This window comes from Rhizobium aureum (assembly GCF_030182495.1).
Taxonomy (GTDB): Bacteria; Pseudomonadota; Alphaproteobacteria; order Rhizobiales; family Rhizobiaceae; genus Rhizobium; species Rhizobium tropici_C.
The window spans coordinates 172,514-286,584 of record NZ_JAQJCI010000003.1 but is presented as its reverse complement, the minus strand read 5'-3'; the positions used below and the strand labels follow the sequence as shown (position 1 = coordinate 286,584).

The 114,071-nt window shown below is 61.2% G+C and carries 109 protein-coding genes and 1 tRNA gene (2 of these 110 running past the window's edge); 51 read left to right on the top strand and 59 right to left on the bottom strand.

Annotation, left to right across the window (positions count from 1 at the left end):
- Window positions 1–209, top strand: partial view of a DsbE family thiol:disulfide interchange protein gene (locus PH552_RS10130; RefSeq protein ID WP_112341415.1) — the end only. Its footprint begins 403 nt before the window's first position; the window shows 209 of its 612 coding nt (coding positions 404–612); its start codon lies off the left edge, out of view; it ends in the stop codon at window positions 207–209.
- Between the two features lie 166 nt (window positions 210–375).
- Here the strand turns inward: PH552_RS10130 and PH552_RS10125 are convergent, their stop codons facing one another.
- The 5 genes from PH552_RS10125 to dapF are packed head-to-tail and all read right to left on the bottom strand — an operon-like array spanning window position 376 to window position 5,370.
- Window positions 376–966 (bottom strand): DUF2585 domain-containing protein, encoded by a 591-nt coding sequence (locus PH552_RS10125; RefSeq protein ID WP_112341416.1) that lies wholly within the window; start codon window positions 964–966, stop codon window positions 376–378.
- Window positions 963–1,682: a septation protein A gene (locus PH552_RS10120; protein WP_112341417.1), complete on the bottom strand. Its 720-nt coding sequence runs from the start codon at window positions 1,680–1,682 to the stop codon at window positions 963–965. Before PH552_RS10120 ends, PH552_RS10125 begins: the two co-directional genes overlap by 4 nt.
- Window positions 1,679–3,175 (bottom strand): signal recognition particle-docking protein FtsY, encoded by a 1,497-nt coding sequence (gene ftsY / locus PH552_RS10115; protein WP_112341418.1) that lies wholly within the window; start codon window positions 3,173–3,175, stop codon window positions 1,679–1,681. Before ftsY ends, PH552_RS10120 begins: the two co-directional genes overlap by 4 nt.
- 18 nt (window positions 3,176–3,193) lie before the next feature.
- Window positions 3,194–4,468, bottom strand: coding sequence for a tRNA (N(6)-L-threonylcarbamoyladenosine(37)-C(2))-methylthiotransferase MtaB (gene mtaB / locus PH552_RS10110; protein WP_112341419.1), 1,275 nt, complete (start codon window positions 4,466–4,468; stop codon window positions 3,194–3,196).
- Window positions 4,465–5,370 carry a diaminopimelate epimerase gene (gene dapF, locus PH552_RS10105; protein WP_113249167.1) on the bottom strand — a complete coding sequence of 302 codons (906 nt, stop codon included), beginning with the start codon at window positions 5,368–5,370 and terminating at the stop codon, window positions 4,465–4,467. The genes mtaB and dapF overlap by 4 nt, the downstream gene beginning before the upstream one ends.
- A gap of 437 nt (window positions 5,371–5,807) precedes the next feature.
- On the opposite strand from dapF, the gene PH552_RS10100 reads away from it, so the two are divergent.
- Window positions 5,808–6,251: an SRPBCC family protein gene (locus PH552_RS10100; protein ID WP_285165911.1), complete on the top strand. Its 444-nt coding sequence runs from the start codon at window positions 5,808–5,810 to the stop codon at window positions 6,249–6,251.
- A gap of 58 nt (window positions 6,252–6,309) precedes the next feature.
- Here the strand turns inward: PH552_RS10100 and PH552_RS10095 are convergent, their stop codons facing one another.
- Complete coding sequence (locus PH552_RS10095) at window positions 6,310–7,326, bottom strand: MBL fold metallo-hydrolase (RefSeq protein WP_112341422.1); 1,017 nt, start codon at window positions 7,324–7,326, stop codon at window positions 6,310–6,312.
- The gene (locus PH552_RS10090) at window positions 7,323–8,312 is read right to left on the bottom strand and encodes a hypothetical protein (RefSeq protein WP_112341423.1); all 990 of its coding nucleotides are present in this window, start codon (window positions 8,310–8,312) and stop codon (window positions 7,323–7,325) included. The genes PH552_RS10095 and PH552_RS10090 overlap by 4 nt, the downstream gene beginning before the upstream one ends.
- A 377-nt stretch (window positions 8,313–8,689) precedes the next feature.
- Between PH552_RS10090 and ffh the strand changes: the two genes are divergently transcribed.
- The 9 genes from ffh (at window position 8,690) to leuC (ending at window position 16,985) form a co-directional block, all read left to right on the top strand.
- Entirely contained in the window at window positions 8,690–10,270 is a 1,581-nt protein-coding gene (gene ffh / locus PH552_RS10085; protein ID WP_112341424.1) for a signal recognition particle protein, read from the top strand.
- 18 nt (window positions 10,271–10,288) lie between these two features.
- Window positions 10,289–10,591, top strand: coding sequence for a chorismate mutase (locus tag PH552_RS10080; protein ID WP_069614775.1), 303 nt, complete (start codon window positions 10,289–10,291; stop codon window positions 10,589–10,591).
- 126 nt (window positions 10,592–10,717) lie between these two features.
- Entirely contained in the window at window positions 10,718–11,077 is a 360-nt protein-coding gene (rpsP, locus tag PH552_RS10075; protein WP_069614776.1) for a 30S ribosomal protein S16, read from the top strand.
- A 182-nt stretch (window positions 11,078–11,259) separates the two neighbouring features.
- On the top strand, window positions 11,260–11,832 hold the full coding sequence (gene rimM, locus PH552_RS10070) for a ribosome maturation factor RimM (protein WP_112341721.1): 573 nt from the start codon (window positions 11,260–11,262) through the stop codon (window positions 11,830–11,832).
- A 40-nt stretch (window positions 11,833–11,872) separates the two neighbouring features.
- Entirely contained in the window at window positions 11,873–12,565 is a 693-nt protein-coding gene (gene trmD, locus PH552_RS10065; RefSeq protein ID WP_112341425.1) for a tRNA (guanosine(37)-N1)-methyltransferase TrmD, read from the top strand.
- A gap of 267 nt (window positions 12,566–12,832) precedes the next feature.
- Window positions 12,833–13,375: a 50S ribosomal protein L19 gene (gene rplS / locus PH552_RS10060; RefSeq protein WP_075853612.1), complete on the top strand. Its 543-nt coding sequence runs from the start codon at window positions 12,833–12,835 to the stop codon at window positions 13,373–13,375.
- A gap of 213 nt (window positions 13,376–13,588) precedes the next feature.
- Complete coding sequence (locus tag PH552_RS10055) at window positions 13,589–14,386, top strand: transporter substrate-binding domain-containing protein (RefSeq protein ID WP_112341426.1); 798 nt, start codon at window positions 13,589–13,591, stop codon at window positions 14,384–14,386.
- A gap of 34 nt (window positions 14,387–14,420) precedes the next feature.
- The gene (locus PH552_RS10050) at window positions 14,421–15,299 is read left to right on the top strand and encodes an amino acid ABC transporter permease (protein WP_112341427.1); all 879 of its coding nucleotides are present in this window, start codon (window positions 14,421–14,423) and stop codon (window positions 15,297–15,299) included.
- A gap of 276 nt (window positions 15,300–15,575) precedes the next feature.
- Window positions 15,576–16,985, top strand: coding sequence for a 3-isopropylmalate dehydratase large subunit (gene leuC / locus PH552_RS10045; protein WP_112341428.1), 1,410 nt, complete (start codon window positions 15,576–15,578; stop codon window positions 16,983–16,985).
- Between the two features lie 210 nt (window positions 16,986–17,195).
- On the opposite strand, the gene PH552_RS10040 is transcribed toward leuC, so the two are convergent.
- Complete coding sequence (locus tag PH552_RS10040; protein ID WP_112341429.1) at window positions 17,196–18,095, bottom strand: EamA family transporter; 900 nt, start codon at window positions 18,093–18,095, stop codon at window positions 17,196–17,198.
- 83 nt (window positions 18,096–18,178) lie between these two features.
- Between PH552_RS10040 and PH552_RS10035 the strand changes: the two genes are divergently transcribed.
- On the top strand, window positions 18,179–18,667 hold the full coding sequence (locus PH552_RS10035; protein WP_112341430.1) for a MarR family winged helix-turn-helix transcriptional regulator: 489 nt from the start codon (window positions 18,179–18,181) through the stop codon (window positions 18,665–18,667).
- On the opposite strand, the gene PH552_RS10030 is transcribed toward PH552_RS10035, so the two are convergent.
- On the bottom strand, window positions 18,644–19,570 hold the full coding sequence (locus PH552_RS10030) for a LysR family transcriptional regulator (protein WP_112341431.1): 927 nt from the start codon (window positions 19,568–19,570) through the stop codon (window positions 18,644–18,646). The two genes, PH552_RS10035 and PH552_RS10030, sit on opposite strands and share 24 nt — an antisense overlap.
- A 137-nt stretch (window positions 19,571–19,707) precedes the next feature.
- On the opposite strand from PH552_RS10030, the gene PH552_RS10025 reads away from it, so the two are divergent.
- Window positions 19,708–21,162: an MFS transporter gene (locus PH552_RS10025; RefSeq protein WP_112341432.1), complete on the top strand. Its 1,455-nt coding sequence runs from the start codon at window positions 19,708–19,710 to the stop codon at window positions 21,160–21,162.
- 64 nt (window positions 21,163–21,226) lie between these two features.
- Here the strand turns inward: PH552_RS10025 and PH552_RS10020 are convergent, their stop codons facing one another.
- The gene (locus tag PH552_RS10020) at window positions 21,227–22,057 is read right to left on the bottom strand and encodes an aldo/keto reductase (RefSeq protein WP_113249642.1); all 831 of its coding nucleotides are present in this window, start codon (window positions 22,055–22,057) and stop codon (window positions 21,227–21,229) included.
- 144 nt (window positions 22,058–22,201) lie between these two features.
- Window positions 22,202–22,750, bottom strand: a complete 549-nt coding sequence (locus PH552_RS10015; RefSeq protein ID WP_113249643.1) for a L,D-transpeptidase family protein — start codon at window positions 22,748–22,750, stop codon at window positions 22,202–22,204.
- 148 nt (window positions 22,751–22,898) lie between these two features.
- On the opposite strand from PH552_RS10015, the gene PH552_RS10010 reads away from it, so the two are divergent.
- Window positions 22,899–23,582, top strand: a complete 684-nt coding sequence (locus tag PH552_RS10010) for a response regulator transcription factor (protein ID WP_092717256.1) — start codon at window positions 22,899–22,901, stop codon at window positions 23,580–23,582.
- A gap of 7 nt (window positions 23,583–23,589) precedes the next feature.
- On the top strand, window positions 23,590–24,045 hold the full coding sequence (locus PH552_RS10005; protein ID WP_112341435.1) for a cyclic nucleotide-binding domain-containing protein: 456 nt from the start codon (window positions 23,590–23,592) through the stop codon (window positions 24,043–24,045).
- 14 nt (window positions 24,046–24,059) lie between these two features.
- Here the strand turns inward: PH552_RS10005 and PH552_RS10000 are convergent, their stop codons facing one another.
- The 6 genes from PH552_RS10000 to tesB all read right to left on the bottom strand — a co-directional run bounded on the left by PH552_RS10000 (window position 24,060) and on the right by tesB (window position 31,675).
- Entirely contained in the window at window positions 24,060–24,863 is an 804-nt protein-coding gene (locus tag PH552_RS10000; RefSeq protein ID WP_112341436.1) for an exodeoxyribonuclease III, read from the bottom strand.
- 204 nt (window positions 24,864–25,067) lie between these two features.
- The gene (locus tag PH552_RS09995; protein ID WP_112341722.1) at window positions 25,068–25,742 is read right to left on the bottom strand and encodes an outer-membrane lipoprotein carrier protein LolA; all 675 of its coding nucleotides are present in this window, start codon (window positions 25,740–25,742) and stop codon (window positions 25,068–25,070) included.
- Between the two features lie 139 nt (window positions 25,743–25,881).
- The gene (locus PH552_RS09990; protein ID WP_113249644.1) at window positions 25,882–28,557 is read right to left on the bottom strand and encodes an FtsK/SpoIIIE family DNA translocase; all 2,676 of its coding nucleotides are present in this window, start codon (window positions 28,555–28,557) and stop codon (window positions 25,882–25,884) included.
- Between the two features lie 273 nt (window positions 28,558–28,830).
- Entirely contained in the window at window positions 28,831–30,198 is a 1,368-nt protein-coding gene (locus tag PH552_RS09985) for an ammonium transporter (RefSeq protein ID WP_113249645.1), read from the bottom strand.
- 27 nt (window positions 30,199–30,225) lie between these two features.
- Entirely contained in the window at window positions 30,226–30,576 is a 351-nt protein-coding gene (locus PH552_RS09980; RefSeq protein ID WP_034509110.1) for a P-II family nitrogen regulator, read from the bottom strand.
- A 214-nt stretch (window positions 30,577–30,790) separates the two neighbouring features.
- On the bottom strand, window positions 30,791–31,675 hold the full coding sequence (gene tesB / locus PH552_RS09975) for an acyl-CoA thioesterase II (RefSeq protein ID WP_162736950.1): 885 nt from the start codon (window positions 31,673–31,675) through the stop codon (window positions 30,791–30,793).
- Between the two features lie 83 nt (window positions 31,676–31,758).
- Between tesB and PH552_RS09970 the strand changes: the two genes are divergently transcribed.
- Complete coding sequence (locus PH552_RS09970; RefSeq protein ID WP_113249646.1) at window positions 31,759–32,973, top strand: ubiquinone biosynthesis hydroxylase; 1,215 nt, start codon at window positions 31,759–31,761, stop codon at window positions 32,971–32,973.
- 391 nt (window positions 32,974–33,364) lie between these two features.
- Complete coding sequence (locus PH552_RS09965) at window positions 33,365–34,183, top strand: alpha/beta fold hydrolase (RefSeq protein ID WP_112341440.1); 819 nt, start codon at window positions 33,365–33,367, stop codon at window positions 34,181–34,183.
- 238 nt (window positions 34,184–34,421) lie between these two features.
- On the opposite strand, the gene PH552_RS09960 is transcribed toward PH552_RS09965, so the two are convergent.
- From PH552_RS09960 to PH552_RS09940, 5 genes are all read right to left on the bottom strand, one after another.
- Window positions 34,422–34,637: a hypothetical protein gene (locus PH552_RS09960; RefSeq protein ID WP_112341441.1), complete on the bottom strand. Its 216-nt coding sequence runs from the start codon at window positions 34,635–34,637 to the stop codon at window positions 34,422–34,424.
- A gap of 60 nt (window positions 34,638–34,697) precedes the next feature.
- Entirely contained in the window at window positions 34,698–34,886 is a 189-nt protein-coding gene (locus tag PH552_RS09955; RefSeq protein WP_112341442.1) for a Trm112 family protein, read from the bottom strand.
- 10 nt (window positions 34,887–34,896) lie between these two features.
- Entirely contained in the window at window positions 34,897–35,556 is a 660-nt protein-coding gene (locus tag PH552_RS09950) for an LON peptidase substrate-binding domain-containing protein (RefSeq protein ID WP_112341443.1), read from the bottom strand.
- A 233-nt stretch (window positions 35,557–35,789) separates the two neighbouring features.
- Window positions 35,790–36,764 (bottom strand): thioredoxin, encoded by a 975-nt coding sequence (gene trxA / locus PH552_RS09945; protein WP_112341444.1) that lies wholly within the window; start codon window positions 36,762–36,764, stop codon window positions 35,790–35,792.
- A gap of 158 nt (window positions 36,765–36,922) precedes the next feature.
- Window positions 36,923–37,432, bottom strand: a complete 510-nt coding sequence (locus tag PH552_RS09940) for a prolyl-tRNA synthetase associated domain-containing protein (RefSeq protein WP_112341724.1) — start codon at window positions 37,430–37,432, stop codon at window positions 36,923–36,925.
- A gap of 244 nt (window positions 37,433–37,676) precedes the next feature.
- Between PH552_RS09940 and PH552_RS09935 the strand changes: the two genes are divergently transcribed.
- Window positions 37,677–37,751: transfer RNA gene (locus tag PH552_RS09935), tRNA-Gly, on the top strand.
- Window positions 37,752–37,949: 198 nt separating this feature from the next.
- A complete protein-coding gene (locus tag PH552_RS09930; RefSeq protein WP_112341445.1) occupies window positions 37,950–38,591 on the top strand; it encodes a DUF1007 family protein in 642 nt (213 codons plus the stop codon).
- Window positions 38,592–38,636: 45 nt separating this feature from the next.
- Here PH552_RS09930 and PH552_RS09925 read toward each other — a convergent pair whose 3' ends face one another.
- On the bottom strand, window positions 38,637–39,380 hold the full coding sequence (locus PH552_RS09925) for a phosphatase PAP2 family protein (protein ID WP_113249647.1): 744 nt from the start codon (window positions 39,378–39,380) through the stop codon (window positions 38,637–38,639).
- Window positions 39,381–39,778: 398 nt separating this feature from the next.
- Between PH552_RS09925 and PH552_RS09920 the strand changes: the two genes are divergently transcribed.
- Window positions 39,779–40,588, top strand: a complete 810-nt coding sequence (locus tag PH552_RS09920; protein WP_169645183.1) for a MipA/OmpV family protein — start codon at window positions 39,779–39,781, stop codon at window positions 40,586–40,588.
- On the opposite strand, the gene PH552_RS09915 is transcribed toward PH552_RS09920, so the two are convergent.
- From PH552_RS09915 to PH552_RS09860, 12 genes are all read right to left on the bottom strand, one after another.
- A complete protein-coding gene (locus tag PH552_RS09915) occupies window positions 40,529–41,863 on the bottom strand; it encodes an SAM-dependent methyltransferase (protein WP_113249648.1) in 1,335 nt (444 codons plus the stop codon). The two genes, PH552_RS09920 and PH552_RS09915, sit on opposite strands and share 60 nt — an antisense overlap.
- On the bottom strand, window positions 41,863–42,288 hold the full coding sequence (locus PH552_RS09910; protein ID WP_181592304.1) for an EamA family transporter: 426 nt from the start codon (window positions 42,286–42,288) through the stop codon (window positions 41,863–41,865). The genes PH552_RS09915 and PH552_RS09910 overlap by 1 nt, the downstream gene beginning before the upstream one ends.
- Window positions 42,288–43,436, bottom strand: coding sequence for a peptidogalycan biosysnthesis protein (locus PH552_RS09905; protein WP_285165909.1), 1,149 nt, complete (start codon window positions 43,434–43,436; stop codon window positions 42,288–42,290). The genes PH552_RS09910 and PH552_RS09905 overlap by 1 nt, the downstream gene beginning before the upstream one ends.
- Entirely contained in the window at window positions 43,417–44,229 is an 813-nt protein-coding gene (locus PH552_RS09900; RefSeq protein ID WP_112341451.1) for an alpha/beta hydrolase, read from the bottom strand. The genes PH552_RS09905 and PH552_RS09900 overlap by 20 nt, the downstream gene beginning before the upstream one ends.
- Window positions 44,219–45,091, bottom strand: a complete 873-nt coding sequence (locus tag PH552_RS09895; protein ID WP_112341452.1) for a fatty acid desaturase family protein — start codon at window positions 45,089–45,091, stop codon at window positions 44,219–44,221. The genes PH552_RS09900 and PH552_RS09895 overlap by 11 nt, the downstream gene beginning before the upstream one ends.
- Window positions 45,088–45,441 carry a DMT family transporter gene (locus PH552_RS09890; protein ID WP_112341453.1) on the bottom strand — a complete coding sequence of 118 codons (354 nt, stop codon included), beginning with the start codon at window positions 45,439–45,441 and terminating at the stop codon, window positions 45,088–45,090. Before PH552_RS09890 ends, PH552_RS09895 begins: the two co-directional genes overlap by 4 nt.
- A complete protein-coding gene (locus tag PH552_RS09885) occupies window positions 45,438–46,391 on the bottom strand; it encodes an arginase family protein (RefSeq protein ID WP_113249649.1) in 954 nt (317 codons plus the stop codon). Before PH552_RS09885 ends, PH552_RS09890 begins: the two co-directional genes overlap by 4 nt.
- Window positions 46,392–46,395: 4 nt before the next feature.
- Window positions 46,396–47,814, bottom strand: coding sequence for an aspartate aminotransferase family protein (locus PH552_RS09880; protein WP_112341455.1), 1,419 nt, complete (start codon window positions 47,812–47,814; stop codon window positions 46,396–46,398).
- A gap of 20 nt (window positions 47,815–47,834) precedes the next feature.
- Window positions 47,835–48,518: an MtnX-like HAD-IB family phosphatase gene (locus PH552_RS09875; protein ID WP_112341456.1), complete on the bottom strand. Its 684-nt coding sequence runs from the start codon at window positions 48,516–48,518 to the stop codon at window positions 47,835–47,837.
- A gap of 103 nt (window positions 48,519–48,621) precedes the next feature.
- Window positions 48,622–49,998, bottom strand: coding sequence for a sensor histidine kinase (locus PH552_RS09870; RefSeq protein WP_112341457.1), 1,377 nt, complete (start codon window positions 49,996–49,998; stop codon window positions 48,622–48,624).
- Window positions 49,995–50,651: a response regulator transcription factor gene (locus PH552_RS09865; protein ID WP_112341725.1), complete on the bottom strand. Its 657-nt coding sequence runs from the start codon at window positions 50,649–50,651 to the stop codon at window positions 49,995–49,997. The genes PH552_RS09870 and PH552_RS09865 overlap by 4 nt, the downstream gene beginning before the upstream one ends.
- A 170-nt stretch (window positions 50,652–50,821) precedes the next feature.
- Window positions 50,822–51,679: a LysR family transcriptional regulator gene (locus tag PH552_RS09860; RefSeq protein ID WP_113249650.1), complete on the bottom strand. Its 858-nt coding sequence runs from the start codon at window positions 51,677–51,679 to the stop codon at window positions 50,822–50,824.
- A gap of 105 nt (window positions 51,680–51,784) precedes the next feature.
- Between PH552_RS09860 and PH552_RS09855 the strand changes: the two genes are divergently transcribed.
- On the top strand, window positions 51,785–52,213 hold the full coding sequence (locus PH552_RS09855) for a VOC family protein (RefSeq protein WP_113249696.1): 429 nt from the start codon (window positions 51,785–51,787) through the stop codon (window positions 52,211–52,213).
- A gap of 71 nt (window positions 52,214–52,284) precedes the next feature.
- Here PH552_RS09855 and PH552_RS09850 read toward each other — a convergent pair whose 3' ends face one another.
- Window positions 52,285–53,736 carry an aminotransferase-like domain-containing protein gene (locus tag PH552_RS09850; RefSeq protein WP_285165908.1) on the bottom strand — a complete coding sequence of 484 codons (1,452 nt, stop codon included), beginning with the start codon at window positions 53,734–53,736 and terminating at the stop codon, window positions 52,285–52,287.
- A 109-nt stretch (window positions 53,737–53,845) separates the two neighbouring features.
- Between PH552_RS09850 and PH552_RS09845 the strand changes: the two genes are divergently transcribed.
- The 4 genes from PH552_RS09845 (at window position 53,846) to PH552_RS09830 (ending at window position 57,390) form a co-directional block, all read left to right on the top strand.
- Window positions 53,846–54,709, top strand: coding sequence for a DMT family transporter (locus PH552_RS09845; protein ID WP_112341460.1), 864 nt, complete (start codon window positions 53,846–53,848; stop codon window positions 54,707–54,709).
- An 85-nt stretch (window positions 54,710–54,794) separates the two neighbouring features.
- Window positions 54,795–55,259 (top strand): nuclear transport factor 2 family protein, encoded by a 465-nt coding sequence (locus tag PH552_RS09840; RefSeq protein ID WP_113249652.1) that lies wholly within the window; start codon window positions 54,795–54,797, stop codon window positions 55,257–55,259.
- Between the two features lies 1 nt (window position 55,260).
- Window positions 55,261–55,824, top strand: a complete 564-nt coding sequence (locus PH552_RS09835; protein ID WP_113249653.1) for a TetR/AcrR family transcriptional regulator — start codon at window positions 55,261–55,263, stop codon at window positions 55,822–55,824.
- Between the two features lie 249 nt (window positions 55,825–56,073).
- Window positions 56,074–57,390: a glucoamylase family protein gene (locus tag PH552_RS09830; RefSeq protein WP_112341463.1), complete on the top strand. Its 1,317-nt coding sequence runs from the start codon at window positions 56,074–56,076 to the stop codon at window positions 57,388–57,390.
- Between the two features lie 72 nt (window positions 57,391–57,462).
- On the opposite strand, the gene PH552_RS09825 is transcribed toward PH552_RS09830, so the two are convergent.
- From PH552_RS09825 to PH552_RS09815, 3 genes are all read right to left on the bottom strand, one after another.
- The gene (locus PH552_RS09825) at window positions 57,463–58,452 is read right to left on the bottom strand and encodes an Ldh family oxidoreductase (protein WP_113249654.1); all 990 of its coding nucleotides are present in this window, start codon (window positions 58,450–58,452) and stop codon (window positions 57,463–57,465) included.
- 84 nt (window positions 58,453–58,536) lie between these two features.
- Window positions 58,537–60,072: an L-piperidine-6-carboxylate dehydrogenase gene (gene amaB, locus PH552_RS09820; RefSeq protein WP_113249655.1), complete on the bottom strand. Its 1,536-nt coding sequence runs from the start codon at window positions 60,070–60,072 to the stop codon at window positions 58,537–58,539.
- Window positions 60,073–60,217: 145 nt separating this feature from the next.
- On the bottom strand, window positions 60,218–61,501 hold the full coding sequence (locus PH552_RS09815; protein WP_113249656.1) for an NAD(P)/FAD-dependent oxidoreductase: 1,284 nt from the start codon (window positions 61,499–61,501) through the stop codon (window positions 60,218–60,220).
- Window positions 61,502–61,708: 207 nt separating this feature from the next.
- On the opposite strand from PH552_RS09815, the gene PH552_RS09810 reads away from it, so the two are divergent.
- Entirely contained in the window at window positions 61,709–61,945 is a 237-nt protein-coding gene (locus PH552_RS09810) for an Lrp/AsnC ligand binding domain-containing protein (RefSeq protein WP_015341532.1), read from the top strand.
- A gap of 240 nt (window positions 61,946–62,185) precedes the next feature.
- Window positions 62,186–63,388, top strand: a complete 1,203-nt coding sequence (locus PH552_RS09805; RefSeq protein ID WP_112341467.1) for a glycosyltransferase family 4 protein — start codon at window positions 62,186–62,188, stop codon at window positions 63,386–63,388.
- Here the strand turns inward: PH552_RS09805 and PH552_RS09800 are convergent.
- The gene (locus tag PH552_RS09800) at window positions 63,355–64,209 is read right to left on the bottom strand and encodes a glycosyltransferase family 2 protein (protein WP_112341468.1); all 855 of its coding nucleotides are present in this window, start codon (window positions 64,207–64,209) and stop codon (window positions 63,355–63,357) included. The two genes, PH552_RS09805 and PH552_RS09800, sit on opposite strands and share 34 nt — an antisense overlap.
- A gap of 187 nt (window positions 64,210–64,396) precedes the next feature.
- Between PH552_RS09800 and PH552_RS09795 the strand changes: the two genes are divergently transcribed.
- The 4 genes from PH552_RS09795 (at window position 64,397) to PH552_RS09780 (ending at window position 69,846) form a co-directional block, all read left to right on the top strand.
- Window positions 64,397–65,911, top strand: coding sequence for a lipopolysaccharide biosynthesis protein (locus PH552_RS09795; protein WP_113249657.1), 1,515 nt, complete (start codon window positions 64,397–64,399; stop codon window positions 65,909–65,911).
- Between the two features lie 10 nt (window positions 65,912–65,921).
- The gene (locus tag PH552_RS09790) at window positions 65,922–67,712 is read left to right on the top strand and encodes an alpha/beta fold hydrolase (RefSeq protein ID WP_285165906.1); all 1,791 of its coding nucleotides are present in this window, start codon (window positions 65,922–65,924) and stop codon (window positions 67,710–67,712) included.
- Window positions 67,713–67,775: 63 nt separating this feature from the next.
- Window positions 67,776–68,444 (top strand): response regulator, encoded by a 669-nt coding sequence (locus PH552_RS09785; protein ID WP_112341471.1) that lies wholly within the window; start codon window positions 67,776–67,778, stop codon window positions 68,442–68,444.
- On the top strand, window positions 68,434–69,846 hold the full coding sequence (locus PH552_RS09780; RefSeq protein ID WP_112341472.1) for a sensor histidine kinase: 1,413 nt from the start codon (window positions 68,434–68,436) through the stop codon (window positions 69,844–69,846). The genes PH552_RS09785 and PH552_RS09780 overlap by 11 nt, the downstream gene beginning before the upstream one ends.
- 345 nt (window positions 69,847–70,191) lie before the next feature.
- On the opposite strand, the gene PH552_RS09775 is transcribed toward PH552_RS09780, so the two are convergent.
- The 3 genes from PH552_RS09775 to PH552_RS09765 all read right to left on the bottom strand — a co-directional run bounded on the left by PH552_RS09775 (window position 70,192) and on the right by PH552_RS09765 (window position 73,040).
- Window positions 70,192–71,073 (bottom strand): ABC transporter permease, encoded by an 882-nt coding sequence (locus PH552_RS09775; protein WP_113249659.1) that lies wholly within the window; start codon window positions 71,071–71,073, stop codon window positions 70,192–70,194.
- 13 nt (window positions 71,074–71,086) lie between these two features.
- Window positions 71,087–71,905, bottom strand: a complete 819-nt coding sequence (locus PH552_RS09770) for an ABC transporter ATP-binding protein (protein ID WP_113249660.1) — start codon at window positions 71,903–71,905, stop codon at window positions 71,087–71,089.
- A gap of 121 nt (window positions 71,906–72,026) precedes the next feature.
- Window positions 72,027–73,040, bottom strand: a complete 1,014-nt coding sequence (locus tag PH552_RS09765; protein WP_112341475.1) for an ABC transporter substrate-binding protein — start codon at window positions 73,038–73,040, stop codon at window positions 72,027–72,029.
- Window positions 73,041–73,236: 196 nt separating this feature from the next.
- Between PH552_RS09765 and PH552_RS09760 the strand changes: the two genes are divergently transcribed.
- From PH552_RS09760 to PH552_RS09745, 4 genes are all read left to right on the top strand, one after another.
- Window positions 73,237–73,710 (top strand): hypothetical protein, encoded by a 474-nt coding sequence (locus tag PH552_RS09760; protein ID WP_348647335.1) that lies wholly within the window; start codon window positions 73,237–73,239, stop codon window positions 73,708–73,710.
- A gap of 205 nt (window positions 73,711–73,915) precedes the next feature.
- On the top strand, window positions 73,916–74,374 hold the full coding sequence (locus PH552_RS09755; protein WP_112341476.1) for a helix-turn-helix domain-containing protein: 459 nt from the start codon (window positions 73,916–73,918) through the stop codon (window positions 74,372–74,374).
- 161 nt (window positions 74,375–74,535) lie between these two features.
- Entirely contained in the window at window positions 74,536–74,730 is a 195-nt protein-coding gene (locus tag PH552_RS09750) for a hypothetical protein (protein ID WP_162736952.1), read from the top strand.
- Entirely contained in the window at window positions 74,727–74,966 is a 240-nt protein-coding gene (locus PH552_RS09745; RefSeq protein ID WP_112341477.1) for a hypothetical protein, read from the top strand. Before PH552_RS09750 ends, PH552_RS09745 begins: the two co-directional genes overlap by 4 nt.
- 207 nt (window positions 74,967–75,173) lie before the next feature.
- Here the strand turns inward: PH552_RS09745 and PH552_RS09740 are convergent, their stop codons facing one another.
- Complete coding sequence (locus PH552_RS09740; RefSeq protein WP_113249661.1) at window positions 75,174–75,851, bottom strand: TetR/AcrR family transcriptional regulator; 678 nt, start codon at window positions 75,849–75,851, stop codon at window positions 75,174–75,176.
- 144 nt (window positions 75,852–75,995) lie between these two features.
- Here PH552_RS09740 and PH552_RS09735 point away from each other — a divergent pair, with 144 nt between their 5' ends.
- Entirely contained in the window at window positions 75,996–77,255 is a 1,260-nt protein-coding gene (locus tag PH552_RS09735) for an efflux RND transporter periplasmic adaptor subunit (protein ID WP_113249698.1), read from the top strand.
- Window positions 77,256–77,263: 8 nt separating this feature from the next.
- Window positions 77,264–80,410, top strand: coding sequence for an efflux RND transporter permease subunit (locus PH552_RS09730; RefSeq protein WP_113249662.1), 3,147 nt, complete (start codon window positions 77,264–77,266; stop codon window positions 80,408–80,410).
- A 246-nt stretch (window positions 80,411–80,656) separates the two neighbouring features.
- Here PH552_RS09730 and PH552_RS09725 read toward each other — a convergent pair whose 3' ends face one another.
- From PH552_RS09725 to PH552_RS09710, 4 genes are all read right to left on the bottom strand, one after another.
- Window positions 80,657–83,764: an efflux RND transporter permease subunit gene (locus tag PH552_RS09725; protein ID WP_113249663.1), complete on the bottom strand. Its 3,108-nt coding sequence runs from the start codon at window positions 83,762–83,764 to the stop codon at window positions 80,657–80,659.
- Window positions 83,761–86,880, bottom strand: a complete 3,120-nt coding sequence (locus PH552_RS09720; protein ID WP_285165904.1) for an efflux RND transporter permease subunit — start codon at window positions 86,878–86,880, stop codon at window positions 83,761–83,763. Before PH552_RS09720 ends, PH552_RS09725 begins: the two co-directional genes overlap by 4 nt.
- Entirely contained in the window at window positions 86,877–88,340 is a 1,464-nt protein-coding gene (locus PH552_RS09715; protein WP_113249665.1) for an efflux RND transporter periplasmic adaptor subunit, read from the bottom strand. The genes PH552_RS09720 and PH552_RS09715 overlap by 4 nt, the downstream gene beginning before the upstream one ends.
- A gap of 211 nt (window positions 88,341–88,551) precedes the next feature.
- Window positions 88,552–89,661 carry an RHE_PE00001 family protein gene (locus PH552_RS09710; protein WP_112341484.1) on the bottom strand — a complete coding sequence of 370 codons (1,110 nt, stop codon included), beginning with the start codon at window positions 89,659–89,661 and terminating at the stop codon, window positions 88,552–88,554.
- A 173-nt stretch (window positions 89,662–89,834) separates the two neighbouring features.
- Here PH552_RS09710 and PH552_RS09705 point away from each other — a divergent pair, with 173 nt between their 5' ends.
- Entirely contained in the window at window positions 89,835–92,339 is a 2,505-nt protein-coding gene (locus PH552_RS09705) for a heavy metal translocating P-type ATPase (RefSeq protein ID WP_285165902.1), read from the top strand.
- A 10-nt stretch (window positions 92,340–92,349) separates the two neighbouring features.
- The gene (gene cueR / locus PH552_RS09700) at window positions 92,350–92,736 is read left to right on the top strand and encodes a Cu(I)-responsive transcriptional regulator (RefSeq protein WP_113249666.1); all 387 of its coding nucleotides are present in this window, start codon (window positions 92,350–92,352) and stop codon (window positions 92,734–92,736) included.
- Window positions 92,737–92,928: 192 nt separating this feature from the next.
- On the opposite strand, the gene PH552_RS09695 is transcribed toward cueR, so the two are convergent.
- A complete protein-coding gene (locus tag PH552_RS09695; protein ID WP_113249667.1) occupies window positions 92,929–94,119 on the bottom strand; it encodes an acetyl-CoA C-acyltransferase in 1,191 nt (396 codons plus the stop codon).
- 171 nt (window positions 94,120–94,290) lie between these two features.
- Between PH552_RS09695 and PH552_RS09690 the strand changes: the two genes are divergently transcribed.
- Window positions 94,291–94,518 (top strand): type II toxin-antitoxin system VapB family antitoxin, encoded by a 228-nt coding sequence (locus tag PH552_RS09690; protein WP_112341487.1) that lies wholly within the window; start codon window positions 94,291–94,293, stop codon window positions 94,516–94,518.
- Window positions 94,518–94,913 carry a type II toxin-antitoxin system VapC family toxin gene (locus PH552_RS09685; protein WP_113249668.1) on the top strand — a complete coding sequence of 132 codons (396 nt, stop codon included), beginning with the start codon at window positions 94,518–94,520 and terminating at the stop codon, window positions 94,911–94,913. The genes PH552_RS09690 and PH552_RS09685 overlap by 1 nt, the downstream gene beginning before the upstream one ends.
- 16 nt (window positions 94,914–94,929) lie before the next feature.
- Here PH552_RS09685 and PH552_RS09680 read toward each other — a convergent pair whose 3' ends face one another.
- From PH552_RS09680 to hutI, 7 genes are all read right to left on the bottom strand, one after another.
- Complete coding sequence (locus PH552_RS09680) at window positions 94,930–95,235, bottom strand: hypothetical protein (RefSeq protein ID WP_112341489.1); 306 nt, start codon at window positions 95,233–95,235, stop codon at window positions 94,930–94,932.
- Window positions 95,236–95,339: 104 nt separating this feature from the next.
- The gene (locus PH552_RS09675) at window positions 95,340–96,779 is read right to left on the bottom strand and encodes an MFS transporter (RefSeq protein ID WP_113249669.1); all 1,440 of its coding nucleotides are present in this window, start codon (window positions 96,777–96,779) and stop codon (window positions 95,340–95,342) included.
- 192 nt (window positions 96,780–96,971) lie between these two features.
- Entirely contained in the window at window positions 96,972–97,634 is a 663-nt protein-coding gene (locus tag PH552_RS09670; protein ID WP_112341491.1) for a sulfite oxidase-like oxidoreductase, read from the bottom strand.
- An 80-nt stretch (window positions 97,635–97,714) separates the two neighbouring features.
- The gene (locus tag PH552_RS09665) at window positions 97,715–98,278 is read right to left on the bottom strand and encodes a HutD/Ves family protein (RefSeq protein ID WP_113249670.1); all 564 of its coding nucleotides are present in this window, start codon (window positions 98,276–98,278) and stop codon (window positions 97,715–97,717) included.
- A 1-nt stretch (window position 98,279) separates the two neighbouring features.
- Window positions 98,280–99,965, bottom strand: coding sequence for a urocanate hydratase (gene hutU, locus PH552_RS09660; protein ID WP_113249671.1), 1,686 nt, complete (start codon window positions 99,963–99,965; stop codon window positions 98,280–98,282).
- Between the two features lies 1 nt (window position 99,966).
- Window positions 99,967–101,502: a histidine ammonia-lyase gene (gene hutH, locus PH552_RS09655; RefSeq protein WP_112341494.1), complete on the bottom strand. Its 1,536-nt coding sequence runs from the start codon at window positions 101,500–101,502 to the stop codon at window positions 99,967–99,969.
- A complete protein-coding gene (gene hutI / locus PH552_RS09650; protein ID WP_113249673.1) occupies window positions 101,499–102,767 on the bottom strand; it encodes an imidazolonepropionase in 1,269 nt (422 codons plus the stop codon). The genes hutH and hutI overlap by 4 nt, the downstream gene beginning before the upstream one ends.
- Window positions 102,768–102,868: 101 nt before the next feature.
- On the opposite strand from hutI, the gene PH552_RS09645 reads away from it, so the two are divergent.
- Window positions 102,869–104,212 carry a formimidoylglutamate deiminase gene (locus PH552_RS09645; protein WP_113249674.1) on the top strand — a complete coding sequence of 448 codons (1,344 nt, stop codon included), beginning with the start codon at window positions 102,869–102,871 and terminating at the stop codon, window positions 104,210–104,212.
- A gap of 79 nt (window positions 104,213–104,291) precedes the next feature.
- Window positions 104,292–105,011, top strand: a complete 720-nt coding sequence (gene hutC, locus PH552_RS09640; RefSeq protein WP_113249700.1) for a histidine utilization transcriptional repressor HutC — start codon at window positions 104,292–104,294, stop codon at window positions 105,009–105,011.
- Window positions 105,012–105,029: 18 nt separating this feature from the next.
- Here hutC and PH552_RS09635 read toward each other — a convergent pair whose 3' ends face one another.
- A complete protein-coding gene (locus PH552_RS09635; protein WP_167376678.1) occupies window positions 105,030–105,182 on the bottom strand; it encodes a hypothetical protein in 153 nt (50 codons plus the stop codon).
- A gap of 321 nt (window positions 105,183–105,503) precedes the next feature.
- Here PH552_RS09635 and PH552_RS09630 point away from each other — a divergent pair, with 321 nt between their 5' ends.
- From PH552_RS09630 to PH552_RS09620, 3 genes are all read left to right on the top strand, one after another.
- Window positions 105,504–106,118, top strand: a complete 615-nt coding sequence (locus PH552_RS09630) for a single stranded DNA-binding domain-containing protein (protein WP_112341497.1) — start codon at window positions 105,504–105,506, stop codon at window positions 106,116–106,118.
- 89 nt (window positions 106,119–106,207) lie between these two features.
- Window positions 106,208–106,441 carry an AbrB/MazE/SpoVT family DNA-binding domain-containing protein gene (locus PH552_RS09625; protein WP_113249675.1) on the top strand — a complete coding sequence of 78 codons (234 nt, stop codon included), beginning with the start codon at window positions 106,208–106,210 and terminating at the stop codon, window positions 106,439–106,441.
- A 1-nt stretch (window position 106,442) separates the two neighbouring features.
- Window positions 106,443–106,850: a type II toxin-antitoxin system VapC family toxin gene (locus tag PH552_RS09620; protein WP_285165900.1), complete on the top strand. Its 408-nt coding sequence runs from the start codon at window positions 106,443–106,445 to the stop codon at window positions 106,848–106,850.
- Between the two features lie 96 nt (window positions 106,851–106,946).
- Here PH552_RS09620 and PH552_RS09615 read toward each other — a convergent pair whose 3' ends face one another.
- On the bottom strand, window positions 106,947–107,417 hold the full coding sequence (locus PH552_RS09615) for an Lrp/AsnC family transcriptional regulator (RefSeq protein ID WP_112341502.1): 471 nt from the start codon (window positions 107,415–107,417) through the stop codon (window positions 106,947–106,949).
- A 150-nt stretch (window positions 107,418–107,567) separates the two neighbouring features.
- Between PH552_RS09615 and PH552_RS09610 the strand changes: the two genes are divergently transcribed.
- The 5 genes from PH552_RS09610 to PH552_RS09590 all read left to right on the top strand — a co-directional run bounded on the left by PH552_RS09610 (window position 107,568) and on the right by PH552_RS09590 (window position 113,334).
- On the top strand, window positions 107,568–108,317 hold the full coding sequence (locus PH552_RS09610) for a tryptophan 2,3-dioxygenase family protein (protein ID WP_169645196.1): 750 nt from the start codon (window positions 107,568–107,570) through the stop codon (window positions 108,315–108,317).
- A 396-nt stretch (window positions 108,318–108,713) separates the two neighbouring features.
- A complete protein-coding gene (locus tag PH552_RS09605; protein WP_113249678.1) occupies window positions 108,714–110,072 on the top strand; it encodes an Nramp family divalent metal transporter in 1,359 nt (452 codons plus the stop codon).
- Window positions 110,073–110,204: 132 nt separating this feature from the next.
- Entirely contained in the window at window positions 110,205–112,052 is a 1,848-nt protein-coding gene (locus PH552_RS09600) for a M23 family metallopeptidase (RefSeq protein WP_113249679.1), read from the top strand.
- Between the two features lie 179 nt (window positions 112,053–112,231).
- On the top strand, window positions 112,232–112,864 hold the full coding sequence (locus PH552_RS09595; RefSeq protein ID WP_112341511.1) for a TetR/AcrR family transcriptional regulator: 633 nt from the start codon (window positions 112,232–112,234) through the stop codon (window positions 112,862–112,864).
- Window positions 112,865–112,956: 92 nt separating this feature from the next.
- A complete protein-coding gene (locus PH552_RS09590; protein ID WP_145645110.1) occupies window positions 112,957–113,334 on the top strand; it encodes a DUF427 domain-containing protein in 378 nt (125 codons plus the stop codon).
- Here PH552_RS09590 and PH552_RS09585 read toward each other — a convergent pair.
- A protein-coding gene (locus tag PH552_RS09585) for an ABC transporter ATP-binding protein (protein WP_113249681.1) crosses the window boundary here: on the bottom strand, window positions 113,331–114,071 show its 3' portion. It continues 330 nt past the right edge of the window; only the last 741 of its 1,071 coding nucleotides appear in the window; its start codon lies beyond the right edge, outside the window; the stop codon is at window positions 113,331–113,333. The two genes, PH552_RS09590 and PH552_RS09585, sit on opposite strands and share 4 nt — an antisense overlap.

The window sequence follows — 114,071 nt, the reverse complement described above, 5'->3', positions numbered from 1 at the left end:
GCGAACTCGGCAATCCCTACAACGCCATCGGCATCGACCCGAACGGCTCTGCCGCCATCGACTGGGGCGTCTACGGCATTCCGGAATCCTACCTCGTCTCGCCCGACGGCACGATCCTCTACAAGCAGGTCGGCCCGTTCACGCCGACCAGCCTGAAGGAAGGGCTCTATCCGGCCATAGCGAAGGCGCAGGGGAAGCCGGCGTCTTAATTCCCTTTTCTCCTTGGGAAGAAGGTGCCCGAAGGGCGGATGAGGGGGCTGGGGCACGAAGCAAAAAGGTCTTGAGCGACGAGCGAAAGTCAGCACTCTCCCGGTAGCGCCTCCTCACCCGGCGCTATCGTGCCTCCATCTCCCCGCAGGGGCGAGGGTTAAAAGACTAAATCCCGCCCTGCCAAGTCTTGATCGCCTCGACCGGCCAGACCAGCATCAGCACGTTGAGCGTAAGATTGTCGCGGATCAGATAACCGGTAAGCAGCTCGAAGAAGATGGCGATGACAACCGTCACCAGCACCGGCGCGCGCCAGGCAAACAGGAATCCGACCACCATGAACACCGCATCCATCGAGGAATTGAGGATGCTGTCGCCGACATAATCGAGCGAGATCGTCGTGGCGCGGTAGCGGTTGATGATGATAGGGGAATTTTCCAGGATCTCCCAGCCTGATTCGATCAACATGGCAACGAAGAGCCGCATCGACAGCGGCTTGCCGCGCATGATCAGATGCGTGAGACCGAAAAAGAGAAAACCGTGGATGATGTGCGACGGCGTGTACCAGTCGGCGATGTGCTGCGAATTGCCACTGGATTTCACCACCGGCTCGAAGAGCTTCACATAGCCGCAAGTGCAGATCGGCACACGGCCCATCATGTATTCGGTCACGATCTGCACCAGCAGAACGACGGCGCAGGCGATGAACCAGAAGCTCTGTTGCCGATAGCGGCTTTGGGCGTCGATGGCTTGGCTCATTTACCGTTTTCCACCGGCGGCTCGACCGTGTGCTTCATGATCAGCGGCATCTGCGACAGCGTGAAGAGGATGGTGATCGGCATCGTTCCCCAGACCTTGAAGTTCACCCAGAGATTATCCGCGGCCTTGGTGTCCGGAAGATAAAGCCAGTTCGAGCCGCGCCAGACGACTTCGTTGAGCACGGCGAGAACGAAGAAGAAGATACCCCAGCGCAGCGTCAGCTTGCGCCAGCCCTCGGCATCCAGCTGAAAGGCGGCATTGAAGACATAGCCGAGCAGCGACTTGCCGAAAGCAAGGCCGCCGAGCAGCACGATGCCGAACAGCGCATTGACGATGGTCGGCTTCATCTTGATGAAGGTTTCGTTCTGAAGATAGATGCCGAGCGCACCGAAAATCAGCACCACAATGCCGGAGACGAAGGGCATTAGCGGCAAATGGCCGAGCATGACCTTCGAAACGATGAGCGAGATCACCGTTGCCGCCATGAACAGGCCGGTGGCGACGAAGAGCGGGCCGCCGAGCGCTGCCAGTTGCGGAAAATGCTGCGCCAGCCATTCGCCGCGCAAATTGCCGAAGAAGAACACCAGCAAAGGCCCGAGTTCCAGCACCAGCTTCAGCATCGGATGATGCCTGTCGGCGGCACTTGGGGTGAGATCGCTGTCGCTGGTCGTCATTGCGGCACTTTCCCTATCATCAAACTTGTTCTTGTCATTCATTGGCTGTTTACAGCCCCCGTACCGGCGATGGCATGAGCAAAATCCTCGGCTTCGAACGGCTCGAGATCCTCTACACCTTCGCCGACGCCGATGAAATAGACCGGCAGCTTATGCTTGGCCGAGATGGCGACAAGGATGCCGCCGCGCGCCGTGCCGTCGAGCTTGGTCATGATGAGCCCGTTGACGCCGGCAACATTGCGGAAGATTTCCACCTGGTTCAAGGCGTTCTGGCCGGTGGTGGCATCGAGCGTCTGCAGCACGGTATGCGGCGCGTCCGGATCGAGCTTGCCGAGGACGCGCACGATCTTTTCGAGCTCCGCCATCAGCTCCGCCTTGTTCTGCAGACGGCCGGCCGTATCGATGATCAGCACGTCGCTCTTGTTGGCCTTGGCCTGCTGGAAGGCATCGAAGGCAAGACCGGCAGCATCGGCGCCGAGCTTCGTCCCTATGAAGTCCGATTTCGTACGCTCGGCCCAGATCTTCAATTGCTCGATGGCAGCCGCGCGGAACGTATCGCCGGCAGCCAGCGTGACCTTCAGCCCCGCACCGGAGAGTTTTGCGGCCAGCTTGCCGATCGTCGTCGTCTTGCCGGTGCCGTTGACGCCGACGACGAGGATCACATGCGGCTTATGGCTGAGATCGAGCTGCAGCGGCTTTGCCACAGGCTTCAGCACCTTGGCGATTTCCTGCGCCATGATGCGGCCGACATCTTCGCCGGTCACATCCTTGCCATAGCGCTCGGACGCCAGCGTATCGGTGACGCGCATCGCCGTCTCGACGCCGAGATCGGCCTGGATCAGCAGATCCTCCAGATCCTGCAGCGTCTGATCGTCGAGCTTGCGCTTGGTAAAGAGCGCCGCGATCTGACCGGTCAGCTGCGACGAGGTCCGCGCAAGCCCGGCGCGTAGGCGCTGGAACCAGGAGAGTTTCTGCTTGGGGGCCTCGGGAGCCGGTGCGGGAGCAGAGGCGGCGGCCGAAAAGCCCTTGGGAAGGATGGGGGCTTCGACTGGGGGGGCGCTAATTTCGGATGAGGATTCGGCGTCTTCCGACGAAGATTCCGAGCTTGCCGTACCTTCGTCAGCCCCCTCTGTCCTGTCGGACATCTCCCCCACAAGGGGGGAGATCGGTTCGATGGGGTGCTCTTCCGAAACTACGTGGACTTCAGGATCGGCAGGTTGCTCCGATTCGATGGCCTTACGGTCTTCGGGCTGTTCTTGCAGCTCGGATTCGAGAGAATGAGCAGCCTCAACGGCCTCAATCTCTTTCGCGCCGGCCGCATCTGCAGGCTCTTCAGCCTGCGGCTCTTGCTCGGTCGGCGCTCCACTCTCCAACCGATCTCCCCCCTCGTGGGGGAGATGTCCCGAAGGGACAGAGGGGGGCGACGGCGGCTCGACAGACTCGGAAGCCGGCGAAACATCCACAGCAGGCGCCTGCTCCTCAGCCGGCTTTTCGCGGCCGAAGGTGAAGACTTTTTTGATGAAACCGAGCGCCATGAAGTGTCCGTTGAAGCATTAGGCCGCGTCGGCGGCCAGAAGTTGCATGTCGAGGTGCTTGCCATTGTGGCCGGTGATTGCGACCTGCACAAGGTCGCGCGGGCGAAGGCCGGGGGCGGCGACAAGCGTGAAGTTTTCCGTATGCGCCAGTCCGCCATTCTCCACAAGCAGCCATTGCCGCGTGCCGACCATGCTGTCGAGATGGGTCCGGTGCAATCTTTGTCCGGCCTCGCGCAGGCGGGCGGCACGTTCCTTGATCAGCCCGCGATCGAGCTGCGGCATGCGGGCGGCCGGCGTGCCGGGGCGCGGGCTGTAGGGGAAGACGTGCAGATGCGCGATGCCGGCCTCTTGCGCCAAGCCGACAGCATTGGCGAACATCTCTTCCGTCTCAGTCGGGAAGCCGGCGATCATATCGGCGCCGAAGCTCGTCTCCGGGCGCAGGCGGCGCACATCCTCGATGAAACGCACGGCATCGGCGCGCGAGTGCCGCCGCTTCATGCGCTTGAGGATCATGTCGTCACCATGCTGCAACGAGAGATGCAGATGCGGCATGAATCGCGGCTCGTCGGCGATGAGATCCATCAGGTGCCGGTCTGCCTCGATACTGTCGATCGAGGAGAGCCGCAGCCGGCGGATCTCCGGGATCTGCTTCAGCAGCGTCTTGGCAAGCAGGCCGAGCGTCGGCGTACCCGGCAGGTCGGCGCCATAGCTTGTTGCATCGACGCCGGTCAGCACGATTTCGCGATAGCCGCTTTCGACGAGATTGCGCGCCTGATCGACCACAGCACCCATCGGCACCGAACGCGAATTGCCGCGGCCATAGGGAATGATGCAGAAGGTGCAGCGGTGATCGCAGCCGTTCTGCACCTGGATGAAGGCGCGCACGTGACCATCGATATGACGGATCATCTGCGGCGCGGTCGCCCGCACGCTCATGATATCGTTGACGCGCAGCTTTTCTTCGGCCGAAACGCCAAAATCCGGCAGGGAGCGGTAGGAGGCGCTTTTCAGCTTCTCCTCGTTGCCGAGCACGGCATCGACTTCCGCCATCTCGGCAAAGGTCTGCTTCTCGGTCTGCGCGGCGCAGCCTGTGACGATGATACGGGCATGCGGATTGCCACGGCGCGCGCGGCGGATTGCCTGCCGCGCCTGGCGCACGGCCTCGCCCGTCACGGCACAGGTATTGACCAGAATGGCGTTGTTGAGCCCGGCTTTCTCTGCCTCGGCCCTCATCACTTCGGATTCATAGGTGTTGAGACGACAGCCGAAGGTAATGACCTCGACCCCGCTCACCGCGCCTGAGCCTCTTGCTCCGGATCGCGCGAGAAGCTGCCAGTGACAGGATCGACGGTGCCGGACCATTCCCATTCGGCAGGCCCGGTCATGACGACATGGTCGTTGCTCTCGAGCCATTCAATGGTGAGCTTGCCAGGCGCCGGCGCGGAGGCAACTTCGATCATCACCTTGCGGCCGGTGCGGCCGGTGCGCGCGGCGCTGACGGCGGAGGCACAGGCGGCCGAACCGCATGCAAGCGTCAGGCCGGCGCCGCGCTCCCAGGTGCGTGTGCGCAGCGAGGTCGGCGACAGCACCTGCGCCAGCGTGATATTGGCGCGCTCGGGAAACATCGGGTGGTTTTCGAGCAGCGGGCCGAAACGATCGAGATCGAAGGACATCGGATCCCTATCGACCCAGAAGATCGCATGCGGATTACCCATCGACATCACGGAAGGCGAATGCAGTACGGGATTGTCGATCGGCCCGATCTGCAGCTCGATGCGGCTGGTATCAGCAAATTCCTCGGCAAGCGGGATCTGGTCCCAGGCAAAGACGGGCGTGCCCATATCGACCGAGATCGTGCCGTCCTCATGCTCACTGGCATTCAGGATGCCGGCGACCGTCTGGAAGGTGAACACCTTTTTGCCAGTTTCGGCCGCCAGCGCCTGCACGACGCAGCGCGTGCCGTTGCCGCAGGCCTGCGCCTTCGTTCCGTCGCAGTTCAGGATATCGATCCAGGCATCGGTGCCCTGCAGCTTCGGATCGTGGATCGCCATGATCTGATCGAACTGGGTGGCCGGATCGGCATTGAGCGCAATCGCCGCAGCGGGCGTCACCACATCCTTGCGGCCGCGCATGTCGATAACCAGGATCTTGTTGCCAAGCCCGTTCATCCTCGCGAATTCGACCGTATTGCTCATGATGCCAAGTCCGTCCGTGTTTCGAGCTGTATATGGCGGAAATGCGGGGGAATTACCAGTGGGACATGAAGAACGGCATTATTCAGGATTGGGCGAGCTCTCCCGGGCCGCCCCGATCCTTCGAGGCTTCACTCTTCGAGCTCCACACCCCAGGATGAGGCGGAGTTAGCATCGTCGCTGCGGCCATGATTTGTGCTGCAGTGCCTAGATCCCGGAAATGTATGATCGACGCAAAAGATCAGCCCTCACGGTTAGGAGGCCTGCAGGGCCGTCTCGAACCACGAGGGGCGGGCGGCCGTCCTTTGACCACAGCAAAAATCCCACCGAGAAGTCTTGACCCGCATTATTTTGAGAAAAGATCATTCATCGATGTCGGATTACCAAAAGCTGCCACGTCCTAGGCTCGTCCACTCCGTCAAACCATAGGGATTATGACCATGCCGAATACCATACGCCTGCACCGCGTCCTGGCCACCAGCCCGGAAAAGGTCTATCGCGCATTCATCGAAGCGGATGCGCTGGCCAAATGGTTGCCGCCGAACGGTTTTGCCTGCAGCGTGCGTCACTTCGAAGGAAAAGTCGGCGGCACGTTCAAGATGTCGTTCCGCAACTTCACGACCAGCGAGAAGCACTCCTTCGGCGGCGATTTTCTCGAGCTTATCCCGGGCGAACTTGTGCGCTACATTGACAGATTCGACGATCCGAACCTGCCCGGCGAAATGGAAGTGACGGTGACCCTGAAGAAGGTTCTCGTCGGAACCGAGGTCAACATCACTCAAGCCGGCATTCCCGATGTCATCCCGCCGGAAGCCTGCTATCTCGGTTGGCAGGAATCGCTGATCAATCTCGCGAAACTGGTTGAGCCCGAGATCAAGCAGTAAGGCTTCCAACGCAGGACGCAACCCTTCTCCCCTCGGGGAGAAGGGATATTTGGCGCCCTCAGACGACAGGCACATCGAAAACTTCCCCCGCCCTGAGCGGACGAAAGCGATCCGCCTCCACACTCTCAGCTTTCAAGGCCGCATCCAGCGCCTGAACGGGCTCATCGATCCCTTCGTCCGTCAGCTGGAAGGTCGCGAAGTGATGCCCGGCGACATAGGCCGCGTTGCAGAGCTTCATGCCCTTCACCGCCTCTTCCGGATTCTGGTGCTGACCCTTCATGAACCAGCGCGGCTCGTAAGCGCCAAAAGGCAGGATCGCGAGGCGGAAACCGCCATGTTTTTGCCGGGCAGCCTCATAATTGATGCCATCGTGAAAGCCGGTGTCGCCGACATGGTAGATCTTGCCCGCTGGTGTGCTCAGCACGAAAGCGGCCCAGAGTGCCATGCGCCGGTCGCCCATGCCGCGCGCCGACCAGTGATGGCAGGGCTCGGCATCGATCGTCACGCCGGCCTTGAGGGCGATGCGATCGCCCCAGTCGACCACCGTGATGTCGGCATCGGGAACGGCACGGCGGATGATCATGTCGTTGCCGAGCGGCGTGACGATCTTTGGCCGATGCGCCTGCTGCAGGCGGGCAAGCGTTGCAACATCGAGGTGGTCATAGTGATTATGCGTGACGAGCACGACGTCGATATGCGGCAGATCCTCGAAGCGGATGCCGGGCGGCACCACACGCTTCGGTCCGAAAGATCGGAAAGGGCTGACCCGCTCCGACCAGACCGGATCCGTCAGAATGTTCAGCCCGGCAATCTGCATCAGCATCGAGGCATGCCCGACCATGGTCACCCGCATCTGCTCGCCGAACACGTGCCGGTCCGGCCTAGCCGGAGGAAAGGCGCTGATGACCGGGTTGGGCCACCGCACCCGGCCACCGCCGAACTGCCAGCGCAAAAGGTCGAATGCACCGCCCGGCGCGACGCCACCGGGATTGAAGAAGCGCACGCCGTCGAAATGATCGGAAACCGGCCCCTGGTAATAGGGATTCTTCTTGGCTGAGTCGGATGAGCTCGTCATGGCTTGTCCACCGCCTGTGCGCTTGTCGCCTTCCCGGCTGGTAAGCCGAACCTGGCGAGCCACTCTTCGACCTCACGCGCCGTCAGCGTCTCCTCCAGCACGACATTCGCCGGCATGACGAAAAGCTGCGGCGTGAAAAAGCTCGTATCCCACAATGCAGCGCCCTTGACCGGCGATGAAAGCAGGATGACCTGCCGGTCATCGATGCGGGCAATCGTCTCGACGGATGCTTCTCCGGAAATCTCGACAAGCCCTTGCTCATCCGGCTGCACCGTCTCGTAGCGCCACCAGGGCTCGTCATTGCCATCTTCCGCCACGGTCACGCAGCGCGCCATGTCGATTATGAACCTGTTGGGCACGCGGCCGCCGGGAAGCGTCTCGCCGAATGCCGCCTGGATCAGCGTGAACAGATGGAAGCAATTGACGATATTCTGATAGCGCAGGCGAAAACCCTGACGGCTCGGCAGATGCAGCACCAGCAGCGCGTCGCTGCGGCTCAGGAGCATCTGGCGGACCCAGGCCGCACCCGGCGTATAATCCTGCAGCTGGGCAAGCTGCGCCATCAGCGCCTTGTCGCCGGCGGCGCGCTCGCGTTCCCGCGGCATGGCAGCAAGATGCGATACCGCCGATTGGCCAAGCAGCTGGAAAGCGTCGAGCAGCTGCCTTTGCCTCGGGCTCAGCTCCTTGCGGCCGGCAAAGCCGCGATGGATTTGCGGCAACCACGCCATGTAGAGCTCCCACACCGCAGCACCGCTGCGCTCCACCGACCCGCCCTTTTCGACGATGGTGCCGAGCATATTCGCAAGGATCGCGGCCCCCGGCGGCGGCAGGCGGCTAAGCTCGCGCGCCGCCCGCGCCATGATCTTCGGCTGGGCAATGGCACTCGCGTAGAAGGCCTGGGCCGCCGCGTTGAATTGTGCGTCGACACGACCGCCGGCGTAAGCGCGGCAGGCGGCGAGAAGATTGGTCAGGGCTGCATCATTCATTCGGAGCTGTCTCGGGGAATCACTTGATGACGGGGATCGATGTAACGATTGGAAGAGGATGGTATGGTCAAATCGAGGTTGAGATAACGCTGTCATCCGCGCATTTCAGGCATTTCGGCCGCATTGGGTTGACTTTGGCGGCCTTTTCCTGTTTATCGCCCGCAATCTGCGACGAGCACAAGCCTCCGAGCCACCGACCGGGACCCATAAAGGTATAAAGAGATCCCGGAGGTCAACACCCGACAGCGCGATGCGCCCTCGGGTGCTTTTTGGCTTTGCGTCTTGTTTTCGTCATGGAAAAGCACGACGTTTTCGGGCGAGGAACGGCGCAAACTTGCGCCAAGTCCAAATCCCAAGCGATCGATAAGGAAGAACCGATGTTTGAAAACCTCCAGGACCGTCTTGGTTCCATTCTGAATGGACTGACAGGCCGCGGCGCGCTTTCGGAAGCCGATGTTTCCGCTGCGCTTCGCGAGGTTCGCCGCGCGCTGCTCGAAGCCGACGTGGCGCTGGATGTCGTGCGCTCCTTTACCGATCGCGTTCGCGAAAAGGCCGTCGGCGCCGAGATCCTAAAGTCGATCAAGCCGGGCCAGATGGTCGTCAAGATCGTCCATGACGAGCTGATCGAGATGCTTGGCGGCGAAGGCGTCGGCATCGACCTCAATGCGCCGGCTCCGGTCGTCGTCATGATGGTGGGTCTGCAGGGCTCCGGTAAGACGACCACCACGGCCAAGATCGCCAGCCGCCTGACGAGCCGCGACCGCAAGAAGGTCCTGATGGCCTCCCTCGACACGCGCCGTCCGGCAGCCCAGGAGCAGCTGCGTCAGCTCGGCGTCCAGACCGGCGTCGACACGCTGCCGATCATATCAGGCCAATCGCCGACCGATATTGCCGCACGCGCAGTCCAGGCCGCCAAGCTCGGCGGCCATGACATCGTCATCCTCGACACCGCCGGCCGTACGCATATCGACGAGCCGCTCATGGTCGAGATGGCGGATATCAAGAAGAAGTCCAATCCGCACGAAATCCTGCTGGTCGCCGATAGCTTGACCGGTCAGGACGCCGTCAACCTCGCCCGCAATTTCGACGAGCGCGTCGGGATCACCGGCCTCGTGCTGACCCGCATGGACGGCGATGGCCGCGGCGGTGCGGCCCTTTCGATGCGCGCAGTCACCGGCAAGCCGATCAAGCTGATCGGCGTCGGCGAAAAGATGGGCGAGCTGGAGGAATTCCATCCCCGCCGTATCGCTGACCGCATCCTCGGCATGGGCGACATCGTCTCGCTCGTCGAGAAGGCTGCCGAGAATATCGACGCCGAGAAGGCGGCCGCCATGGCTGCCAAGATGGCCAAGGGCAAGTTCGACCTCAACGATCTCGCCGACCAGCTCGGCCAGATGCAGAAGATGGGCGGCATGGGCGGCATTATGGGCCTGATGCCCGGCATGTCCGGCATGAAGGACAAAATGGCAGCCGCCGGCCTCGATGACCGCCTGTTCAAACGCCAGCTCGCTATCATCTCCTCGATGACCAAGGCCGAGCGCGCCAATCCGGATCTCCTCAAGCATTCCCGCAAGAAGCGTATCGCCGCAGGCTCCGGCACCGACGCCTCCGACATCAACAAGCTTCTGAAGATGCACCGCCAGATGGCGGATATGATGAAGATGATGGGCGGCAAGGGCAAAGGCGGCATGATGAAGCAGCTGATGGGCGGCCTTGCCGGCAAAATGGGTCTCGGTGGCGGTATGGGTGGGATGCCCGACCTGTCGAACATGGATCCCAAGCAGCTCGAAGCCTTGCAGAAGCAAGCCGAAGCGGCCGGCCTCGGCCGTCCCGGCGGCCTGCCGGGTGGCTTGCCGGGTCTGGGCGGCGGTGGCGGTTTGCCGGGTCTCGGCGGCGCCAAACTGCCGGGCCTTGGCGGTGGTTTCCCGGGCCTCCCCGGTTTGCCGAAGAAGAAGTGAGAAGGATCTTTGACCCCCATGATTGATCCAGACGTAAAGGCCCAACTGGGCAAATACCGCCAGTCGATCGACAATATCGATGCCGCACTGGTGCACATGCTGGCCGAGCGCTTCCGCTGCACGAAGGAAGTGGGCGTGCTGAAGGCCAAGTACGACCTGCCGCCGGCCGACCCGGCGCGCGAAGAATTTCAGATCGAGCGCCTGCGCCGCCTGGCAAAGGACGCCAATCTGGACCCGGATTTCGCCGAGAAGTTCCTGAACTTCGTCATCAAGGAAGTCATCCGGCATCATGAACAGATCGCTGCGGATTTCAAAGGGTAACCCCTGGCCGCATGATCCCGAAGGACGCAGGGCGTTTTGAACCGGGATCACGCGGTACGAGAAAAGCAGCGCGACGTAACCATACCGCACAACGAAGCGGTCAAGAAAAGCCTAAGGAGAATTGACATGGCACTGAAAATTCGTCTCGCCCGCGGTGGCTCCAAGAAGCGCCCGTACTACCACGTTGTCGTAGCCGACGCTCGCTCGCCGCGCGACGGCCGTTTCCTGGAGACCCTCGGCTCCTGGAACCCGATGCTTGCCAAGGACGACGCCAAGCGCGTTGAACTGAAGGTCGAACGCATCAAGCATTGGCTCGACCACGGCGCACAGCCGACCGACCGCGTTCTGCGCTTCCTCAACGAAGCCGGCATCGCAAAGCGCGAAGCCAAGAACAACCCGGAAAAGGCAAAGCCGGGCAAGAAGGCTCAGGAGCGCGCTGCCGAAAAGGCACAGAAGGCTGCTGACGCCGCTGCCGCTTCCGAGTAATCGGACCTCGCATTGATTGAAAACGGGTGGCATGGCGACATGCCACCCGTTTTTTGTTTCCCATCGGCAAATGTTCAGCCTATGAGAGAACCAACGACAGCGCCGCGTGTCACATGGGGTGGACAAAGGTCGCTGTAGCATTTTGGATCTGCTGCATAATCCCGGCAATCGACGAAGAGACCATGACGAAACTGCAAAATCCGGTATTGATGGCCACCATCGGCGCTGCACAGGGCTTGCGAGGCGAAGTGCGTGCCCGCGCCTATACATCCGATCCGACCGCACTTGGCGATTACGGCCACCTGCACAGCATGGATGGCCGCAGCTTCGAAGTTCTGGAAATCCGCGAGGCCAAGAATGTCGTCATCGTGCGCTTTCGCGGCATCAACGACCGTAATGCCGCCGAGGCGCTGAACGGGCTGGAACTCTATATCGAGCGCGACAACCTGCCGGATGACGAGCTCGACGACGACGAATTCTTCTACACCGATCTCGAAGGGCTGGAAGCCGTCGATGACCAAGGCGTCGGCTACGGCACCGTCAGCGGCATCTATGATTTCGGCGCCGGCGACCTATTGGAGCTGAAGGGGCCGGGCAAGCGCCCGGTGCTGATCCCCTTTTCCGAAGCCGCCGTGCTCGAAATCGACCTCGAAGCAGGCAAGATCCTGATCGATCCGCTCGCCGCCGGCTTGATCGACAGCCCCGATGACCTCATCGGCAAGCCGGAAAAGCCGCAGGACAAGACGAAGAAGTAACCCTCATTGGGAAGTGCCCTCATTAGGAAGTGATCGCGCCATGAGTTTTCGGGCGACCATACTGACGCTTTATCCCGAGATGTTTCCCGGCCATCTCGGCACGTCGCTTGCCGGCAAGGCGATGGAACGCGGGCAATGGTCGCTGGACACCGTGCAGATCCGTGATTTCGCCACCGACAAGCACCGCACCGTCGACGACACGCCGGCCGGCGGCGGCGCCGGCATGGTGCTGAAACCGGATGTGCTTGCCCGCGCCATCGATCATGCCAGCGAAAACGACAGCCGCCCGCGCCTGCTGATGAGCCCGCGCGGCAAGCCGCTGACGCAGAAGCGCGTGCGCGAGCTTGCAAGCGGCGACGGCGTCATCATCGTCTGCGGCCGCTTCGAAGGCGTCGACCAGCGCGTCATCGACGGCCGTGGCCTCGAGGAAGTCTCGATCGGCGACTATATCCTTTCGGGCGGCGAGCCGGCTGCCCTCATCCTCCTCGACGCTATCGTTCGCATCCTGCCCGGCGTCATGGGCAACGACCTCTCCGGCCTTCATGAAAGCTTCGAAGGCGGCCTGCTGGAACATCCGCATTATACGCGACCGCAGATCTGGGAAGGCCGCGAGATTCCCGCCATCCTCACCTCGGGCAATCACGCGGCGATCGCCAAATGGCAGAGGGAGAAGGCCGAAGAGCTGACGCGAGCGCGCCGGCCGGATTTGCTGGACGAATTGCGGAAGAAGTAGCGGCAACACCGGCTAGATGAGCGACATTGGTTCAAGCGCCGCAAAACTGGCACCAATCGCCACTTAATTCAGCCGCAAGGGGTGACAAAGGCGTGACAATAGGATATGTGCGCGGCCGGCATGGGAAATTTCCCATCAACCAGCAAAGAAGAGCAGACGTATTCGCTCCTGCCTGAACGGGCATACATCCGAGGCGTGATCTCCGGGTCCGACCAAAGATAGAATGATGAGCGCTCTGGCTGTTGAAGCAACAACGAGGTTGATAACATGAACATCATTCAGCAATTGGAAGCCGAACAGGCTGCCAAGATCGAAGCCAAGCGCACCCTTCCCGAATTTTCCGCTGGCGACACCGTTCGCGTCAACGTAAAGGTCACGGAAGGCAACCGTACCCGCGTTCAGGCCTATGAAGGCGTTTGCATCGCTCGCTCCGGCGGCGGCCTGCAGGAAAACTTCACCGTTCGCAAGATCTCCTACGGCGAAGGCGTCGAGCGCGTATTCCCGGTTTACTCGCCGATGATCGAAAGCGTCGAAGTCGTTCGCCGCGGTAAGGTCCGTCGCGCCAAGCTCTACTACCTGCGCGACCTGCGCGGTAAGGCTGCCCGTATCGTCGAAAACACCGGCACCCGCGCCCGCAAGCTCAACGATGCCGAGCGCCAGGCTCTGGCCGACGAGAAGGCACGTATCGAAGCCGAGAAGGTTGCAGCCGCTCAGGCACTCGCAGCTGAAAAGGCAGCAGCAGAAGCTGCAGAAGCAAAGGCAGCAGCAGAAGCTGCTGCAGCCGCAGCAGCCGAGCCGGCAGCGGAATAAGTTTCGATCCCGACGGATTGTGACAATTGAAGGCGGTCTTCGGGCCGCCTTTTTTACTGCCTGTCGCAATGCGACGCGGCAAACGGAAATTTCTTAGGCAGCCGTATGTTTTAGAGCTGCTTTTCCTTTTTTATGATCGCTACGATGGCTATAACCTTGCCATCCGCTTTCCAAATATGACACTTTCCCGCCACGCTAATCGGGGAGATTTCCATGGCATTCCGTCGTTCGTTCCTTCTGGGCCTCAGCGCCCTCGTGCTTGCACCTTTCGCCGCCTTTGCGGCCGACCTTCCGAACCTGAATGGCAAGACGGTCGTCGTCGTCACCGAGAATGCCTATCCGCCGCTGCAGTTTATCGACCCAAAAACGAACAAGGCGATCGGCTGGGAATATGACGCGATGAACGAGATCGCCAAGCGTCTGAACTTCAAGGTCGAGTACCAGAACACCAGCTGGGACGCGATGATCCAGGCCGTTTCCGAAGGCCAGTACAACATCGGCATGACCGGCATCACCATCAAGGAAGACCGCAAGCAGAAGGTCGATTTCTCCGACCCCTATATGCGCTCGCAGCAGTTCATGCTCGTGCGCGGCGACGAGAAACGCTTTGCCGACGCCAAGAGCTTCGCCGCCGTCAAGGAGGCCCTGATCGGCGCGCAGCCGGGCACGACGCCCTTCTACACCGCCGTCTATGAAGTCCTTGACGGCAACGAGCAAAACCCACGCATCAAGACCTTCGAAACCTTCGGCGCCACCGTGCAGGCGCTGAAGACCGGGGACGTCGACATGGTGCTGACCGACGGCACGGCCGGCAAAGGCTACGTCGACGCTTCCAATGGCGGCCTGAAGCTGGTCGGCGGCCCGCTCGGCACAGAGGATTTCGGCTTCATCTTCCAGAAGGGTTCCGATCTTGTCGCCCCGGTCAATGCCGCCATTGCCAGCCTCAAGGCCGACGGCACGCTCGACTCGCTGAACAAGAAGTGGTTCCTCGACTACAAGATGGGCCAATGAACTCTGAAGACCGATATATTGGAAGCCCGCTCTGATGGCACCTTTGGCAGGTCCGGGCGGGCACCGCGGCAAGGAAGACTTTCCCTGGTGGCTGGTCGCCCTCGCTATCCTCGGCATCGCCGCCTCATTCGTAATTGCGGCGAACGGCCTCTATGCCCAGATTTTCTCTCTTCTGCTGAATGGCATCGGCGTCACGGTCTTCGTGACGCTGGTGGCCTTTACGCTAGCCATGCTGCTCGGCCTGGCGCTGGCGCTGCTCGGTCTTTCCGATTTCCTCGTGCTGCGACAGGTCGCGCGCTTTTATATCGAGATCGTGCGCGGCATCCCGATGCTGGTGCTGCTCTCCTATGTCGCCTTCGTCGGCACACCGGCCTTTGTCGCCGTCTATAACTTCATCACGTCTCCATTGGCCTCCGCAGGCTGGGCGACACCCCTCGTCACCCGCGATGTGCCTTTCGTCTGGCGCACGATCATCGCGCTGACGATCGGCTATTCGTCCTTCATCGCCGAAATCTTCCGCGCTGGCATCCAGGCGGTCGACCAGGGCCAGATCGAAGCGGCAAAGGCCTTGGGCCTCAGCCGCTTCCAGCGCTTCCGGCTTGTCGTCTTCCCCCAGGCGATCCGCGTCATCCTGCCGCCGCTGTCGAATGATTTCATCGCCATGGTGAAGGACAGTTCGCTCGTGTCCGTGCTCGGCGTCGCCGATATCAGCCAGCTCGCCAAGCTCTATTACTCGGCCAATTTCCGCTACTTCGAAACGCTGTCGATCCTCGCCTTCATCTACCTGCTGCTGACGATCGGCCTGTCGCTGCTGCTCAGGCAACTCGAAGCCTGGATGCGCCGCCGCTCAGGCAGCGACCGCTCCGCTTTCCCTCGCTTGGCGGCGGGCCAACCGCCAGGCGCACAGGTGTGATTGGTCCGGCCGGATCCCGGCCGTTCCGATACAGCCTGTCGTCGCCATTGCCGAAGGTTTTGAAAATTGATATGAGCATGGCCATGAGTAAGATCATGAGCAAAGACGGACGATACGTCACGGCTTTCGTGCTGCAGGACCATAAGCGCCTGCCGGCACGATTCTTTGCGATGATTTCGGGCGCGCTCAACAGCCGACTTCGCTGATCACACCCGAGGCCGGCGGTCCTGATCCGTCAACCCCCATCTTCGATAATGCCAATATGGATTTGTAGCCATGAGCGCTCCACGCACACTGTACGATAAAATCTGGGACGACCATCTGGTCGACGCCCAAGAAGACGGCACCTGTCTTCTCTATATCGACCGTCATCTCGTTCACGAGGTGACGTCGCCGCAGGCTTTCGAAGGTCTGCGCATGTCCGGCCGCAAGGTTCACGCGCCGCAGAAGACGCTGGCTGTCGTCGACCACAATGTCCCGACCTCGCCGGATCGCCACCTCGGCATCAAGAACGAGGAAAGCCGCATTCAGGTCGAGCAGCTCGCCAAGAATGCCGCCGAATTCGGCGTGGAATACTACTCCGAGAACGACAAGCGTCAGGGCATCGTTCACATCATCGGTCCTGAGCAGGGCTTCACCCTGCCCGGCATGACCATCGTCTGCGGTGACAGCCACACCTCGACCCACGGCGCCTTCGGCTCCCTGGCCCATGGTATCGGCACCTCCGAAGTCGAACATGTGCTTGCCACGCAGACGCTGATCCAGAAAAAGGCCAAGAACATGCTGGTGCAGGTCGACGGCCAGCTTCCGCCGGGCGTCACCGCCAAGGACATTATCCTCGCCATCATAGGCGAAATCGGCACCGCAGGCGGCACCGGCTACGTCATCGAATATGCTGGCGAAGCCATTCGCTCGCTATCGATGGAAGGCCGCATGACCATCTGCAACATGTCGATCGAAGGCGGCGCCCGCGCTGGCCTGATCGCTCCGGATGAGGTCACCTTCGAATATATCAAGGGCAAGCCGCGCGCGCCGAAGGGCGAAGCGCTGGAACAGGCGATCGCCTACTGGAAGACGCTGAAGTCCGACGAAGGCGCGCATTACGACCGCATCGTCAAGCTCGATGCCGCAAGCCTGCCGCCGATCGTCTCCTGGGGTTCCTCGCCGGAAGACGTCATCTCCGTTCAGGGTATCGTTCCGAACCCGGACGAAATCCAGGACGAGACCAAGCGCGCCTCCAAGTGGCGTGCGCTCGACTATATGGGCCTGAAGCCGGGCACCCCGATGACCGAGATCAACATCGATCGCGTCTTCATCGGCTCCTGTACCAATGGCCGCATCGAAGACCTGCGCGCTGTCGCCAAGGTCGTCGAAGGCAAGACGGTTGCTTCCACGGTCAACGCCATGATCGTGCCGGGCTCCGGCCTCGTGAAGGAACAGGCCGAGGCCGAAGGCCTCGACAAGATCTTCAAGGCTGCCGGCTTCGACTGGCGCGAGCCTGGCTGTTCCATGTGCCTCGCCATGAACGACGACCGCCTGAAGCCGGGCGAGCGCTGCGCCTCGACCTCGAACCGCAACTTCGAAGGCCGCCAGGGCTTCAAGGGCCGCACCCATCTGGTCTCGCCGGCCATGGCCGCAGCTGCCGCAATCGCAGGCCACTTCGTCGATATCCGCGAGTGGAAGTGATCGGCCTGAAGGCATGAATGACGAAGGGCGGCTGCAAGGGCCGCCCTTTTCGTTTGTAGGCAGAGCAGCCGCATATGAGGTGAGGTCGGTGCCGCGCACTTCTTCTCCCCTCGGGGAGAAGGTGCCGCCAAGCGGATGAGGGGTGCCCCGCCAAGCGCACTGAAATTCATGAATTCTGCCGGTGAAATCCCCTCATCCGACCTCATGAGTTTATCGAAGGGCGGGCCACCTTCTCCCCGAGGGGGAAGAGGGTTGAGCGGCCGGACCCAGCTGCGCTCGCTGGCTGAGCCAGACGCTGGCGAGCACGGTGACGATGCCAAAGATCTGCATCGGGCTCAGCTGCTGGCCGAGCACGGCCCACCCCAGGATGACCGCCGTCGTCGGGCTGAGGAAGCCGAGCGGCGAGACCATAGAGGGCTCCAGCCGCGACAGACCCTGAAACCAGAGAATATAGGTGAGTGCTGCGCCGATCAGCCCGAGATAGGCGAAGCCGAGAATGTTGGCTCCGGTCAGATGCGGCAGCGGCGGCTCAAGCAGCAGCGCCACTGGCAGCAAAAGCACACCGCCTGCCGTCAATTGCCATGCCGTGAAGGTCAGCGGCGAGACATCAGGCCGCCAGCGGCGGCTGAGGACGGTGCCGGCTGCCATGGAGAAAGCACCGCCGATGCCCGCAACAATGCCGATCGGATCGAGCGTCGCATTCGGCGTCAGGATCAGCAGCCCGACACCGCCGATGCCGGCAATCGCGGCAACAATCGAAAGACTACGGATCGGCGAGCCCAGCAGCAACCGCGCCAGCACGATGACGATCAGCGGCTGGACGGCACCGACCGTCGCGGCCACGCCACCGGGCAGCCGATAAGCCGAAATGAACAGCAGCCACCAGAAGATGGAGAAATTCAGCGCCCCAAGAACCAGCGACTTCAGCCACCAGACCCCATGCGGCAGCCGCCGCACGATCAGGAGCAGCAACAAGCCGGCCGGCAGCGCCCGCAGCATGGCGACAGTCAGTGGATAACCGACCGGCAGAAGCTGCGTCGTTACCAAATAGGTGCTGCCCCAGATCGCCGGCGCGATGGCGGTGAGCAACAGGTCGAAATTGCGATTCATGGCATCAGTCTCGAAATTTATCTTGACCTCAAGATAAATCGAAATGTCTTGACGTCAAGATAAAATCATGGCGAGGTCTTGACATGGATCGCATCGATAAAATTCTCGCGCAGTGGCGCCGCGAACGGCCGGATCTCGACACGACGGCCATGGGCCTGTTCGGGCGCATGCGCAATCTCGCGCTCCATCTCTCCCGCGAGATGGAGAAGACCTTCGGCCGTTTCGGCCTGAACGCGGCGAACTTCGACATGCTGGCGACCCTGCGCCGCTCGGGGGAGCCCTATACTCTCTCCCCTAGTGATCTGATGGATACGATGATGGTGTCGTCGGGCACGATGACCAATCGCATCGATCAGCTGGAGAGGGCCGGCCTCGTCACGCGCAGCCAGAACCCGGATGATGGCCGCAGCTTCCTGATATCCCTGACGCCGAAAGGCTTCGAGCTTATCGATGCGGCGGTGACGGCACATGTCGAAACGCAGGCACGCCTGATCTCCACTCTTTCCGAAGGCGAACGAAAGGCTTTTGACCGCCTGCTACGCAATTATCTAGCCGACTTCGAATCCAGTTGATCGCTCCGAACGCCGCTCGGCGCAGACATCGCGAATGCAGCCCCGCAGCCAGCGATGCGCCGGATCCGCATCCATCCGCGGATGCCAGAGCAGCGAGATCATGACGTCCGATGTCGGCACCGGCAGTGCGAAACTGTACATGTCAACACGCAGATTGCCCGTATAACGCTCCGGCACACTGACGATCAGGTCGGAGGCGCGCACCAAGGCCAGCGCAGCCGAGAAGCTGCCGACAATCGTTGCGATCTGTCGCTTCAGGCCCAGCTTTTCCAGCATCTCGTCGATCTGCCCTTTTTGGAGGCCGCGCCGCGAAACGAGGATATGCTGTCCCGCGGCGTAGCGCTCCGGCGTCACAACACCCTCGCTCAACGGATGTCGGCGCCGGACCACGCCGATGAAGCGATCGCGGAACAGCGCCTGCGTCCTGAGCTCCGGACCTGTATCGCCGCCGACAATACCAGTCTCGAAGTCGATCGTCCCATCGCGCAAAGGTGTGCTGTCCTTGTCCAACTTCTGCGTGAAGTAGAGCCGAACGCCAGGCGCCTGCTCAGCAATGCGCGCAATCAGTTCGGCACCAAAGTTCTCCACGAAGCCTTCGCGGGTGCGCAGCGTGAAGATTCGAGCAAGCTGCTTCAGATCGAGGCTTTGGGCGGGCCGCAAGGCGGCCTCCGCCTCCTGAATGAGATGACCGACGCGCTCGCGTAGCTCCAGCGCCCGCGGCGTCGGCACGAGCCCCCGCCCCGCCCGAACCAGCAGCGGATCCCCCATCGTCTCGCGCAGGCGCGCCAGCTGCCGGCTCATCGCCGATGGGCTCAGCCGCAGCCTCCGGGCAGCACGCGCAACGCTGCCTTCGGCAAGCAGGACATTCAGGGTAACAAGCAGGTTGAGATCGGGCGTGGACATGAGGAGAGCATAGCACGGTTTGTATAAGATATAGCGTCAAACGCACGAATGAAGTGCAAATGCTGCGCATTCCGCCATATCGCGTCGAGAACTACCTTTCTGCCGGGACTTTTTAGACGTCACCAGAAATGGAGCTCATGTTGCAGCCAATCATCGAAAATCCGGGCAAAGCCGGCCACACAAAATCAGCATCCTCGACCCGCTGGGCGCTCGCCAGCCTCTCGCTTTCCATGCTGATGCCGTCGCTCGGCACCAGCATTGCCAATATCGCTCTGCCGACACTTGCACAGGCATTCGGCGCCTCCTTCCAGCAGGCGCAATGGATCGTGCTTGCCTATCTGCTCGCTATCACCACGCTGATCGTCAGCGTCGGGCGCCTGGGCGACATTTTCGGCCGGCGGCGCCTGCTGCTGATCGGAATCAGCCTCTTCACCCTCGCCTCCCTTTTCTGCGGCATCGCTCCGACGCTTTCCCTCCTGCTTGCCGCCAGAGCTTTTCAGGGCCTAGGCGCAGCAATGATGATGGCGCTCACTGTCGCGATGGTCGGCGAAACCGTTCCCAAGGAGAGGACCGGCAGCGCCATGGGCCTGCTCGGCACCATGTCTGCGATCGGCACCACGCTCGGCCCGTCGCTCGGCGGCATCCTGATCGCCGGCTTCGGCTGGAAGACCATCTTCCTGATCAACGTGCCGCTCGGCATTGTAAACGTCCTGCTCGCCGCGCGCTTCCTGTCGGCGGATCGTCCGAACGAAAAAACCACGCAGGGGCGGCCGGATGCGATCGGCACCCTGCTGCTGGCGCTGACGCTTGCCGCCTATGCGCTGGCAATGACCATAGGGCGCGGCAGCTTCGGCGGGGTAAATATCGGCCTCCTGCTGGCCACGGCTTTCGGAACGGCACTGTTCCTGCTTTCGCAAGCCAAGGTGAAATCGCCGCTGCTGCGCCTTTCCATGTTCCGCGATTCGACGCTGACGGCGGGCCTTGCCATGAGCACATTGGTTTCGACCGTGATGATGGCGACGCTGGTGGTCGGCCCCTTCTACCTCTCTTCCGCACTCGGTTTCGACGCGGCTGAAGTCGGCGCCATCATGTCGGCGGGTCCGCTGGTGGCGGCATTGATGGGCGTGCCGGCAGGCCGCATCGTCGACCGTTTCGGCACTCACCGCATGACGATCGCAGGCCTCGCCGGCATGATAGCCGGCCTCTTCCTGCTCTCGGCCATGCAAGGTAGGTTCGGAGCGGCCGGTTACATCGGGCCGATCGCCGTCGTCACGGCAAACTACGCGCTGTTTCAGGCGGCCAATAACACCATGGTCATGACTGATATCCAATCCGAGCAGCGCGGCGTCATATCGGGTATGCTGAACCTGTCGCGAAATCTCGGCCTGATCACCGGCGCATCCGTCATGGGCGCAGTCTTCACGCTGGCCTCGGGAACCACGGACATTACCACCGCAGCGCCGCAGGCGGTGGCAAGCGGAATGCAGATCACCTTTGCGGTGGCCGCTCTGCTAATCGTCGGGGCATCGGCAATCGCACTCACCGGTTTTGCCTGCGCGAAGCGAGCGTCTTTTTCAGAAGAAGCGCTATGATCCACTTCATAGCGAAAAGGCCGGGCGCAAATGCTTCCGGCCTTCCAGAGTTCGATTTCTGAAATCAGAAACTCGCCGTCATCGGATCCGGGCCGATGCGCCCGTCGGGTGAATCGAGCTTGGCGATCTCGGCCAGATCGTCGCCATCGAGCTTGAAATCGAAAACCCTGAGGTTTTCCTCGATGCGGCTCGGCGTCACCGATTTCGGGATGACGATCAGGCCGTTGTCGATATGCCAGCGGATGATGACCTGCGCCGGCGTGCGGCCGTGCTTGGCGGCGACCTTGCCGATAACGGCATTGGTGAGAAGCTTGCCTTGGCCGAGCGGGCTCCAGGATTCCGTCTTGATGCCGAGCTTGTCGTGTACCTCGCGAAGCGCCTTCTGCTGGAAGGTCGGGTGCAGCTCGATCTGATTGAGCACGGGCGTCACGCCGGTTTCGCCGATGATGCGGTCAAGATGCTCCTTGGCGAAGTTGGAAACGCCGATCGACCGGGCGCGGCCTTCTTCCTTGAGACGGACGAAAGCCTTCCAGGTATCGAGATAGCGGTTGCGATGCGGCGACGGCCAGTGGATGAGGTAGAGATCGACATAATCAGTGCCGAGGCGCTTCAGGCTTTGGTCGAAGGCCTTCAGCGTGGAATCGAAGCCCTGCTCCTCATTCCAGAGTTTGGTTGTGAGATAGATGTCCTTGCGGGCGACGCCAGACTGGCGCATGCCTTCGCCGACGCCATCCTCGTTGGCATAAATGGCCGCCGTATCGACATGGCGGTAGCCGGCTTTCAGCGCCGTGCTGACCGCCATCGGCGCGACGTTTTCCGGCGTCTGCCAGACGCCGAGGCCGACCTGCGGAATGGAATTGCCGTCATTGAAAGTGATTGTCGGTTGCGTGGTCACGATAAGTCTCCAAAGGATGAGAGAGGGTGGAGTGAAGGCGTGATTTTAAATTCGAAATGAAAGGACCGGGCCAAGCCCTGCGCAGGCGCGCCGGTAAAAGCCCATATGGTCGAGGATGTTGGAATTCTAACTCCGGGCCGCCGCTCAGACAACCCGGATGGTCGTTCCCTTGCGCAACAGCGGAAGGATGCGCCGCATGTCGCGAAGACTGATCGCGACGCATCCCGCCGTCGGCTCGTAGCCCGGCCTGATCAGATGGAAGAAGATCGCCGAGCCGCGATGACGCCGGCGCGAAGTCACGTTCCAGTCGAGCACGAGACATATGTCATAGAGACCGTCGCTCCGCCGCATTTCCTCGTGGCCCGGCTTGAAGGGAGCCTTCACCAGCCTGTTGTAGTTGGCATTGTCAGGCTGATCGCACCAGAGCATGTCCTTGCGGATACGCCGCATCGGCAGGCTCGTCTTGAGAAAGCGGACGTGATCGCCGCGCGTGAAGCCATAAAGCAGCTTCATGCAGGCGATCGGCGTCGCGCCGTCTCCTTCCCGCTTCAAGATGCTGCGCCCCGATCTGCCGATCGCCGCCGGCATGGTAAGTGATCCGATCTGCACCAGCGCTCGGGTCCTCTTGCCCGGCGCGGGGCGTACGACGATGGTGGAAGCGGTCCGCCGGGCCGCCGCCCTTGTCTTTTCCATTTTCCTCACATGTTTTTGCTTTGCGTGTGATTTCATTTGAAATCATAGCAGTTTCAATCAAACGACCAAGCCTGAGCCGCGTCGCGACTTGCCAAAAATGCAATTTGGCGTAGGACTTAGGTGGGATTAGAACGAGGATCCGAACGGCATGACCGCACGCACCATTCTCCTGGTGGACGATGATAACGACCTTCGCGAGATGCTGGTCGAGCAATTGTCGCTTTACGAGGAATTCAACGTCCTGCAGGAAGCCACCGCCGGAAAAGGCGTGCAGACCGCGCGCACCGTGCCTGTCGATCTCCTCATCATGGATGTCGGGCTGCCTGACATGGACGGCCGCGAAGCGGTGAAACTGCTGCGCAAGAACGGCTTCAAGGCGCCGATCATCATGTTGACGGGCCATGACACTGATTCCGACACCATCCTCGGCCTGGAAGCCGGCGCGAATGATTACGTGACCAAGCCTTTCCGCTTCGCCGTGCTGCTCGCCCGCATCCGCGCGCAACTGCGCCAGCACGAGCAGAGCGAAGATGCGACCTTCACTGTAGGACGCTACCTCTTCAAGCCGAGCCAGAAGCTGCTCACCACGGAAGACGGCCAAAAGATCCGGCTCACGGAAAAGGAAGCCGCCATCATCCGCTATCTCTATCGCGCAGACCAGAAGGTCGTGACCCGCGATATCCTTCTCGAAGAAGTCTGGGGCTATAATTCCGGCGTCACCACCCATACGCTCGAAACCCACGTCTACCGCCTCCGCCAGAAAATCGAGCGCGACCCTTCCAATGCCGAGATCCTGGTGACGGAAAACGGCGGTTACAAGATCATTCCATAGGCGATCGATGGCGCTGAACGACGATATTCGACTGCTGTCGCAACTGCCGCTGTTTCACGGCATGGGCGATGAGCCGCTGCGGCTGATCGCTTTCGGCGCCGACCGCCGCCATGTGAACGAAGGCCAGACGCTGTTCCGGGAAAAATCCCCCGCCGAATGCGCCTACGTCATCACGCGTGGCAGTTTCGAGCTCAGCATCATCGATGCCGACGGCCAGAAACAGGTGGAAGCGATAGTCCAGGCAGGCACCATGCTTTCAGAACTGGCGATGGTGACCTTGGTGGAGCGGAAATACACGGCTGTTGCCGCCGAGGAATCCGACGTGATCCGCATCACGCGTGCCCTCTTCCACCGGCTGATCGAGGAATATCCCGACGCCGGCCTGCTGATTCAGAACCGCATCCGCGAAAACTTCGCAACACTTGCGCGGCAAGCGGCCGCATTGCTCGGCCGCTTTTCTTGAAAAACTCGCCCCACTCAGAGATTGAAATGCGCCGTCACGGGCACATGGTCGGACGGACGATCCCAGCCGCGCGCCGCCTTGAGGATATCGATCCGCTGCAGGAGCGGGCCGAGATCGGAGGATGACCAGATGTGGTCGAGGCGGCGGCCGCGGTCGGCAGCCTCCCAATCCTTGGCGCGGTAGCTCCACCACGTATAGAGCTTTTCGTTTTCCGGCACGTGCTGGCGCATAAGATCGAGCCAGGCGCCGCGCTTCATCACCTCGATCAGCCCGTCGGTTTCCACTGGCGTATGGCTGACGATCTTCAAGAGCTGCTTATGTGACCAGACGTCATGCTCCAGCGGCGCGATATTGAGATCGCCGACGAGGATCGCGGAGGTATTCTGTTCGGCATTGGCATGCAGCCGCTTCATTTCCTCGATGAAATCGAGCTTGTGGCCGAACTTCGGATTGATGGTGCGATCCGGTTCGTCGCCACCGGCCGGGACGTAGAAATTATGCAGGCGCACGCGCCGGCCGCCACGCTCGAAGATCGCCGAAATATGCCTGCTGTCACCGACGTTGCAGTAATCCTGCCGATGATCCTCGCTCAGCGGGATGCGCGAGGCGATCGCGACGCCATGATAGCCCTTCTGGCCGTGGACGATGATGTGTTCATAGCCGAGGGCGCGTAAGGGAGCATAGGGGAAAAGCTCGTTCGGAACCTTGGTTTCCTGCAGGCAGAGGATGTCGGGCCGGGCCTGCATGACGAACTGCTCGACGATGGGCATGCGCAGCCGCACCGAGTTGATGTTCCACGTCGCAATCGATAATCCCATGCCCGAACCTTTCCCCAAGAACAATTCCAGGAAAAGTGCGCAGCGGTTTTCCGTCCGGAATTGCGTCAAAACAGACAGCAGGAACAGCCGGGCGATTCGGTGAAACGCCAGGCCCTCCAGTCAGGTCTAAGGCTTTAGACCGGCCGCCACGGAAAGGAAAGCGCCATTCGGCGCTTACCCTGCGGCAGAATGTGGAGAGGGCGATCAGCGCGTATAATCGATGCGGAAAACGCTGTCGTCGAAGGCGACATTGGTCTTCACATTGTTGATGATGACGTCGGTCGTCTTGCCCTGCGGATCGATCACGGTCCATTGGCGCAGATCGTAGCTCTTCGAATCGAAAATCATCGTGATGGTGGAATCACCGAAGACGGTACGATTGCCGAGCGTGATCTTGGTGAGATCCGGTTTGGAATCGACATCGCGCACCATATCGGCGGAAAGGTCGATCTTATTGGCCAGCAGCAGGCTCAGCGGCGTCTTCGACAGCTGATACATGTTTCTGGTCTGCGTCTGGTCGTTGATGACCTGCACGTTATTGCCATCGCAGATGACGCGCATGCGGGACGGCGGATCGTAGTTGAAACGCATCTTGCCGGGGCGCTGGATGAAAAAAGAGCCGCTCATCTGATCGCCGCGCGGGCCGATCTGCAGGAAACCGCCCTTCATCGTCTTGATGGACGAGAAGTGATCGGCAATGGCCTGGGCGATACCGGGATTGAGGGCGGCTGTCGCCGGCTGTGCCTGTGTTTGCGCCTGCGCCTGTGCAAAAGCCGAAACCGGCAGCGTGCCCGCCGCGCCGACCGCGACCACGACGCCGAGGAAATGCCGGCGGGTCAGGGAAAGTCGGCTGGACGGCTGCGCATCAAACTTGGTCATCGAATTCTCCTTCATGGCTTTGTCCATGGCGCGCAAAATCGGCGTCTTCATGGCGCGGCGGCCCATGTGCGGTTGTTGGGCCACAATCAAATTTTCCTGAGCATAGCCGGGATATGCGACGCGGAAAGGGCCTGCGGCCTCAGCGATCCAGAATATCGGCTTTGGTCGGAACGAGAATCTCGCGCTTGCCGGCATGATTGGCCGGGCCGATCACGCCCTCCTCCTCCATGCGCTCGATAAGCGAGGCGGCACGGTTGTAGCCGATGCCGAGACGGCGCTGGATGTATGAGGTCGAAGCCTTGCCGTCGTTGAGAACAATCGCGACCGCCTGATCGTAGGGGTCTTCCGAATCGGCGAGATTGGATGTGCCCGCCGGACCATGGCCGTCATCGTCATCCTCGTCATCATCGGCAGTGATCGCATCGAGATATTGCGGTGCGCCCTGCGTCTTCAGATAGGCGACGATATCTTCCACCTCGCCATCGGAGACGAAGGGGCCGTGGACGCGCTGGATGCGCCCGCCGCCGGCCATGTAGAGCATGTCGCCCATGCCGAGCAGCTGTTCCGCTCCCTGTTCGCCGAGGATCGTGCGGCTGTCGATCTTCGAGGTCACCTGGAAGGAAATGCGGGTCGGGAAGTTCGCCTTGATCGTGCCGGTGATGACGTCGACGGACGGACGCTGCGTCGCCATGATGACGTGGATGCCGGCGGCACGCGCCATCTGCGCCAAGCGCTGCACCGCGCCTTCGATATCCTTGCCGGCGACCATCATCAGATCGGCCATCTCGTCGATGATGACGACGATATAGGGCATCGGCTTCAGGTCGAATTCTTCCGTCTCATAGATCGCCTCGCCGGTTTGGCGGTCGAAGCCGGTCTGCACCGTGCGGCTGATCGCCTCGCCCTTGGCGACGGCCTGCTCGACGCGGCTGTTGAAGCCGTCGATGTTGCGCACGCCGATCTTCGACATCTTCTTATAGCGCTCTTCCATCTCGCGGACGGTCCATTTGAGCGCGACGACAGCTTTCTTAGGGTCGGTGACGACAGGCGACAGGAGGTGCGGGATACCGTCATAGACGGAGAGTTCGAGCATCTTGGGATCGATCATGATCAGGCGGCATTGCTCGGGCGTCATGCGGTAGAGCAGCGACAGGATCATGGTGTTGATGGCAACGGATTTACCCGAGCCGGTGGTGCCGGCAACAAGCAGATGCGGCATCTTGGCGAGATCGGCAATCACGGGCTCGCCGCCGATCGTCTTGCCGAGCGACATGGCAAGCTTGGCCTTGGAGGTCTCGAAATCGCGGCTGGCGATGAGCTCGCGCAGATAGACCGTCTCGCGCGTCGAATTCGGCAGCTCGATGCCGATCGCATTGCGACCGGGAACGACGGCGACGCGGGCGGCGATCGCGCTCATCGAGCGGGCGATATCGTCGGCAAGGCCGATGACGCGGGACGACTTGATGCCGGGCGCCGGCTCCAGCTCGTAAAGTGTTACGACGGGGCCGGGACGGACATGGATAATTTCGCCTTTGACGCCGAAATCCTCCAGCACCCCTTCGAGCATGCGGGCATTCTGCTCCAGCGCATCGGCGGAGAGCGTCGCATCGCGGGCGACCGCCTTCGGCTCGGCGAGCAGATGAACGGCCGGAAGCTGGAAGCCATACGTGCGGATGAAGGAGGTCTGTGCCTCGCGCTCGGCCCGCGCGCCGGGCTTCGGGCGCGGCGCGGCCGGCGTGACGCGGTGGCCGGCAGCAGCTCCCCTCGGTGAGGCCGGGGTCAACGGCCAGTCCTCGTCATCGTCATCGGGCAGGATACCGGCCGGACGCGGCGGATCACGATCATAGATCGAATCATCGTCCTCATCCTCGTCATCGCCAAGGCTGATCGACGGCGCGGATACGACGCGGCGTGCTGCGGGACCATCCATGGACGGCTCGAGGCGATCGCCGCGGGCAACCGGCGCCTTGGCGCGCACGGGTTCGTTCAGGGTCCCGAATTCGTCGTCGTTGAAATCATAAGGCGCATCGAAGGCGTGGTCGCGGCGCTTGCGCGGACCCATGCCGAACAGACGGCGAAGGCGGGCCTGGGCATTGTACCAGGCATGCATGACGGCACCGAAGGCGAGGAAATTGCCAAGGAAACCGCCGCGGTCGTCATCCTCGTCTTCATCACCCACCCGACGGGCGCGGCTGCGCGTTTCCTCGTAATCCTCCTCGCCCTCCTCATCCTCGACCAGGCTTTCGCCGATCACGCCGGAGGCAAAGAGCATGAGCCAGATGGCCGGAATGGCGAGAAGCGAGCCGATGATGGCGGCGACGATGCCGCTCGGATAGGTGCCGATGAACAAGGCGGGAAAGCGCAGGAGAAGATCGCCGACCACGCCGCCGATGCCGTTCGGGATCGGCCAGGTCGGCGGCGCCGGAAAGCAGGCGATGGAGCCGGCCGCAACAATGCAGCCGCCGAACCAGGCGCCGAGCCGCGAGGGCACGCGATGAAGCTTGCGATTGGAAATCAACGCGAAGGCCCAGGCGACGATCGGCAGCAGCGCCAGCACCGAGGCAAGGCCGAGCGACTGCATCATGATGTCGGCAAAGGCAGCACCAGGAAAACCGAGAAGATTGGTCGGCGCATTGGCCGTTGCGTAGGAATAGCTGGGATCCATGACGTTCCACGTCGCCAGCGCCGCCACGGCGAGCGCCAACAGGAACAGCAATGCGAAGCCCGTCAGGCCCTTGACTTGACGCCAAACGACACTCGATAGCGATAAACGGTCTGGCCGACCGCTCAACGCCGCCGAATTGCTTCTGCCCATGATATCCAGCCCCGTTCCTTGTCGATAGCGCAAGCGAATCGGTCTATGCCCACTCGCCGGCAGGTTAGCCCTACCTAATCAGAGGAGGGTTAATGGCATGTTAACCATGCGCCGCAGCCCCACGAATCGCCGATTTTTACAGCCCGCTCAGCTGTACAAACAAAAAGGGCCCGAACCGGGGTTCGGGCCAAAAGCGGCCTATTTGCAATGAAACAGGTCGCGACGGGACGTTCAGCGATGCCGGAGGTCTTGCCCCGGCATCGCAAGCTCCAATCAGGAATTGTGGTATGCGGCTTCGCCGTGGGAGGCGAGGTCGAGACCTTCGCGCTCGGCTTCCGGAGCAACTCGCAGGCCGATGATGACGTCGACGACCTTGTAGAGGATGGCGGAGCCGATGCCGCACCACAGGATGGTGGTGACGACGGCGGTCAGCTGCACGACGACCTGGCTGCTCATGGTGACGCCTTCGGCATAGCCGACGCCGCCGAGCGAGGCGCTGGCGAAGATACCGGTTGCAATGGCGCCGAAGATACCGCCGATGCAGTGTACGCCGAAGACATCGGCCGTATCGTCATAGCCGAACTTGTTCTTCACGACCGAGACGAAGAAGTAGCACAGCGGCGAAACGATGAGGCCCATGACGATCGCGCCCATCGGGCCGGCGATACCGGCGGCAGGCGTGATGGCGACGAGGCCGGCGACCATGCCCGAGGCGCCGCCGAGCATGGAAGCTTTGCCGCGGGTGAAGGTTTCGACCAGCGACCAGGAGATGATCGCGGCTGCCGTTGCAATGAAGGTGTTGACGGTTGCGAGCATTGCGCCTCCGGATGCTTCAAGGTTCGAACCGGCATTGAAGCCGAACCAGCCAACCCAGAGCATGGATGCGCCGACCATGGTCAGTGTCATGGAATGCGGAGCCATCATGTCCTTGCCGAAGCCGACGCGCTTGCCGACGAGAATGGCGCCGACGATGCCCGCGACACCGGCATTGATGTGAACGACGGTGCCGCCAGCGAAGTCGAGAGCGCCCATCTTGAAGAGCATGCCGTTGGAATCCCAGACCATGTGAGCGATCGGGAAGTAGACGAAGGTCGCCCACAGCGCGCAGAAGAGCACGGCCGCGCCGAACTTGATGCGCTCGGCAAAGGCGCCGATGATCAGGGCCGGCGTAATGGCGGCAAAGGTCATCTGGAACAGCATGAAGATGAATTCAGGGATGACGACGCCCTTGGAGAAGGTTGCAGCCGTCGTCGAGGTCGAAACGCCCGAGAGGAACATCTTGGCCGTGCCGCCCCAATAGGGGCTGGTGCCGCCGCCGAAGGCGAAAGAATAGCCGTAGAGAACCCAGAGGATCATCACGACCGCGCCGATCATCGTGCACTGCATCAGAACCGAGAGCATGTTCTTGGCGCGGACGAGACCGCCGTAGAACAGCGCAAGACCCGGCACGAGCATGAAAAGCACGAGAATGGTGGAGATGAACATGAAGGCGGTATCGCCCTTGTCCGGAACCGGAGCTGCAGCGGTCGCAGCGGCGGCGGCCGGTGCGGCCTCCTGCGCGAAAGCGATCGCCGGCGCAAGCAGCGCCGCAGAAAGCGCGCCCACCCGTGCAAAGGTGGAGGAAAGCTTGGAAAATGACATGCAAATAACTCCCTGATCGGCCGTGTCTTACAGCGCTTCTGAATCGGTTTCGCCAGTACGGATGCGCACGGCATGGTCAATGGAATAGACAAAGATCTTGCCGTCGCCGATCTGGCCGGTCTTGGCGGCAGACGCGATGGCCTCGACGGCCTTGTCGACGATTTCGGATGCGACTGCGACTTCGATCTTCAGCTTCGGCAGGAAGCTGACGGCATATTCGGTGCCGCGATAGATTTCAGTGTGCCCCTTCTGGCGCCCGTAGCCCTTCACTTCGGTCACAGTCAGGCCCTGGATGCCGACAGCCGTGAGGGCCTCACGGACCTCATCGAGCTTGAACGGCTTGATAATGGCCATCACAATTTTCATCTGGTTTCCCATCCTTTGTTTACCCTCGGCACGGAGCCGACTCTCCTTGCCGCCGACGAGTGTTTCTGCAGCGACTGGCCATACACATTCAAAGGACGTGCCAGATTCGTGACACATTTATAACTTATTGAAATTTAAAGGATTTATCGCACAAAGCCAATAAAGCGGCAATTTATGCCGCGCGGGTTGCGCAAATAAAGTGCAAATTTATAAATTTGCACTTTATTTAATCATTTGCCTTTTTACGAATCAGGCCTTCCTGCGCCACGGACGCAATCAGAACACCGGATCGCGTAAACAGACTGCCGCGGGTAAAGCCGCGCGCGCCGGATGCGCTGGGGCTTTCCTGGCTGTAGAGCAGCCAGTCATCGAGCTGGAACGGACGATGGAACCACATGGCGTGGTCGAGGCTCGCCACCTGGACGTTCGGGTCGAGAACCGACGTGCCATGCGCATTCAGGGAGACATCGAGCAGCGTCATGTCGGAGAGATAGGCGAGCACGGCGTTCCGGTAGAGCCGGTCGTCGGGAACAGGCCCGGTCAGACGGATCCAGATATTCTGCCGCTGGCTTGGCTGCGCGCGCGAGAAATAGCTCTCGATCGAGACGGGCCGAATCTCGATCGCCCGCTTGCGCTCCCAGTAGCGGCGCACATTCTCGGGCGCATGCGCGAGATAGCGCTGTTTCACCTGCTCCTCGTCCATCAGCTCCTCCGGCATCGGCACGTCAGGCATGCCGCCCTGATGATCGAAGCCGGGCTCATCGACCTGGAAGGATGCGGTCAGCGCAAAGATCGCCTTACCATGTTGGACGGCTAGCACGCGCCGCGTATTGAAGCTCGAACCATCGCGCAGGCGGTCGACCTGATAGAGGATCGGAACGGAAGGGTCGCCCGGCAGCATGAAATAGGCATGCAGCGAATGCGCGAAGCGATCGCCATCCACGGTCCTCTGCGCCGCCATCAGCGCCTGGCCGATGACCTGCCCGCCGAAAACGCGCTGCCAGCCGACCTGCGGGCTGTTGCCGCGAAACAGGTTCATCTCGATCGTTTCCAGATCGAGCGTCGCAAGCACGGTTTCCATCGGGGTGGGCTTCTCGGTCTCTCGCGACATTTTGCTTGAACTCCAATGGTAGGAACCACGAACGGGATGTTCTATATAGAGCAGGAAGTGACAGTAAGACACGGGGAAGCGTTATGTTGGACATGCTGGTAGTGGGTGGCGGATATGTAGGTCTTGCCGCAGCGGTCGCAGTCAAGCAGGCAGCGCCACACCTCGAGGTCATGATCGTGGAAGCGGCCCACGAAACCGCCTGGAAGAAGGATATGCGGGCCTCGGCGATCATCGCGGCTGCCTCGAAGATGCTTGAAGTCCTCGGCGTCTGGAACGAGATCGCGCCGGAGGCCGAGCCGATCACCCGCATGATCGTCACCGATTCGCGCACCAGCGATCCGGTCCGCCCGGTCTTCCTCACCTTCGACGGCCAAGTCGCCGAAGGCCAGCCCTTCGCCCATATGGTGCCGAACCTGACCATGGTCGGGGCGCTCCGCGGCGCCTGCGAGCGTCTCGGCATCACGATCAAGCATGGGCTCAGCGCCACCGGCTTCGTCACAGACGATGCCAAGACCACCCTCACCCTCTCGGATGGCAGCACGCTGGAAACGCGGCTCCTGGTCGCCTGTGACGGCGTGCGCTCCAAGCTGCGCGACATGGCTGGCATCAAGACGGTCAATTGGGAGTACGGCCAGTCCGGCATCGTCGTCACCGTTGAGCATGAGCGGCCGCATGGCGGCTGCGCCGAGGAGCATTTCCTTCCCTCCGGCCCCTTCGCCATCCTGCCGCTGAAGAACAACCGCTCCTCGCTCGTCTGGACGGAGCGCACCTCCGACGCCGAGCGGCTGGTCGCCTCCGACGACCTGCTCTTCGAAGAGGAACTGGAGCGCCGCTTCGGCCATAAGCTCGGTGCGCTGCGCGCGGTCGGCGAGCGCCGCGCCTTCCCGCTCGGCCTGACGCTTGCCCGCGCCTTCGTCGCGCCGCGCTTCGCGCTGGCGGGCGACGCCGCCCACGGCATCCATCCGATCTCCGGCCAGGGACTCAATCTTGGTTTCAAGGATGTGGCGGCCCTGGCCGAAACCATCGTCGAGGCCGACCGTCTCGGCCTCGATATCGGCTCGATCAATATCCTCGAGCGCTACCAGACCTGGCGTCGCTTCGACACCTTCCGCATGGGGGTGACAACCGACGTGCTGAACCGGCTGTTCTCCAACGATATCTCGCCGCTTCGCATCGCCCGCGACTTTGGGCTAGGGATCGTCGACCGCCTGCCGAACCTCAAATCCTTCTTCATCGGCCAGGCGGCCGGCACCACGGCAAAGCACAATCCGCGGCTGCTGGCTGGCGAGGCGATTTGAGCGCGGGAAATTGGAAGGGGTGTAATTCGTCGCAGATGTCTGCCAAGGGGCGGGCATCAGACGGCCCCGTTTCAGCGTACATCTGCGATTAGCGGCCGCTCCGCAGTCGACCTACAGTGAACAACGTGTTGGTAGAAGTCGCTGCGGCGTACGGCCAATTATGGCTGCGGTCAGTAAGTTTCTCCATCCCTCCTCCGCAACAGCAATAAAAAAACGCAAATGCCTCAGTTCCACCGGGGTCCTCGCTATACCTTTAGGGCATAGCTCGAACGTACAAGGTATTTGTCCCTGATAAAAGGGAGATTTAGTGTCCAAAATTGGGGTATGATCAAACGCGCCTCACCGGAGGTATTTCCCAAGTAACTGTGTCCAATCGAAGAAGGAGCGACCGATGCCTACAATTACTACCGCGGACGGCGTAAACATCTTCTACAAGGACTGGGGCTCGGGCCAGCCGATCGTTTTCAGCCACGGCTGGCCGCTGTCGGCGGACGACTGGGACGCCCAGATGACCTTCTTCCTTCGCCACGGCTACCGGGTGATCGCCCACGACCGGCGCGGCCATGGCCGGTCCGACCAGCCCGCCACCGGCAACGACATGGACCACTGGGTTGCCGACCTCGCGGCCCTGACCGAGCACCTCAACCTACGCGACGCAATCCACATCGGCCACTCCACAGGTGGCGGTGAGGTAGCTCGCTATGTCGCGCGCCACCCAGAGCGCGTCGCGAAGGCGGTACTGGTCGCTTCCCTGACGCCGAACATGTACCGGAGCGAGGAAAACCCGTCCGGTCAGTCGCCGGAGTGGTTCGAGGTGATCCGCGCGGGCGTGCTGGGCAACCGGTCGGAATTCTACCGTTTCGTCCCTGAGAACCCGTTCTACGGCTACAACCTCGATGGGGCGAACCCTTCGGAGGCGATCATTGCGAACTGGTGGCGCCAAGGCATGGCCGGCGGTGCCCTCGCTCATTACGCAACCGTCGACTCTTGGCTGGAGGATTATACCGAAGACCTCAAGAAAATCACCGTGCCGGTGCTGGTAATGCATGGCGAGGCCGATCAAGTCGTCCCGTTTGCAAGTTCCGTGCCGCGTGCGGTCGACCTGCTCGAGAACGGGTCGCTGAAAACCTATCCGGGCTACCCCCATGGTATGTTGACCACGCATGCGGATGTCCTCAACCCCGACCTGCTCTCGTTCATCAAGTCTTAACCACATCGACCGGACCGCGGGCGTCACCCAGCGTCGGCCGGACGATCTGTCACCCGGCAGTGCCGGGTGACACCTGTTGGTGCTGGTCCGTGGAGCGTTCCCGGAGGGTGCTCCGATAGTGACAATTTGCTTGGTGCGTAGTGAAAGACGCAATTTGTCGCGCTTAAATTTTTCGTTGCGGTGGCCGATTACTCCACCGGCCGAAATGGCTCGGCGTCTCGGCTTCAACATCTAGGAATTAAGAGCGGGGGATGTCCGTCCATTTAATGTCGGAAGTACCACCAGCTTTCGAAGTGCTTATTATAGGTTCGTTTTTCGGCTTCTCGCCTTTAGGTAACTTTAGGCTGGCGTTGCTGTCGTCTTTGAGTTTTATGGCGCTCAGCTCGATGGCAGCTTTTAGGACACTGACCATAGTGTTTGAACGGCCGACATGGTGAAGGCGCAAAGCTGCCATTCCATTGATCCCTGAGAGGAACGGCCGGCCTCTAATCCACAATCCCGAAAGAAATAGACCTCAATCCTCGATTCGTCTTGCTTCCGAGATCAGCATGATCGGAATGCCGTCGCGGATCGGATAGGCGAGGCGTCCCGTTTCCGAGACCAGTTCGTTCTTTTCCCGGTCATAGCTCAACCGCCCCTTGGTGAGCGGGCAGACGAGCAGGTCGAGCAGTTTCGGATCCACCTTGCTGACCGTGACATCCATCGGCAGGCTCCTATTGCATCATGGAATCGGTGTCGCCGGCGCCGGCCAGCACGATCTTGACGATGGCGATGAAGGTTTCGGCGCGGGTCTTCAGATCAGGCGCCTCCAGAAGAGCCTGCTTCTCGGCCGGATCGAAGGGCGCCATGATCGACAGCGAATTGACCAGCATCATGTTGTCGGCACGCTCAACGCTTTCCCAATCCGCTTCGAGCTTGTTGGCCTCTAGATAGGCGCGGAAAGCCGAAAGCAGCGCCGCGCGATCGACCGTGCCTTCCTCATGATGGGACTTGAGGTCGGAGATGAAGGGCGTGATGCGGAATGTGCGATAGGGCTGATGTCCGGTAATTTCATCCATCAGCCGGAAGCGGCATATGCCGGTCAGCGCGGCGATGTAGCGCCCGTCTCCGGTCTCGGCGATGGACGTGATGCGCCCGAGACAACCGACATGCGAGAGATTGGTGGATTCGGCCGGTTCGGAAAGAGCGGGCTGCACGATGCCGATCAGCCTGTTGCCGGCGATGGCGTCATCGAACATGGCAAGATAGCGCGGCTCGAAGACATTGAGGGGAAGCTGCGCACCTGGCAGCAAAAGCGCGCCGGAAAGCGGAAATATAGCCACCGATTCAGGTAGATCGCCCGGCTTCAAATATCTGGCATTACCGACTTGCATCTCTTCCATCCCGCTAGATCACTGCGCTGCCGGCCGCAGTGGGCCGCACAGGAACGACACACTCGCGGTCGCGCCATCCCGCGCCGCGTTATCAGACAATGTGGGCTCATCTGCCGAAAACACAAGGACATTCTAGCCGCCGTGCGACCGGCTGCGTCTCCCGGTCGCCTTCGTCTAACAAACGACCGCGCGAAAGGTTTCGCGCGACCGTCCTCGCGCGACCGTCGCGGCCATCAGGAGAAAAGGATCGAAGACAGCTTACGGCGAGCCGCGATCGTGGCCGCATCCTTCGGCCCCCACACTTCGAAAAACTCCAGGAGCTGGCGGCGTGCGCCATCATCATCGTAGCTGCGGTCCTTACGCATGACGGTCAGAAGGTGATCGGCCGCCTCTTCCCGCTTGCCTTCGACATTGCGGATCTTGGCGAGCTTGATGCGCTGCTCATGATTGTCGGGATTGGCGGCCAGTTCTCGCTCGATCGCAACGGGATCGCCGAGCTTGCGGGCCTCGTCGATCTGGTCGAGCTTCTTGACCACGGCCAGGATGCCGGCATCGTTGGCGAGCGTTTCCGGCAGGTCGGCAAGCGCCTCGCGGGCGCGCTGGCTCTGGCCGGCGGCGATCATGCATTCCGCCATGCCGGCGAGCGCTTTGGCATTTTCGGGGTCGGCCTGCAGCACCGCACCGAAGAGTTCGGCAGCGCCATTGACGTCACCGGCGGCCAGCAGACCACTTGCCTCTTCGAGAACGGCGGCAATTTCAGCCGCCTGATCGTCCGCACCGCCGGCAGGACCGCCGAGACGATCGATGAACTGGCGGACCTGGCTCTCGGGAACCGCACCCATGAAGCCATCGGCCGGGCGGCCATCGACAAAGGCGATGACGGCCGGGATCGACTGGATGCCGAGCTGGCCGGCGATCGACGGATGGTCGTCGATGTTCATCTTGACCAGCTTGACGCGGCCCTGGGCTTCCGTGACCACCTTTTCGAGAACCGGCGTCAGCTGCTTGCACGGGCCGCACCACGGCGCCCAGAAATCGACCAGCACCGGCTGCTTGCGCGACTCTTCGATAACATCCTTGGCGAAGTTGGCAGTCGTCGTATCCTTGATCGGCGAGGCGGTGCCCGCAGCCGGCGCGCCGCCGTAGGATGCCGTGGCCGACATCTGTCCGCCGAAGGAAGCGTTGTAGGGATTGTTCGAACCGCTCATGAGTGTCTCCCGCCTGCCGGCATCCTTGATTTTATGAGGAGCATGATTTCCAAACGAACCTATGAAATTCGTCTGGCAGCACGCCGAATGAAATGGTCAAAGCACGCGGACAGCTCGAAGAGAAACCGCCTGCCATATCTTAGCGCTAAAATCGTACGTTAGCTCGTGACTTTCAAGACTAGCGGCGCATGACCCGTCGCCTCCATGAAGCGCAGGAGGTCGCCGCTGCCGATCGATGTCGTCGCATCGTTCGACAGCGGATGGCAATTGACGATGTCATGCGCCATCAGATCGGCATCGAGGACGAAGGTGACATTCTTGCCCGCGTCGTTGATCGCTCCGAAAGCAGTGACCGAACCGGGAATGACGCCGAGATATTCCATCAGCTTTTCCGGCTTGCCGAAGGAGACCTTGCTCGCTGCACCGATCAGCGTGTGCACGGTCTTCAGATCGACGGTCGCGTTTTCCTCGACGGTCAGCAGGAAGAAATTGTCCTTCTTGTCCTTCACGAACAGGTTCTTCGTATGGCCGCCGGGGATCTCGTCGCGCAGCGACACCGATTCGGCAACGGTGAAGACGGGAGCGTGGTCCTTGGTCGTATGGGCAATGCCGAGCCCATCCAGGAATCGGAAAAGATCGTCGCGGGTTTTCGGTCTGGTCTCGGTCATGACGTCTCGCAATCGAAAATGGTTCGCCCCTGATACGTCGCCCACAATTTCATTGCAATCTTCGAGACGACAAAGCCCGGCGTTTCCGGGGTTTCCGCCAATCGCGGCAAGGGTATTGAAATTTTTCTTCGCGAACTCGTCATTTCCCTGTTGCATTTGAAAAATGGTTAGGCCATATAGCGCCCGTCGCCGCAAGACGACGCCCAGCGGTCCAACACACTACCCCGGATCGCGACGGGAATGAGCGGGTGTAGCTCAGGGGTAGAGCACAACCTTGCCAAGGTTGGGGTCGAGGGTTCGAATCCCTTCGCCCGCTCCAGTTTTCCAAATTTTTCTCCGATGAGATGAAGTCACGGCGTACGCCGAGGCTGGTATTTTGCCGAAAAGGCAAGTTTCCTTATTTCCGTTTCCTTCCCTTGTATCTATGCCTTGCCCACGCGCCCAGGGTCTCAAATCAGTCCCATTTGACGTGCAGGTCTGCGCGTCGGATAGACGGACGGAACGCGGTATTGCTCGCATGAAAACAAAGATTTCCCTGCCGATTGCGATGCTGTCGCTTCTGCCGGTTCCCGCATTGGCCCATCCGCACATCTTCATCGACGCCAAATTCGAGGTCGTCTCGGCGCCCGACGGCTCCATCAGCGAATTGCGCAATGTCTGGAGCTTCGACGAGGTCTTCACCTCCTCCGTGCTCATGGACTACGGCAAGGGAGACAACCAGTCGCTGACGCCGGGCGAGCTGAAGGCCGTGGGCAAGACGGTCCGGGATTCCCTGGCGCAATACGGTTACTACACGAACGTCACCAGCAACGGCAAACCGGTGCCGATGGCCAAGCCGGATACGATAGAGGCGAATTACAAGGACGGCTCCCTGACCCTGACCTTTTCGCTGAAGCCGGAGCAGAAGACCTTCCTCAAGGGAACGACGATCTTCGGGATTTACGACAAGACGCTCTATACAGCGGTCGATTTCGCCACCGATAACGATTTGAGCACATCGGGACCGGCCTTTGGCCGCTGCAAGCGCAAGGTGATCAGGCCTAATCCCAAGGAAGTCATGGCGGAGAATCAGGCCGCTCTGACAAGTATGTTCTTCAGCGATCCGAAGGGCACGGATTATTCGCTGCTCGTGGCGACGCGGCTGGAGGTCGATTGCTGATTCCGTGCTGGGCGCGCCCGAATCGACGCCGTCCTTCACTGTCCTTCACTCTGGCGGCGGAGCGTCGTTTCGCACACCCTCATCGTTTCGCGAGGGCGATATATAGCGCCGGGCGATGATCCAGCAGCCGAGCGCCCAGGTCGCGCCGGCGCACCAGCCACCGAGAACGTCGGTCGGATAATGCACGCCGAGATAGACCCGGCTCGCGCCGATCATCAATGTCAGCAGGATGCCGGCCGCGACGGTGAAGACGCGCGTCGAGCGATAGGTGCGCGTGCTTGAGATCAGCGCGGCGAGGGTCAGATAGGTCACCGCCGAAACCATCGCATGGCCGCTCGGAAAACTCAGATCCTGCACCTCGACCAGATGCGGCACGATATCGGGCCGAGGCCGTGCGACGCCGATCTTCAAGGCCGTGCTCAATGCCCATCCGCCAAGCACCGAAACGAGGATGAAAATGGCGATCGCCCGCTGGCGGTCCAGCAGCAGGTAGATCGTCACCAAAGCGGTCATCAGCGCGAGCACGGTTGTGCCGCCGAGGCTCGTGATGTCTCTGACGGCATGGGTCAGCCATCCCGGCCCGAGCGGCACGGAGAGGCTCGCAGGCTGGCGAAGCGCCAGCAATATCGCCTCGTCGAACCCCCTCGTGCTTCCTTCGAGAACCTCGCCCGTCAGATAGATGAACAGGAGAATTCCGCCCGAAAGGGCAGCGAACATAAACAGCAGGAAAGGCTCGTAGCGGTTCAACCATCCAGGGATACCCGACGTGTCAATCGGCCGATTCTTCATGCGCTGAAACCTGCCTGTCGTGCGTTCACATCGCCTCTTTCACTGATCGAAGCGGAAAATGAGATAAAGCCTATCTAGGGATAAATTCGCCGCTTCCAACCGTGGTGAGAGCGACCGTCGTGCGTTTGGCGCGCCAAGCGCTTCAGGTTCATGACATGTTTTTCATCTATTCCAGAGCGTATTTCTCGCTCACGCAGCAGCGGGTCGAAGGCGCACTGCACCACGCTTGCACAAGCGGTGCAAGAGCCCTCGGGCCGTAAGCTGAGCGCAATAATTACTCGTTAATTTTCTGCTGTTTTCGGAAGCTTGAGCTATGCTAGTAATACGGCAAAGGCGATCAGAGATCGGGTGTTATCAGAGTGTTAAGTGTTGGGACATCTTTCTCCGCCCGCTTATCGATGCTGGCTGGAATCGGGCTTCTGGCCGCCTTCGCAGCCGGCGCTTTTCCCACATCGTCCAGGGCGGAAGACGCCGCGAAATCCTCATCCGATACATGGGTCGTCACCCTTGGGGCAACGGTGGAATACGGCCCCAGCTATGAGGGATCGAAGCGCTATTCCTTCAGCGCGCTGCCTTCCTTCGATATTCATCGCCTCGGAGAAGCCCAGGAATACAGCGCTCCGGATGATAATTTCGATTATCAGCTGCTCGATCTCGGTGGCCTCGAACTCGGTCCCGTGGTGGGCCTGCGCGATGACCGTTTCGATATCAACGACCTGCACCTGCAGAGCCAGCGCAAAGTGCGCTGGAATTTCGATGCGGGCGGCTTTGCCCAATATTGGCTGGCGGAAAACAAGCTGCGGTTTCGCACCGAGCTGCGCCAGTCGCTTTGGGGCGGAGACGGCCTGGTCGGTGATTTCGCGCTCGACTGGTTTCAGCCTGTCGGCGACAAATGGCTCTTGTCGGCCGGACCGCGCCTGTCGATGGCAAACGACATCTATATGCGCACCAATTTCGGCATCTCGGAGAGCGAGGCCGCAAGACATGGCCATATCGGTGCCTTCGATGCCGGCGCCGGTGTGAAGTCGCTCGGCTTCACGGTGGCCGCGACCTACACCATCTCGCCTGAATGGAACGTGCAGGTCTATGAGAAATACAATCGCCTGGTCGGCGATGCCGCTGATAGCCCGATCACCTCGCGCTTCGGCTCACCCAATCAGAACATCATCGGCTTCACGCTGAACCGAAGCTTCAACGTCAATTTCTAAGGCGCTGCGCGCTTCGCTTTCGGCAATGTAGTTGCGCGTCAGCGGAATGATGTCGTTTCGCTTGGTCATCTGGATCTGGAAGACGACGAGATCCTCATAGCGGAAGGCAGCCTCCGCCGTCGAAAGATAATATTCCCACATCCGGCAAAAGCGTTCGTCGTAAAGCCTGACGGCATCGTCCCAGCGCGCCATGAAGCGGGCCCGCCAGTGCTCCAGCGTCGTCGCGTAATGCAGCCTGAGCACCTCGACATCGGTGATGGCGAGCCCCGCCGCTTCGATCTCCGGCACGATTTCGGACAGTGCCGGAATATAGCCGCCGGGAAAGATATATTTGTCGAGCCACGGCGTCGTGAAGCCGGGCGTCGCCGAACAGCCGATCGTATGCAGCACCATGATGCCGTCATCCTCGAGCAATTCAGCGCATTTGCGGAAGAAGGTGCGATAGGACGCCAGCCCGACATGCTCGAACATGCCGACGGAAACAATCCTGTCGAAGCGACCGGTGAGGCTGCGATAATCCCTCAGCGCGAACTGAACCTCCGCCGGCGTTCCCCCGGCCTTGTCGGCAACCCGCTTCGAGGCATAGTCGTGCTGTTCCTCGGAAAGGGTGACGCCAAGCACATAGCCGCCCGGCGCCTGCTCGGCCATATGCAGCGCCAGTCCGCCCCAGCCGCAGCCGATGTCGAGGATGCTGTTGTTCGGCTTAATCTGGAGCTTAGCGGCGAGATGCCGCTTCTTGGCAACCTGCGCATCATCGAGCGATTGGCCGGCATGCTCGAAATAGGCGCAGGAATATTGCCGGTCCGGATCGAGAAATAGCTCATAGAGCCGGCCATCGAGATCATAGTGATGGGCGACATTGGCCTTGGAACGTCCCGGCAGATTGCGGTGGCGAAAAATCCGCAGCTTCGTTCGGGCATGATCGATGATGCGGGCGATCAGCGGGTGAGTGCTGTTCTGCGCCTCGCGCAGCATCATCGCCACAAAATCGTAGAGCGTGCCCCGCTCGACGATGAAGCGCTCGTCCATATAGAGCTCACCGAGCCGCATATCGGCATCGATGAGGAATGCCCATTGCGCGCGGTCGTCGGCAAAGCGGACTCGAACAGGCTCGCCGGTGCCGTCACCGAATGCCAGCACCCGGCCGCTCGCCGTCATCACGGTCAGATTGCCCCGCGTGACGATCGACGACAGCGCGCGCTTTACGCACCAGTCCGCCAGGCCGGAGAAAACAGCATTACCCCTGGGGCGTTTTTCAGCGTGAGAACCGGGCATCATCCATCCTTGCCGACGCTACTGCGCAGACCATCGCGCTTGACGTGCCAGTCATCCTGCTCTCCCGGCGCCACATTGGCACCCGCAATCAGCCAGACCCCCAGCAGGATCAAGCCGCTGCCGATCACCTGCAGGGCGACGATCCGCTCGCCAAAGACGAACCATCCCGTCGCGATGATCAGCACATAGCTGACGCCGGAAAGTGGAAAGGCACGGCTGAGGTCGAGCTCCGCAAGCACGTTCATCCAGATGAAAAAGCAGGCGATCTCGACGGCGATAGCCGCCAGAATCCAATAGGACGAGAGCGCCTGCCAGAGCCAGCCCTCGATGCTGCCGTCGCTAAGTTGCTCCGCCCCATGCTTGATGAAGAATTGAAACAGGGTGTTGAGAACCGGCACAGCAAGCCAGGAAAAGCGCATCGGCATCACGCATCCGCCTCGTCTGTCGAGAACATCGGTGACACCAGCCGCAGCAATCCCTGGAGGAAGGGATTGCGATGGCGGAAATACATCGCATTGGCGGTCAGCTTGCTGCCGAGACGCACCTTGTTCTCATAATAGGCCTGGCCGCTCTGGTAGCGGCTGAGGCCGTTGTCCAGGCAATATCGCAGATTGGTGAACCAACTCAGGAAATAGAGATTGTAAGGCCGGCCTTTTTCTCCATCCATGCAGAAGAACTTGTCGATTGCCACCTGCTCATCATGCACGATCAGATTGGCGGCCAGCAGTCTGTCTTCGACGAAGTAAAAGGCGCAGAAGGAACGACCGCTCATGCCGCGGAGAATGCCCTGGAAATAGTCCTGCGTCAGCTCTTCGAACTGCCATTCGCTGCGATTGCGGGTGTCGTGATAAAGCGCCATGACCTCAGGCAGGAACTCGCCGAAATCCGTGCGGATCTCCACCCGCACCTGCTCGAAGGATTTCATCTTGCGGTGCATATCCTTGCGGGTGCCGGAGGAGAGCCTGGCGAGGTATTCGTCGATCGTCTTGAAATCGATATCGAGCCAGGCCGTCGGAAGGCTGCCGATCGAGGCATAGCCGCGGGCGGCGAACAGCGCGTCGAATTCGGCAGAGGTCGGTTCGGGAATATCCTTGAGGCCGATCAGCCCGCAATGCTCCGTCGCGGCGACCTGCTCGAAAAAGGACAGCAACTCCGCCAGCAAGGCGCTGCGGCGCTCGCCTTCGACATCGGGATGAAAGCCGATCGAGCCGGTTTCGGTGCACGGCGACCCGAGGCAGGCAAGGCGCAGCTTCAGGAACTTCGGAAAATAGCGCTGGACCTTGCGCACGGATCTGCGCAGAAGTCCCTCCTCCAGCGTCGTATCGAGCGCATAGAGGCAGAGAAAGGCCGGCATAGCGGCACTGACCCGTCCGTCTTCGGCGATGGTGATATAGCGCCATTCGAAGCCTTCGAGCCCAGCCTCTTCGATGGCGAGCAGGCAATCATAATCCTCGACCTGGCCTTGGAAGCAGGCATTCCATGCATCCCGGCCGATGGCGCGGATGCTGAAATGAACCTCGGCCACCGGCTTGCCGGCCGGCTGCGGCATCACTTTAAGCAGCGGCTGCGACATGGCGCGCCTCGAAGAAATCTGCGGTGTAATCGGCCACCTGGCGATGCTGCCGGTCGACATGGATCATGTGATAGCTGTCCGTGATCCACTTCAACTCGTGCGGAGCGCCGATATGCTCCGAAATGTAACGGGCATGTTTCGGACTGGCGAGATCGTCCTCCTCGGCATGCAGGATCAGCGTCGGCGTCTGCATCTTCGGCAGCATGCCGCGAAGGGTCTGACCCAGCCGATGCATCTCGACCAGGCCCTTGCCGGGGAACTTTTCCAACACGCCTTCGCTCGCCATGCCTTCGATCAGCCGGCGCATGCGCTCGTCCTTGATCCCGAGCGAGGTCGTTTCGCTGAAGCTCAGTCGGTCGAGGAAGGGAATGCGCGACAGCCAGCCGATCTGGGAGGCCAGCAGCGGATAGTAGAAGGGAACATCCCACCCGTCATAACTGAAGCAGGGAGAGTAGATCGCTACGGCACTGATCGCCTGCTTCCGTTCGGCAGCGAGCATCGCCAGCTTGCCGCCGACGCAGATACCGGCGGCAAAGACCTCCTGCGTTCTCGCCCCGAGAAACTCCGATGCGCTGACGACGGAGTCCAGCCAGTCTTCCCAGCGTGTCCCGCGCAGCGTTTTCGCATCCGCGCCATGGCCGGCGAGCAACGGCGCATAGATGCTGTAGCCCCTGCGGTTGAGGTGACGGGCAACCAGCTTCATCTCGGCCGGCGCGCCCGTCAGGCCGTGAATCAGAAGAACGCCTTTACCGTTTGAGCCCTCCATGAAGAAGCTCAATTCGTCATGCTTCATGAGTGAGCTCCGACGGCCGGTTTTCCTTGGCCATGAAGCCAAGCGCATGGCAGGTGCTGATCACATGCGTGCCGTTCTTCTCCTGCTCGTCCTTGATCTGTTCGTGCAGCGCCTGCAGCTTTGTCCAATGCGTACGCGGGCGATAATGGTGCTCCGCATGATAGCCGTTGCCGAACCAGAGCCAGTTGTAGAAGGATTTATGGCTCGAAACGCCCCAGGCGATCGGCTCGTCGGGATCGCCGTTCAGATGCTCGTAATAGCCGTTCAGCGACGACAGGCAGTTGCCGATATAGTAGAACGGCACGAAGAACAGCACCGCCTTCCAGTCGTAAAGCAGCGCAAGCGCCGCAAGCCCCAGGAAGAAATAGAGCTCGAATCGGCCCCAGGCCGCATCGAACGGACGGTTGCGGGCAATGGCCTTGTGAATGTCGCCGAGGCTATCGCGGAAGAAGCTGAGGAACGTGTAGGACCAGACGTTTTCCGGTTCGCCGTCACGCCCATAGCGATAGATCGACAGGAGATCGACGGTCTCGCCCTTTTCGTTGGGACGGTCGCTGTTGCCGGAGTGATGGCGCATATGCACCCAATGATAATAGGTCTGCGAAAAGCCGATCGCGACCGATTCCAGCAGGCTGAAACCGTAGTTCATCCAGCGCGGTTTGAAATAGGGCGTATGGATGAAATTGTGCGATATGCTGTTGATGTTCCAGGAGATCGAAACGGCATAAAGGCAGCCGAGAACGGCCGAGAGCCAAAGCGGCCGGCTTTCGAAGCCGATGATCAGATAGACATCGAAGGCGAGATGAGCGACGGCCGCCAGAACCGGCGCGAGATCCCATCGGGTGTGCGCAAAGATTTTCATAGTCCGGTAACTCCCACACAAGCCACGCCGGCGGTCACGAGAAACACGCCGGTCGCATGGCGCAGGTTGATGTTTTCCTTGAAGATGACAGCGCCGGCGAGCACGATGACGACATAGCTCAGCGCCATCAGCGGGAAGGCGATGGTCAAGGGGACGCGCTCCAGAACGGCCGTCCAGGCGAAAAGCTCCACGGCCCAGAACAGAATGCCGAGCCAGGCGATCGGCTTGGCCAGCGCCGAAAGCAGAGCGCTCTCGCTGGCCGATTGCTTGAAGCAGACCTCACGGGCGGTCTCCGCGAGCACGCAAAACAGGATGAGCCCAAGCATGGGAAACGTCAGGCTGCCGGTCATTGCATATACTCCGCCAGCACTTCCAGCAGCGCATGGTTGGCGGCGCTGTTGATGTTCCTCGTCGTTTCCGCGCCCTGACGCATGCGCGGCTGATCGATCAAGATCTCGGCGCGCTTCATGAACTGGGTCCGCAGGCTGCCAGCATAGCTCGGGGTCGAATAATCCCCGATGACATCGGCGCCGATGATGCGGTGACGGCTGCCGATTTCGCTGATCAGGGAGAGGAGATAGGGTAACCGCATGCGGCCCTGATCCCAATTGGTCACGGCGTCGTCGGCCGCCAGCACATCCTTGTCGATGGTGACGTAGACGGCCTCGGTGCGAATGCGGCTGAGCATGCGGTCGATGAAGTTCTCCTCGCCGATCTCGGCGATCGATTTCCAATGCAGCGCGCCCTTTTCCTGCTGGTAGCTGGCGCCGTTGCCGTAATCGGCCAGCACACGGCTCGGTGGATGTTCGTAAGGGTAGAGTTCCAGCTTGCCTTCACCGAGCCAGTGCAGGTTCGCTCCCTTGCGCTCCGGGCTGCGAAGATCGCTGCTGCAGACGCCGATCGTGATGACCTTCTGGATATTGCGATTGGCAAGCGCCCTGTTGACCCAGGAGCCGCAATGCATGCCGCCATCGAATTTCACCCAATCCGGATGGTTGTCGAAATGGATCAGCGTCGCCGGGCCGGGGTGACGCTCCAGCGCACCTTCGAGCAGCAGTGCCGTGATGTGATGGAAATCACCGGACCCCATGAAGCATAGCTGCGGATCCTTGCTCATCGCCGGCCCGTTCCTGACGATCTCTCGGCTGAGGTCGTCAAGGGCGCCCTGCTTGCCCCACAGCCGAACGAGCTGCCCCACATCCTTGCCGAAATACTGGTGCGCGCCCGCGAATTTGCAGGCACGCACGAAGTCTGGCTGCAACTCCAATGCATCGTCGAGATGGAGAAGCAGGAGCTGCACCGTCTTATCTCCGGGCAGCGCGCGTCAGGAGCTGGTCGAGAAGCGCAAGCGCCAGATCGATCTCCTCGCGGGTGATGAGCAGGTTGGGCGCGAAGGTGATGACGTTCTTGTGATAGCCGCCGACGTCGAGTACGAGGCCGTAGGTCTTGGAGCCGACCTGCATATCGCCCTTCATGCCTTCGTCGCACATCCAGTCCATCGTCGCCTTGTCGGGCGTATAGCTGTCGTCCTTGCAGATTTCCATGCGCAGCGCCAGGCCGAGACCATCGACTTCGCCGACAATGGCATGGCGCTTCTGCAGCTGCTTCAGCCCGTCGAGGAAATGCGCGCCCTTTTCCATGATCGCAGCGCCAAAATCCTGCTCTTCCAGCATCTTCATCGTTTCGAGCGCAACGGCGGTTCCCATCGGGTTGCTGGCGAAGGTCGAATGCGTGGAGCCGGGCGGGAAGATCTCCGGATTGATCATCTCTTCGCGGGCCCAGACGCCGGAAAGCGGATTGAGGCCATTGGTGATCGCCTTGCCGAAGATCAGCGCATCCGGCGAAACGCCGAAATGCTCGATCGACCAGAGCTTGCCGGTGCGGTAGACGCCCATCTGGATTTCATCGACGATGAGAAGGATACCGTGATCGTCTAGCACCTTCTTCAGTTCGACAAAGAAGTTCATCGGCGGAATGACGTAGCCACCGGTGCCCTGGATCGGCTCGATATAGAAAGCGGCATATTCGGACTTGCCGGCCTTCGGATCCCAGACGCCGTTGTATTCGCTTTCGAACAGGCGGGCGAACTTCTGGACGCAATAGTGCCCGTATTCTTCCTTCGACATCCCCTTCGGGCCGCGGAAATAGTAGGGAAATTCGACGAACTGAGCGCGGTCGCCGAAATGGCCATAGCGGCGGCGGTAGCGATAGCTCGATGTGATCGCCGAGGCGCCGAGCGTGCGGCCGTGATAGCCGCCCTCGAAGGCGAACATCAGGCTCTTGCCACCTGTGTAATTGCGCACGAGCTTCAGGGAATCCTCGACAGCCTGAGAACCGCCGACGTTGAAGTGAACGCGGCCCTTGCGGCCGAACTTGCGCTCGGCGTCCTGGGCGATCATCGCGGCAAGCTCCACCTTTTCACGGTGTAGATACTGCGAGGCGACCTGCGGGAGACGGTCGAGCTGGCGATGAGCCGCCTCGTTCAGGCGCTCGTTGCGATAGCCGAAATTGACAGCGGAGTACCACATCTGCAGATCGAGGAACGGCGTGCCGGTCCGGTCGTAGACGAAGGAGCCTTCGCATTCCTCGAAGAATTTGGGCTTGTCCGTATAGTGAACCGTATCGCCATGGGAGCAATAGAGCTCTTCGAGGGCGCGCAGTTCCTCTTCCGAGCGGACGGACTCGGTCTCGCCGTTGAAGGCTTCGGCTAGATTCGTTTTCATTCAATGCCTCTTGGTCTGGTTCACGCCGTCTTGACTTGCGGCAGTGTACGGGAGCGTCGCTCGACGCTCGGGAGAACGGCTTCCATCTTTGGAAGCAGGTCGGAAAAATCGTTGAAACCGACATAGGGGATGCCGTTTTCCTCGCAGTAATCGACAAGCTTGGCCTTGGCGAAAACGAGGTCGACCTTGTCGGAAACACAGAAGTCGCTGCGCCCGTCGCCGATGTAGACCTGCAGGCCGTGGCTATCGACGACGCGGCATTTGCAGACACCGGCACCCGATACGCAGCCGATTGCCGTAAATGGTGGAAACAGCGAATAGGATTCGCGGCCCTGGGAGACGCTGCAGGTGAGCACATTGGCGATGATCGGCAGGCCGTCCATGCCGTGGCGTGCCAGAATGCGGCGGATGAAATAGTCGACACCATCGCTGACGATGGTGACGGGCAGATCGCCACGGCGGCAGAAGGACAGGAAGGCTTCGAAGCCCGGATCGATCGCCAGTGTATCGAGAAACCGGTCAAGCTCGCCCCGGCTTGCCTGGATGAGAGCGATCTGCCGGCGCATGCATTCACCGGAGCCGATCAGCCCCTGCTTCCATAGCCGCTCGATATCTTCCCACTCGGGGCCGGCGAAACGGGACAGCACCATATCCGTCGCGTCTTCGATGGATATGGTTCCATCAAAATCGCAAAACACCCGCATGAAATACCCTTTCGCCTTATCGTGAGTTGCGTCTAACAACCTCAGATGAGCCGTGCATGAGGGGAAAATGATGCGAAAATGAAAACCGGGGTTGTGTTGGCTTTTAGCTCAAGGGCAATCTTAGATCGACCTGAAGGCCATTTCCCCAACGCGGCGTGGAAAGCTCCACGGCGGCCGCAAGGCGGTCGGCGGTATCCGCGACAATCGCAAGGCCGAGTCCTGCCCCTTCCGTATGAAGCGTGTTGAGGCGATAGAAGCGCTGGAACACCGCCTCCCTCTCATGGGGTGGAATGCCAGGTCCGCTGTCGCTGATCGAGATGCGGCCGAAGCTTTCCTCCGACGAAATCGAAACTCTGATCTCACCGCCGACCGGCGTATACTTGATGGCATTATCAAGCAGATTCGTCACCATCATGCGCATCAGCGATTCATCTGTCCTGATCTGGATCTTTTCGTCGCCTTCCAACACCACGTCGAGGTCGCGATCGGTGATGATATTGCCGAATTCGGCGATCAGCGACGCGACCCAATGATAAAGCGTCACGGAGGTCAGATTAAGGGGATGATGGCTGACCCTGGCAAGCCGCAGCAACTGCTCGATCAGGTGGATGGTGCGGTTGTTGCTGGCGACGAGATCCGAAATGATCGCCTGCCGTTCATGGTCGCTATCGCTGTTTTCGAGCATGCGCAGCAGAAGCTTCACGCTTGCCTGCGGGGTGCGCAGCTGATGTGCGGCAAGATCGGAAAAACGGCGCTCCAGTGTCAGCGACTGGCCGAGTTTTTCCAATAGCTGGTTGATCGAGCGGCCGAGCGGCAGCAGATCGCGCGGCAGGCCTTCCACGGGAATGGCCGAGAGATCGTCCGGCGACCGCGTGCGGATCTGCCGCACCAGGCCGTGAATCGTGCGCAGGCCGCTATTGATGCCGAGCCAGATGAGAAAGCCGATGACAGGCACCAGCATCAGCAGCGGAAAGAAAAGATTTAGCAGGATGTTGGAGACGAGCGTTTCGCGAAGCGCGATCTTCTCGCCAAGCTCGATAACGATGGTGGTGTTCGGGATCGGCAGCGAATAGACGCGCCATTCGTCGCCGCCATAGGTCAGGGTCGTAAATCCCACCTTCTGCTGCGGAACATCGGACAGGAAGGCCGTGCTGCTGTAGAAGCGGATCTTGCCGTCGACCCAGGCGCGGAACATATGTGCATCGGCATAATCGTCGGCGTCTTCGTTGAAAGCCAGCTGATTGTCCATGTTGAAGTCGATATCGTCGATCTGCTTGGCACTATGGTCCGGATTCTTCTCCAGCGGCCGGCGCAGCAGGCTCCAGATCACATTGGCATCATCGATCAGCTGGGCATCGTAGATATTGTTGATTTCCCGCGTCGCGCTGTTGAAGGCGAAGGCGGCGATCACGACGATCGTCACCACGACGACAGGCGCGATGCGCAGGAACAGTTTGCGGGTCAGCGTGGAATTGTTCATCGCTCGATCATGTAGCCGACGCCGCGGATCGACTTGATGAAATCGGTGCCGAGTTTCTTACGCAGATTGTAGATTGTCACTTCGATTGTGTTGCTCTCGACAGTATTTTCGGCATCGTAAAGCGCATATTCGATGTCATTCTTCGTCACGTAGCGGCCGCTGCGCTCCATCAGCAGCTTCAGCAGATGGAATTCCTTCGCCGTGGTATGCACCTGAACACTGCCCTTGCGGGCGACCATGGCGGACGGATCGACCTCGACCTCGCCGCAGCGAATGACGCTCTCGGTGCGTCCGTCCCGCCGACGGATGAGCGCGCGCAGCCGCGCCAGCAGCTCATCGAGATCGAAGGGCTTCACCAGATAATCATCGGCGCCTTCATCGAGACCTTCGACCTTCTGGCGTACGGAATCCATCGCCGTCAGCAAAAGCACGGGCACGGAATTTCCCCGCTGCCGGATGCGCCGCAAAACTTCCATGCCGCTCAGTTGCGGCAGATTGATATCGAGGACGATCGCCGCGAAATGCGAATTCTCCGCCGCCTCCAGACCGGATTCGCCGTCGCGCATCCAGTCGACGCCGTAGGCATGCTTTTCCAAGGCCTTCTTGAGCGATGATCCGAGGATATTGTCGTCTTCAACAAGCAGAACCCGCACGACCAACCTCACTTAGCCGAATTTATAGCCGATGTGAGCCGCAATGAAGCGGCCATGTGGCAAAGCTATGACGGATCATTTCCACCTGGCAAGAGCTGTGAGAAAAGCCCACCGGCCCGTCGGTCAACGCGCCGGCAAGCCGGAGGGACGAGACCAACCGGCCGGCAGCGTCAAAGCCGTGCATCGATCAGGCATTCGGCAAGGTGCTTTTTGGCAGGATTTCGATCGGGCGACTGCAATATCCCGATCTCGCGATAGAAGGTTTCCTCGGCGAGCGACACCATACGCACCGGCGCAGCGGTAGGCGGGCTGCCATCGACGATCGGCAGCAGCGCCACGCCCGACCCGCATGCGACGAGGGCCGACATCCCCGCTACGTCGTCGATCTCGATTGCCTCGTTGGGCTCGATCGAATGTGCCCGCAGAAACCGGTCGACCTGCCGTCCTCCGAAGGAGCCACGGTCATAACGGATGAACGGCTGTTCGCGCAGCAATATCCGCCAATCGTCGCCCTCCAGCCATTCGGGAACGGCCAGCGCATAAGGCTCACGCAGCAGCGGCTGCCATACGAGGTTCTTCGGCAGGCCGAAAGGAGGCTCGATGAGTACCGCGAGATCGAGCTCGCCTGCATCGATCAAATCGAGCAGATGAAGAGAGACGCCGGGAACGATACGAACGCGGGTGTTCCCAAACCGCTGCCGAAACGGCGCGAGCGCACGCGCCAGTATCGCCGACTGAACCGAGGCGATGGCGCCGATGCGGAGCTGGCCGCCCGATGCGTCATCGGCGGGATCGGCGATATGGTCGAACATCGCGATGATGGTCTTGGCGCGCTCGAGCGTTCTCAAGCCGGCGGCGTTCAACACTGCGGAACGGCCCGTCCGCTCGAACAGCGCTGTCCCGAGCCTTTCCTCCAGCCGTTTCATCTGGCCGCTGACCGCAGCCTGGGTAAGCCCGATCCGCTCTCCCGCGGCGGCAAATGTCCCAAAGCGGGCGACTGCGACCAAGGTTTTAAGTTCAGGAATCATGATTCATAATTTTTCCTATGTCTCAGCATCATGATATACAGTTTTTCATAGAAAAAAATGTACCTTATCCATGACTGCATCGAGTTCGCACGTCAGGAGACGATCATGAGCGCAGCACCCCTCCATCCGTTTCATCTCGCATTCCCCGTCAACGATCTTGCCGCGGCGCGTACTTTCTATGGCGGCCTTCTCGGCTGCCCCGAGGGTCGAAGCTCACCCGACTGGATCGATTTCAATTTCTACGGCCATCAGATCGTCGCCCATCTGGCGCCGGACGAAACCGGGGAAGTGGCCGCCAATGCCGTCGATGGCCACGGCGTCCCCGTCCGCCATTTCGGCGTGGTTCTGTCGATGGAGGAATGGGAGGCAGCGGCCGAGAAGCTGATGAAGGCCAACATCGATTTCGTCATCAAGCCATATATCCGCTTCCGCGGCGAGCCAGGGGAACAGGCGACCATGTTCTTCAAGGACCCCAGCGGCAACGCCATCGAGATGAAGGCCTTTGCCGACATCAACAGCTTGTTTGCCAAATAGACGCACAGCGCTCGCGATATGAGCATCCGCGGCCTTGGCATAGTGCGATGCTCATATCCTTCGCCAGTCGCCTAGACTGCGGTCGAACCAATGGCATCGACCGCCCGATCACGCATCCTCAGCTTGCCCATGGCCGCCTCCAGCACAGCGAAGATCCGTGCATCGGTCGCCTGCGCCACATTGAAGCGCATGAAACGGCCTGCTGTGTCGGAAACGCTGAAGGCATTGCCAGGCGCTAGAATAATGCCCTCGGCAAGGCAGGCGCGGGCGACATCGCCCGCATCCAGCCCTTCGGGCAGCCGGCACCAGAGAAACATGCCCGCCTGCGGCTTGAGCCAGGGCACGATGCCGATAGCCTCGAGACGTGCCGACACCTCGGCCATGGTCTTTGCAAGCCGCACGCGCAGCGCTTCGACATGCTTGCGATAGCCGCCGTCCTTCAATGCCACATAAACGAGCTCCGCCGACAATTGCCCGCAGCTGAAACTGCTTGCGACCTTGAGATCGACGAGACCGTCGATCCAGTCGGGCTTGGTGGCAATGAAGCCGCAGCGCACGGAGGCCGAGAGCGTCTTCGAAAAACTGCCGATATGAATCACCCGGTCGAGCCCGTCATAGGCGGCGAGACGCGGGGCTGGAACAGTCTCGAAATCGGCGAAGATATCGTCCTCGATGATGATCAGCCCGAAAGCATCCGCAAGCTTCAGCAGCCGATGCGCCGTCACGGGCGAAATCGCGGCGCCGGTCGGGTTATGAATGGCCGAATTGGTGATGTAGAGCCGCGGCTTATGCCGTTCGAGGGCCTGACCGAACAGCTCGATATCCGGCCCCGTGGGCGTGAATGGCACCGAGACGACATTGGCGCGGTGCGCCCGCAGCAGCGCATGGAAATTGAAATAGCAGGGATCGTCCACCAGTACGGTATCGCCGGGCTCGAGCAGAAAGCGGCAAAGGAGGTCAATCGCCTGCGTGCCGGACTCCGTCAACATAATCTGGTCCGGAGGCGCATTGATGCCATGTTCGCTAAGACGCCTGGCAAGCAGCTGCCGCAGAGGCGGCAGGCCGAGCGGCGTCCCATAATTGGCGAGCGTCCCGATATCGCCGCGCGCCAATGTCCGCATCGCGCGGCGCAAGGCCGTCTGCGGCAGCCAGGACGGGGGGAGCCAGCCGCAGCCGGGCTTCAAGACATCGTCGCTGACCTCTAGGGATTGCCGCGAGATCCACAGCGGATCGACATTGCGGTCCGATCTCGCTCCAGTCTCGGTGAGCGACAACGGCGGCAATGATCCGCAGACGTAAAAACCCGAGCCGGGGCGCGAACGGATCATACCCTCGGCAGCGAGCCGCTCATAGGCCTCGACCACGGTGGAAACCGAAACCTGCATCGTCTTGGCAAAACCGCGCACGGAGGGGAGCCGCGCACCCGGCACCAGGCTGCGGCTGGCGATCCGATCGGAAATCGCCGCCATCACCCCTTCGATCCGCGTATTTCCGCCAATGCCGGCTGTCGAGATATTATCCATCCGTACTGCACCTTCAACCATAACAGTTCGCATAAATTGTACTGTACCGTCTCTGGCTTGAGCAGGCAAATGCGCCGATACCCGCGAATATCAAGAAGGAGCATGTGCAATGGACAAGACGACGACAGGATGGATCTGCGGTTTGACGGGAGTGGTCATCTTTAGCGGCTCGCTACCGGCGACGCGGGTGGCCGTGATGGATTTCGATCCGCTGTTCCTGACCGTTGCCCGAGCCGTAATTGCCGGCCTGCTGGGTCTTGGCCTATTGCTCGCCTTTCGCGAAAAGCGCCCTAGCCGCGGCGATATCACCGCGCTTGCCATCGTTGCTCTCGGCTGCGTGGTCGGATTTCCGCTCTTGACGGCGCTGGCGCTGAAGCACGTCACCTCGGCGCATTCGATCGTCTTCATCGGCCTGCTGCCGCTGGCAACGGCAATCTTCGGCGTGCTGCGCGGCGGCGAGCGGCCACGCCCGGCCTTCTGGATCTTCTCCGCTGTCGGCAGCGCACTGGTCAGCGGCTATGCCCTGGCACAGGGCGTATCGGCCTCGCCGGTCGGAGATCTCCTGATGCTTGCAGCCGTTCTCGTCTGCGGACTTGGCTATGCCGAGGGTGCGGTGCTCTCGCGCCGGCTCGGCGGCTGGCAGGTCATCTGCTGGGCTCTCGTCCTGTCGCTGCCCGTCACCATTGCGCTCTGCCTCATGACCATGCCGCACAGCATCGACGGCATTGGCCGCCCGGCCTGGCTCGGCCTTACCTATGTCTCGCTCTTCAGCATGCTGATCGGCTTCATCTTCTGGTATCGGGGGCTCGCGCAGGGCGGCATCGCAGCCGTCGGCCAGCTGCAATTCCTCCAGCCCTTCTTCGGCTTCGCGCTTGCAGCGGCGCTGCTCAAGGAAAGCGTCAGCTGGTCGATGCTCGTTGTGACGATCGCCGTTGTCGGCTGTGTCGCCGGTGCCCGAAAATTCGCGCGCTGAACCATCGAGCCGAGCAAAGTCTTGCCGCTTGACCATCTAAACCAAACAGTCTACTAAAAACATATCGGTTTAGAAGGAGCCAATCATGTCAACCCCACTGGTCCCGCCTTTCACCCGCGAAACCGCCATCGCCAAGGTCCGCATGGCCGAAGACGGCTGGAACAGCCGTGATCCGGAGCGCGTCTCCAAAGTCTATACGGAAGACAGCCAATGGCGGAACCGCGCCGAATTTCCGCGCGGCCGCAAGGAGATCGTCGAGTTCCTGACGCGCAAATGGGCAAAAGAACTCGACTATCGGTTGATCAAGGAACTCTGGGCCTTCGAGGGTAATCACATCGCCGTGCGCTTTGCCTATGAATGGCATGACGACAGCGGCCACTGGTTCCGCTCCTACGGTAACGAGAATTGGGAATTCGATGCCGACGGCTTGATGCAGCGCCGTTTTGCTTCCATCAACGACATGCCGATCAGGCAAGAAGACCGGAAGTTCCACTGGCCACTCGGTCGGCGGCCGGACGATCATCCGGGTCTTTCCGACCTCGGCCTTTGAGATGGTGCGTATTGTCTTCGAAAAACCCGACGCCATCGCCCTCGTCGCCGAAGTCTTTCGCGAACTCGGCTACGAAGGGGCGTCGATGAGTGAGATCACCGCCCGCACGAAACTGTCGAAAGGCAGCCTCTATCACTTCTTCCCCGGCGGCAAGGAGCAGATGGCGGCCGAGATCATGGCCCATATCGACGCCTGGTTCGTCAAGGAAATGTTCGAACCGCTCGAAGAGGGTGAGCCGCGCGCTGCCATCGGCCGCATGTGGGAGACGACGGACAGCTATTTCCGTTCCGGCCGCCGCGTCTGCCTGATCGGCGCTTTTGCATTGGATGAAACACGCGACCGTTTTTCCACCACCATCCGAGGTTATTTCCAGCGCTGGATCGAAGCGCTCGCCGGCGCTCTGCGCAAGGCGGGGCTGCCGGGCGCAGAGGCAAAAGCGCTTGCAGAAGAAGCCGTCGTCGGCATTCAGGGCGCATTGACACTTGCTAGGGCACTTGGCGATGAGACGATTTTCGGCAGGTCCCTTGCGCGGCTGAAGCAAAGACTGGAAACTGCAACCGATTAGCCCGTTCGGCCGATGCGAATCGCCGGCGGCCGCCCCGGCGGCACCAACGGGGTGATTCGTTTGCCTCGACGACGGAAAGTCGCCGAAACCGAACTTCGGAATCGCGGGAGTGTGGACAACCGGCATCATAAGGCCCTGATCTTAAACAATCCTCCATAAATGCATGGCAATATTAACCATGTTTGATTTGCAACTATCCAGGCTCCTGTGCTCAGCAGGGAACGGGAGCGCCGAGGAGACGGATAGAAGATGCTGCAACAGGTACACGACATCGACGATGCGCTGATCGATCAACTGCAACGTTCGGCGTTCGACTATTTCATGCTCTACACCAATCCGGAAAACGGACTGGTGGCGGATACCTCCATCAAGACGAGCCATTGCAGCATCGCCGCAGTCGGCTTTGCGCTATCGAGCTATCCGGTAGCTGTCGAGCGCGGCTGGATCAGCCGCGCCGATGCGGCCAAACGGGTGCTGGCCGCTCTGGATTTCTTCGCCAATAGCGATCAGGGCACCGAGCGTGGCGCGACCGGCCATCGCGGCTTCTACTATCACTTCCTCTATATGGAGACCGGCAACCGCGCCTGGAACAGCGAGCTTTCGACCATCGATACCGGTCTGTTGCTACTCGGCGTCCTGACGGCTGCCGCCTATTTCAATGGTGCCAACCAGGCCGAACGCGATATCCGCAAGCAGGCGAAATTCCTTTACGAACGGTGCGACTGGCACTGGGCGCTGAACAAGGGCCAGACCATCAGCATGGGCTGGAAGCCCGCAAGCGGCTTCCTGCGCTGGCGCTACCAGGGCTATGACGAGGCGATTTTCCTCTATGTGCTGGCGCTCGCCTCGCCCACGCATGCGATCCCGCCCTCGAGCTATGATGCCTTCGCCTCGACCTATACCTGGATGATGTTCAAGGACACGCCCTTCCTCTATGCGGGGCCGCTCTTCATCCACCTCTTCTCGCATGCCTGGATCGATTTCCGCGGCATCCGCGACAAGCATGTGGCCGACAAGGACACTGATTACTTCCGCAACACGCAGACGGCGATATCAGTGCAGCGCGATTACACGGAACGTAATCCCGGCCATTTTACCGGCTATACGAAGGATGTCTGGGGTCTTTCGGCCTGCGATGGTCCGAACCCCACCGGCACCAAACATAGCCTCCGCTATGCTCCAAAGGTCTTCGGCTATGCTGCGCGCGGCGCTCCGCTCGGCCCAGATGACGGCACCATCGCCCCTTGGGGACCCTTGTCCTGCCTGGCATTCGATCGTCAGGCCGCTCTCGACGGCACAAGGGCGCTGCTGTCATCCTACCCAAACCTTCTGCTCGACGGCCGTTTTCCCGGCGGCTTCAATCCGAGCGTCATGGGATCCGGCCCGGAAGGCTGGGTGGACGACCGTTCGGTCGCCATCGACCAGGGCCTGCTGGTCATGATGATCGAAAACGCCCGCACGGGCATGATCTGGGACCTGATGCGAAAATCGCCGATTCTCCGCCGCGGCCTGGAACGCGCCGGCTTCACCGGCGGATGGCTTGATGAAAAGCCGGCCGTCGCGTGATCTGTAAATCGTGAGCGGCCGTGTTTGAAAGCGCGGCAAATACACACTCATCTGACCTGCGCCTTTGACACCTCAAAGCCTCTCGATCGCCGCAATCACTTCATCCTCGACGATAATCCCCTCCGTCAGCGCGAGGCGCCGTGACGTCTGTCCGCGCCGGCCCGGCAGGCGGACATTGGGATCCCGCGTGATCTCGCTTGCCAGCAGTGCCAAGCGCCGCGCCGTATCGGCGGCACTCATCGCTGCCGGGTTGATCGCAATGATTGTGTGGCCAAGTGCCGGCGGCGCGCCCTTGTCGTCGAAGAGCGAGGAAGACTCGAAGGCATAATTGGCGCCAGTCAGGCCCGCGGCCAGGATTTCGACCATGAGAGCCAGCGCCGCACCCTTTGAATCGCCGGCGGGAACCATCGTGCCGGCCAGAGCCTCCTCGGCGTTTGTCGTCGGCCTTCCCTCGCGGTCGAAAGCCCAGTCGGCGGGGATCGAAGCGCCTTGCTGCCGCGCCGCCATCACCTTGCCGCGTGCCACTTTCGAAAGAGCCAGATCGATCACCATCGGCTCCTCATCGGGAAGCGGCGCAGCGAAAGCGATGGGGTTGGTGCCGAAAACAGGCGTCTTTCCGCCCCAAGGCGCCATGGAAGCCGGCGCATTGGCCACCATCAGCGCCACCAGCCCCTGATCGGCAAAACGTTCCACCGTCAGACCCATGACGCCGGCATGATGGGAACGGCTGATGGCGGCAAGCGCGATACCCTGCTCGCGGGCGACAGCCGAAAGCTCGGCAACTGCAAGGTCGAGCGCCGGATAGGCATAGCCGTTGCCGGCATCGATGCGCAGCACGGCAGGAAAGGGCCGGCTCAGCTGCGGCGAGGCAAAACCATCGACCTTGCCGACCTTGGCCTGTCCGGCATAGGCGGACACGCGGCGCAAGCCGTGACCACCCTGCCCTGCCGCTTCCGCCTCGACGAGTGCGACCGCCACCGAGCGGGCATTCGCATCACTCACCTTGCTTCGCTGCAGCGCCTCCACGACCAGCGTTTCGGCTTCGGCGAGCGACAGGTGCATGAGAAAAGATCCTGAACAACATGAGGCAGATAAAGACCTTCTACGCCCTCATCTGCCCTATCGCAATGCAGCAAGGCTCTCGCACTACGCCACGTCGAACTTGACGCCCTGGGCAAGCGGCAGGGTACGGCCGTAATTGATCGTGTTGGTCGCCCGGCGCATATAGGCTTTCCAGGCATCCGAACCGGATTCGCGGCCGCCCCCGGTTTCCTTCTCGCCGCCGAATGCGCCACCGATCTCGGCGCCGGAGGGACCGAGATTGACGTTGGCGATGCCGCAATCCGAACCGCGCGCGGACACGAAGGTCTCAGCTTCGCGCATGTCATTGGTGAAGATCGACGACGACAGGCCTTGCGGCACGGCATTATGCAGCGCCAGCGCCTTATCGAAATCACTGTACCTCATCACATAGAGGATCGGCGCGAAGGTTTCCTGCTCGACTGGGCCGGTCTGCTCCGGCATTTCGACGAGAGCAGGACGGACATAGAAGGCGTCAGCCGAGCCATTTTCGACGCGCTCGCCGCCCGTCACCGTGCCGCCGGCCGCCTTCGCAGCCGCAAGCGCTTCCTGCATGCGGTCGAAGGCCTGTTTGTCGATCAGCGGGCCAACCAGAGTACCGGCTTCAAGCGGATTGCCGATCGTCACCGAACCATAGGCCTTCTGCAGGCGCGGAATGAGCTGGTCATAGACGCTGTCATGAACGAAAAGCCGACGTAGCGTCGTGCAGCGCTGGCCGGCCGTGCCCATGGCGGAAAAGGCAACGCCACGCAGGGTGAGATCTAGATCGGCCGTCGGGCAGACGATGGCGGCATTGTTGCCGCCGAGCTCGAGGATGGCGCGGGCGAAGCGGCCGGCAAGACGCGGGCCGACCGCTCGGCCCATTGCCGTCGATCCGGTTGCCGAAACCAACGGCACTTGGCGATGATCGACCAGCAACTCGCCAAGATCGCGGCCGCCGATCAGCAGCGTCGAAAGATTGGCCGGCGCTTGGCCGCCTTCGGCAATGTAGCGCTTCAAGGCCTTTTCGAACAGCGCCTGCACGGCAAGCGCCGTCAGCGGCGTCTTCTCCGACGGTTTCCAGATGGTGGAATTGCCGCAGACGATGGCAAGTGCTGCATTCCACGACCAGACGGCAACGGGGAAGTTGAAGGCCGAGATGATGCCGATCGCCCCCAGCGGATGCCAGCTTTCCATCATCCGGTGCTCGGAGCGCTCCGTGGCGATGGTGAGGCCATAAAGCTGGCGCGAGAGTCCCACAGCGAAATCGCAGATATCGATCATCTCCTGCACTTCGCCGAGGCCCTCGGAGGTGATCTTGCCCACTTCAATGGAAACGAGACGGCCAAGGGCCATCTTGCCGGCGCGCAGCTCCTCACCAAGCAGGCGGATCAGCTCGCCGCGCTTCGGCGCCGGCACGTTGCGCCAGGACAGAAACGCCTCGTGCGCCAACGCGATCGCAGCCTTCGCCTCATCCGTCGAATGCTCCTTCAGCCGGCCGATTTCGGCGCCGGTCACAGGAGACGTGACGGCAAGCGTTCCGCCGGTATAGCGATCGGCCGACACACCGATTTCAGTCAGAATGGCCTTGGTTTCGGCAGCAAGATCCGATGTCGCGCTCATCTTGTTTCCTCTTCCCGTAACCCTCGTTCCCGGAATTGCCCTAGAGCCGGATGATTTCAGGTCGAGTCGACCTAAAATCTGAATCCGCTCTAGAATCAGAGTGTGATGTCGTCCGAAAACCGCCTACACTTTTCGGCATCACGCTCTAGACTCTGGCCCCGACGAAATGCGCGGCCTGAGCACCGGCCTCGTACCACATTTCCTTTGCCGCCCTGAAGCTCGGCTCGACGATATCGGTCACCGGCAGCGGCAGATCGGCCTCGGAAATCTGCCCAAGAATATGGCCGGCGAGCACCTTGCCGAACACGGTGCCGGGCGCGATGCCGCGGCCATTGTAGCCGGAGAAGCCGACAACGTTCTGATCCAGCTTATGGAAACGCGGCAGCGCATTGTCGGTCATGCCGATCTTGCCATACCATTCGCATTCGAAGGGAATATCGCCCAACTGCGGAAAGAGCTTTCTGATCGAGCGCCGAGCCCAGTTCTTGTGAATGGCGAGACCGGTGTTGCGCAGCGCCCCGACGCTGCCGAAGACGAGCCGGCCGGCCTGATCCATGCGGAAGGACGAGAGCACTTCCTTCGTATCCCAGGCCCCCTCGCGCCCCGGCAGCACGGACTTGCGCAAGTTGTCGCCAAGCGGCACGGTGGCGAAATTGAAATAGGGCAGGTGCACCTGCTCGTTCCGAACCTTTTCCCAGGGGCCAGTGCTATAGGCGTCCGTCGCCACCACGATGCAGTCGGCGCTCACCTTGCCGCGCTCGGTCGAAACCACCCATTTCGCACCGCTTCTTTCCGTCGATGTCACGCGGCTGCCGGTGTGGATTGTAACGCCCGCTTTCACTACGACATGGGCAAGGCCGCGCGCATAGGCAAGCGGCTGCAGCGTACCGGCGCGCATGTCGAGCAGCGCTCCGGCATAGGCCGAGCTGCCGACCCGACGCTCCGTCTCGCGCGCATCGAGCACCGTGACCGGCGCACCGCGCTTTTCCCATTGCCGGGCGCGCTCCTCGATTTCCTTCAACCCTTCGGGACCGACGGCGCAATGCAGCGTACCGTTGCGCTCGAGTTCGCAGGCGATGCCATGCTTGTCGATCAGCTCCATGACCAGTTTTGGGCCATTGCCGAGCAGATCGAGAAGCCGTTCGCCATGGACGGCACCGAGTTCACCCGGCAGATCATCCGGCATCACCCACATGCCGGCATTAATGAGGCCAACATTGCGGCCGGCGCCGCCGAAGCCGATTTCATTGGCTTCCAGCAGCACGACATTCGTGCCGGCCTCGGCCAGATGCAGCGCCGTCGAAAGACCGGTATAGCCACCGCCAACCACCACGACATCGGCGGACACTTCACCCGAAAGCGGCTTTGTTGCCGGCGGTGGCGGGGCGGTCTTTTCCCAAAGACCATGGGAGCGTGGGTCATTCAGCATGAAATCGGTCCAATCGAGAGAGCTAATGGCGCCAATCTAGCGCCATGCTCGAAATTGCGGAAGCGGCAAGAGCGACATCCGATGGACATGGCATGATGCCAAAAAATCATCGGCTCTGGAGAAAAACTTGCATGGCGGCGGCGCTTTCGACCATGATAGAGAAAAGCCGGCCGCTATGGCGGCGGCAGACAGAAGCAGGACATTCTCATGAAGCCCATTTTCGTTCAGCTCCAATGCGCCCCTGGCAAGACCTATGAGGTCGCCGATGCGATCTACCAGACGGAGCTGGTTTCGGAACTGTATTCCACTAGCGGCGACTACGATCTGCTGATGAAGGTCTACATTGCCGAAGAGCAGGATATCGGCAAGTTCATCAACGACCACATCGCCAATATCCCCGGCATCGTCCGCTCGCTGACGACGCTGACCTTCCGAGCGTTCTGAGACATCTGGATTTCGGGTCGGTACTTATTGTGATTCGGGCTGTTTTCAAAAAACGCCCCTCACCCCCCCTGCCAGACGCCTCACCATTAACCCTCTTGCCCGAAACATGACGCACGCCAACCGGCGATTAAGCCTTTTTTAACCGACCCGATGATCTGTTTTGCCGACTGATCAACGGGCGGCGTGCTGCAGCGCCGGATTGCCGGTGCATAGCGCGGCATAGGGGTCGAGGGTGGATCGATGACATCGGCTGTTGCGGATATTCAGGCAAACAAGCAGGCCGGGCCGCTGATCGTGCATGTCGTGCGCCAGTTCCTGCCGAACAAGGGCGGCCTGGAAGATGTCGTTGCCAATCTCTGCCGCCAGCTGGTTTCCCGCGGCTATCGCGTGCGCGTCGTTACCTGCAACAGCCTGTTTTCCGATCCCGGCCGGGAACTTGCCGAAAGCGAAACCATCGATGGCATCGAGATCGTGCGCATCCCCTGGTCCGGCTCCAGCCGCTATCCGCTCGCGCCAAAGGTCTTCCGCCATCTGGCCGATGCCGACCTCGTTCATGTTCACGCCGTCGATTTCTTCTTCGATGCACTCGCCTGGGGCAAACTGATGCATGGGCGTCCCATGGTCGCCACCACGCATGGCGGTTTCTTCCACACGCAGAAATATGCCGCGATCAAGAAGGTCTGGTTCAATACGGCAACACGGCTTTCGGCTCTCGGCTACAACTATCTGATCTGTTGCAGCCAGTCCGACGCGCGGCTCTTTTCACAGATCGCCGACAGCCGCGTGCGCCTGATCGAAAACGGCGCCGATGTCAGCAAGTTCTCCAACTGCGCTGCCCTGGAGGCCCGCCGCCGCATCGTCACCATCGGCCGCTTCTCGGTCAACAAGCGGCTCGACCACCTGCTCGATGTCATGACGGTGCTGGCCGCCCGCGACGCAGAGTGGCATCTCGATATCATCGGCGCCGAATCGGATCTCGATCGCGCGACGCTGGAAAAGGAAATCGCCGCCCGCGACCTCGAACGCAATGTCGCGCTGCATGTCTCGATCGACGACGGCTCTATCCGCAATATTATCGCACGCGCCTCGCTCTTTACCTCGGCCTCTGAATATGAAGGCTTCGGCCTGGTGGCGATCGAGGCCATGAGCGCTGGCCTGCTGCCGGTGCTGAACGCCAACGAGGCCTACAAGGCGATGGCGGAGACGCATCCTGCCCTGATGCTGTCGGATTTCTCCGATCCGGAAGTGGCCGCCGATACCCTGACCGCAGCGTTCGAGCGCCTGGAGGCTGACGACCTGACCTTGCGGCAGGAGCTGCTGCGCGATGCCCGCGCTTACGCGTGGGACGAAGTGGCCCAGCGCTACATGGATGTCTATGCCGAAACCCTAACCCCGAAGGGCAAGTCGCCTCAGTTCCTGCGCCACCGTGGCCAGGTGGCATAACCTTCCAGAATGCCCATCAGCCAGGCCCGCTTGTAGCGGGCGGCATCGCGGTTGAAGCGCACCAGTGCCGCCAGCCAGCCGGCAACCGGCCGCAGCAGACGATAACAGACATAGGGGAGGGGAAAGGCCTGCTTGCGCATCAGCGCGCCGAAGCCGCGCCCATATTTGCGTGCCCGCTCCACCTGCCGCGGGCCATATTCGCTGGTGACCTGATCGTGATGGACGATGAGGTCGGGAAAGAACATCGCTCGTCTGCCGGCAGCAAGGGCGCGCAGCAGAAAATCCGCCTCTTCGCCGCTCTGGAACGGTGATTCCGAACCGACGCCGAGATCCTCGTCGAAGCCACCGATATCGGTTAATGCGGCGCGGCACACGAAGATGCCGTTGGAATTGCCGCATTTCAGATAATTCCAGCGCGTCAGCGCCAACCGCCTCTCGCCCGTCGGGCTGACCGAGGCGAGACCTTCGGCATCAAGCGTGCGTCCCGTGACGATCGCGAGGTCCGGATGGGCTGAAAACAGCGCCGCAGCCGTCGAAAGCGTATCAGACTCGTACCAGCAATCGTCGTCGGGAAAGCAGACGTAATCGCCCTCCGCGACCGCCATGCCGTTGTTGCGTGCCCGCGAAAGTCCCTTCGGCGAACGGACGTGCCGAATGAGGAAAGAGGAGGAAAAGCGGTGGATGAGCTCGTGCAGCCGGTCGTCGAGGTTCTGATCGACGACGACGACCTCGAAATCGCGGTGACGCTGTTCGACAAGCGAGCGGAACAGCCGCTCCAGCTGATCGAACCGATCGATCGTGCAGACGATGAGGCTGAACAATGAAACCCTCCGGACAAGCCCCAGGCGGCCAACATCAGAAGGAATGAATATTAGCCGAAGTAAAAAATGAACTTAGCGCAGCATTAAACCCTAAATATTAAGGCATATGAAATAGAGCTGACGGTATCCCCACGAAGAGCCGGATATATGCGGTTAGTTCCGGCAATTTGAGGAACGGTCTATCTTCATGACCAAGGGCATAATGGCAAATTCGGTGTTGAACGCGGCGGCGGGATTGACCCTGCTCGCGACCGGTTTTGCCTGTTCGATCATCGCGGCCCGCCTGCTCGGCCCGGAAGCCAACGGTGTGATCGCCTTTTCCCTGTGGCTGACGACAACCGGCGCGCTGATCGCCGAGCTTGGCGCCGGCGTCACGCTGCTGCGCATCCTGCCGCAGTTGAAGGGGAACGGCTATTCGGCTGAAGAACGGCGTGGCTTTGCCGCCTATCTCCTGCAGCCGACGATCCTCGCAACCGTGATCCTGCTTGCCGGCTATGCCGCCTATTACTGGGATGCGGAGCGGCTGCATTGGGCGGGCGATGCATCTGAAGTCATTGCCATAACAGGCGTGTTCTTCGTACTTCAGTCTCTCGGCGCCTACAGCAAGAACTATCTGATCGGCGAGCAGCAGGTCGGCGCCTTCCTGCGCATCACCGTGGCAAGTTCGGTGCTGCAGCTTGCGACCGTCCTCGTGGGCGCCATTGTCTTCGGCGTCAGCGGCGCGCTTGCCGGCTATGCGATCGGCCAGCTGCCTATGTTTATCGCGACACTCCGGATCGCGATTGCCCGCAAGAACAGCTGCGGCGTCGGCCTTTCCGCGCTCATCAGCTCATCGCTCATTCTTTCGATCGAACTCATCAACAGCTCGATCTTCCTCAACCGCATCGAGCTTTTGTTCCTGCAGCGCTACTGGGGCATCGAAGCGGTAGGCTTTTATGCCGTCGGCCTGTCGCTCGCCAATCTGGCGCTGCAGCTGCCCGTGCAACTGAGCGGCAGCCTGCTGCCCTATTACTCCGAACAGATGCATGCGCGCGCATCGGACAAGCTGCCCGTCGAGGTCTTCGCCGGCGTGGCGCGCAGCATCGCCTATATCACGCTGCCGATGAGCTTCGGCCTCGCGGCGATCGCGCCCGAGCTTGTCGTGACGATCTTTGGCCAGCCCTTCGCTCCGAGCGGCGGCATGGTTGCGTTGCTGTCGCTGACGGCGGCACCATACGTCTTTATGCAGATCTGCACGCAATATCTCTATTCGCTCGATCGCGTGCGCGAGCGCACTGTCATCGGAGTCATTGCCAGCTTTGTCATGGTCATCGGCTGCCTGGCCGCAGTGCCCTTTTACGGCGGTGAAGGGGCAGCGCTGGTGCGCTTCCTGGCCTTTACGGCCATGTGCCTTCTGATGGTGCGCCGGATGGAATTCGAAGGCTCGACGCGCGGTATGCTCATCAACCTTGCAAAAGTCACGGTTGCTGCCATTCTCTGCGCGATTGCAGCCTATGGTTTCGTTCAGGCGTTGACCGGCGTTGCGGGCCTCGCAAGCGCCATCATTGCCGGCGCCCTGGCCTACGGTGTCGCGCTCAGACTGCTGAAAGCCGTTCCAGCCGAGGATATCGAGGTCATGCAGGAGATCGCGGCGCGGCTGCCTGCCCGTGTCAATCCGATTGCCACGCAGGCTCTGGCTCTATTGGCGCCACGCCGAATGTGAGGAGACTATCATGGCTGGTTGGGGAGCCGCCGAAAAACAGGACAAGGAAGGGCAGACAAGATCAGCAGCCATCCCGGTAACCTTCGCCGGCACGGTCGGCCTGTTTACTCCGGCCGTTGCATCTTCGCGCGACACCGCCGTGCTGTTTCTCAGCCCCTGGGGTTTCGAGGAAATGTGCGTCCGCAAGTTCTGGCGCATTCTGGCGGAAGATCTCGCCGATATCGGGATATCAAGTCTTCGTTTCGACTATGCCGGCACGGGCGACGCGCTTGACATCGCCGACAAAGGCAATGGCCTGACACCGTGGCAGGAAACCGCGCTTGCCGCTGCCGCCAAACTGAGAGCGCTTTCCGGCTGCGAGCGCCTGATCCTCGTCAGCCAAGGGCTTGGCGGCACCATTGCCGCCACGCTCGCCGAACACCTGTCCAACATCGACGGCATCGCCTTCCTTGCGCCCGTCATCTCCGGCCGGGCCTATCTGCGCGAACTGACCGTCTGGTCCAAGATGATCGATGAAAGCATGGGGCTCGCCGAAGCGCAGCGCCAGACCGAAGGCGTCACGGTCGCCAGCCTGCGCATGCCCGATAGCGCCGCCGACGCAGTCAGGAAACTGAACCTGATGACGCTCGACCGGATCGCCGCGCCGAACTGCCTTGTGCTGGCGCGACCCGGCCGCCCGGGAGATGCAGACTTCGCGCGTCATCTCGAAACGCTCGGTCCTCATGTCGAACAGTCCGCCTATGAAGGCTATGACGATCTCGTATCGAACCCCACCATCGCCATCATGCCGACCGCGGCCGGCCGAAAAATCATCGCCTGGGTGCAATCGATCGCCGCCCGGCCTGGCACGGCTGCATCGGCGGGGCTCGTCTCCCCCGTTGCGGAACCCCTCGCCGGCGACGGTTTTCAGGAAACGCCGCTGCGTTTCGGCACGGGAAACCGTTTGTTCGGCATTCTCTGCGAACCCGAAGGTGCCCGCACCGGCGCAACCGCGCTGCTGCTGACGACCGCTTATGACAGACACGCCGGCTGGGGCCGGATGTCTGTCATCATGGCGCGGGCGCTCGCTCGCGATGGCATCGCGTCACTGCGCTTCGATACGGCCAATGTCGGCGACAGCCCGCCGCTTTCCGGCGCTCCCGAGCAGGTGCTCTATTCCCGCGAACAGCATCGGGATGTCGAAGAGGCATTGACCCTTCTGGAGCAGCGGAATCTGCTGCCGGCCTATATCGTGGGACGTTGCAGCGGCGGCTATCTTGCCTTCCAGGCGGCACTGCGCGATGCGCGCTGCAGCGGCCTCATCACGGTCAATCCCTACAGCTTTCATTGGGATGAGAGCCGATCGGTCGATGAGGCGCTACGCTTTGCTCCCCGTTCGCTGGAAACCTATGGGCGCAAACTCCTGCAGATGGAGACGCTGAAGCGGCTCTTCAGCGGCCAGATCGATGCGAAGAGCGCCATCCTCAACATGGCGACGGGCATCGGCCGGCGCGCAGCGCGAGCGGGCCGCCGGCTGCTTGGTGCGTTCCCCATCTTCGCTGCGGCTCAGGGACCCGTGTTGGGTGACTTCCGCACACTCGCCAAGCGCGGTGTCGATATGTCGCTGATCTACAGCGCCCACGATATCGGCCTGGATCATCTGCATGACCAGTTCGGGGAGAACGGCGCCGGCTTGAAGCACTTCCCGGACATACGCCTGACCATCATTCCGGAAGCGGACCATAACCTGACCCCGCCCTATGCGCGCAAGGTGTATCTCCGAGAGGTCAGGGAGATGGGTCTGAGGCTCGCCAACCGATGACGCACTGGCCGGAAAGCCGCCGGAAATGTTCGCCCCATCCGATACTTGCTGTATAGTTGCTTCATGAGGCTCCTGATCGTCGAAGACAATCGCGAACTGGCGTCCTGGCTCGGCAAGGCGCTGCGTCAGGCGCAATATGCCGTCGACATCGCCTATGATGGCGAGGATGCCGAGCATATGCTGAAGGTTGCCGGCTATGCCGTCGTCATTCTGGATCTGTCGCTGCCGAAGATGGATGGTTTGACGCTGCTGAAACGCCTGCGCCAGAGCGGCAATAAGGTGCCGGTCATCATTTTGACGGCCAATGCCAGCCTCGACGGGCGGGTCGCCGGGCTCGACAGCGGCGCTGACGATTATCTCGCCAAGCCTTTCGAGATCGCCGAACTCGAGGCGCGCATTCGGGCCGCCGTCCGCCGCGGCCATGACCGTGCCGCTCCCGAAATCGCCGTTGGCGATCTGCTGTTCGATGGCGGAACGCGGCAGTTCTATCTGGCCGGCGAATCCCTGGCGCTGACACCGCGCGAACATGCCGTGCTCGAACATCTCATCATGAAGGCCGGCACGACCGTCACCAAGACGACGCTGTCGGAGAGCGTCTTCGGTTTCGACGATCTCGCCGATACCAGCGCCATCGAAATCTATGTGCATCGCGTGCGCAAGAAGCTCGAAGGCAGCACGGTACAGATCGCGACACTGCGCGGCCTAGGTTATCTCCTTCGCCATGCGCAGTGAAGCCTCCCCACCGACAGGGCTCCCGGGCCGCCTCGTCGGCGCGCTGACAACAAGCCTCCGGGCGCAATTGTTCGCCTGGGTGGTGCTGACGCTGATCGGCGCGATCTGCATCAACCTTTATCTCAGTTTCCGCTCAGCGGATGCGACGGCCGATCTCGTCACCGATCGCACGCTGCTTGCCTCGGCCCGTGTGATCGCCGAGGCCGTGCATGTCGATGCCAGCGGCACGGTGCAGATCGACATTCCGCCCGCTGCCTTGGAAATGTTCGACACGGGCTATGGCGACCGCGTCTTCTATCAGGTCGTGACCGCATGGGGAAATCTCGTCGCCGGTTTCCCGGACCTGCCGCGGCCGAAGCGGGATCTGATCGGCGAAGACAGGACGTTTCGCTCCGACGGCGTCCGCGTGCTCATGTTGAGCCATCCCGTCGTCGGCCTCGATCAGGACAGCACGATCTCCGTGGCGGTCGCCGTCACGCACAACAGCCAATACGCCATGCGTCGCAGGCTGTGGCTCTCGGATTTCACCAAACAGCTCGCCCTCGTCCTTCTTGCCGGCGTCGTGACCATTATCGGCCTGCAGCGGGGCCTGGCGCCCGTACTCCGGCTGCGTGACGCGGTGCGCGCACGCGGCCGTCAGCGCCTGGATCCACTGGATCCCCATATGGTGCAGAACGAGCTTCGCCCGCTCGTCCATGCGCTGAACGATCACATGGAGCGGGTGCAGAACCAGATGGCGGCGCAACGCCGCTTCGTCTCGAACGCCGCCCATCAGCTGCGCACGCCGCTGGCGCTGATTTCGACGCAGGCGAGCGTGGCCGCGCGTGAAGCCGATACCGCGAGGCGCGACGAGGCGCTGACGGCATTGCGTTCCAGCACGCGGCAGGTGACGCGCCTTGCAAGCCAGCTTCTGACGCTTTCGCGCGCCGAGCCCGGCAGCCGCCGGCCGCGCAACGACACCATCGATCTCGCGGAAACCGCCCGGCGCGTGCTGGAAACGCTCGCCGAAGAAGCCTTGCGTCGCGACATCGATCTCGGTCTGGAAGCGGACGAAAAGCCGGTACATATCGAAGGCGACGGCACCATGCTGCGCGAGATGCTGGTTAATCTCGTCGACAATGCGCTGCGCTACACGCAGGCGGGCGGCCGCGTGACGGTCGGCGTCGGCCGCGAAGGCGATACGGCCCTGCTATGGGTCGAGGACAACGGCCCGGGCATCCCGGAGGCCGAACGCTCGCAAGTCTTCGAACGCTTCTATCGCATCATGGGCACGGAGCCGGAGGGCAGCGGCCTCGGCCTCGCCATCGTCCGCGAAGTGGTCGATGGCGCCGGCGGCTCGGTCACGCTTGGCGAAGCGACGGGCGGCGGCCTGCTGGTCCGCGTGCGGCTGCCGGCCGTTTGAGAGTGCGGACGGCGCTGATGGAGGGATAGTCCCCTCTCCCGCCCGCGCAGTAGGACAATCGCATATGGGGTGGATCAGCACGGGAAATTCCTTCGCCCCAGCGGGGAGAAGGTGGCCCGAAGGGTCGGATGAGGGGGCTGGCTGATTTGAATTCATGGATTTTCGTAGTCGTGGTGGAGGCCCCTCATCCGCCTGACGGCACCTTTCCCCGAGGGGAGAAGGAGGGCGGCGGCGACTTCAGTTCATATGCGATACCCCTGACCTGCGGTGAAAAAGCCTTCGACACGAAAAAGGCCGGGCGAAACGCCCGGCCCCTGGCCTTGGGAGGTGCCAGTAATTGGCTGCTTAATGCGTGTCGAGGCTCTGCTGCGGACGCCAGCGGGTGATGCGGTTCTCGATGAGCGTCATCACATATTCGGCGCCGAGCGTGACAATCATCACCAGGATGATCGCGGCATAGAGGCCGGCGGCATCATAGGTGCCCTTGGCGATCGAGATCAGGTAGCCGATACCGGCCAGCGACCCGACGAACTCGCCGACGATCGCGCCGATGATGGCGAAGGAGAAGGAAATGTGCAGGCTTGCAAATATCCAGCTCATCGCCGAGGGCAGGATGACGTTGCGAGTGACCCGCCAGTTCGAAGCGCCAAGAATGCGGGCATTGGCAATCATGTTACGGTCGGCTTCGCGAACGCCCTGGAAGGCATTGGCGAACACGACGAAGAATACCATGATGAAGGCGAGCGCCACCTTCGACGCCAGGCCGAGACCCATGATCATGACGAAGATCGGCGCGAGAACGACGCGCGGGATCGAATTGATGGCTTTGATGTAGATCGAGAGGATGTCGGAAGCGAGCCTGTTGCGGCCAAGGGCGACGCCGACAAGGACGCCGGTCACCGAGCCGATGATAAAGCCGATCAGCGCTTCTTCCATGGTGACGCCCAGATGGTACCAGAGCGAGCCGCTCTCGGTGCCGTCGACGATCCACTCCCAGAGGCGTAGTGCGATGCCGTAAGGGCTCGAATAGAAGAACGGATCGATCCAGTGCAGGTCGGAGGCGAGCTGCCAGAGGCCGAGGATGGCAAGCAGAATGCCGACCTGCCATGCCTTGACGACATACTTGCGACGAGCGAGCGCCTTCAGCGCTGCGGCTTCGATTTCCGCGTCCGAGGTGCCGGTGCGGAAGATCGGGGCATTGCCTGCTTCGAGAGCTGTGTTTGCCATGATCAATCCTCCCTTATGCCGCTTCCGCGGCACGGCGATAGCTGGTTTCGACCTCTTCGCGCAGGTCGTCCCAGATCGTCTTGCAATAATCGATGAAGTTCTGCTCGTAACGGATTTCCGAGACGACGCGCGGGCGCGGCAGGTCGATCGTATAGACCGATTTGACCGTCGCGGGGCCGGCCGTCAGGACATAGACCTTGTCGGCCAGCGCGACGGCTTCCTCGAGATCGTGCGTGACGAAGACGACAGACGCCTGCCGCTCGGCCCAGAGTTTCAGCAGTTCTTCGTGCATCACCGTGCGGGTCTGCACGTCGAGCGCCGAGAAAGGCTCGTCCATCAGCAGGATTTCCGGCTCGTTGATAAAGGTCTGCGCCAGCGAGACGCGCTTGCGCATGCCGCCCGACAGCTGATGCGGATAGTGATGCAGGAACTTCGAAAGGCCGACGCGGGCAAGCCAGTCCTTGGCCATCTTCTCAGCCTCGGCCTTCGACTTGCCGCGAAACAGCGGGCCGGCCATGACGTTTTCAATGACATTCTGCCAGGGGAATAGCGCATCCGTCTGGAAGGCGAAGCCGACGCGCCGGTCGATGCCGTCGACCGGGCCGCCCATCAGGCGGACCTCGCCGGCGCTCGGCTTGGCAAGGCCGGTGACGAGATTGAGCGTCGTCGACTTGCCGCAGCCCGTCGGCCCGACAACGGCGACGAATTCGCCGCGCTCGACGGTCATGTTGAAATCGCGCAGTGCGGTCAGCGACTTTCCGGTCGGCGATACGAAACGGCGGCTGACATTGATGAGTTCGATCGCCGGGGTACGGCGTTCATCCTGTTGCATGGTGCTGATCCTGACGCGTGCCTTCAGGGCGTGCACGCAAAGCCCAGTGAACTGCAAAGTCTCTTGAACCGCCGCTTCCGGAACCTGTCGGAAAACTGGCCGGAAGCGGCGCCATGACTGCTTACTTGACGTTCTTCACGAATTCCGTCGTGTAGGTCTTCGACAGGTCGATCGTCTTGCCCTTCACATTCTTGGAGAACTGCGAGAGCACGGCGAGAACCGTCTTCGGACCATCTTCCGGCATCACGCCATCGGCCGTGAACATTTCCTTGCCGGCGTCGAGAGCCTTGATGTAGCCCTCCTTGTCGCCGACGTAGAAGTCCTTCGGCATCTTGTCGGCGATCTCGGCGCCGGAGTGGGTATTGATGAAGCGCAGCGTCTTGACGAAGGCGTTCGCAAGCTTCTGCACTTCTTCCTTATGGGCGTCGACCCATGCGGCATCCATATAGAGAGAAGCGGCCGGATAGGTACCGCCGAGCGCTTCCTCGGTGCCCTTCAGCGTGCGCAGATCGACGAGAATCTTGGCTTCGCCGGTCTTTAGCAGGCGCGAGATCGTCGGCTCGGTGGTCATGCCCACCTGGATGGCATCCTGCTGCATGGCGGCGATGAAGGTCTGGCCGGCGCCGACCGGAACCGGCGTGATGTCGGCCGGGGAGAGGCCCGCCTTCGACGCCATGTAGAGCGTCAGGAAGTTCGTCGACGAGCCGAGGCCGGTGACGCCGGCGCGCTTGCCCTTCAGGTCGGCGAAGGACTTGATATCCGGATATTTGGCCGAAACGAGCTCGACTTCGCCCGGTGCCTGGCTGAACTGCACGACGGACTTGATGAACTTGCCCTTGGCCTGCAGGTCGACGCAGTGGTCGTAGAAGCCGACGACACCCTGAACGGCGCCGGCCAGCAGCTGGTTTTCGGCGTCGACGCCGGCGGATTCGTTGAGAAGCTCGACCTCGAGGCCTTCATCCTTGAAGTAGCCGAGGGATTCGGCGAGCTTGGCCGGCAGGTAGATCTGCTTTTCGTAGCCGCCCACCATGATGGAAATCTTGTCGGCAGCATTGGCGGCCGTGGCTGCAAGCGAAGCAGCTGTCATGACGAGGGAAAGGGCTACGGTATGAAAAAAGGTGCGCGATGGACGCATCAATGTCTCCTCCTGTTTTATTCTTGCGCCATACGACGCGCGGGAAAGGCGCTTCCTCCACGAAGCTCAGCAAACCTAGCCTGGGCAACCTTTCAGTCAGCTTTCAGTCCGGAATCTTCCAATACAAGGCTCGACTTTTGTTTCAGCGCCGCCGGCAAGGCAAATCGGGTGGGCGTTGCCCGCTTACGCAACCAGGATGGATGTGAAGGGAAAACAGGCCTTCCTGGAATGTCGCCGGCAACTGGCGTACCTTTCAGAAAGGCACCGTTTTCAGCCTGCATCCGTCGAAAGCACTCGCGTGACCTTGGCGATTCCCTTCAGGCAACTACTTATGATTGATCGTCGCAAGGAGGTGCGATCCATGAAAGCAGCAGCCGCAGTCCTGATTCTGACAACGATAGCGCCAGCCGAGCCGGCAACGGCCATCTCGCGCTACGAGTCGTCGAGCAAAACGTGCGCGTCCGTGCAGCAACTGATCGCCAGCGAGCGCGCCGCAATATTTCGCTATCCTTCCCGAGGCGGCCGTATCGTGCTGTATGACCGGTACGTTGCCGATGACGGCCAATGTGGTTCGGGAGACTATGCCGCTCGCGCCTACGTCCCGACGAAAGACAATCCGCTCTGCCCGGTGCATAACTGCAAATCGTCTTCCATTTTCAATCCGCATTAGCGCGCTGATACGCATTGATGCTTCGGATTTTCTGTGGGTATGTGACGATGGGATTACAAAATATTACAGAAAATGACTCTCGGTTGAATTCTACCCATATTTAACGCACATTTTGCGGGCAGATAGAGCACCCGAATCCTACTTCCGGGTCTCGCGAAGTAAGGTGATATCCGCTAGGTCCCCTGTTTGATAAGGAGATTGCGCAGTGAGTGCAAAAGTACCAAACCCGATCGATGCCTATGTTGGCTCTCGCGTGCGCACGCGTCGACTTATGCTCGGCATGAGTCAGGAGCGGCTCGCTGAGCAAATTGGCGTTACCTTTCAGCAGGTCCAGAAATACGAAAAGGGCACCAATCGCATCGGTGCCAGCCGGCTGCAGGCGATAGCTGGCGTGCTGGCCGTGCCGGTTGCCTTCTTCTTCCAGCAGGACAATACGCAGCCGCTGAACACGGACGGCCTCGGCGCGATCAACGGCCTTGAGGATCTGTCGGAGTTCCTGACCTCGAAAGAGGGCCTGAATCTCAACAAGGCATTCATGAAGATCAACGATCCCAGCGTCCGCCAGTCGGTGCTGACGTTGATCAAGTCGCTGGCGAATGCGTCCGATTCCCTGACGGACCATGTGCCTCGGACGGCGAACATGTCGGCAAGCCTTCGCAACTGACCTCCGGCCTCCCGGCAAACGGGCCGCGGGCATGTGCCTGCGCCAGCCTGAAACATGCTGTGAGACCTCGCATCCAGGCCCGCTGCCGAACCGTCCCGTGGACGGCGGCGGCGGCCGAGGTCATGCCGCATTAGGCTTCCGGCACCAGGATATTGCTTGCCGTGCTTTTCGCCGGTCCGCGCTTCAAACCGTTTCACTCCCTGAAATTGCAAAGTCAAGATTTTGCCACAATCAGGCCTCGTGTCACGCTGCGTGTCACGCGCCAAGCTGCAAAACATCCGTTACGCTTTGCTCATGTTCCCGGACCAGACACGATTCATCTGCCGGGAACGGCGGCAATAGAGGGCATGAAATGACAGCATTACTTCCGATCGGAGCAGCGCAGCAGGATCCAGACTCGCTCAAGGAACTGGCATCAATCGCTCGGCTCATCACCTATGCAAGGCAGAGCGCCAAGAACCTGAATGCGGAATTCCCGGTCTGGTGCCTGGATTTGGCACTGGGGGCCGTGTTGCAGGAAATGTATGCAAATGGCTTGCCGAATCCTTTGTTCGACGAGGGTACGGAGACAGCAAACGTGGTGGCACACTGAGCTGATCGATTCCGGCTTCCACCGGGATCTCGAACAATGCCGATATGGTTTCAACCAGCCATATCGGCATTGTTGCTCTGAGCAGGAAGGCTGCCGGGCGGACGGGATAAAACAACACCAGAAAAATGCGCAGCGGCTTTCCGTCCGGAATTGCGATAAATTGATGAGATGGAACGGCTCGGAAATTCCGTGAAAAACTGAACCGCTCTAACGAGCATCCTTGCGCGGCTGCACGCCCGCTACGAAAATCGAAATGCATTGGCGCAAATGGCGCAGCCGCGTTTCACGGTCCGGCCAGTCGCTCGGATGGCCAGGTTTGGAAATCATGGCACCGAAGATCATGTTCATCAGCATGCGCGCGCCGCTGGCCACATCGGCAATCTCGATCAGGCCGCGTCTTTGCTGCTGACTGAGCCAGTCGGCAAGCATCTGCTGCGATTGCTTGGCGCCATACGTGTGCAACAGCGTCGCAATCTCCGGGAATTGCTGCGCTTCGCTGATGGAAAGATGGATGAAAGCCTCGCGTTCGCGCTCCTGGGCTTCATCCATATCGATCATGAAGATCTGCTCGAGCGCCTCGACGAGGGGTAGATTCTCGTCGGGATCGCGCGGAAGGGCCAGCATGGATGCCCGGTGTTGAGCAATGATCGCCTTGAACAAGTCAGCCTTGCTCGGAAACAACTTGTAGAGGGTCTGTTTTGAAATCCTGCATCTGGCGGCAACGAGATCCATCGTCGTACTGCCGTAACCAAGTTCATAGAAGGTGGCACGCGCCACCCCGACGATCTCCGCGCGGCGCGCGTCGTCATTTGCGGTTTTCGGGCGGCCGCGCGGTCGTCGCCTGGCGGCCTGATCTGCCTTGCCTGCTCGTTCTTTTGTCAGCACTTCCGTCTTGGCCCCAACAGCCGAATGCGATTGACATTTGAAGCAGTATAAATATTTTCGGTACGACTTGGTACTGTAAATAAGGCAACAGGAAATAGCAACGTGCGAAAGCCCGCCAATCCCACTTCTGCGCCCGCATATGCGATGGTATCCAACCGCTTTTCAGCCGGCCGCGCCTCGATGACCGTCGCGGGGATTGCCCTCGCGATGTTGCTGGCCGGCTGCAACCAGCAGAATACGGCCCAAAACAATGCACCGGCCGTCAAGACGGAAGTCAGCGCGATGTCGCTGCATCCGCAATCCGTCGCAATCACCGCCGAGCTGCCCGGCCGCACCAGCGCCTATCTCGTTGCCGAAGTGCGGCCGCAGGTCGGCGGCATCATTCGCAGCCGCAATTTCAAGGAAGGCAGCGAGGTCAAGGCGGGTGATGTGCTCTATGAAATCGATCCCGCCTCGTATCAGGCATCCTATGACAGCGCCACCGCCGCCTTGCAGAAAGCGGAAGGGGCCGTGCCGAGCGCGCAGTCGAAAGTGGATCGTTATAAGAGCCTCACCGCACAGGACGCCGTCAGCAAACAAAATCTGGACGATGCACTTTCCGCTTTGGCTCAGGCGAACGCCGACGTGGCATCGGCGAAAGCGGCCCTCGAAACGGCACGCATCAATCTAGACTACACCAAGATGCGCGCGCCGATCGGCGGCCGCGTCGATGCGTCCGCGGTAACGGTCGGCGCTCTCGTCACAGCCGAGCAAACGACTGCGCTGACCACCATTCGCCAGCTCGATCCCATCAATGTCGACGTTACCCAGTCGAGCACGAACCTGCTCGAATTCCGGCGTGCCGTCGCCGAGGGCCGATTGAAGACCAGCGGCGACAACGTTTCCGTGCATCTCACGCTCGAAGATGGCAGCCAGTATAAGGAAACCGGCAAGCTGGAATTCGCCGAATCCTCCGTCGCGGAAACCGTCGGCACAATTACGGTGCGCGCCGTCTTCCCCAATCCGGATCGCGTGCTGCTGCCCGGCATGTATGTTCGCGCGACCATTCAGGAAGGCATCGCCGAAAACAGCTTCCTGGTGCCGCAACGCGCTGTGACGCGCAACACCAAGGGCGAACCGATTGCCATGTTCGTAGCCGCCGACGGCAAGGTGCACCAGCGGGTTCTGAAGGTGCAGCGCAGCATCGGCAACAGCTGGCTGGTGAACGAAGGTTTGGCCGACGGCGATCGCGTGATCGTGGAAGGCACGCAACGCGTCCGTGACGGCCAGGAGGTCAATGTCTCGCCAGTGACCATCGACGATGCGACCGGTGAAGTGAAGCAGGCCGCCGCCGACAGCAAGCCTGCCGAACAGGCCGCATTGGAAAAGACCGACACCAAGAACGCCTCCGGCGCTCAGAAGTGAGGTAGATGATGTCTCGTTTTTTCATCGACAGGCCGATCTTTGCCTGGGTCATCGCCATCGTCATCATGCTCGCCGGCGCGCTTTCGATCCTCACCTTGTCGATCTCGCAATATCCGCAGATCGCGCCGACCACGGTCAGCATTTCCGCCACCTATTCCGGTGCCGATGCCGCAACCGTCGAAAACTCGGTGACCAAGGTCATCGAACAGGGCATGACCGGTATCGACAATCTCGACTATATGACATCGACATCGACATCGACCGGCCAGGCGTCGATCTCGCTGACCTTCACCAACAAGGCCGATCCCGACGTCGCGCAGATGCAGGTGCAGAACAAGCTGCAGCTCGTCACCGCCCAGCTGCCGACGACCGTGCAGTCGACCGGGATCATCGTTTCCAAGTCGACATCGAACTTCCTGATGGTTGTCGGTTTCGTGTCGACCGACGGCAAGCTCAACTCCAATGACCTCGCCGACTATGTTTCCAGCACGCTCAACGATACGCTGAAGCGCATCGAAGGCGTCGGCAACACACAGATTTTCGGCTCCGGCTATGCGATGCGCATCTGGGTGGATCCGGACAAGCTTGCCAAATATCAGCTGATGGTGAGCGACGTCACCAGCGCGATCCAGTCGCAGAATTCGCAGGTTTCGGCCGGTCAGATCGGTGCCCTGCCGCAGCGCAAGGGTCAGCAGCTCAACGCGACCGTTACGGCCAAGAGCCGCCTGCAGACGCCGGAGCAGTTCGAAAACATCATCCTCAAGAGCCAGCCCAATGGCTCGCTGGTCCGTCTCAACGATGTCGCCACCGTCGAGCTCGGAGCTGAAAGCTATACGACCTCGAGCACCTATAACGGCCATCCCTCGGCCGGTCTTGCCGTCATGCTCGCGTCCGGCGCCAATGCCATCAATACGGCGGAAGCCGTGCGGACGACCATCGACAATCTGAAGCAGACGCTGCCGCCGAATGTCGAGGTGGTCTATCCCTACGACACGACGCCCTTCGTGAAGCTGTCGATCGAGGACGTGGTCAAGACGCTGTTCGAGGCCATCGTGCTCGTCTTCATCGTTATGTTCGTCTTCCTGCAGAACATCCGCGCCACGCTGATCCCGACACTCGCTGTTCCGGTCGTCCTGCTCGGTACTTTCGGCGTGCTCTCGCTCTTCGGCTATTCCATCAACACATTGACCATGTTCGGCATGGTGCTCGCCATCGGCCTTCTGGTCGACGACGCCATCGTCGTCGTCGAAAACGTCGAGCGCGTGATGGAGGAAGAAGGATTGTCGCCGCGCGAGGCGACGATCAAATCGATGCAGGAGATCACCGGTGCCTTGATCGGCATCGCCACGGTATTGTCGGCCGTGTTCATCCCGATGGCCTTCTTCTCCGGTTCGGTCGGCGTCATCTACCGCCAGTTCTCGGTGACGATCGTCTCGGCGATGATTCTCTCGGTCATTGTCGCCCTGATCCTGACGCCGGCCCTTTGCGCCACCATCCTGAAAGAACCCAAACACGGGGCGAAGGAAAAGGGCGTCTTCGGCTGGTTCAACCGCAATTTCGAGCGAGCGACGCATCGCTACCAGCGCAGCGTCCACGGCATGATCCGCCTCACCATCGTCTTCCTGCTGGTGTTCGTCGCAATTGGCGGTGCGGTGGCTTACCTGTTTAACCGGCTGCCGAGCTCCTTCCTTCCGGACGAGGATCAAGGCATCCTGCTGACAGCCATCCAGCTCCCCCCAGGCGCTACGAATTCGCGCACATGGACCGTGCTCGATCGGGTGAAGGACTACTATCTCAACAACGAGAAAGACTATGTCGAAGGTGCATTCGCGGTCGCCGGTTTCGGCTTCAGCGGCCAGGGCCAGAATGTCGGTATCGTCTTCGTCCGGCTGAAGGACTTCGACCAGCGCAAGACGCCCCAGTCGAAGGCGCAGGCAATTGCCGGCCGCGCCATGGGTGCCTTCTCGAAGATCAAGGACGGCAACGTCTTCGCGCTGGCGCCTCCGGCGATCCCCGGTTTCGGCAGTTCGAGCGGCTTCGACTTCTTCATCAAGGATATCAACGGTGCCGGCCATGCCGCATTGATCCAGGCCCGCAACCAGTTGCTCGGCGCCGCGGCAAAGAACCCAAAGCTGTTCGGCACCCGTCCGAACGGCCAGGAAGATACGCCGCAATATTCCTTGAACATCGATCAGGAAAAGGCGAGTGCGCTGAATATCGCCCTTTCCGACATCGACACGACCTTGTCGACGGCTTGGGGCGGCACCTATGTCAACGACTTCATCGACCGCGGTCGCGTGAAGAAGGTTTACGTACAGGCCGACAAGAATTTCCGCATGCAGCCGGAGGATTTCGGCCGCTGGTACGTGCGCAACTCCGGTGGCGACATGGTACCCTTCTCGGCTTTCTCGAACGGCCAATGGAACTATGGTTCGCCGCGCCTCGAGCGCTATAACGGCTCGTCCGCCGTCGAAATCCAGGGGTCAGCAGCGCCGGGCGTTTCCTCGGGCGATGCCATGAACGAGATCGACAAGATCATGGCCAGCCTGCCGCCGGGCTTCAGCCACGAATGGACCAGCCTCTCCGCCCAGGAAAAGCTCTCCGGCAACCAGGCAAGCCAGCTTTATGCCATCTCCATCCTGGTCGTCTTCCTGGCGCTCGCCGCCCTTTATGAGAGCTGGTCGATCCCGCTTGCCGTCATGCTGTCGGTGCCGATCGGCATCTTCGGCGCCTTGTTGGCTGCAACCCTGTTCGGTCAGTCGAATGACGTCTACTTCAAGGTCGGCCTGCTGACGACCATCGGCCTGGCGGCCAAGAACGCCATCCTGATCGTCGAATTCGCCATCGAGCAGCAGAACCAGGGCAAGAACCTGATCGATGCGACGCTGGTGGCAGCCCGCCAGCGCCTGCGGCCGATCCTGATGACCTCGCTTGCCTTCATCCTCGGCGTCATGCCGCTGGCGATCGCCAACGGTGCCGGCTCAGGCAGCCAGAACTCGATCGGCATCGGCGTCATGGGCGGCATGATCTCGGCGACCGTGCTCGGCATCTTCTTCATCCCGCTGCTCTTCGTCTCGGTGCGCCGCATCTTCAAGGGCAAAGTCGTGGCGACGGCAGCGGACACTCCCGCGACCGATACCGGGAGCACACACTAACGAAACATAGCTCGCCCTCGGTATCGAGAAGCGGCTTGAACCAAAAAGGGCTCCCGTCGGTAATGCGGGAGCCCTTTTTGTTTTGATATCATGTACTCCGAAAGAGTTTCCTGCTGTGCGTGAGGAGCGTTGGCACCATAGATCCTTCTCCCTCGGAGAGAATGGGTAAGAACTATAAGTGTGACCTCAGAGCCCTACACGGGTATTCCTCTATCTCCACCAATGATCAGTGAAACACAGCGCTCGTCAGTTCGACGGAGCCGGAACCGCCGCCGCAGTCTGCGGCTTCGGAGACCATCTCGCATGCAGCTTGGCAAGCATCAGGTAGATGATCGGCGTTGTATAGAGCGTCAGTACCTGCGACACGACAAGACCGCCGACGATGGTGATGCCGAGCGGCCGGCGCAGCTCCGAGCCTGGGCCGGTAGCGATGATCAGCGGGATCGCGCCCATCAGCGCCGCCAGCGTCGTCATCAGGATCGGCCGGAAACGCTTGAGGCACGCCTGATAGATGGCCTCCTCCGAAGACAGGCCGAGCGTTCGCTCGCCCTGCAGGGCGAAATCCACCATCATGATGCCGTTCTTCTTGACGATGCCGATCAGGAGGATGATGCCGATGAAGGCGATCAGCGTCAGCTCCGTACCGCTGATGGCGAGCGCCAGCAGCGCACCGAGACCGGCCGACGGCAACGTCGAGATGATCGTCAGCGGATGCGCCAGGCTCTCATAGAGGATACCGAGGACGATATAGACCGTCAGCAAAGCTGCCAGCAGCAAGAGCGGCTGGCTGCCGGACGATTGTGTGAGGCTCGCGGCATCGCCGGCAAAATCCGCATGCAGCGTATCGGGCAGATGCATGTCGAGCACGGCTTTCTGTATGGCATCGTTCGCCACCTGCAGCGGGATATTGAGCGCCAGATTGTAGGAGATCGTCACGGCAGGATACTGCCCCTGGTGGTTGACCACCAGCGGCGCGAGCGTTCGATCGATCGATGCGACGGCGCTCAGCGGTACTTGCGTGCCGCCGGAGGCCGGCACATAGAGCTTAGAAATATCATGTGGGTCGAGCGCATAATTCGGATCCGCTTCCAGCACGACGCGATACTGGTTGCGCTGCGTGTAGATTGTCGAGATCTGCCGCTGCGCGAAAGCGTTGTTCAGCGCGGCATCGATGGACTGGATGTTGACGCCGAGCTGCGAGGCCATGCTGCGGTCGATATTGACGGTCGCCTGCAAGCCGTTGGGCTGCCTGTCGGTCGCGACATCGGTCAGTTCGTGAAGGGCCTGGAGGCGCTGCAACACCTTGGGTGCCCATTCGACCAGCTCGTCATAATTCGCGCCCCAGACGGTGAATTGATACTGCGATTGCGACTGGCGCGCCCCGGCGCGGATATCGCCGGGCGAAAACAGGAAGGTGCTGAGGCCCGGAACGGCCATCAACTGCTTACGGAGCCGGTCTATGACGTCGGCCGTTGGCGCACGCTCCGATTCCGGCTTCAGCGAGATAAAGAGCTGCCCGCGATTGATGGAGCTGGAGAAGCCTCCACCACCCACGGAGGAGCCAATACCGGAAACGGCGGGGTCCTTCGAGGCGATATCGGCGGCCTGCTGCTGCAGCTTCACCATGGCCGGATAGGAAATATCGGTCGCCGCCTGCGTTCCGCCCTGGATGAAACCGGTATCGTCCTGCGGAATGAAGCCCTTGGGAACCTTGACGTAGAGATAGCCCGACATGACGACGCAGGCGATGATGACAAGTACGGAAAGAACCCGATGGTGCAGCACGGCCTTCAGCGTGCGGCCGTAAAATCCGATAATCGCAGCCAACGTGCCCTCGACGAGGCGGCCGAACGGACCGGGCCGTGCATCGATATCATGCGGACGCAGGCGATGGCCGCAGATCATCGGCGTCAGCGTCAGCGACACCAACGTCGAAACGGCGATCGTAAAGCCGAGCGTCAGCGAAAAGGTCTGAAAGAAGCGGCCGACGATGCCGCCCATGAAGAACAGCGGTATGAAGGCAGCAAGCAGCGATAGGCTGATCGAGATGACAGTGAAGCCGATTTGCTTGGCGCCTTCGAGCGCCGCCCGCATTGGCTTCATGCCGGTTTCCAGATTGGCATAGATGTTCTCGATCATGACGATGGCGTCGTCGACGACGAAGCCGACGGAGACGGCGAGCGCCATGAGGGAGAGATTGTCGATCGACAGCCCGAAGAGCCACATCGCGGCAAAGGTCCCGGCAAGCGACAGCGGCACGGTGACGCCGGCGGCAAAGGTCGGCGTGGCGCGCCGCAGGAAGATAAAGACCACGGCCATGACAAGGCAGATCGTGGCAAGCAGCGTCCATTGCATGTCGTTGACGCTGGCATGGATCGTCGTGGTGCGGTCGGAAAGAATGGAGACGTTCACCCCGGCGGGGATGAGCCGCTGCAGCTCGGGGATCAGTTGCTTGACGCCATCGACAGTGGCAATGACATTCGCATCCGCCTGCTTGGTGATGTTGAGCAGCACGGCCGGCTTGCCATCATACCAGGCATCGGAGCGACTGTTGCGCACGCCCGGCTCGACTGTGGCGATATCGGAGAGACGAACGGCTGTGCCGTCGCCGCTCTGCACGATGATCCTTCCATAGGCTTCCGGCGTGCGCAGCTGGCTGTTCATGGCAACGGAAAACGCGCCGCCTGCTCCATCGATGGAGCCGAAGGGACCGAGCACATTGGCGTTGACGATTGCCGTGCGCACGGCATCGAGCGATAGGCCCATGGCCGCGAGCCTGTCGGGATCCAGGCGAACACGTATCGCCGGCTGATCGGCACCGCTCACCGTTACACCGCCGACGCCATCCACCTGCGAGATGCGCTGCACCACCACGGTATCCGCCGCATCATAGATGGCGCTCGGAGAGACGTTGTCTGAAGTCAGCGCCAGAATAAGAACGGGGGCCGCAGCCGGATTGATCTTGCGGAAGGACGGCAAGGTCGGCAGATCGCCCGGCAGGTCGGTCGCCGCCGCGTTCAGCGCCGCCTGCACGTCTTGGGCGGCGCCATCAACGCTGCGCGAGAGGTCGAATTGGGCAATGATGGTGCTCGATCCGAGCGAGCTCACCGATGTCAGCTGCGTCACGCCGGCGATCGTGCCGAGATGGCGCTCAAGCGGGGCTGCAACGCTCGCCGCCATGCTGGCGGGATCGGCGCCGGGACGGCTGGCGGAGACGACGATGGTGGGAAGGTCGACGGTCGGCAGGCTTGCGACGGGCAGAAAGCGATAGGCAACGATGCCGAGGATCACCAACCCGATCGCCAGAAGCGTCGTCCCGACCGGGCGTTTGACGAACGGCTCGGAGATATTCATGTCTCGTCACTCGCCAATTCGTTCATTTCGGTGCTTGGCATGCCGCTGGTGCGGCCGAGGATCCGGGCGCGCAGGCGTTCGAAAGCCAGATAGATCACCGGCGTCGTATAAAGCGTCAAGAGCTGCGAAAGCACGAGCCCGCCGATGATGGTGATCCCGAGCGGAATGCGCAGCTCGGCACCCGTGCCCTGCGCCAGCGCCAGCGGCAGGGCGCCGAAGAGCGCTGCCAGCGTCGTCATCATGATCGGCCGGAAACGCAGGATCGAGGCCTTGAGGACGGCCTCGCGCGGCTCGAGACCTTCCTTGCGCTCCGCCTCCAGCGCAAAGTCGATCATCATGATCGCGTTCTTCTTGACGATGCCCATCAGGAGCACGATGCCGATCAGCGCGATGATCGACAGATCCTGCCCGAACAGCATCAGCGCCAGTAGGGCGCCGACACCGGCCGAAGGCAGCGTCGAAAGGATCGTAACGGGATGAACGGCACTCTCATAGAGCAGGCCGAGCACGATGTAGATCGTCACGACCGCCGCCAGGATCAGCCAGGGCTCGCCGGCGAGTGACGAGGCGAACTCCTCGGCATCGCCGGAATATTTGCGCTGAATATTGTCGGGCATGCCGATATTCAGCTCCGCCGCCTTGATCTCGGCGACGGCATCGCTGAGCGACGCACCCTTGGCGAGATCGAAGCTGAGCGTCACGGCCGGAAACTGCTCATCATGGCTGATGACCAGCGGCGCGGTCGTGAAGCTCGCCGTCGTGAAGGCGTTGAGCGGCACCTGCGTGTCGCTGGCGCCGGCGACATATAGCTTGTCGAGCGATTTCGGATCCGACTGGTATTCTGGTGCAGCCTCCAGAATGACGCGATACTGATTGGCCTGGCCGTAGATCGTCGCGATCTGACGCTGACCGAAGGCATCATTCAAAGTATCGCCGACGGCCTGCATCGAAACGCCGAGCCGCGAGGCGGTCTCACGGTCGACATCGACGAAGATGCGGCCGCCGCCCATTTCGACTTCGGAGGCGACATCGATGAGCTTCGGGCTTTGCTGCAGACGCTGCGCCAGCTTTGCGGCCCAATCGACCACAGTCGCCGTATCCGTTGCCGTCAACGTGTACTGATAGGGCGCGCGGCTCGCCCGGGTGCTGATCGAGATGTCACGCACGCTCTGGAAGGTGACATGGATGCCCGGCATGCCGGCGACCTCTTCGCGCATGCGGTCGATAATCTGATCGGCGGAAGCGTCACGCTGGTTCCTCGGCTTCAGCACAAGGCTGAGATTGCCCGTGTTCAGTGTCAGATTGCTGGCGCTGGTGCCGATGACGGAGACGACGCCACTGACATCGGGATCCTTGCGCAGCCGGCCGGCGACATCGGCCTGTATCTGCTTCATCGTTTCGAAAGACGTGGTTGGCTCGGCCTCGATGACGGCGGTGATCAACCCCGTATCCTGAGCCGGCAGAAAACCCTTGGGGATGACGACATAGAGCGCGATCGTCGCGGCCAGCGTCACGACCGTGATCATGAGCATCAGGGCGCTGCGATCCACCGTCCAGACGAGGCTGCGGCGATAGCCTTCGATCAGCCACTCCGTAAAGCGATCGGCGCCGGCCAGGAAACCGCCCTGCCGCTCCTTGGGTTTGCGCAGGATGCGCGCGCACATCATCGGGGTCAGCGTCAGCGAAACGACGGCCGACACGACGACGGCAATGGTCAGAGTCAGCGCGAATTCGCGGAACATGCGACCGACGATCCCGGTCATGAACAGCAGCGGGATAAAAACAGCAACCAGCGAGACGGTCAGCGAAATGATGGTGAAACCGATCTCGCCGGCGCCCTTCAGCGCCGCCTGCATCGGGTTTTCACCTTCTTCGATGTGGCGAGCGATGTTCTCGATCATCACGATGGCGTCGTCGACGACGAAGCCGGTGCCGATCGTCAGCGCCATCAGCGAGAGATTGTCGAGGCTGAAGCCGGCAAACCACATGACGCCGAAAGTGGCAATCAGCGACAGCGGCAGCGCGACGCCTGCAATGAAGGTCGCCGTCATCGTTCGTAAGAACAGCAGAACCACCAAGATGACGAGGCCGATACTGATGACCAGCGTCCATTGTACGTCATGGATCGAAGCCCGGATGGTCTCGGTGCGGTCATTGACGATATCGAGCGAAATGCCGGCCGGCATCGCCTGCTTCAGCTTCGGAAGCTGCTTCAGCACGTTCTCGACCGTCTGGATGACATTGGCGCCCGGCTGGCGCATGATGTCGAGAATGACCGCGGGCTGTCCCTGATACCAGGCACCGACGCGGTTGTTTTCCAGTCCTTCGACGACGGTTGCCACGTCCTTCAACTGCACGGGCGCGCTGTTGCGATAGGCGACGATGACCGATTTGTAGACGTTCGGATCGACGATCTGGTCGTTGGCGGCAAGCGTGAAACTCTGCTGCGTGCCGTCGAGCGCACCCTTGGCGCCGGCGACGCTGGCATTGGTGATGGCGGTACGGATATCTTCAAGGGCCAGGCCATAGGAAGCGAGACGCGGCAGGTCCACCTGGATGCGGATGGCAGGCTTGACGCCGCCCTGGATGTTGACGTCGCCGACGCCTGAGACTTCGCTCAGGCGCTGCGCCATCATCGTATCGGCGAAATCGCTGAGCTCACGGATCGAATAGCTGTTGGAGCGTAGCGCCAGCGTCACGATCGGCGTATCCGCCGGGTTCACTTTCGAATAGGTCGGCGGATAGGGAAGCGTGCGCGGCAAGGTCGAGCCGGCGGCATTGATCGCCGCCTGCACATCCTGCGCGGCGCCATCGATATCCCGGCCGAGATCGAATTGCAGCGTGATCTGGCTGATGCCGAAGGCGCTCGACGAAGTCATGGAGGCGAGCGACGGGATCTGGCCGAGCGGCCGCTCCAGGGGCGCGGTCACCAGCGCCGCCATCGTATCGGGATCGGCGCCTGGAAGCTGCGTCGTCACCTGGATCGTCGGAAAATCGACTTGCGGCAGCGGCGCGACCGGCAGGAAGAGAAAGCCGAGAATGCCACCCAGCAGCACGGCTACCCCGAGGAGCGAGGTGGCAATGGGCCTGGAGATGAAGAGCGACGAAACGTTCATTGTTGCTGCGTCGGCGCGGCGGATGAATTGTTGGATACGGAGTTGCCACCCGTATCCGCGCCCTGCCCCTCACTCGCGGCAGGCTGACCGTCCTGACCGCGATGGCCACCTTGGCCGTTGTGCCGACGGTGCGGCCGCTCGCCGCCATTGCCGTTGTCCTGGCTCGTCTGCGGATCGTTCTCCGCAACGGGCTGTCCCTGATCCTTCGATGCAGGGGCATTTGGCGCCACTTCATCCGGATTGGCCGAAATCTGAACTTTCGACCCGTCCTGCAGCCGCGCGAAACCCGTGGTCACCACCTTGTCGCCGGGGGATACGCCCTCGGCGATGACGGCCTGCGTGTCGTCCTGCTGGCGTACCTTCACCGGCTTCATGGCAACGGTCTGGTCCTGGCTGACGATATAGACGAAGGTGCCGTTCGGCCCGCGCTGCACGGCGCCGCTTGGAATGACAGTGACGCCCTTCAGCGTCTCCACTAGCAGGCGGGCATTGACGAAAGCGCCCGGCCACAGCGCCAGCTTCTCGTTGGGGAAATTCGCCTTCAGCTTGACCGTGCCCGTGGTCGGGTCGACCTGGTTGTCGACCACCGCCAGCGTGCCATTGTCGACCACCGTCTGGCCATCGCTTCCCATAGCCTGCACAGCAAGCGTTCCGGCCGCGCTTGCCGCATTGACGCGGGCTAGCTGCTGCTGCGGAATGGAAAACAGTACGGAGATCGGCCGGATCTGCGACAGCGTCACGATGCCGGTCGCATCCGACGAGCTGACGAGGTTGCCGACATCGACGTTGCGGATGCCTGTGCGCCCGTCGATGGGCGCCTTGATCGTCGTATAGTCCAGCGTTGCCTGCGCGCTTTCGATGGCTGCCACATCGACCTGGACCTGTGCCGTATACTGCGCCACCAGCGAGGTCTGGGTGTCGACCTGCTGCTGCGTGCCAGACGCGCTCTTCACCATCAGCTGAAAGCGGGCGAGATCGCGTTGAGCGCCGGCAAGCAGCGCTTCGTCCTGTGCCTTCTTGGCAACCGCCTGATCACGCTGGGCCTTGTAGACTCCATCGTCGATGCGGGCGATGACATCGCCCTTCTTGATATCCTGGCCTTCCACGAAATCAATTTCGACGATCTTGCCGCTGACCTGCGCCCGCACGGTGACGGTGTTCAACGCCTTTACCGAACCCACGCCATCGATATAGACGGGCACATCGGCGGTCTTAGCGTCGGCGGCCAGCACCGGAACAGGGCCGCTGAACTGTGAAAGGCTACGCCGCCCTCCGCCACCGCCTTGACTTCGTCCGCCGCCCCGGCGTTCGCCTTGCGCCTGCTCGGCTGGCGCTGCGGCATTCTGATAGCCGAGCAGCTTCTCCGCCGGGCCAAGCCAGCGATCGCGGGTCGCATAGGCGCCGTATCCAACCGCGCCGATGATCGCCAACCATACCGCGACCCGAAATGTCCGAGCCATCAACACACCTTCCTTCAAAACCTTCGGCGATCTGCGATCGCCGATAAGATGGCGCGACTCTAGCTTGCATCGAGCCGCTTAGGAATTTGGTATGGCCATTAAATTTTGTCCATTTTAGCGCGACTTAGCGTAACAAACTGTTACATTAGACAAAAACCAGGGTTGTAGTTGCAAGGACGAGATATGCCCACGTGTTGGCCGGTTGAACCGGTCAAAGCACGCCCCAGCCGCGATAACGCCCGCGACCTGTCATCTCGCGCAAGCCGAGTTCGGCCACCAGATTGAGCGCGCCTCTCGAGGTAACACCGACATGCCGTGCGATCATCTTCGCCGAAACAATCGGTCGCGACAGCACGATATCGATGACCTCCGGCAGGCTGCTGTTCGAGCGCCGGTCCTTGAGCCTCAATTCCATCTGCAGCTTGGCGAGCGACAGACGGTCGAGCTCCTTCAGGCCCGATTCGGCCGAAAGCGCCATGGCCTCCAGAAAGGCCGTCAGGCGCGTGATGCGGTCCGACGCGCGCCGCCGATCGTGCCGGACCGCTTTCAGGCCGACATTCAGGCAGAAGAGATGTGAGGTGATCTTGCCGCGGCTGCGCAGATAGGCACTCGCCAGCAAGCCGCCAAGCCAGTGCTGCCGGCGCAGCGGTTCGATCCGCTCCCAGGCGTCGAAAAGCACGGCAGCACCAAGAACCGGCGGCAGCCGATCCGCATCGCGAAGGGTGGCGCGCCAGTGCTCCAGTCGCTCGTCTTCATCCCAATCCTCGTCGCGAACGAGCGCAAGCGGATCATGGACATCGACCGTCGCCGGCCGGGCTTCCGGGACACCGCCATTTAGGACCTTGTCAGATCGGGCGAGAATGGCGTCGATCTCGGCAAAATCGACGCCGAAATCGTCATCCTCATCCTCCGACACCTCGGGCTCCGATGCTTCGGCAAGTGTCGGACGCACCACGATCGCCTCGTCGGCCTCCCCCGCGTCACCACGCAGGACCGCAAGGCCGGTCGCCTCAAGTCCCCAGGAAGGATCGGCGGTCCAAAGACGGCGCCTCGTCCGCAGCACGGCGTGAGCGATGGTCAATTCATGGGTCGGCGTGCGTGTATCCATGCGCGCATCGTGCAGGACCAGATCCTCCACATGCACCAGCTCACCGCTAACCCAGAGGGCACCCGCGGCATCGAAAAAATGCCCGCGCTCGCGAAAACCGTCCGCCACGGCATGCCGCAGAACGCGCTCGTCCAGACGCGCCAGCATGTCTTCCGCCTTGATGATGGCGGGCAGAAGTGTCGGAATCGGGAGCGTGGTCAAATCATATCGCATTGGAATCGCTTTATTGAATCGGCCTTACGGAACTTATCACCGCCCCGTGTGATGCGATAGGAAAGGAGTTCTGTGAACTGTGGACGACAATCACTATTTTTCATCTTGACCTTCCAGTAACAGGAAGGTTCATAAACCTATCCAACGCCCGATTCCGGGCAATGGAGTTTGATATGACATTGCATGACGAACATGATCACAGCCATCACGGCCATGGTCATCACCATCATCACGATCACCCGCAAGAGGCGGTGACACGCGATCCCGTCTGCGGCATGACGGTCGATCCGAACGCTGGCAAACCATCGCTGGACTATCAAGGCCGCACCTTCCATTTCTGCTGCAATGGCTGCCGCGCGAAGTTCGAGGCTGCGCCGGAAAGCTATCTCACCGCCAACGATCCCGTCTGCGGCATGACGGTCGACCGCGCCACGGCGCGCCATTTCCTGAAGCACGAGGGCGAGAAATTCTATTTCTGCTCGGCCGGCTGCAGGACAAAGTTCGAGGCGGATCCATCGGCCTACCTCAACGGCAACAAGCCTGCACCGAAGCCGGTACCGAAGGGCACGCTCTATACCTGCCCGATGCACCCCGAAGTCGTCAGCGACCATCCCGGCGATTGCCCGAAATGCGGCATGGCCCTGGAGCCCATGGGCGTGCCCTCGGCCGATGAAGGCCCGAACCCGGAATTGATCGATTTCACGCGCCGTCTCTGGATCAGTGCCGCGCTGTCGCTGCCGCTGCTCATCATCAGCATGGGTCCGATGATCGGCCTACCCATCCGTGATTGGATCGGAGAACCGATCGCCACATGGTTCGAACTCGTGCTTGCGACGCCGGTCGTGCTGTGGGCGGCCCTGCCCTTCTTCCGCCGTGCCTGGAACTCGCTCGTCAACAGAAGCCCGAATATGTGGACGCTAATCGGCCTCGGCGTCGGCACCGCCTATGTTTATAGCGTCATCGCCACGCTTGCCCCCGGCCTGTTTCCGATGAGCTTCCGCGGGCATAGCGAGAGCGTGCCCGTCTATTTCGAGGCAGCTTCCGTCATCGTTGCGCTGGTCTTCGTCGGTCAGGTGCTGGAACTAAAGGCCCGCGAACGCACCGGCTCGGCCATCCGCGCGCTTCTCGACCTCGCGCCGAAAACGGCGAGGCGCATCGGCGCCGACGGCAGCGAAACCGATGTGCCCGTCGACGAAATCCAGGCCGGCGACCGGCTGCGTGTGCGCCCCGGCGAGCGCATCCCCGTGGACGGCTCCGTCATCGAGGGCCAATCCACCGTCGATGAATCGATGATCACAGGCGAGCCCCTGCCGGTCGAAAAGGCTAAGGGTGATGCTTTGACCGGCGGGACGATCAACAGGAACGGTACGCTCATCATCCAGGCCGAGAAGGTCGGCGCCGAGACGACGCTGTCACGCATCGTCGAGCTCGTTGCCAAGGCGCAGCGCTCGCGCGCACCGATCCAGACGATGGTCGACCGCGTCTCCGCCGTCTTCGTGCCAGCCGTCGTCGCAGCCGCCATCATCGCCTTTGCCGTATGGGCCTTTATCGGGCCGGAGCCGCGACTGGCGCATGCGCTGCTTGCCGCCGTCGCCGTGCTCATCATCGCCTGCCCGTGTGCGCTGGGGTTGGCAACCCCCATGTCGATCATGATCGCCACCGGCCGCGGTGCCCACGTGGGCGTGCTGGTGCGCGATGCCGAGGCGCTGGAACGCTTTGCGAAAGTGGACACATTGATCGTCGACAAGACCGGCACGCTGACCGAGGGCAAGCCGAACCTGACCGACATCGTCACCGCGCCAGGTACCGATGAAGCCAGCCTCCTCTCGCTCGCCGCCAGCCTAGAGCGCGGCTCCGAGCACCCGCTGGCGGAAGCGATCGTTGCCGGCGCCGAGGCGCGGGGAGCGCATTTCGTCGACATTTCCGGCTTCTCGGCAGTGACCGGCAAGGGCGTCGAGGGCCGCACCGGCGAAACCGCGATCGCGCTCGGTAATGCCGCGATGATGACCGATCTTGGCGTTTCCGCTAACTCCCTGAAGGCCGAAACCGAACGCCTGCGCGGCGAAGGCAAGACCGTCATGTTCGTTGCCATCGACAGGAAGCTGGCCGGCCTTGTCGCTGTCGCCGATCGGATCAAGCCGACCACGGCCGCCGCGATCAAGGCGCTGCATGAGAGTGGCTTGAAGATCGTCATGGCGACGGGCGATAACGGCAAGACCGCCGCCGCCGTCGCCAAGCAACTCGGCATCGACGAGGTGCGCGCCGACATGCTGCCGGAAGGCAAGAAGGCGCTGATCGACCAACTGCGGGCCAAGGGCAGCATTGTCGCTATGGCCGGCGACGGCGTCAATGATGCTCCGGCACTTGCATCAGCCGATGTCGGCATCGCCATGGGCACCGGCGCCGACGTCGCCATGGAAAGCGCCGGCATTACGCTGGTGAAGGGCGATCTCAACGGCATCGTGCGGGCGCGCCATCTGTCGGAGGCGACCATCCGTAACATCAAGCAGAACCTTGCCTTCGCCTTCGGTTACAACGCGCTCGGCGTGCCGCTGGCAGCCGGCGTGCTCTACCCGGTCTTCGGCCTGCTTCTGTCGCCGATGATCGCGGCAGCCGCCATGAGCCTGTCCTCGGTCTCGGTCATCGGCAATGCGCTGAGGCTGCGGCTGGCGAAATAGGAGAACAAAAATGAATATCGGCGAAGCATCGGGCCGCTCCGGCCTGCCGGCCAAGACCATCCGCTACTACGAGGATATCGGCCTTATCCGCCCCGACCGCGGCGACAATGGCTACCGCGATTATGGCGCCGATGACGTGCACAAGCTGCGCTTCCTGCACCGCTCACGCAGCCTCGGCTTCTCGGTGGAGGAGTGCCGGCAGCTGCTGGCGCTCTACGAGGACAAGAGCCGCGCCAGCGCCGACGTCAAGGACATCGCCGCCGCAAAACTCATCGAGATCGACCGCAAGATCCGGGAACTGACGGAGCTACGCCGCACGCTGGAACATCTCGTCCACGCCTGCCACGGCAATGAGCGGCCGGACTGCCCGATTTTGGAGGAGTTGTCGGAGGAGTGAGGATGCCGCCTCGGCAGGTCAATCGAATGCCTTGATGTCGGAATGATGTGCCTGGCCCCTCACCCAAGCCCTCTCCCCGCAAGCGGGGAGGGAACTCTTAAAGGACCCTGCGCGGCTCGACTCAAATGAGGGGGCCATGCCCACGGCGGCGGCATCAATAGGCACGGCTGACCAGTCTCTATATCGCTCCAGTCAGCCAACGCGCTCTACCGCAATCGCCGTCGCCTCGCCGCCGCCGATGCAAAGTGCCGCGATGCCTTTTCTCACACCCTGACGCTCCAGCGCATGCAGCAGCGTCACGATCAACCGTGCCCCGGTGGCACCGATCGGATGGCCGAGGGCGCAGGCGCCACCATTGATATTAAGCCGATCGCGCGCAATACCGAGCTCTTTCGCGGCCGCCATGGCGACGACGGCGAAGGCCTCGTTGATCTCAAAGAGATCGACATCGCCGATCTTCCACCCGGTCTTGTCGAGCACCTTGCGGATCGCCGGGATCGGCGCGGTGGTATACCAGGCCGGCTCCTGGGAGTGCGTGGCATGCGCCTTGATTTCGGCGAGGATGGGCAATCCCTCACGCTCGGCGAGCGAGCGGCGCGTCAGGATCAGGGCGGCAGCGCCATCGGCGTTGGCCGAGGCACTGGCAGCGGTAATCGTGCCATCCTTGCGGAAGGCGGGCTTGAGCGTCGGGATCTTTTCAGGTGAAACCTTCTGCGGATGCTCATCCTTGGCGACTGTTACCGGACCGCCTTTCGCCATCACTGACACCGGGGTGATTTCGGCTTCGAAAGCGCCGGTTTCGAGCGCCTTGCGAGCGCGAGACAGGGTCTCCACTGCATAGGTATCCTGATCGTCGCGGCTGAACTGATAGGCCTCGACCGCCATCTCGCCGAAATCGCCCATCGAGCGGCCTTTCTCATAGGCGTCCTCGAGCCCGTCGAGCATCATATGGTCGAAGATGCGGTCATGGCCCATGCGATAGCCGCCACGGGCCTTGGCGAGGAGATAGGGCGCATTCGACATGGATTCCATGCCGCCGGCAACCGCGATGGAGGCCGAACCGGCGAGAAGCAGGTCGTGCGCCAGCATGGTCGCCTTCATGCCAGAGCCGCAGACCTTGTTGACGGTGGTGGCACCGACGGCATCCGGCAAGCCAGCCCCGCGAGCAGCCTGGCGAGCGGGTGCCTGTCCCTGCCCCGCAGGCAGCACGCAGCCGAAGAGAACCTCATCCACCCTCTCTGCCGAAAGACCGGCACGCTCCAAAGCCGCGCGAATGACATGCGCGCCGAGTTCCGGCGCCTGCAATGACGAGAGTTCGCCCTGGAAACGGCCAAGCGGCGTGCGCGTAGCGGAAACGATAACGACGGGATCGATAGCGGGCATGACATCTCCTCGCGGTCAGCAAACGGTATCTTCAGTTGTCATTGCTATCACGTTAGATGATGTCCGTCATCTAAATATCGCAAAGGAAGAGCGCAAAGTGATCCGCAAGACGCGATTGCCCTGGAGACAGATACATCCTAAGGATATCCAGGAAATTGAAAAGGATATTCCATGCCGCTTTACATCAAGGACGATGCCATCGATAGGCTGGCACGGCGCTACCAGGCGCTGACCAAGGCTTCCACCAAGACCGAGGCAGTGCGGCTCGCGCTGCAGAAGGCGCTGGATGAGGAGCTGACCAAGCCAGCCTTAGCCGATGTCGCCGTCGCCTTCTGCCGCAATCTCAAGCAGAAAGCCACTGGCAAAGGTGCAAGTGCCGGCACCGCGGGAGAGGCCTGATGTTTATCGACGCGACGGTACTGTCGGCGATGATGACCGACGAAGAGGAGGCGCGTGCCTTTGCCATCCGCATGCAGCCGGCAACGGCGCGAATGACCTCGCCGCTTTCCGCAGCGAATGCCGCTATCCTGGTCTCAGATATTTTGGGATTGTCGCCGACCGAGGCCGGCGAAGCTGTCCGCACATTTTTGCAGCTCATGAACATTCAGCTGCTTGCGGTGCCGCCCCGCGCCGCCACCTTGGCGACGGAAGCTTATCAGCGTTATGGCCAAGGCGACCATCGGGCGCGCCTCAGCCTTGACGATTGCATGACCTATGCCTGCGCCCGCTATTATCGCCAGCCGCTATTGTCGAAAAGCGACCGATTCAGCCAAACGGATATCGAGCTGGCCTAAGGCCAGCGCCACACCATTACGGGCAAAGAGAAGCGGAGCCTGCACTATAGGTGCTCGAACGAGCGCCGACGGAGTTCGGGGCAGCGGCGCATTGCAGTCGGGAAATGGAGTCGCCGGCGCGGATCGGGCCAGTCACGGACGGGTCGGTGTTGATGGTGCCATCCGGGAGAATTGCGTCCTTAGAATGGTCGACATTGCCGACATCCGCCTGGAACGCCTCGACATTGACGCGCTTGGGATGATGCTTATGAGCTTGTTCCGCCATGGCGGCGCTGGACATGCCGAGGACGAGAGCGGAGATGGCGAGGGTTCTGAGCAGCATAAGACTGCCTCCTATGGGAGTTGAAGCAACATTCATATGGGAACGGACGAGCCATTTTTACAGCGGCTTGCGTCTCAATATCGTTAAGAATTCTAAGGTTTTGATCAGGTCTTCACTTTATGGCGGGACACCTCTGCGCCGGCATCGTGCGGCAGGCTGATAAAGCGCAATGCGGAGATGGCACCGATAAGCCCAACGACAAGGAAAGCCCAGCGAAAATCGACAAGCGAGAGCGTTTCCCCACCATGAATCATGCGCGAGAGATTAAGAACGGCGGCAGCGACGGCAACGCCGAGCAGCAGCGAAACCTGCTGCAGCATGCTCGACAATGTCGAGGCCGAACTGCGCTGCGCTGCATGGATATCGGCAAAGCCAAGCGTATTCAGCGCCGTGAAGTTCATAGACCGCGAAAGGCCGGCGATGAATAGCAGGCAATATATCAGTGGGTCCGGCGTCGCCGGCGACAGGAACGCACAGCCGCCGATGCTAGCCGACGAGATCAGGCCATTGACGACGAGCACACTGCGGAAGCCAAAGATTCTCAACGTCTGCGTGGTGATCGCCTTCATGCCGAGATTGCCGGCAAAGTAGAATAGCAGATAGGTGCCGGCATCGATCGCCGTGCGCCCGAACCCGACCTGGAAGAGCAAGGGAATTAGAAAGGGCGTGGCGTTGATCGCGACCCGGCTCGCCGTACCGGCAGAAAGCGTCGACATCGCGAAGGTCTGCACCTTGAAGGCGGAGAGATCGAGCAGGGGCGCATCGACCGTCATAAAATGCCGGGTGGCGATGACGGAGAAAACCACACCAGCAGCAATGAGTGCAATGCTGGGTGCCAATCCCGTGGTACCTTGGACCACGAATTCCAGACCGGCGAGCAGGAAGGTCAACCCCGCCGCCGATTGCAGGAAACCGATGAAATCGAGCCGCGCAGCCTTTTCCTCCCGTTGATCCGGCACAAAGCGCAGGACGAGACCGAGCCCGATGATGCCGATCGGGATATTGATCAGGAAGTTCCAGTGCCAGCTGAGATAGGTGGTGATGAAGCTGCCGAGCACCGGGCCGATGACCGGAGCCGTCAGCGCCGGCCAGGTGATCATCGAGATGGCATGCACCAGATCGGACTTGCGCGCGTTTTTCAGAACGATGATGCGTCCCACGGGCGTCATCAGCGCGCTGCCGACGCCCTGTATGGCGCGGGCAGTGATGAACTCGGTCAGACTGCCCGAAAGACCGCAGAACAGTGATGCCACGGTGAAGATGATGATCGATGCCAGGAATACACGCCGCGCGCCATAGCGATCGCCGGCCCAGCCGGCCAGCGGGACGAAGGCCGCCATGGTGAGCAGATAGACCGTGATGCCGATGCTCATCGACACCGGCTCGACGCCGAAGGTCATCGCCATCTGCGGCAGCGACGTGGTGACGATGGTGCCATCCAGGATTTGCATGAAGAAGGACACGGCGACCACCAGGGCGATGATGCGGGACTGCCGGCCGAAGCTTGCTTCGGAAGGTTCTTCTGTGGTCCGGGCAACGGTCATGGGATGAAATTTCGGAGATTGGCGTTCAAGGAGGCCGTGCATTACCGGCAGCAATCATATGATCATTGAATACGCCCATCATGGTGGCTTGCAAAGTCACAAATCCAAGCTGTTGCCATTAAAAATTGACAGGGTGACATAGAACCGCGGTTCGAGAGAGCCAATCCAAAGACATCCCACCCGCAAGATTCATCAATCGTCCGAATAGCGCTGCTCGCGCCAGGGATCGCCATACATGTGATAGCCGTTCTTCTCCCAGAAACCGGCCCTGTCCGCACCGATGAACTCAATACGGTTCAGCCACTTGGCGCTCTTCCAGAAGTAAAGATGCGGCACGACGAGGCGCATTGGGCCGCCATGCTCGCCGGTCAACGGCTGGCCCTCCCAAGCGGTGGCCAGAATCGCATCTTCGGCAGCGAAATCCGCAAGCGGCAAGTTTGTGGTGTAGCCGTCATAGCTCGTCAGCAGCACATGCTGCGTCTCCGCTGTCGGCATGGCAAGATCGAGGAGATCGCGCGTCGAAACCCCTTCCCAGCGATTGTCATAGCGCGACCAGGTCGTCACGCAGTGAATATCGCTGACGCGGGTGCTTTGCTCGATCGCCCGGAAAGCGGCCCAATCGAGGCTGAGTCGATTTTCCACGAAGCCGATCACATCGAGCCGCCAACTCGGCAAAGAAATCTGCGGCTGCACGCCGAGATCGAGCACCGGCCAGTTCTTGACAAGATGCTGCCCCGGCGGCAGCCGCTCTGTTTCGGGCCGGCTGACGCGCCCCGTCAGAAACTTGCCTTCCGCCGCCCAGCGGCGCTTGGAAGTCGTAAGCTTGCTATCGGCGGGGATCTGGTCGTCGCTCATGCCGGTATCCTCTTTCTAGTAGATAGAAATAGGATGACCGAGCTGGGCAGGTGTCAAGTCAAGGAACAGCAGATAGCTGGCTATATTGCCGCGATGGCGATATGGAATAGCTGCGCCTTGCCCGAGATCGAGTGCCGCCCGGCGCTGTCGTCGGAAATCAAAAGGCAATCGCCCGCATCAAGCGCCATGCCATCGATTTCGGCATTGCCGCGATGGCAAAGAACAAGAATGGTCCCGTCCCCGAAAGCGACTTCGCTAGGTCCATCGACCAAAACGCGCCGCACGGAATGCGTAAAACGGCCCCGCCGCGTCATGACATTGAGATCGGTAATCGTCCCGTCGATCAATGTCGCCGAAGTCGGCGCGTCGGCAGCGAAGGCCAGCGGCTCGCTTGCCTGTGTGAGGCGTTCGGGTGAGCGCCCCTCGATGAAAAGGGTCATGCCCTCACCATTGAGAATGGATAGCGTACGATCGATGCCGGGAAAGACCGAGAACGGGCCGTCCGTGGCAACGGTCGCCATGCTGACGCGCCAGTCGAAGTCGGCAAGCCCGGCGCCCTCAGGCGAAACGGCGATCTCCACCGTTTCCCCGCCGCCGTTTTTCCAAGGCATGCGCTTATGGTCACTGGCGCGCAGCAGCTTCATCTCAGTTCCCCAGGATGGCCGGCAGGCGCAGGCCCTGCTTCTTGGCCCAGTCGAGGGCGATGTCGTAGCCGGCATCGGCATGGCGCATGACGCCAGTCGCCGGGTCGTTCCAGAGAACGCGCTCCAGGCGCTTGGCGGCATCATCCGTGCCGTCGGCGCAGATGACCATGCCGGAGTGCTGGGAAAAGCCCATGCCGACGCCGCCGCCGTGATGCAGCGATACCCAGGTGGCGCCCGATGCTGTGTTGAGCAGGGCATTCAAGAGCGGCCAGTCGGACACGGCATCCGAGCCGTCCTTCATGGCTTCCGTTTCGCGGTTCGGCGAAGCGACCGAGCCAGAGTCGAGATGGTCGCGGCCGATGACGACGGGCGCTTTCAGCTCGCCGTTCCTGACCATTTCGTTGAAGGCAAGTCCGAGGCGGTGGCGATCGCCGAGACCGACCCAGCAAATGCGCGCCGGCAGGCCCTGGAAGGCGATGCGCTCGCGTGCCATGTCGAGCCAGTTGTGCAGGTGCTTGTTGTCGGGCAGCAGCTCCTTCACCTTGGCGTCGGTCTTGTAGATATCTTCCGGATCGCCCGAGAGGGCAGCCCAGCGGAACGGACCGATACCGCGGCAGAAGAGCGGGCGGATATAGGCCGGCACGAAGCCCGGGAAAGCGAAGGCGTTTTCGAAACCCTCTTCCTTGGCAACCTGGCGGATATTGTTGCCATAGTCGAGCGTCGGCACGCCGGCATCCCAGAAGGCGACCATGGCTTCGACATGCACCTTCATGGAGGTACGGGCGGCGGCTTCGACGGCCTTCGGATCGCTCTCGCGCTTGGCCCGGTGTTCGGCCACCGTCCAGCCGATCGGCAGATAGCCGTTCAGCGGGTCGTGGGCGGAGGTCTGGTCGGTGACGATATCCGGACGCGGTCCGCCGGCCTTCATGCGCTTTACGAGTTCCGGGAAGATTTCTGCAGCGTTGCCGAGCAGGCCGACGGACTTGGCTTCGCCAGCCTTCGTCCACTTGTCGATCAAAGCAAGCGCTTCATCGAGCGTCTTTGCTTTCTCGTCGACATAACGGGTGCGCAGGCGGAAATCGATGCGGGTTTCGTCGCTTTCGACGGCGAGGCAGCAGGCGCCGGCCATGACAGCCGCCAGCGGCTGTGCGCCGCCCATGCCGCCGAGACCGCCGGTCAGGATCCACTTGCCCTTGAGGTTGCCGTTGTAGTGCTGGCGACCGGCTTCGACGAAGGTCTCGTAGGTGCCCTGCACGATACCCTGCGTGCCGATGTAGATCCACGAGCCGGCCGTCATCTGGCCGTACATGGCAAGACCCTTCTTATCCAGCTCATTGAAGTGATCCCAGGTTGCCCAATGCGGCACGAGGTTGGAGTTGGCGATCAGCACGCGCGGCGCATCCTTGTGGGTGCGGAACACGGCGACCGGCTTGCCGGACTGCACAAGCAGCGTCTCGTCTTCGTTGAGCGTCTTCAGCGTCGCGGCGATACGGTCGAAATCATCCCAGGTGCGGGCGGCGCGACCAATGCCGCCATAAACGACCAGCTCGTTCGGGTTCTCGGCAACGTCCGGGTCGAGGTTGTTCATCAGCATGCGCAGCGGCGCTTCAGTCAGCCAGCTCTTGGCATTGAGCTCCGGACCACGAGGCGCGCGGATCTCGCGGATATTATGGCGTGGGTTGGTCATGTCACATCTCCAAGGAGGGCAGGATGTTGGTTGAAATCGAGGCATTGAGCGCGCCGGAGCCGATAAGCTCGCTGGCGGCTTTCAGGTCGTTCGCCATGTAGCGGTCCTCTTCCAGCGACGGCACGGCGGCGCGGATCGAAGCAATGGCAAGGGTCAGTTCCGGGCTGGTCGTCAGCGGCGCGCGCAGCTCGACGCCCTGGGCAGCCGTCAGCGCCTCAATGCCGATGATACCGAAGAGGTTTTCGGTCATTTGCAGCAGGCGGCGGGCGCCATGGCAGGCCATAGAAACATGGTCTTCCTGGTTGGCCGAGGTCGGCGTCGAATCGACAGAGGCCGGGTGCGACATCTGCTTGTTTTCCGACATCAGCGCAGCCGAGGTCACTTCGGCAATCATTAGGCCGGAGTTCAGGCCGGGCTTCTTGGCGAGGAAGGCCGGCAGGCCGTAGCTGAGCGCAGGATCGACGAGCAGCGCGATGCGGCGCTGGGCGATTGCGCCGATTTCGCAGACAGCGATGGCAATCTGGTCGGCGGCGAAAGCGACAGGCTCGGCATGGAAATTGCCGCCGGAAACGACGGAATTATCCGAAAGTACCAGCGGATTGTCGGTGACGGCATTGGCCTCGATTTCAAGGGTACGGCCGACGGAGCGCAGAAGGTCGAGGCAGGCGCCATCCACCTGCGGCTGGCAACGAATGCAATAAGGGTCCTGCACGCGCTCGTCGCCTTCGATATGGCTTTCGCGGATCACGGAACCGGCCAATAGGCCGCGAAGGGCTGCGGCGGTATCGATCTGACCCTTATGGCCGCGCAGAGTATGAATATCGGGATGGAACGGGGCGGAGGAACCCATCGCCGCATCCGTCGACATCGCGCCGGTAATGAGCGCGGCCTGGGCGGCACGATGAGCACGGAAGAGGCCCGCAAGCGCAAGACCGGTCGAGACCTGCGTGCCGTTGATCAGCGCCAGCCCTTCCTTTGCAGCGAGCACGACCGGCTTCAAACCAGCCTTTTCGAGCGCTGCCGCGCCGGAAAGCCGCTCGCCGGCATAGAAGGCCTCGCCGTGCCCCATCATGACCGCAGTCATATGCGCCAGCGGCGCAAGATCGCCCGAAGCGCCGACCGAACCCTTTTCGGGAATGACGGGCACGACGCCCCCTTCGAGCATGCCTTCGATCAGCCGCACCAGCTCCAGCCGCACGCCGGACGCGCCGCGTCCGAGCGAAACCAGCTTCAGCGACATGATGAGGCGAACGACATTCTCAGGCAGCGGCTGGCCGACGCCGCAGCAATGCGAGAGAATGAGATTGCGCTGCAGCGTTGCGACATCCGCACTGTCGATCTTGATCGATGCGAGTTTGCCGAAGCCGGTGTTGATGCCGTAAACCGGCGCATTGCCGGCGGCTATTTCGGCGATGCGGGCGGCTGCCTTGGCGATGCCGGCATCGAAAGACGCATCGAGCTTAGCCGGCTCACCGCTCCAATAGATCGTCGCCAGCTGCTGCAGCGAGACGGAACCCGGATGGAGAACAACAGTCATCGGTTGAACCTCTTTCCCTTGAAAACATGTGCATGGAGGGGATTGAAGCCGATGCGGTAGACAAGCTCCGCCAGGCTTTCGACATCCCAAATGGCAAAATCGGCCGACTTGCCGGCCTCGAGCGTCCCCGTCTCGGAGAGCAGACCAAGGGCACGCGCACCCTCACGGGTGGCGCCGGCAATGCACTCCTCGACCGTCAGGCGGAAAAGGGTGGCCGCCATGTTCATGGTCAGCAGCAGCGAGGTCAGCGGTGAGGTACCGGGATTGGAGTCCGTGGCAATGGCGATCGAGACGCCTGCATCACGCAGGGCCTGAACCGGCGGCTTCTGCTTCTCGTTGATGGCATAGAAGGCGCCTGGCAGCAGCACGGCAACCGTGCCAGCCGCAGCCATCGCCTTGACGCCGTCCTCATCGAGATATTCGACGTGATCGGCTGATAAAGCACCATAGGAAGCGGCAAGCTTGGCACCGCCGAGATTGGAAAGTTGTTCGGCATGCAGCTTCACCGGAATACCGAGCGACTTGGCAAGATCGAAGACGCGGGCGATTTCGGCCGTCGAAAAGGCAATGCCCTCGCAGAAGCCGTCGACGGCATCGACAAGGCCTTCGGCCTGGGCTTGCTTCAAACCGGGCAGCACGACATCATCGATATAATCGCCGTTACGCCCCTTGTATTCAGCCGGGGTCGCGTGCGCACCGAGATAAGAAGTCACGACGCGAACCGGGCGGACTGTCTCCAGTTTGCGCGCGGCCTGCAGCATCTTCAATTCGGATTCAATGTTGAGGCCGTAGCCCGACTTCACCTCGATTGTCGTTACGCCTTCGGACAGCAGAGTGTCGAGACGCGGCAAGGCGACGGCGACAAGCTCATCCACCGACAGTGCCCGCGTTGCGTTGACGGAGGAAACGATGCCGCCGCCGGCACGCGCGATCTCTTCGTAGCTCGCGCCTTCCAGCCGCATCTCGAATTCGCGGGCGCGGTTGCCGCCATAGACGATATGTGTGTGGCAATCGACGAGGCCAGGGGTCACCCAGCGCCCTTCGAGATCGACGATTTCTGCACCTGACGTATCGGGCAGATCGGCTTCGCTGCCGGCAAAGACGATGCGGCCGCCCTTGGTCAGGATTGCGCCCTTCTCGATCGTGCCGAGCCGGGCCTTACCCTCTTTCAAGGTTGCAAGGCGAGCATTCCGCCAGACGCGGCTTGCCCCGCAGTTTTCCTTGCCATCGTTGGGGCCGTCTTCGGAAAAATTGTTCCCACCCATCAGCTTTACGCCTTTCCTCGTTGGCTCATAATGTATATACATAATCGAAAGGCTGACAAGAGGGATTTTGGACTCCATGTCCGAAAGGAAAGGGTGAGACCATGACGAGACTTCATGCACGCGTCGCAATGCTTGGCGACGGATGGCACGAGAATGTGCGACTGACCCTCGAAGGCGGCCGCATCGCCGAGATCGTCACCGATGTCGCTCCCGAAGCCGGCGACGACAGGCAGGATGTTCTGGTGCCTGCCATGCCGAACCTGCACAGCCATGCCTTCCAGCGCGCTATGGCCGGCCTTGCCGAAGTCCGCGGCCCGGCCAACGACAGCTTCTGGAGTTGGCGCACCGTCATGTACAAATTCGCTTTGTCGATGACCCCTGACCATGTCGAGGCCGTTGCCGCGCAGCTCTATATGGAAATGCTGGAAGCAGGATTCTCCCGGGTCGGCGAATTCCACTATCTGCATCATGACAAGGACGGCAGCCAATATGCCAACATCGCCGAACTGGCCGAGCGCATCGGCGCCGCCAGCACTGAGACCGGCATTGCGCTGACGCTGCTGCCCGTCTTCTACGCCCATTCCGGCTTCGGCGGCGCCGCTCCCATCGACGGCCAGCGCCGCTTCATCAATTCGATCGAGAGCTTCGAAGCCCTTATGGCCGGCTGCCGCACGGTGACGAGCCGCCTGCCCGGCGCCGAACTCGGCATCGCGCCGCATAGCCTGCGGGCCGTGACGCCCGAGGAACTGGCCAAGCTTGTGCCGATTGCCGGCGAGGGGCCGATCCACATCCATGTCGCCGAGCAGGTGAAAGAAGTGGAGGATTGCATCGCCTGGTCGGGTGCCCGGCCAGTGCAGTGGCTGCTCGACAATGCGCCCGTCAATGAGCGCTGGTGCCTGATCCATGCCACACACATGACCGAGGATGAGACGCGGCGCATGGCTAGGAGCGGCGCGATCGCCGGCCTTTGCCCGATCACAGAAGCCAATCTTGGCGATGGCGTGTTCCCGGCACCGCTATTCTTGGAAGCAGGTGGCCACTACGGCGTCGGTTCCGATTCCAATATTCTCATCTCCGTGCCGGAGGAGTTGCGGCAGCTCGAATATTCGCAGCGCCTGGCGCTGCGCGCCCGCAACGTCATCGCAACATCAGGCGGTTCGACCGCCCGCATGCTGTTCGACGGCGCGCTGGCGGGCGGCGGCGCGGCTCTCAAGGCAGCGGCAGGCCTTGCCGTCGGCAACCATGCCGACATCGTTTCGCTCGATGTGAGTGCGGCACCCTATCTCTCCGGCGACCGCATTCTCGATCACTGGACGTTTGCTGGCGGCGTCAAGGTCGATGGCGTCTGGGCGCTGGGCCGCAAGCAGGTCGAAGGCGGCCATCATATCAAGCGGGAGGCAATCTCGGCGCGATTCCGCAAGGCGATGGCTGAACTCATTGCTTAAATACCGCTTTTCCTCCCATTGATTGACCCCTAAATAACTTGCGGGAAATTCCATGTCTTTCACGGAACAGATGGGCGGTATGACCACGAGCAAAGATGCGACCCTGCATCAGCGTATCCTCACCGATATCGAAGGCCGGATCGTCTCCGGCGCCTGGCCGCCGGGCCACCGCATTCCATTCGAGATGGAATTGGCGGATCAATATGATTGCTCGCGCATGACGGTGAACAAGGCGCTGACCCAGCTTGCGCGCGCCGGTCTGATCGAACGGCGAAAACGCTCGGGCAGTTTCGTCACGCATCCGCAGGCGCAATCCGCCGTGCTCGAGATCCACGACATCAAGTCGGAGGTCCAGTCGCTCAATCTGCCTTATTCACACAGGCTGATAAGACTCGCGGAACGGCGCGGACGACCTGAGGACGCGCACCGGCTGCAGTTCGTCGGTTCGGTCTCGGTGGTGGAGATCACCTGCATCCATTACGCCGGCCCGCGCCCCTTCTGCCTGGAAGATCGTGTCATCAATCTCGATGCCGTGCCGGAGGCGGCCACGGCCGATTTCGAGACCTTGCCGCCCGGCCCCTGGCTGCTCAACCAAGTGCCGTGGAGCACCGCCGAACACCAGATCCGCGCCATATCCGTCGAGGGTGACGCTGCCGCCAACCTCGATGTTCAGAAAGGCACGGCCTGCCTGGTAGTCGAACGGCGCACCTGGAGCGCGGCCGGCCCGATCACGCATGTCCGCCTGACCTATCCTGGGGATCGCCATAGCCTCGTGGCGCGATTTACACCGGCAAGCTGACCATTTTCCCGCATCACTTTAAGGGCGCTGCGGGGACTCTGTCGGCGGCGGAATAAGGCTTTCGGATTGACGGACTGGCTGGGCGGGATCGACCAGCAGAATACTGAGCGCAATCAGAACCAATGCCAGAATCAGGAGGATTCCGATCAGAAGCGGACGAATCGCGGTCATTTCGTTCTCCAATCTCCCCAGCCCAGCGCAAAGCGCGATAGGGAATTCGAGATAACCGGCGCAGTCTAGCGGTAAATGTTAAGCAATGCTTGATGTTCCGGGAAATATCCGGCCTTTTCCAGGAATTTCTCACCGCGTCGGGCGAGACGCCCGTCTCACGCTTGTTTGAGTGGCGAGTGATGAAAGCGGCGCCTAGGATCAGGATGCAGATGGCGCAAACCCGTTGCGCGGCCTGCTGCCGATCAATTTAGCCCTCCATATCCTCCAGATCAAAGATGACCGACAGATCGCTCGGCCTGTATATCAAGGGAGTTAATGCCCATGCATCGCAAACGTCTGATCACGGCTGCGCTGACGCTTTCCGTCGCCATGCTTGCCGCGCTGCAAAGCGCTGATGCCGCCGAGCTCGTCAAAGTGCGCGGCACCGTGGAAAGCCTCAATGGCGATACGCTCAAGGTCAAGTCCCGAGATGGCAGCGACGTGACTGTCGCGCTGAAATCCGGCGGCAACGTCGGCGGCGTCGTCCAGGCTGCCGTCGGCGACATCAAGCCGGGCGATTTTGTCGGCATCGCCTCGCAGCCGACCAACAGCGGCATCAACGGCGCTCTAGAAGTGGTCATCTTTCCGGCCTCGATGAAGGGAACCGGCGAAGGCGATCGCCCCTGGGATTCGGCGCCGAACAGCTCGATGACCAACGCCACGGTCGCCAACGCCGTGACCTCCGTCGACGGTCCGACATTGACGCTTACCTACAAGGGCGGCGAACGCAAGATCAGCATCCCCAAGGGCACTCCCGTCGTTACGCTGACATCGGCGACGAAAACCGACCTGAAACCGGGCGCCGGCGTCTTTATCACAGGCGAACGCAACGCCGATTCCACAGTCTCTGCCAACCGCGTCGCCGTCGGCCTCAACGGCACCGTGCCACCGATGTGATTGCTGCGAAAACCGCACGCAGCCGGACAATCTTGAATTCGATCGCCAAAAGTAATACCTCTTTTCAAGAAAGTATTACCGAGGAAGAGATGAGCACGACCGTAACAGCGAAAGGACAGGTGACGATTCCCAAGGCCGTCCGCGACATGCTTGGGATCGGACCCGGAAGCCAGGTCGATTTTCGCCGCATGTCCGATGGCAACGTCGTTCTTGTCCCGGTGGATACACAGGAGCAGGCTAGCCGATTCGGCAAGTTCCGTGGTCATGCCGGCAAAGGTATGAGCACGGACGAAATCATGGCTTTGACGCGCGGCGAAGATTGAGGTGATTTTCGTCGATTCCAACGTGCTGCTCGATATCATCACGAACGATCCCGTGTGGTATGGCTGGTCGCTCGCGCGACTCGATGCTGCAAGCCTTCTCGGCCCTTTGTGCATCAACGATGTCGTCTATGCCGAAATATCCGTGCGTTACGATAGGATCGAAGATCTCAACGAAATGCTTGCTGAGACTGAGCTTCGTATCGAGCCGATCCCGCGGGAGGCGCTCTTCCTCGCTGCCAAGGTTTTCGCTCAATATAGAAAATCGGGCGGAACGCGCGGCGGCGTCCTGCCAGATTTCTTCATCGGTGCTCATGCAGCCATCGGCGGCCTGTCTCTTCTGACACGCGATACGAAGCGCTTCCAGACCTATTTCAGATCCGTCACGCTCATCAGCCCGCAGGAAACATGAGGCGGGATGGAACAGGAAAACCTGTTCCGTCGCCTGCTGTATGACCTTGGTCGCATCGCCTTTCATCGGCTCGATGCGATACGAAACGGCTGAAAGTTATTCGCCGACATGCCGCATGGCCTCGGCCAGCGAAATGTCCGACTTGATTTCCCGCGTCGACATCGATGTCACCGTGTGCCTGACGCCCGGCAGCCGGTTCAGCTCCTGCCGCAACAAGCGGTCGAGGGCGGCCATGTCGGTCGCCAGGATATGGAGGAGATAGTCCGCCTCCCCCGTCGTCGCATGGCAGCGCCAGATCAGCGGATGCCGGCGTACGGCCGCTTCGAAGGCGTCGAAGCGCTCGACATCGATGGAGACCTGCACGAAAGCTTCCAGGCCGAAGCCGAGGCGGGCGGGATCGAGAAGCGTCCTGTATCCGCGGATCACGCCAGCCTCCTCCAGCGCCTTCACCCGCTTCCAGCATGGCGTCTTGCTGAGGCCGGCGAGTTCGGCAAGTGCGGCAAACGAGATGCGGGCATCGGCCTCGAGGGCTGCGACGATCTTGTGATCCAAAGCGTCTAATTCCATCGTTCTCTCCGCGGTGTCAATATTCATCGATCGTACTCTATTTATCCGATTCTGGATGACAAATAGGAACAATGTTCAAGCCGAGATTTCGTATTCTGCAGGAAGAGCAAACATGCTTGGCGGCCGAGGGCCGGAACAAAGGGAACGAGGATGCAGAAGAAAGACTACTACGCGCGCATCGAAGCGCCCGAAATGCGCGACTACGGCGTTTACCTGCAATGCGACAAGCTGCTCGCCTGTCAGAAGCCACTTGACGGCATGGTCAATGGCGACGAATTGCAGTTCCAGATCGTGCATCAGGTGGAAGAGCTCTGGATGAAGCTCATGGCCTACACGCTGGTCGACGTCATCGCTTTCATGGAGGAGCGCAACACGCATCGCGTCGTCACGCTGATGGGCCGCGTGCACCGGATCATGCGTATGATGACGGCGCAGCTCGACCTCCTGGAAACCATGTCGCCGAAGGAATATCAACAGATCCGCCTGCAGCTCGGCAATGGCAGCGGCCAGGAATCGCCCGGCTTTAAATTCCTGCTGCGCATGCCGCCGGACATCTGGCATGCCTTCAAGGCCAACTATCTCGATGCCGCCTGTCTGACGGTCGATGATATTTATGACGGCAAATATGATCACGGCGACAGCTACGTGGTCGCCGAGGCGCTGGTGGAATATGACGAGCTGTTCCAGAAGTTCCGGGCCAATCACATCTACCTGATCCAGCGCTCCATCGGGCTCGGCTCGAAATCGCTGAAAGGCCGCCCGGTCGAACTGCTGCAGGCCGGCACCCGCCATCGCTTCTTTCCCGACCTCTGGGACATCCGCGCCGAGATGACCGATCGCTGGGGCAGCGAATATGGCGTCGTCCGCGATTCCATCTCCAGCCACGATGCCGCCGAATAGGCGCTGACCGAAACGGCCTCTGCTGCACTGATTTCAGCGGAGGCCTTTCTGGGCGAGACCTGGCCTCTGCATAGGCTCCACCCGCTCGGCAAACGCCGCAAGGGCGTCACGACCGCAGTCTTTTCGAGGCATTCAGTCCGCAATCGGCGGACGCACAGGCCGACAGGGACATCTTCTGCCTGATCGCAGCGGTCAAATCGCCACGCTCCTTCCCCATCGAGCAAACTACCCGATTGCCGCCTTGCGGGAAACTGATGGCGCCTTCCCGCAAGGCGGTACGCAGCCTGATTTCAGCCCACGAAATGCAAAAACCATGAAATATAGCCTATTGCATAAATTTGTTCCCTAGCATATTTAATTAGTAACTTCAAAATCCGATCCTCCCCGGAGCCCCGCATGACGCAATTTCAGGAAGCCGCCGCGCAAGAACGCGCATGGAAGTTCGCGAGCCGCGACGAGGACGACCGCCCCAGCCTTCCGGAAGTCAATTCGACTGTTAAGGTTCCCCATGCCGGCAGCTGGATCCGGCGCCTGATCGCCTTCCTCGGCCCAGGCTATATGATCTCAGTCGGATACATGGATCCCGGCAACTGGGCGACGGATATCGCCGGTGGAGCGCAGTTCGGCTATACGCTGCTTGCCGTCATCATGCTGTCAAACCTGATGGCGATCCTGCTGCAGGCGCTGTCGGCAAGGCTCGGCATCGCGACCGGCCGCGACCTCGCCCAGGCCTGTCGCGATACCTATCCCCGACCCGTCAATCTGGCGCTCTGGTTCGCCTGCGAGCTCGCGATCATCGCCTGCGACCTTGCCGAAGTCATCGGCACCGCAATCGCGCTGCAACTGCTTTTCGGAATTCCGCTGATCGGCGGCGCGCTGATTACCGCGCTTGACGCTTTCCTGCTGCTGCTTCTGATGAGCAAGGGTTTCCGCTACCTCGAAGCCTTCGTCATCGCGCTGCTCATCGTCATCGCCACTTGTTTCGCCGTCCAGATCGCCGCTGCCGCCCCGCCGGTCGCAGCGATCCTCGGCGGCTTCATCCCATCGCCCCAAATCGTCACCAATCACGAAATGCTCTATATTGCCATGGGCATCATCGGCGCGACGGTCATGCCGCATAATCTCTACTTGCACTCCTCGATCGTCCAGACACGGGCCTACAAGCGCACGGAAGAAGGACGCCGCGACGCCATCAAATGGGCAACCATCGACAGCACTGTCGCACTGATGCTGGCGCTGTTCGTCAACGCCGCGATCCTTATCGTCGCAGCCGCCGCCTTCCACACCAGCGGCCACTCCGATGTCGCCGAAATCGGCCAGGCCTACGAGCTGCTGTCGCCGTTGCTCGGCCTCGGTATCGCCTCGACGCTGTTTGCAGTGGCGCTGCTCGCCTCCGGCCTCAATTCGACGGTTACGGCGACGCTTGCCGGCCAGATCGTGATGGAAGGCTTTCTCCGGCTCAGGATTCCGCACTGGGCAAGGCGACTTTTGACCCGCGGCCTCGCAATTATCCCGGTTGTGTTCGTAACTGCCATCTATGGTGAAAAAGGCACGGCGGATCTGCTGGTGCTGAGCCAGGTCATCCTGTCCATGCAGCTGCCTTTCGCGGTTATCCCGCTGGTCCAGTTCGTGACGAATCGCGAGAAAATGGGCAACTTCACCGTCTCCAGAAACATTGCCGTTCTTTCCTGGGTGATTGCGGCAATCATTCTGTTGCTGAACTTTAAACTCCTCTACGACACCATCTTCGGTTGACGAATCATCTTGAACGCGCGAATCTCGTCCTGTGGACGATCACGGCAGTTAACCGACTCGTAATATTTGCCTATATTTCGCCATGATTTGCCCTAGTTTGGGCCCACCGCAATCTGCAGGGTTCCTCACTTCATGGCCGAAAGTCCATTGCGCGTTCAATTTCCTGCAGAGGCTGCCATCCAGGCACGGACGCATCATGATTTTCACATTCCGTTTCTGCCGCGCTCAGCGCATCTGCGTCATCTGATCGCCATCGGCCTGGCGGGCACTGCATCCTTCGGCCTTCTGGCAACTGTGCTCTATCCGCTGCTGGCGCACCATACGATCGAACAGGCCGTGCCTGTGCGCACGGCCGAGCTGGCGCGACCGCAGCCTGCAATGCACAAGAGCAACCGGCTGGCGGCAAAGCAGCGTTTCGACGGCGCTCGCTTCGCTCAGGTCGCGGAAAAGCTCTCCAGCGGGGAAACCCGCATCTTCACCTATCACCGCACGACACTGGTCTTCAAATCCGACCAGTCCGGAACTGCGCGCACCAATGCCGAAGCCATCAATGTCGCCTATGGCGACGAGCGCGCCGACAACATGCTGTTCTCGCCACCGTCGCTTTCGGATATCCGCAACGGCATCTATCCGCAAACTGCCCATTATGATGCCGTCAGACGTTCCCGCTTCCCCACTCGCGGCGTACCGCTGAACGTCAGCGTGTCGAGGGCGACGACCGGCGAGCAAGGCCGGGAATTCCACCGGCTGGTCTCCATGCCGAAGGACAAGCAGGAACTGCAGGATATCCTGGCGTCCGCGGGCCTCGGCAGCGACGCCGGCGACGAGCTGCAACGCGCCCTGGAGACCGATACGGTTTCGCCCGGCGACAGCCTGGAACTGCTGCTTGAGAAGACGGGTCCGAACGCCCGCCCGAAACTGATCATGGCCCGCCTCAGCGGCGACAAGACGCCGGAGCGGGTCGTTGCCCGCGACGATGCCAACGGCTTCGTGCCGATGGCCAACGACAGGCTGTTTTCGACGCTCTATAGCGAAAGCCAGGCCGATGCGCCGTCCTCTTCGGAAGTTGCCGCGGTCGATCTCAGGAACGTCGACGGCAATGACGAGGCTGCGGTCAGCGCCAAGCTGGAGAAATCCGGCCTGAGCAAGGAATATGCCCTGCAGCTCATCAAGCTCGCCAAGGCCAAAGGCGTGTCGCTGACCAGCCTCGAGGATGCTCCCGACAGCGTCGACCTTCTCTTCCGAAAGTCCGATGACGGCCGCAACGAGCTGATGTTCATCGAATTCCATGCCGATGGCGACACGCATCGCTTCTATCTGCATAAGGACGGCAGCGACGGTTCCTCGGAATTCTATGATGAAAGCGGCCATTCGATCGCCAAGTCGCTGGTACATCGCCCCGTGCCGAACGGCACGCTCGGTGACGGTTTTGCCTGGCGTGTCCATCCCATTCTCGGCGTGAAGAAATTCCACAACGGCGTCGATTTCCGCGCACCGATGGGTAGCCCTATCCAGGCGGCCGGCGACGGAGTCGTCGAAAAGATTTCCTGGGAAACCGGCTACGGCAAATATGTCCGCATTCGTCATGACGGCGGTTACGAGACCACCTATGCCCATATCTCCGCAACGCCGCAGTCCCTGCGCGTCGGCCAGCGTGTCACGCAGGGGCAGGTCATCGCCTATGTCGGATCGACCGGCTATTCCACCGGCCCGCATCTCTATTATGAACTGCGCGTAAACGGCCGCTATGAAAACCCATTGACTGCGCAATTGCCGGCTGGCACGAATCTGACCGGCAAGTCGCTCGACAGCCTGCGCTCGCAGGTCAGCCACGTCGAGAACATCATGAGCTATCTCGACGTTCCGCCAGCCCGCGGCAATCAGCCCGGGCCTTTCGCCAGCTTCAATCAGGGACCGAATTCGATCCCGAGCCTCGGACCAAGCTTCGGGCCGAACCATTTCGGCGCGCCGTCGCCGTAAACCGGTCAAAAGCCGGTACCTGCGCGGTCATTTTGCAATCCGCCCGGGCTGCTGGTCATGGCGCCTCCGTGCCGAATGCGATAACAATCCCCCGATACATCGCCAATGGAGACGATATCGCCGCGCTATGTGAATAGGCGCGCCGAAATCGTCCCACGGCAATCCGCGAGGAGCAGACATTGGCGCGCAAGCCGTTGCCGGGACCGAAGGACACGCTGCCAAGCGAAAGCAGGCGCCTGCGCGCCGATGCGCAGCGCAACCGCGACACGCTGATCGAAGTCGCGGCGCAGGCCTTCGCCAGCCACGGCACCGCCGCCTCGCTCGAGGATATAGCGCGGCGGGCGAATGTCGGGATCGGAACGCTCTATCGCCATTTTCCCAGCCGGGAGCATCTCGTGGAAGTGGTTTATCGTCATGAAGTCGAGGCACTATGTGCTGCGGCCGAGACACTCTCCGGCGAACTCGCCCCCGATCAGGCCTTGGAGGAATGGATGCACCGCTTTGTCGGATATCTCGCCACCAAGCGTGGCATGGCCGACAGCCTGCGCATTCTCGTCAACAGCAACTCCAAGCTCTTCGCCGACAGCTACGGCAAGGTGCCCGTCGCGCTTGCCGGCCTGATCGAAAGAGCGGTCGCGGCCGGCTCGATCCGCGCCGATGTCGATAGCACGGACGTGCTGCATGCCCTGTCGGGCGCCTATTCCATGCCCAATTCGCCGGAATGGCACGATCGTGCCCGGCGTCTCGTGCGCCTGCTGATGGATGGGTTGCGCTGGGGTGCCCGGAAAACACCGGGGCCGCAAGGGACCTGATAATCGGCAGGATACTTCCTATATCCCTTTGAACTGAAATCGTCAGGCGAGTTTGGTTCTGCTGACATTCACCAGAGCTGAGGAGAGCAAGAATGTCCGAAAGAGCAGTCAAGATCCCCGGTCCCGATCATCCGATCACGATCGAGGAAAAGCAGGCCCATGTCACCGTCTCCGTCGCCGGCAAGGTAATTGCCGACACGCGTGAGGCGTTATCGCTCAAGGAAGCATCCTATCCGGCCGTGCTCTACATCCCCCGTAAGGATGTCGACATGTCTTTGCTGCAAAAGACCAATCACGAGACCTACTGCCCCTACAAGGGAGAATGCTCCTACTACAGCATCCCGGCGGGTGGCGAGCGTTCGGTGAACGCAATCTGGACTTACGAAAATCCCTATGCGTCCGTCAGCCGGATCAAAGATTACATGGCCTTCTATCCCGATCGCGTCGATTCGATCGACGTGAAGGCTTAAAGAGCAAGGCCGCTCGACGCGTCGAAGACGTAAACCTGCTCCGGGCTCACCGAGACATTCAGCGGCTGCCCATAGCGCACCGGCGCCTCGCCATCGACAACGGCCGTCACCTGCTCGCCTGCCAGGTCGAAGAGCACATGCGTCTGCGCGCCTGTCGGCTCCACAAGCAGCGTCTGGCCAGTCAGTGGCGAACCGCCGCTGACAAGGCTGAGATGCTCAGGTCTCAAACCAACCTTAACGCTCTGGCCCACCTTCACCTTACGCTCCGCGGCGATGCGGATCGGCGTGCTGTCCTTTAGCCGCACGGCAGGGACGCCCTCAATACCTTCGATCACGCCGTCAAGGAAATTCATGGCCGGCGAGCCGATGAAGCCGGCGACGAAGAGATTGGCCGGCTTGCGGTAGAGTTCGATCGGCGTTCCCTGCTGCTCGATCCTACCCTGGTTCAGCACCACGATTCGGTCGGCCAGCGTCATTGCTTCGATCTGATCGTGGGTGACATAGATCGAGGTTGTCTGCACCTTCTGATGCAGCGCCTTGATTTCCGAACGCATCTGCACGCGCAGCTTCGCATCGAGGTTGGAAAGCGGCTCGTCGAACAGGAAGACGGCCGGATTGCGCACGATGGCGCGGCCCATGGCGACGCGCTGGCGCTGGCCGCCGGAAAGCTGCGCCGGCTTGCGGTCGAGCAGCTTGGAGAGATCGAGCATGCGCGCGGCCTCGTTGACCCGCTGCTC

Coding starts and splice junctions, on each gene's coding strand:
- PH552_RS10125 (WP_112341416.1), bottom strand. CDS start 966: ATGAGCCAAGCCATCGACGCCCAAAGCCGCTATCGGCAACAGAGCTTC.
- PH552_RS10120 (WP_112341417.1), bottom strand. CDS start 1,682: ATGAATGACAAGAACAAGTTTGATGATAGGGAAAGTGCCGCAATGACG.
- ftsY (WP_112341418.1), bottom strand. CDS start 3,175: ATGGCGCTCGGTTTCATCAAAAAAGTCTTCACCTTCGGCCGCGAAAAG.
- dapF (WP_113249167.1), bottom strand. CDS start 5,370: ATGAGCAATACGGTCGAATTCGCGAGGATGAACGGGCTTGGCAACAAG.
- PH552_RS10100 (WP_285165911.1), top strand. CDS start 5,808: ATGCCGAATACCATACGCCTGCACCGCGTCCTGGCCACCAGCCCGGAA.
- PH552_RS10095 (WP_112341422.1), bottom strand. CDS start 7,326: ATGACGAGCTCATCCGACTCAGCCAAGAAGAATCCCTATTACCAGGGG.
- PH552_RS10090 (WP_112341423.1), bottom strand. CDS start 8,312: ATGAATGATGCAGCCCTGACCAATCTTCTCGCCGCCTGCCGCGCTTAC.
- ffh (WP_112341424.1), top strand. CDS start 8,690: ATGTTTGAAAACCTCCAGGACCGTCTTGGTTCCATTCTGAATGGACTG.
- PH552_RS10080 (WP_069614775.1), top strand. CDS start 10,289: ATGATTGATCCAGACGTAAAGGCCCAACTGGGCAAATACCGCCAGTCG.
- rpsP (WP_069614776.1), top strand. CDS start 10,718: ATGGCACTGAAAATTCGTCTCGCCCGCGGTGGCTCCAAGAAGCGCCCG.
- rimM (WP_112341721.1), top strand. CDS start 11,260: ATGACGAAACTGCAAAATCCGGTATTGATGGCCACCATCGGCGCTGCA.
- trmD (WP_112341425.1), top strand. CDS start 11,873: ATGAGTTTTCGGGCGACCATACTGACGCTTTATCCCGAGATGTTTCCC.
- rplS (WP_075853612.1), top strand. CDS start 12,833: ATGAACATCATTCAGCAATTGGAAGCCGAACAGGCTGCCAAGATCGAA.
- PH552_RS10055 (WP_112341426.1), top strand. CDS start 13,589: ATGGCATTCCGTCGTTCGTTCCTTCTGGGCCTCAGCGCCCTCGTGCTT.
- PH552_RS10050 (WP_112341427.1), top strand. CDS start 14,421: ATGGCACCTTTGGCAGGTCCGGGCGGGCACCGCGGCAAGGAAGACTTT.
- leuC (WP_112341428.1), top strand. CDS start 15,576: ATGAGCGCTCCACGCACACTGTACGATAAAATCTGGGACGACCATCTG.
- PH552_RS10040 (WP_112341429.1), bottom strand. CDS start 18,095: ATGAATCGCAATTTCGACCTGTTGCTCACCGCCATCGCGCCGGCGATC.
- PH552_RS10035 (WP_112341430.1), top strand. CDS start 18,179: ATGGATCGCATCGATAAAATTCTCGCGCAGTGGCGCCGCGAACGGCCG.
- PH552_RS10030 (WP_112341431.1), bottom strand. CDS start 19,570: ATGTCCACGCCCGATCTCAACCTGCTTGTTACCCTGAATGTCCTGCTT.
- PH552_RS10025 (WP_112341432.1), top strand. CDS start 19,708: ATGTTGCAGCCAATCATCGAAAATCCGGGCAAAGCCGGCCACACAAAA.
- PH552_RS10015 (WP_113249643.1), bottom strand. CDS start 22,750: ATGGAAAAGACAAGGGCGGCGGCCCGGCGGACCGCTTCCACCATCGTC.
- PH552_RS10010 (WP_092717256.1), top strand. CDS start 22,899: ATGACCGCACGCACCATTCTCCTGGTGGACGATGATAACGACCTTCGC.
- PH552_RS10005 (WP_112341435.1), top strand. CDS start 23,590: ATGGCGCTGAACGACGATATTCGACTGCTGTCGCAACTGCCGCTGTTT.
- PH552_RS10000 (WP_112341436.1), bottom strand. CDS start 24,863: ATGGGATTATCGATTGCGACGTGGAACATCAACTCGGTGCGGCTGCGC.
- PH552_RS09995 (WP_112341722.1), bottom strand. CDS start 25,742: ATGACCAAGTTTGATGCGCAGCCGTCCAGCCGACTTTCCCTGACCCGC.
- PH552_RS09990 (WP_113249644.1), bottom strand. CDS start 28,557: ATGGGCAGAAGCAATTCGGCGGCGTTGAGCGGTCGGCCAGACCGTTTA.
- PH552_RS09985 (WP_113249645.1), bottom strand. CDS start 30,198: ATGTCATTTTCCAAGCTTTCCTCCACCTTTGCACGGGTGGGCGCGCTT.
- PH552_RS09980 (WP_034509110.1), bottom strand. CDS start 30,576: ATGGGAAACCAGATGAAAATTGTGATGGCCATTATCAAGCCGTTCAAG.
- tesB (WP_162736950.1), bottom strand. CDS start 31,675: ATGTCGCGAGAGACCGAGAAGCCCACCCCGATGGAAACCGTGCTTGCG.
- PH552_RS09970 (WP_113249646.1), top strand. CDS start 31,759: ATGTTGGACATGCTGGTAGTGGGTGGCGGATATGTAGGTCTTGCCGCA.
- PH552_RS09965 (WP_112341440.1), top strand. CDS start 33,365: ATGCCTACAATTACTACCGCGGACGGCGTAAACATCTTCTACAAGGAC.
- PH552_RS09960 (WP_112341441.1), bottom strand. CDS start 34,637: ATGGCAGCTTTGCGCCTTCACCATGTCGGCCGTTCAAACACTATGGTC.
- PH552_RS09955 (WP_112341442.1), bottom strand. CDS start 34,886: ATGGATGTCACGGTCAGCAAGGTGGATCCGAAACTGCTCGACCTGCTC.
- PH552_RS09950 (WP_112341443.1), bottom strand. CDS start 35,556: ATGCAAGTCGGTAATGCCAGATATTTGAAGCCGGGCGATCTACCTGAA.
- trxA (WP_112341444.1), bottom strand. CDS start 36,764: ATGAGCGGTTCGAACAATCCCTACAACGCTTCCTTCGGCGGACAGATG.
- PH552_RS09940 (WP_112341724.1), bottom strand. CDS start 37,432: ATGACCGAGACCAGACCGAAAACCCGCGACGATCTTTTCCGATTCCTG.
- PH552_RS09930 (WP_112341445.1), top strand. CDS start 37,950: ATGAAAACAAAGATTTCCCTGCCGATTGCGATGCTGTCGCTTCTGCCG.
- PH552_RS09925 (WP_113249647.1), bottom strand. CDS start 39,380: ATGAAGAATCGGCCGATTGACACGTCGGGTATCCCTGGATGGTTGAAC.
- PH552_RS09920 (WP_169645183.1), top strand. CDS start 39,779: ATGCTGGCTGGAATCGGGCTTCTGGCCGCCTTCGCAGCCGGCGCTTTT.
- PH552_RS09915 (WP_113249648.1), bottom strand. CDS start 41,863: ATGCCCGGTTCTCACGCTGAAAAACGCCCCAGGGGTAATGCTGTTTTC.
- PH552_RS09910 (WP_181592304.1), bottom strand. CDS start 42,288: ATGCCGATGCGCTTTTCCTGGCTTGCTGTGCCGGTTCTCAACACCCTG.
- PH552_RS09905 (WP_285165909.1), bottom strand. CDS start 43,436: ATGTCGCAGCCGCTGCTTAAAGTGATGCCGCAGCCGGCCGGCAAGCCG.
- PH552_RS09900 (WP_112341451.1), bottom strand. CDS start 44,229: ATGAAGCATGACGAATTGAGCTTCTTCATGGAGGGCTCAAACGGTAAA.
- PH552_RS09895 (WP_112341452.1), bottom strand. CDS start 45,091: ATGAAAATCTTTGCGCACACCCGATGGGATCTCGCGCCGGTTCTGGCG.
- PH552_RS09890 (WP_112341453.1), bottom strand. CDS start 45,441: ATGACCGGCAGCCTGACGTTTCCCATGCTTGGGCTCATCCTGTTTTGC.
- PH552_RS09880 (WP_112341455.1), bottom strand. CDS start 47,814: ATGAAAACGAATCTAGCCGAAGCCTTCAACGGCGAGACCGAGTCCGTC.
- PH552_RS09875 (WP_112341456.1), bottom strand. CDS start 48,518: ATGCGGGTGTTTTGCGATTTTGATGGAACCATATCCATCGAAGACGCG.
- PH552_RS09870 (WP_112341457.1), bottom strand. CDS start 49,998: ATGAACAATTCCACGCTGACCCGCAAACTGTTCCTGCGCATCGCGCCT.
- PH552_RS09860 (WP_113249650.1), bottom strand. CDS start 51,679: ATGATTCCTGAACTTAAAACCTTGGTCGCAGTCGCCCGCTTTGGGACA.
- PH552_RS09855 (WP_113249696.1), top strand. CDS start 51,785: ATGAGCGCAGCACCCCTCCATCCGTTTCATCTCGCATTCCCCGTCAAC.
- PH552_RS09850 (WP_285165908.1), bottom strand. CDS start 53,736: ATGGATAATATCTCGACAGCCGGCATTGGCGGAAATACGCGGATCGAA.
- PH552_RS09845 (WP_112341460.1), top strand. CDS start 53,846: ATGGACAAGACGACGACAGGATGGATCTGCGGTTTGACGGGAGTGGTC.
- PH552_RS09840 (WP_113249652.1), top strand. CDS start 54,795: ATGTCAACCCCACTGGTCCCGCCTTTCACCCGCGAAACCGCCATCGCC.
- PH552_RS09835 (WP_113249653.1), top strand. CDS start 55,261: ATGGTGCGTATTGTCTTCGAAAAACCCGACGCCATCGCCCTCGTCGCC.
- PH552_RS09830 (WP_112341463.1), top strand. CDS start 56,074: ATGCTGCAACAGGTACACGACATCGACGATGCGCTGATCGATCAACTG.
- PH552_RS09825 (WP_113249654.1), bottom strand. CDS start 58,452: ATGCACCTGTCGCTCGCCGAAGCCGAAACGCTGGTCGTGGAGGCGCTG.
- amaB (WP_113249655.1), bottom strand. CDS start 60,072: ATGAGCGCGACATCGGATCTTGCTGCCGAAACCAAGGCCATTCTGACT.
- PH552_RS09815 (WP_113249656.1), bottom strand. CDS start 61,501: ATGCTGAATGACCCACGCTCCCATGGTCTTTGGGAAAAGACCGCCCCG.
- PH552_RS09810 (WP_015341532.1), top strand. CDS start 61,709: ATGAAGCCCATTTTCGTTCAGCTCCAATGCGCCCCTGGCAAGACCTAT.
- PH552_RS09805 (WP_112341467.1), top strand. CDS start 62,186: ATGACATCGGCTGTTGCGGATATTCAGGCAAACAAGCAGGCCGGGCCG.
- PH552_RS09795 (WP_113249657.1), top strand. CDS start 64,397: ATGACCAAGGGCATAATGGCAAATTCGGTGTTGAACGCGGCGGCGGGA.
- PH552_RS09790 (WP_285165906.1), top strand. CDS start 65,922: ATGGCTGGTTGGGGAGCCGCCGAAAAACAGGACAAGGAAGGGCAGACA.
- PH552_RS09785 (WP_112341471.1), top strand. CDS start 67,776: ATGAGGCTCCTGATCGTCGAAGACAATCGCGAACTGGCGTCCTGGCTC.
- PH552_RS09780 (WP_112341472.1), top strand. CDS start 68,434: ATGCGCAGTGAAGCCTCCCCACCGACAGGGCTCCCGGGCCGCCTCGTC.
- PH552_RS09775 (WP_113249659.1), bottom strand. CDS start 71,073: ATGGCAAACACAGCTCTCGAAGCAGGCAATGCCCCGATCTTCCGCACC.
- PH552_RS09770 (WP_113249660.1), bottom strand. CDS start 71,905: ATGCAACAGGATGAACGCCGTACCCCGGCGATCGAACTCATCAATGTC.
- PH552_RS09765 (WP_112341475.1), bottom strand. CDS start 73,040: ATGCGTCCATCGCGCACCTTTTTTCATACCGTAGCCCTTTCCCTCGTC.
- PH552_RS09760 (WP_348647335.1), top strand. CDS start 73,237: ATGGATGTGAAGGGAAAACAGGCCTTCCTGGAATGTCGCCGGCAACTG.
- PH552_RS09745 (WP_112341477.1), top strand. CDS start 74,727: ATGACAGCATTACTTCCGATCGGAGCAGCGCAGCAGGATCCAGACTCG.
- PH552_RS09735 (WP_113249698.1), top strand. CDS start 75,996: ATGGTATCCAACCGCTTTTCAGCCGGCCGCGCCTCGATGACCGTCGCG.
- PH552_RS09730 (WP_113249662.1), top strand. CDS start 77,264: ATGTCTCGTTTTTTCATCGACAGGCCGATCTTTGCCTGGGTCATCGCC.
- PH552_RS09725 (WP_113249663.1), bottom strand. CDS start 83,764: ATGAATATCTCCGAGCCGTTCGTCAAACGCCCGGTCGGGACGACGCTT.
- PH552_RS09720 (WP_285165904.1), bottom strand. CDS start 86,880: ATGAACGTTTCGTCGCTCTTCATCTCCAGGCCCATTGCCACCTCGCTC.
- PH552_RS09715 (WP_113249665.1), bottom strand. CDS start 88,340: ATGGCTCGGACATTTCGGGTCGCGGTATGGTTGGCGATCATCGGCGCG.
- PH552_RS09710 (WP_112341484.1), bottom strand. CDS start 89,661: ATGCGATATGATTTGACCACGCTCCCGATTCCGACACTTCTGCCCGCC.
- PH552_RS09705 (WP_285165902.1), top strand. CDS start 89,835: ATGACATTGCATGACGAACATGATCACAGCCATCACGGCCATGGTCAT.
- cueR (WP_113249666.1), top strand. CDS start 92,350: ATGAATATCGGCGAAGCATCGGGCCGCTCCGGCCTGCCGGCCAAGACC.
- PH552_RS09695 (WP_113249667.1), bottom strand. CDS start 94,119: ATGCCCGCTATCGATCCCGTCGTTATCGTTTCCGCTACGCGCACGCCG.
- PH552_RS09690 (WP_112341487.1), top strand. CDS start 94,291: ATGCCGCTTTACATCAAGGACGATGCCATCGATAGGCTGGCACGGCGC.
- PH552_RS09685 (WP_113249668.1), top strand. CDS start 94,518: ATGTTTATCGACGCGACGGTACTGTCGGCGATGATGACCGACGAAGAG.
- PH552_RS09680 (WP_112341489.1), bottom strand. CDS start 95,235: ATGCTGCTCAGAACCCTCGCCATCTCCGCTCTCGTCCTCGGCATGTCC.
- PH552_RS09675 (WP_113249669.1), bottom strand. CDS start 96,779: ATGACCGTTGCCCGGACCACAGAAGAACCTTCCGAAGCAAGCTTCGGC.
- PH552_RS09670 (WP_112341491.1), bottom strand. CDS start 97,634: ATGAGCGACGACCAGATCCCCGCCGATAGCAAGCTTACGACTTCCAAG.
- PH552_RS09665 (WP_113249670.1), bottom strand. CDS start 98,278: ATGAAGCTGCTGCGCGCCAGTGACCATAAGCGCATGCCTTGGAAAAAC.
- hutU (WP_113249671.1), bottom strand. CDS start 99,965: ATGACCAACCCACGCCATAATATCCGCGAGATCCGCGCGCCTCGTGGT.
- hutH (WP_112341494.1), bottom strand. CDS start 101,502: ATGACTGTTGTTCTCCATCCGGGTTCCGTCTCGCTGCAGCAGCTGGCG.
- hutI (WP_113249673.1), bottom strand. CDS start 102,767: ATGGGTGGGAACAATTTTTCCGAAGACGGCCCCAACGATGGCAAGGAA.
- PH552_RS09645 (WP_113249674.1), top strand. CDS start 102,869: ATGACGAGACTTCATGCACGCGTCGCAATGCTTGGCGACGGATGGCAC.
- hutC (WP_113249700.1), top strand. CDS start 104,292: ATGACCACGAGCAAAGATGCGACCCTGCATCAGCGTATCCTCACCGAT.
- PH552_RS09635 (WP_167376678.1), bottom strand. CDS start 105,182: ATGACCGCGATTCGTCCGCTTCTGATCGGAATCCTCCTGATTCTGGCA.
- PH552_RS09630 (WP_112341497.1), top strand. CDS start 105,504: ATGCATCGCAAACGTCTGATCACGGCTGCGCTGACGCTTTCCGTCGCC.
- PH552_RS09625 (WP_113249675.1), top strand. CDS start 106,208: ATGAGCACGACCGTAACAGCGAAAGGACAGGTGACGATTCCCAAGGCC.
- PH552_RS09615 (WP_112341502.1), bottom strand. CDS start 107,417: ATGGAATTAGACGCTTTGGATCACAAGATCGTCGCAGCCCTCGAGGCC.
- PH552_RS09610 (WP_169645196.1), top strand. CDS start 107,568: ATGCAGAAGAAAGACTACTACGCGCGCATCGAAGCGCCCGAAATGCGC.
- PH552_RS09605 (WP_113249678.1), top strand. CDS start 108,714: ATGACGCAATTTCAGGAAGCCGCCGCGCAAGAACGCGCATGGAAGTTC.
- PH552_RS09600 (WP_113249679.1), top strand. CDS start 110,205: ATGGCCGAAAGTCCATTGCGCGTTCAATTTCCTGCAGAGGCTGCCATC.
- PH552_RS09590 (WP_145645110.1), top strand. CDS start 112,957: ATGTCCGAAAGAGCAGTCAAGATCCCCGGTCCCGATCATCCGATCACG.